A 109771-nucleotide genomic window follows, 5' to 3' on the forward strand; every position below is an offset into this window, starting at 1 on the left:
CTGGTCCTTGTCGGCTGGTGAGGAGGAGGTGGGTGACGTGGTGGTGGTGGACGAGGTGGCGGGCGAGGAGGGTGCCGAGGGTGCCGGTGCCGCCGGTGATGAGGGCGGTGCCGTTCGGATCGATCCCCCGCGGCACGGTGAGCACGGCCTTGCCGACCAGCTTCGCCTGGCTCAGGTCCCGCATCGCCTCACGGGCCCGGCGCAGGTCGTACGTCGTGATGGGCGGAGGCTGCAGCTTCCCGTCGCGGTACAGCGACATCACCGCCACCAGCATCTCCTGGATCCGGTCGGGACCCGCCTCCATCAGGTCGTACGCCTGGTAGGCCACACCGGGATGGGCCGCGGCCACCTGCCCCGGATCACGCTTGTCGGTCTTGCCCATCTCCAGGAACCGCCCGCCGCGCGGCAGCAGCCGCAGCCCGGCGTCCACGAACTCGCCGGCCAGGCAGTCCAGTACGACGTCCATCCCGCAGCCGCTGCTCGACTCCAGGAAGCGCTGCTCGAACTCCAGCGTCCGGGAGTTGGCGATGTGCGCCTCGTCCAGCCCGTACTCCCGCAGCGTCGGCCACTTGCCGGGGCTGGCGGTGCCGTAGACCTCGGCGCCCAGATGGCGCGCCAGCTGCACGGCCGCCACGCCGACGCCGCCGGCCGCGGCGTGCACCAGCACCGACTCGCCCGGCTGCACGTCCGCCAGGTCCACCAGACCGTAGTAGGCGGTGAGATGGGTGATGGCCACGGTTGCGCCCTGCTCGTAGGACCAGCCGTCCGGCATCGGCGTCAGGAACCGGTGGTCGCACACCGCGACCGGACCGAACGAGTCGGAGCACAGCCCCAGCACCCGGTCGCCCACAGCCACATTGGTCACCCCGGCGCCGGTCTCCAGCACCGTGCCGGCCACGTCGCCGCCGATGCCGTTCTGCCCCTCGACCATGCCGAGCGCGACGATGACGTCCCGGAAGTTGAGGCCGACGGCGTGCACGGCGATCCGGACCTGGCCGGGCCCGAGCGGGTCCAGCACCTCGGGGCAGGGCACCAGTGCCACGTTCTCGATCGTGCCGCGGCCCGTGCTCTCCAGGCGCCACGGCACCGGTCCGGGCGGCGGCAGCAGCGCCGGATGCGAACGGGCCCGGGCCAGCCGGGGCGCGGTGACCGTGCCCCGGCGGATTGCGATCCGGGGTTCGGCGCACGCCAGCGCGGGCCCGAACACCTTCAGGGACTCGTCCTGTCCGTCCAGGTCGACCAGCGCGAAACGGTCCGGGTTCTCGGTCTGCGCAGAGGTCACCAGCCCCCAACTCGTCGAGTTGCCCAGGTCGGTGACGTCCTCGGTGTCGTCCGCGGCGACCGCGCCCGAGGTGACGAACACCAGTCGCGAGGAGGCGAACCGGTCGTCGGCCAGCCAGGCGCGGGCCTGCCCGAGGGTCTCCTCCGCCGACGCGTGCGCGGCGGCCGCGGGATCGTCCGGCGCTCCGGGGACGAGGCACCGGACCACGACGTCCGGTACCGGACCGTCCGCGGCCAGCTCCTCCAGCCCGGCCGCCACCCGCACCCCGGCACCGGCACCGGCCAGTCCGAACGGGTCGTCGCCGATGAGCGCCCAGGACGGGGCCGACGCGCCCTCGATGTCCAGCGCCGTCCAGTCGAGATGCAGCAGCGCCTCCTCCAGCGCACCGCCCGTCGGCCGGTCGATGACGGCGGGCCTGGTCACCAGTGACCCCACCGAGACGACCGGCTGTCCGGTCTCGTCGGTGAGCAGCAGGGCGAGCTGGTCCCCCGAGCCGGTGAGCCGCACCCGGGCTGCCGTCGCCCCGGTCGCGTACAACTGCACCCCGGTCCACGAGAACGGCAGCCGTGCACCGCCCTCCTGGTCGCCGGCGAACGCCATCGCGTGCAGCGCGGCGTCCAGCAGGGCGGGATGGACGCCGTAGCGCGCCGCCTCCGCCCGCTCGGACTCGGGCAGCCGGATCTCGGCGAACAACTCCTCGCCCCGCCGCCAGACGGCCTGCAGGCCCTGGAAGGCCGGGCCGTAGTGGTAGCCGCCCGCGGCGAGTTCGTCGTAGACACCGTCCGCCTCGACGGGCTCCGCTCCGGCCGGCGGCCAGGCCGTCTCGGGGGCGGGTTCCGCGGGTGCGTCCTGGGTCAGGGTGCCGGTCGCGTGCAGCGTCCAGTCGCCCTCGCCGGTACGGGAGTGCACCGTGACCGTGCAGTGGCCCGTGTCGCCGTCCGGGGTCGCCCGGACCTGCACCGTGACGTCGCTCTTGGGACCGGTGTCCAGCAACAGCGGCGCCTGCAGGGTCAGTTCCTCCAGGTGGGGGCGGTCCAGCAGGTCGCCCGCCCGGATCGCCAGGTCGACGAAGGCCGTGCCGGGGAGCAGGACCTGGCCGGAGACGGCGTGGTCGAGCAGCCACGGCTGGGTACGCCCGGACAGCCGGCCGGTGAGCAGCACGCCCTCGCCGTCGGCCAGCGACACGGCCGCGCCCAGCAGCGGATGGTCCGCCGCCTGAAGACCGGTCGCGGTCAGATCGCCGGTGGCCCGGTGGGACTCCAGCCAGAACCGGCGGCGTCGGAAGGCGTAGGTCGGCAGGTCGACGTGGCGTGCGCCGGTCCCGGCGAACACCGCCGGCCAGTCGACCTCGACGCCCAGCACACCGAGTTCGGCCACCGACGTCAGGAAGCGACGGGTGCCCCCGTCGTCCCGACGCAGTGAACCCACCGCTGCCGCGGCACGGCCCGCCTCGTCGATGCTGTCCTGGACCGACGGCACCAGCACGGGATGAGGGCTGATCTCCGCGAAGACGGTGAAGCCCTGGTCCAGCGCGGCCCGGGTCGCCGCCTCGAACTCCACGGTGTGGCGCAGGTTCTGGTACCAGTACGAGCCGTCCAGCTTCGCGGTGTCCAGCGGGGACCCGGTCAGGGTGGAGAAGAACGGGACGGTCGACGAGCGCGGCACGATCCCGGCCAGCTCGTCCGCGAGCGTCTCTTCGATCTCCTCCACCTGGGCCGTGTGGGAGGCGTAGTCCACCGGAATGCGGCGGGCCCGGATGCCGTCGTCGGCGCACCTCGCGAGCAGCTCGTCCAGTGCCTCGGGCGCACCTGCCACCACCGTGCTGGCCGGCCCGTTGACGGAGGCCACCGAGAGGCGTCCCGGCCACCCGGCGACGAGTTCCCGGGCCGCCGCCGACGGCAGCGCCAACGACACCATCCCGCCGCGCCCGGCCAGCGCGGCACCGATCGCCCTGGCCCGCAGCGCCACCACACGGGCCCCGTCGCCGAGATCCAGTGCCCCGCAGACACAGGCGGCGGCGATCTCGCCCTGCGAGTGCCCGATCACGGCGTCCGGTTCGACGCCGTACGACCGCCACAGTGCGGCCAGCGACACCATCACCGCCCACAGCGCGGGCTGCACCACGTCCACCCGGTCCCACGGCGGGGTGCCAGGCTCCTGCCGCAGAACGGCCGACAGCGACCAGTCGACGTAGGGGCTCAGCGCCTCCTCGCACTGCAGCAGCCGGTCGCGGAACACGGGTGCGGAGTCGAGCAGCTCCGCCGCCATCCCCGCCCACTGTGCGCCCTGTCCGGGGAAGACGAACACCACGCGGCCGTCGCCCGAGGAGGCCCCTTCCACCACGCCCGGCGGCAGAGGCGCGTCCGGGTCGGCGGTGCGGGACGCCAACGCCGCCGCGGCGGCCAGCAGTTCGTCCCGGTCTCCGCCCAGCACCACCGCGCGGTGCCCCAGCCGGGCCCGGCCCGTCAGGGTGTGGCCGACGTCCACCGGGGACAGCTCGGGGTGGGCCGTCACATGCGTGACGAGCCGCTCGGCCTGGGCGTACAGCGCGGCCGGCTCGTGCGCGGAGAACACCCACGGCACCACTGCGCCGGGGACCGGCCGGGCCGGCTCGGGCTCCTCCTCGGCCGGCGGCTGTTCGAGGATGACATGGGCGTTGGTGCCGCTGATGCCGAACGAGGACACCCCGGCCCGGCGGGGGCGCCCGGCGTCGGGCCACTGCCGTTCCTCGGTGAGCAGTTCCACGGTGCCCGAGGACCAGTCGACCTCGGGGGACGGCCGGTCGACATGCAGGGTCCTGGGCAGGATCCCGTGCCGAATCGCCATGATCATCTTGATGATGCCGGCGGCCCCGGCCGCGGCCTGCGTGTGACCCATGTTGGACTTCACCGACCCCAGCCACAGGGGCTGTTCCGCGGTCCGCTGCCTGCCGTAGGTGGCCAGCAGGGCCTGGGCCTCGATCGGGTCGCCGAGCGTCGTTCCCGTACCGTGCGCCTCCACCGCGTCCACGTCGCCGCCGCCGAGGCCCGCGCCCGCCAGGGCCTGCTCGATCACCCGCTGCTGGGCGGGCCCGTTGGGGGCGGTCAGGCCGTTGGACGCACCGTCCTGGTTGACCGCCGATCCGCGGACGATCGCCAGCACGGGATGGCCGTTGCGGCGCGCGTCCGACAGCCGCTCGACCAGCAGCATGCCGACGCCCTCGCCCCAGCCGGTGCCGTCGGCGCTCTCGGCGAAGGACCGGCAGCGGCCGTCGGGGGACAGCCCGCCCTGCCGGGACAGCTCCACGAACACACCGGGTGTCGCCATCACGGTCACACCTCCGGCCAGCGCCAGATCGCACTCGCCGGTGCGCAGCGCCTGCGCCGCCAGGTGCAGGGCCACCAGCGAGGACGAGCACGCGGTGTCCAGGGTGACCGCGGGTCCCTCCAGGCCCAGCGTGAACGCGACCCGCCCCGAGGCGACACTGCCGGCCGACCCGGTGCCGATGAACCCCTCGACCTCGTCGGGCAGCTCGCCCGGACCGGAGCCGTAGTCGTGGTACATCACTCCGGCGAACACGCCGGTCCGGCTGCCGCGCGCCGCGCGCGGATCGATACCGGCCCGTTCCAGCGCCTCCCAGGACGTCTCAAGGAGCAGCCGCTGCTGCGGGTCCATGGCCAGTGCCTCGCGCGGCGAGATGCCGAAGAACTCCGGGTCGAACTCGGCCGCGTCGTACAGGAAACCGCCCTCTCGCACATACGACGTGCCCGGCCGCGCCAGCTCCGGGTCGTAGAGCTCCTCCACGTCCCAGCCGCGATCCTCGGGCATGCCGGCGATGGCGTCCCGTCCGGTGGCGACCAGCTCCCAGAGCTCCTCCGGGGTGGCCACCCCGCCGGGGTAGCGGCACGCCATGCCGACGATGGCGATCGGCTCGCCGGGATCGGCGGAGACGGCCGGCCGTGCCCCGGCCGGCGCCTGCTCACCGCCGGTCAGCTCGCCGAGCAGGAAGTCCACCACGGCCGACGGCGTCGGATGGTCGAACACCAGCGTCGCGGGCAGCCTGAGCCCGGTCACCGCCCCCACGCCGTTGCGCAGTTCGATGGCGGCCAGCGAGTCGAAGCCCAGCTCCCGGAAGGTCCGCCGCGCGTCCAGCCCGTCGGGGCTCGCATGCCCCAGCGCCCCGGCCGAGTGCGTGCGGACCAGGTCCAGCAGCAGCCGCCTGCGTTCCGCCTCCGGCAGCTCTCGCAGCCCGGCCGCGAACGCCGTACCCGCACCGGCGCCCTCGACGGCACCGGCCGCCCGGCGGACCGGGGCCCGCACCAGCCCACGGAACAGCGGCGGCAGGGTGCCTGCCGCGGCCTGGGAACGCAGCGCTCCCAGGTCCAGCGGCAGCGGCACGGAGACCGGCGCGTCCAGCGCGACCGCCGCGTCGAACAGCGCCAGACCCTGCTCCCCGGAGATCGGCAGCAACCCGGCACCGGCCATGCGACGCGTCGTCTGCTCGTCGTCGACGAGGTGGGCGGTCATGGTGCTGCGGGTGTTCCAGAAGCCCCAGGCGAGGCTGGTGGCGGGGTGGCCGTGGGCGCGGCGGTGGTGGGCGAGGGCGTCGAGGTAGGTGTTGGCGGCGGCGTAGTTGGCTTGTCCTGCGGTGCCGAGTTGTCCGGCGGCGGAGGAGTAGAGGACGAAGGTGGTGATGGGGTGGTTGAGGGTGAGGTGGTGGAGGTGGGTGGCGGTGTCGATTTTGGGTTGGAGGACGGTGTGGAGTTGGTGGTTGGTGAGGGTGGTGGTGGTGGCGTCGTCGAGGATGCCGGCGGTGTGGATGACGGTGGTGAGGGGGTGGGTGGTGGGGATGGTGGCGAGTGCGGTGTTGAGTTGGTGGGGGTCGGTGGTGTCGCAGGCGGTGATGGTGATGTGGGCGCCGGCGGCGGTGAGTTCGTTGGTGAGTTCGGTGGCGCCGGGGGCGTTGGGGCCTTGTCGGCTGGTGAGGAGGAGGTGGGTGACGTGGTGGTGGTGGACGAGGTGGCGGGCGAGGAGGGTGCCGAGGGTGCCCGTGCCGCCGGTGATGAGGGCGGTGCCGTTCGGATCGATCCCCCGCGGGAGTTGCGGCGTCGCAACCGCCCGGACCAGCCGTGGCGCGGCGGCCCTGCCCTGACGCAGCGCCAGCCGCGGCTCGTCCGACCCGACCGCCGAGCGCAGCGCCGTCAGCGACTCGGCCGTTGCGTCGAGGTCCACGAGGATGATCCGGCCGGGGTGTTCGGTCGCCGCCGAACTCAGCAGACCCCATGCCGCCGCCTGCGCCGGATCCGGCGCCGCGTCCTCCGTCACGGCCACCGCGTTCCAGGTCACCGCCACCAGTCGGGCGTCGCCGAGCCGTTCGTCGGCAAGCCATGCCCGCAGCAGGTCCAGGGTCCGCTCGGCGCTCTCGTGCGCCGCGGCGGCGTCGACGGTGCCGACTGTGCCCTCGGGCGTCCCGACCGTGGCGACGACGAAATCGGGGACGTCGGCCCCCGCCTCCACCGCGGCGCCGAGCTCGGCCGGACCGGCGTGGACCTCGGCACCGGGCAGGCCGGCCAGCGGCCCTGATCCCAGCACGGCCCAGCGCCCCGCCGTCTCGGCCCCGCCGACCGGCACCCAGGACGGCACCAGCAGCGCGCTCCCCGCACCGTCCGGTGCCGCGACCGCCCCGGCGGGCCGCACCATCAGCGACTCCACCGTGGCCACCGGCCGGCCGGTGGCGTCCGCGAAGAGCAGCGAGAGCGTGTCCGGGCCGGTCGGGGTCAGCCGTACGCGCAGGACGGAGGCCCCGGCCGCGTGCAGCGACACCCCGCGCCACGCGAACGGCAGCCTGGCCCGCTGTTCCCGGGCGAACTCGCCCGGCAGGAACGCCGACGCGTGCAGTGCGGCGTCCGCGAGCGCCGGATGCAGCCCGAACTCCCCGGTATCCCGGGCGACTTCGTCGGGCAGCCGGACCTCGGCATACACCTCCTCGCCGTGCCGCCACACCGCGCGCAGCCCCTGGAACGCCGGACCGTAGTGCACCCCGGCCGCCGCGAAGTCCGCGTAGCAGCCGTCGATGTCCAGCTCTTCGGCCGCCGGGGGCGGCCAGGCCGTCAGCTGCTCCTCGGGCGCGCTGCGGGCCGTGCCGAGGGTGCCGCCGGCGTGCCGCGTCCACACGTCCTCGGCAGCCTCTTCGGCCTGCGTGTACAGGCCGAACTCGCGGTCTCCCGACGCGTCCGGGGCGTCCAGGGTGAGCTGGACGCGCAGTCCGCCGCGCTGCGGCAGGGCGAGCGGCAGCTCCAGCGTGAGGTCCGCGACCTGGTCGAGCCCGACATGTCCGCCCGCCCACAGGGCCAGTTCGGCCACTGCGGTGCCCGGCAGCAGGACCGTGTCACCGATCGCGTGGTCCGCCAGCCACGGCAGGCTGTCCGTGGACAGCCTGCCGGTGAACAGCCGACCGCCTCCGGCCGCGGGCACCAACGTGGCCCCCAGCAGCGGGTGTTCCGCGGGCACCAGGCCCGCCGCGCCCAGGTCGCCGGCCCCCGGCACGGTCTGCAGCCAGTACCGGGTGCCCTGGAAGGCGTACGTCGGCAGCGGCACCCGCCGGGCCGGAGGGCCGCCGAAGAACACCGACCAGTCGACCGGCACGCCGGACGTGTGCGCCTGGGCCAGCATGGCCGTCAGCGTCCGCACCTCCGGGCGGTTGCGACGCAGCGCCGGGGCGACGACGGCGGTGGTGCCGGTGTCGGCCAGGGTCTCCTCGGTCATCGACGTGAGCGCGGCATCGGCCCCGAGTTCGAGGAAGACGGTGACGCCCTCGGCGTCGAGGGTGCGCACCACGTCATGGAAACGGACCGGCTCGCGTGCCTGCCGGGCCCAGTACGCCGGATCGGCCCAGTCGGCGGCTTCCAGCAGGGTGCCCGTCACGCTGGAGACGACGGGGATGCGCGCGGGCTGGAACGACAGCCGTCCGGCGACCTCGCCGAGCGCCTCGACGACGGGCTCCATCAGCGGGGAGTGGAACGCGTGGCTCACCGGCAGCCGCCGGGTCCGCCGCCCCAGCTCGGTGAAGTGCGCCGCGATCCGGGTGACGACGTCCTCGTCGCCCGACACCACCACGGAACCGGGCCCGTTGACGGCCGCGATACCGGCCACCGACTCGTGCCCGGCGAGCAGTGGCAGCACCTCGTCGGAGGTCGCCGCCACCGAGATCATCGCCCCGCCCTCGGGCAGCTCCTGCATCAACCGGCCGCGCGCGGCGACCAGTTCGCAGGCGTCGGCCAGCGACAGCATCCCCGAGACGTGTGCCGCGGTCAGCTCGCCGACCGAGTGTCCGGACAGCAGCCGGGGGCGTACTCCCCACTCCTCCAGGAGCCGGAAGAGCGCCACCCCGAGTGCGAACGTGGCCGACTGGGTGTAGAGCGTGCGGTCCAGCAGCCCCGCCTCGGCGCTGTCCGCGTCGGCCAGCAGCAGGGGCAGCAGGGGCCGGTCCAGCCGTGCGTCCAGCTCTGCGCAGACCTCGTCCAGGGCACGGGCGTACACCGGGAACGTCTCGTACAGTTCCCGGCCCATGCCGGGCCGCTGGGCCCCCTGGCCGGTGAACAGGAAGGCACTGCGCACCTCGTCCGCGACACCGCTGACCAGCCCGGCGGGACGTTCCCCGCGCGCCAGCCGGGCGAGGTCGTCCAGCAGTTCCTCCCGGTCTCCGGCGAGCAGCACCGCACGGTGCTCGAAGGCGGTACGGGTGGTCGCCAGCGCGGCCGCCAGCTCACGGAGCGGCAGCCCGGGGCGGTCCAGCAGATGTGTGTGCAGCCGGGCGGCCTGCGCCGGCAGGGCGGCGGAGGTGGCCGCCGACAGCAGCACGGGCGTCACCGCGCCCGTCCCGTCCTCGCCGTCCGCCACAGCCTCGTCCGCCGGGAGATCGACCGCGGCCGGCTCCTCCAGGATGACGTGCACATTCGTGCCGCTGATGCCGAACGAGGACACTCCGGCCCGGCGGGGGCGCCCGGTGCGCGGCCACGCCTGGTTCTCGGTCAGCAGCTCCACCGCGCCCGCCGACCAGTCCACCTCGGGCGTCGGCCGGTCGACGTGCAGGGTCCTGGGCAACTGCTGGTGCCGCATCGCCATGATCATCTTGATGATTCCGGCGGCGCCCGCGGCGGCCTGTGTGTGGCCGAGGTTGGACTTGACGGAGCCCAGCCGCAGCGGGCTGCCGTCCGGCCGCTCCTGGCCGTAGGTGGCGAGCAGGGCCTGGGCCTCGATGGGGTCGCCGAGCCGGGTGCCGGTGCCGTGCGCCTCCACCACGTCGACGTCCGCGAAGCCCAGCCGGGCCGAGGCCAGCGCCTGCTGGATGACCCGCTCCTGCGAGGGGCCGTTGGGGGAGGTGAGGCCGTTGGACGCACCGTCCTGGTTGACCGCGCTGCCCCGGACGATCGCGAGCACCTGATGGCCCGCGCGGCGGGCGTCGGAGAGCCGCTCGACCACGAGCAGCGCGGAGCCCTCGCCCCAGCCGACGCCGTCGGCCGCGGCCGCGAACGACTTGCACCGGCCGTCGCGGGCGAGCCCACGCTGACGGGAGTTCTCCACGAAGGTGGCCGGGGTCGACATGACCGTCGCTCCGCCCGCCAGCGCCAGATCGCACTCCCCGTCGCGCAGCGCCTGCACCGCGAGGTGCAGCGCCACCAGTGACGACGAGCACGCGGTGTCGAGGGTGACCGCCGGGCCCTCCAGCCCGAGGAAGTAGGAGATCCGGCCCGACGCCACACTGGCGGCCATGCCGGTGCTCAGATAGCCCTCCACCTCGTCGGGCAGGACGCCCGGGCCGGAGGCGTAGTCGTGGTACATCAGGCCCGTGAAGACCCCGGTCCGGGAACCGGCCAGGGACCGCGGGTCCACCCCGGTGTTCTCCAAGGCCTCCCAGGCGGTCTCCAGCAGCAGGCGCTGCTGCGGATCCATCGCCAGCGCCTCGCGGGGGGAGACCCCGAAGAACTCCGCGTCGAACTCGGCGGCCCCGTGCAGGAATCCGCCCTCGGTGGCATAACTGGTGCCGGGATGGTCGGGGTCGGGATCGTAGAGGTCGTCGAGCGGCCAGTCGCGGTCCCGCGGCATACCGGCGATGGCGTCCTCACCGCGCAGGACGAGGTCCCACAGCTCGTCGGGCGAACCGACGCCTCCGGGCAGCCGGCAGGCCATGCCGACGATCGCCACCGGCTCGGTGTCCCCGGCTTCGAGTTTCTTGATGCGTCGATGGGCCTGCCGCAGATCGGCTGCCAACTTCTTGAGGTAATCAACCAGCTGCGCTTCGTTCGTCACCTGAGAACCCCGCCTGAGAGATTGGCATACCGCGCCCTTCGAGGGCGAAGCTACGAACCTCACCCCCCTAACCGCGTCCCCACAGCCACCCCAGAAGTCGCGGGCGGACGTATATGGCCGGGTAGGGGTTGGCGATAGGGGTTTCTCCTGCCTAGCCTCTGCGTGAATTCCCGTGCCGCGACGAGGACTGGAGTGTATCCCGCAATGAGTGTTTCTGAGGAGAAAGCCGCAGAATCGACGGAGCAGCAATTCGTCAAGCCGTCGGCGCCGGAGAAAATGCGCGACATCGACTTTCTGCTCGGTAATTTCCGTGCGGAGTGGACCAACTTCACCGCCGATCCGGCTCAGAAGGGCACGGCCGCTTGGAACACCGTGTCGACTTTCGGCGGTCACGCGTACGAGATGACCCAACTCGTGCCGGAACACGACCTCACCGGCCGCTTCGTCGTGCAGTGGGTCGAGCGGGAGTCGTCGTTCTCCGGCTATTACTACGACGACTGGGGAAACCGCACCCTGCTGACCACGGAGGGATGGCAGGACGGATATCTCGCCTTCACCGGCGAATGCATGGGTTTCGGGCATTGGTTCATGCTCAAGGAGCGGTACGAAATCATCGACGAGAACCATTATCTGAAGTGCGGTTTCATCAAGTACGAAGCCGAGAGCGACTGGATTGCCGCAGACGAGGTCCACTGCTACCGGGTCTGACCTCTCCGGGAAATCGACGCTCGGGTTCATGACTCCCGGGAAAGGTGAACCAACCATGACCCTGCTGTCAGAGGCGGTACGCGCGGGTGCGTCGCCGCAGGAGTTGGAGCGGGCGGAACTGCCCCGGGAGTACACCGCCGCGTACATCCAGTCCGAGGACGCCCGGATGTTCGACGGGGTCGCGGACAAGGACGTCCGCAAGTCGCTGCGGGTCGGCCAGGTACCGATGCCCGAACTGGCACCGGACGAGGTCCTGGTCGCCGTCATGGCGAGTGCCGTGAACTACAACACCGTGTGGTCGGCGATGTTCGAGCCGATCCCCACGTTCCGCTTCCTGCAGCAGTTCGCGGCGCAGGGCGGTTGGGCCGAACGGCACGATCTGCCGTACCACGTGATCGGTTCCGACGGAGCGGGTGTGATCGTGCGCGCCGGCTCCGGCGTACGGCGCTGGCGCGTCGGCGACCACGTGGTGGTGAGCTGCGTCCAGCCCGACGACCAGGAACCCGCCACGCACCACGACGGCATGCTCGGCGCCGACCAGCGCATCTGGGGTTTCGAGACCAACTTCGGCGGCCTGGCCCACTATGCCGTCGTCAGGGCGAGCCAGCTGATCCCCAAGCCCGGGCACCTCAGCTGGGAGGAGGCCGCCTGCAACCCCCTGTGCGCGGGGACCGCGTACCGGATGCTGGTCGGTGACCGGGGTGCCCGGTTCAAGCAGGGCGACGTCGTGCTGATCTGGGGGGCGGCCGGCGGACTGGGTGCCTACGCGGTGCAGTTCGTCAAGAACGGCGGCGGCATCCCGGTCGGCGTCGTCAGCTCGCCCGCGAAGGCCGAGGCGGCCCGTCGGCTGGGCTGCGACGTGGTCATCAACCGGCAGGACATCGGGCTGGACGACCGCACCGCCGACGACCCGCGTCTGGTCATCGAGGTGGGCAAGAAGCTCGGCAGGGCCATCCGGCAGCAGGTGGGGGAGGACCCGCACGTCGTCTTCGAGCACGTCGGCCGCTCCACGTTCGGTGTCTCGGTCTTCGTCGTCCGCCGGGGCGGCACGGTGGTGACCTGTGGCTCCAGCACCGGCTATCAACACGGCTACGACAACCGGTACTTGTGGATGAAGCTCAAGCGGATCATCGGCAGCCACGCCGCGAATCTCCAGGAGCAGTGGGAGACCAACCGGCTCATCTCGCTGGGGCGGATCATGCCGACGCTGTCCGAGGTCTACTCGCTGGAGGAGACCGGCGAAGCCGCCCGCTCGGTCCAGACGAACCGGCACATCGGCAAGGTGGGAGTGCTCTGCCTGGCCTCCGGCCCCGGACAAGGCGTCACCGACCCCGAGCTGCGTGCGCGGATCGGCGAGGACCGCCTCAACCCGCTCCGCGGCCTCACCACGACATGACCGTCACCGCCCGGCCGGCCGCGTGGAGCCCCGCGGACCCGGCAGGGCGGCCGATGGAGCGGCCCAGGGGGTGTCCTGCGGATCACCTCGGCGTCGCGGGGGCCGGCACGCGCGTCCATCGCTGCTCCCGCCGGACCCCGCTCGGCCCGGCCCAGAGGTGCCGTGCTCCACAGCCGACCTGATCCGCAGGACACCCCTGGCTCGCTTGCGTTCGCCAAGGTCTGCAGGTCGGTGGCATCGCTCATACGTCCGTCGAAGTCCGCCCAGGAGAACCCGCCGGCCCGTGTCGGCGGAGCAGAGCCCGCCGGGCGGTGCCCGGCCCGAAGGAGATGCGATGACCACCGCGCCGACGGCTTCCCCCACCTCCGCGACCACCTCCGCGACCACCTCCGCGACCACCTCCGCGACCACCTCCGCGACCACCTCCCCGACCACCTCCCCGACCACCCCCGCGACCGCGGCCGGCACAGCGGCCCGGGCGATCCGGCGCGTCGGCGTGGTCGGCTGTGGGGTGATGGGCGCGGGCCTGGCCGAGGTGTGCGCCCGCGCGGGCCGCGACGTGCTGCTCGTCTCCTCGGGGGAGCCCGGCCTGGCCCGGGGCCGCGACCGGCTGGAGCGCTCCCTTGCCCGCGCGGTCGGCAAGGGCAAGATCACCGACTCGGAGCGGGAGGAGATGCTCGCGCGCGTCTCCTACACCACCGACTTCGGTGCCTTCCACGACCGGCAGCTGGTGCTGGAAGCGGCCCCCGAGCACGAGCCCACGAAGCTGCGGATCTTCCAGGCCCTGGACAAGGTCGTCGAGGATCCGGAGGCGATCCTCGCCTCCAACACCTCCGCCCTGTCCGTCATGCGGCTGGCCCGTGCCACCGACCGTCCGGGTCAGGTACTGGGCCTGCACTTCTTCAACCCCGCCCCGGTGCTGCCACTGGTCGAGGTGATCAGTTCGCTGTTGACCGAGGACCGCCACCGGCAGATCGCCACGGAGTTCGTCACCGGAGTCCTGGGCAAGCAGGCGATCCACGCCGCGGACCGCTCGGGCTTCGTGGTCAACGCCCTGCTGATCCCCTATCTCGTGTCCGCGATCCGGATGTTCGAAGCCGGATACGCGAGTGCGCGGGACATAGATCAGGCGATGACCCTGGGTTGCTCCCACCCCATGGGGCCGCTGGCGCTGGCCGACCTCATCGGACTCGACACCGTCGCGGCCATCGCCACCGCCTTGTACGAGGAGTTCAAGGAGCCCACCCACGCCGTACCGCCGTTGCTGTCCCGCATGGTGGATGGCGGGCTGCTCGGCAGGAAATCCGGCCAAGGCTTCTACGCCTACTGAGGGCCGAGTCCCTCACCTCACACCGGCAACTCCCGCGCTCCTGACGCTCTTCTGCCCCACAGTCCGGCGAGCGCCAAGGTAAGAGTCTGACTAGAGCATTGCCAAGTCATGGGGGACGAGTGAGGGGTCAAAGCCCCCCAATAGCAGACAACATGCCTGTGTTTCTGCACAGACGCGCACTCTCACTCTCATGTGTGACTGCGGGCACACGCTCAGGTAAAGACCTCATCAAATAGTTTGTGATACCGTTCACGAGAACCCCGGGCAGAGCCGACGGGCCGTAGTGAAACGGTCCATCGGAGCGAGGCGGCGTGCGGTCTCACGCCCGTCGGGCCGGGGCTACGCTCGTCCATGACGACACCCTGCCCCCCTTGAACGCGGAGTTGCCGCCATGCAGTCCAACGACGTACGAACGCTCCTGCACTGTGCCCTGCCCACCGCAGCCGCGGGTGTGGCGGGAGCCGCGGTGAGTGCCGCCGTCGCCGGCGGCAAGGGTGCGCTCGGTGCCGCCCTCGGTGGGCTTCTCGTTCTGCTCTTCATGAGCAGCGGGCTGGCGGTACTGCTGCGCACTGCGCGCCAATTCCCCCATCTCTTCCAGTCGATGGGACTGTTGCTCTACACGACGCAGATCCTGTTGCTCATGATTGTGCTGATCGTCTTCAGGGGGACCTCGGCGTTCAATCCGAAATGCTTCGCCTTCACGTTGCTCGCGGCCACCCTGGTGTGGATCGCCGCTCAGGTGCTCTCGCACATGAAGGCCAAGGTTCCCTACGTCGAGCCGGACTCCGCCCGGGCGTCGTCGTGACCTGTAGGGCCGGTGTAAAGGGGCTTCCGCTCATTTGCTATGGTCTCGCCACAACTGCGGCAGAGCTGGCGCGGGCGGCAGCCGTGCCTGTGACGCCTCACGGCTCGGAGCCCAGTCGCCGCCCCCATATCCGCAAGTCCAGTCCAGTGCCGTTCCGCGGTCGCAGGCCGCGCCGACACATCGAGGTTGCCGTACCCATGCGCCACTCTGAAGGAGCTCGCGGTGAGTAATGCCAAGACGCTCGCCTTCGAGACCGACTGTCATATTTTCGACGGGTGCGGTTTCCCGACCCCCGGCCTGCACTCGTTCCTCTTCGAGCCCGTGTTCACCGTCGCCGGCATCGACATCAACAAGCCGATGCTGCTGTCGCTGGTGAGTACCTTCGTCGTCATCGGGTTCTTCTGGGCGGCCTTCAACAAGCCGAAGCTGATTCCCGGCAAGCTCCAGATGATCGGTGAGGCGGGCTACGACTTCGTACGTCGTGGGGTCGTCTACGAGACGATCGGCAAGCGCGAGGGCGAGAAATACGTCCCGCTGATGGTCTCGCTCTTCTTCTTCATCTGGATCATGAACCTCTGGTCGATCATTCCGGTCGCCCAGTTCCCCGCCACCGCGGTCATCGCCTTCCCGGCCGGCCTCGCCGCCATCGTCTACATCCTGTGGATGAGCCTGACCTTCAAGCGGCACGGCTTCATCGGCGGCTGGAAGAACATCACCGGCTACGACCCGTCGCTCGGCCCGGTGTTCCCGATGGTCATGTTCTTCGAGTTCCTGTCGAACGTGCTCATCCGGCCCTTCACCCACGCCGTCCGGCTCTTTGCCAACATGTTCGCCGGGCACGTCCTGATCCTGATCTTCACCATCGGAACCTGGTACCTGCTCAACGGGATCGGCATCGCGTACTCCGCGGTCTCGTTCCTGATGGTCCTCGTGATGACGGTCTTCGAGCTGTTCATCCAGGCTCTCCAGGCCTACGTCTTCATCCTCCTGTCCTGCAGCTACATCCAGGGCGCGCTCGCCGAGCACCACTGAGCACCTGCACCACCATCCCCTGAACTTCCGGTGGCCAACCCCCACCGGTCTGCGTAAAGAGAAGGAAGTTACGGCATGTCCGCTCTCGACACCCTCGCCGCGGTCGAAATCAAGGGCAACCTCGCTGCCATCGGCTACGGCCTCGCTGCCATCGGCCCCGGCGTCGGCGTTGGCATCATCTTCGGTAACGGCACCCAGGCGCTGGCCCGCCAGCCCGAGGCCGCCGGCCTGATCCGCCAGAACCAGATCCTGGGCTTCGTGCTCTGTGAGGCGCTCGCCCTGATCGGTCTGGTCATGGGCTTCGTCTACCCGACGTCCTGACCGTCTCGTCCGACGAGAGAATTCCACGGAAGGAACTGATGTGACCTCGCCCTTGCTGCAAATCGCGGCTGAGGACGCCCAGAATCCTCTGATCCCGGAGATCCCCGAGCTCGTCATCGGTCTGATCGCCTTCGCGATCGTGTTCTTCGTCCTGGGCAAGAAGCTCCTTCCGAACATCAACAAGGTTCTGGAAGAGCGTCGTGAGGCCATCGAGGGCGGGATCGAGCAGGCCGAAGCGGCACGCACCGAGGCGCAGAGCGTCCTGGAGCAGTACAAGGCCCAGCTCGCCGAGGCCCGGCACGAGGCCGCGCGGCTGCGCCAGGAGGCACAGGAGCAGGGTGCCGCGCTCATCGCCGAGATGCGTGCGGAAGGCCAGCGGCAGCGCGAGGAGATCGTCGCCGCCGGTCACGCCCAGATCGAGGCCGACCGCAAGGTCGCGGCGTCCGCGCTGCGCCAGGACGTCGGCAAGCTCGCCACCGACCTGGCCGGCAAGCTCGTCGGCGAGTCCCTTGAGGACCACGCCCGGCAGAGCCGCGTGATCGACCGCTTCCTCGACGAGCTCGAAGAGAAGGCTGAGGCCGCGCGATGAACGGAGCGAGCCGCGAGGCCCTGGCAGCCGCACGTGAGCGTCTCGACGCGCTGACGGACAACACGTCCGTCGACGCGGCCAAGCTCGCCGACGAGCTGGCCGCCGTCACCGCGCTGCTCGACCGAGAGGTGTCGCTGCGTCGGGTCCTGACCGACCCGGCGCAGGCCGGTGAGGCCAAGGCCGAGCTGGCCCAGCGCCTCCTCGGTGGCCAGGTCGGCGGGGAGACCGCCGACCTGCTGTCCGGCATGGTGCGCTCCCGCTGGTCGCAGTCCCGTGACCTGGTGGACGCGCTGGAGGAGCTGGCCGGCACCGCCGACCTCACCGCCGCCCAGCGGGCGGGCGCGCTCGACGACGTCGAGGACGAGCTGTTCCGGTTCGGCCGGATCGTCTCCTCCAGCACCGAGCTGCGCGCCGCGCTGACCAACCGCGCCGCCACGGCGTCGGCCAAGAGCGAGCTGCTGCGCAGCCTGCTCGGCGGTCGGGCCAAGACGACCACCGAGCGTCTTGTGACGCGTCTTGTGACCGCGCCGCGTGGACGTAGCCTGGAGTCGGGACTGGAGTCCCTGTCCAAGCTCGCCGCCGAGCGCCGGGACCGCATGGTGGCGATCGTCACCTCGGCGGTACCGCTGAGCGACGTGCAGAAGCAGCGCCTGGGCGCCGCCCTCGCGAAGCTCTACGGCCGCTCGATGCACCTCAACCTCGACGTGGACCCCGAGGTCGTCGGCGGTATCCGGGTGCAGGTCGGCGACGAGGTCATCAACGGCTCCCTCGCGGACCGCATCGAGGACGCCGGCCGCCGACTGGCGAGCTAGCAGAAACTTAATAGCAGTACGTACTTACGACGGCCCATGTTGGGCCGTGCAGAGGATTCACCCTTTTCCAGGGGGGAGTCCCCATCCCCCCAAAGTGAAACTTCGGGCCCAACAAGGAGAGCAGGGAACCCAGATGGCGGAGCTCACGATCCGGCCGGAGGAGATCCGGGACGCGCTGGAGAACTTCGTCCAGTCGTACAAGCCGGACGCGGCCTCGCGCGAGGAGGTCGGTACGGTCACCCTTGCCGGCGACGGCATCGCGAAGGTCGAGGGACTTCCCTCGGCCATGGCCAACGAACTGCTGAAGTTCGAGGACGGCACCCTCGGCCTCGCCCTCAACCTTGAGGAGCGCGAGATCGGTGCCATCGTCCTCGGTGAGTTCAGCGGCATCGAGGAGGGTCAGCCGGTCTCCCGTACCGGTGAGGTCCTCTCCGTGGCCGTCGGCGAGGGCTACCTCGGCCGCGTCGTCGACCCGCTCGGCAACCCGATCGACGGCCTCGGCGAGATCGAGACGTCCGGCCGTCGTGCCCTTGAGCTGCAGGCCCCCACGGTCATGCAGCGCAAGTCGGTGCACGAGCCGATGGAGACCGGCTACAAGGCCGTCGACGCGATGACCCCGATCGGCCGTGGCCAGCGTCAGCTGATCATCGGTGACCGTCAGACCGGCAAGACCGCCCTGGCCGTCGACACGATCATCAACCAGCGTGACAACTGGCGCACCGGCGACCCGAACAAGCAGGTCCGCTGCATCTACGTCGCCATCGGTCAGAAGGGCTCGACGATCGCGTCGGTCCGCCGCGCGCTGGAGGAGAACGGCGCGCTGGAGTACACGACCATCGTCGCCGCCCCGGCGTCCGACCCGGCCGGCTTCAAGTACCTGGCGCCGTACACCGGTTCGGCCATCGGCCAGCAGTGGATGTACGAGGGCAAGCACGTCCTCATCATCTTCGACGACCTCTCGAAGCAGGCCGACGCCTACCGCGCCGTGTCCCTGCTGCTGCGCCGTCCGCCGGGCCGTGAGGCCTACCCGGGTGACGTCTTCTACCTGCACTCCCGTCTGCTGGAGCGCTGCGCGAAGCTCTCCGACGACATGGGCGCCGGCTCGATGACCGGTCTGCCGATCGTCGAGACCAAGGCCAACGACGTCTCGGCGTTCATCCCGACCAACGTCATCTCCATCACCGACGGCCAGTGCTTCCTGGAGTCGGACCTGTTCAACGCCGGTCAGCGCCCCGCGCTGAACGTCGGTATCTCCGTCTCCCGAGTCGGTGGTTCCGCGCAGCACAAGGCGATGAAGCAGGTCTCCGGCCGTCTGCGCGTCGACCTCGCCCAGTTCCGTGAGCTGGAGGCGTTCGCCGCCTTCGGTTCCGACCTGGACGCCGCGTCGAAGGCGCAGCTGGAGCGCGGTCAGCGCATGGTCGAGCTGCTGAAGCAGGCCCAGTACGAGCCGATGTCCACCGAGGACCAGGTCGTCTCCGTGTGGGCCGGCACCACCGGCAGGATGGACGACGTGCCGGTCGCCGACATCCGCCGCTTCGAGAAGGAGCTCCTGGAGTACCTGCACCGCAAGGAGCAGGGCCTCATGACCTCCATCAAGGAGGGCGGCAAGATGTCGGACGACACGCTCACCGCCGTCGCCGACGCCATCGTGGAGTTCAAGAAGCAGTTCGAGACCGCGGACGGCAAGCTGCTCGGCGAAGAGGCCGGCCCGAAGGCGACCAGCGCCTCCAAGTGACGTAAGGAAGGGACCTGACTCATGGGAGCCCAGCTCCGGGTCTACAAGCGTCGCATCCGATCCGTCACCGCGACCAAGAAGATCACGAAGGCGATGGAGATGATCGCCGCCTCGCGCGTCGTCAAGGCGCAGCGCAAGGTGGCGGCCTCCACGCCGTACGCGACCGAGCTCACCCGCGCGGTCACGGCGGTCGGCACCGGCTCGAACACCAAGCACCCGCTGACCACGCAGGCCGAGACGGTCACGCGGTCCGCGGTGCTGCTCCTCACGAGCGACCGTGGCCTCGCCGGCGCCTTCAACTCCAACGCCATCAAGGCGGCGGAGCAGCTGACCGAGCGCCTGGAGCGCGAGGGCAAGGAGGTCGACGTCTACATCGTCGGCCGCCGTGGTGTGGCGCACTACAACTTCCGTGAGCGCAAGATCACGGAGTCGTGGAGCGGCTTCACCGACGAGCCGACGTACGCGGACGCCAAGAAGGTCGCGGCTCCGCTGATCGAGGCGATCGAGACGGAGACGGCCGAGGGCGGCGTGGACGAGCTCCACATCGTCTACACCGAGTTCGTGTCGATGATGACCCAGCAGGCGCTCGACGCGCGTCTGCTGCCGCTCAGCCTCGAAGAGGTCGCGGAGGAGACCGCCACCAAGGGCGAGCTTCTGCCGCTGTTCGACTTCGAGCCCTCGGCGGAGGACGTCCTCGACGCCCTTCTGCCGCGCTACGTGGAGAGCCGTATCTACAACGCGCTGCTCCAGTCGGCCGCCTCCAAGCACGCCGCCACGCGGCGCGCGATGAAGTCGGCCACCGACAACGCGGGCGAGCTGATCAACACGCTCTCCCGTCTTGCCAACGCGGCCCGCCAGGCCGAAATCACCCAGGAAATCAGCGAGATCGTCGGTGGCGCGAGCGCCCTGGCCGACGCGACCGCGGGGAGTGACCGCTAATGACCACCACTGTTGAGACCGCGACGGCTACGGGCCGCGTCGCCCGGGTCATCGGCCCGGTCGTCGACGTGGAGTTCCCCGTCGACGCGATGCCGGAGATCTACAACGCCCTCCACGTCGAGGTCGCCGACCCGGCGAACGCGGGCGAGAAGAAGATCCTGACCCTGGAAGTCGCCCAGCACCTGGGTGACGGCCTGGTCCGCACCATCTCCATGCAGCCCACCGACGGTCTGGTCCGCCAGGCCGCGGTCACCGACACCGGCGACGGCATCACCGTCCCGGTCGGCGACTTCACCAAGGGCAAGGTGTTCAACACCCTCGGTGAGGTGCTGAACGTCGACGAGAAGTACGACGGCGAGCGCTGGTCCATCCACCGCAAGGCCCCGAACTTCGACGAGCTTGAGTCGAAGACCGAGATGTTCGAGACCGGCGTCAAGGTCATCGACCTTCTCACCCCGTACGTCAAGGGTGGAAAGATCGGTCTGTTCGGCGGTGCCGGCGTCGGCAAGACGGTGCTCATCCAGGAGATGATCTACCGCGTCGCCAACAACCACGACGGTGTGTCGGTGTTCGCCGGTGTCGGTGAGCGCACCCGTGAGGGCAACGACCTCATCGACGAGATGAGCGAGTCCGGCGTCATCGACAAGACCGCGCTGGTCTTCGGTCAGATGGACGAGCCCCCGGGCACCCGTCTGCGCGTGGCCCTCGCCGGTCTGACCATGGCGGAGTACTTCCGCGATGTGCAGAAGCAGGACGTGCTGTTCTTCATCGACAACATCTTCCGCTTCACGCAGGCCGGTTCCGAGGTGTCGACCCTGCTCGGCCGTATGCCCTCCGCGGTGGGCTACCAGCCGAACCTGGCCGACGAGATGGGTCTCCTCCAGGAGCGCATCACCTCGACCCGTGGTCACTCGATCACCTCGATGCAGGCGATCTACGTCCCCGCGGACGACCTGACCGACCCGGCCCCGGCCACCACCTTCGCCCACCTCGACGCGACGACGGTTCTGTCCCGTCCGATCTCCGAGAAGGGCATCTACCCGGCCGTGGACCCGCTGGACTCCACGTCCCGGATCCTGGACCCGCGCTACATCGCGCTGGACCACTACAACACCGCCATGCGCGTCAAGGGGATCCTGCAGAAGTACAAGGACCTCCAGGACATCATCGCGATCCTCGGTATCGACGAGCTCAGCGAGGAGGACAAGCTGGTCGTCCAGCGTGCCCGCCGCGTCGAGCGCTTCCTGTCCCAGAACACGCACGTTGCCAAGCAGTTCACCGGTGTGGACGGCTCGGACGTGCCGCTGGACGAGTCGATCACCGCGTTCAACGCGATCTGCGACGGTGAGTTCGACCACTTCCCGGAGCAGGCGTTCTTCATGTGCGGTGGTCTTGAGGACCTCAAGAAGAACGCGAAGGAGCTGGGCGTCTCCTGACGCACCGGTCTTCGTGAGCCATTGAGCTCTTGTGGTGAGGGGGCGGGGCACGTCCCGCCCCCTCTTCCATGCCTACTAGACTTGTAACCAACACCCGGCAGAACCGCCGGGTGGTGACCCAAGGAGCCACCTTGGCTGCTGAGCTGCACGTCGCGCTGGTCGCCGCCGACCGTGAGGTCTGGTCGGGCCAGGCCACCCTGGTCGTCGCGCGCACCACGTCCGGCGACATCGGCGTCATGCCCGGTCACCAGCCGCTGCTCGGTGTGCTGGAGTCGGGCCCGGTGACCATCCGTACGAGTGATGGTGGAACCGTCATCGCCGCGGTGCACGGCGGTTTCATCTCGTTCGCGGACAACAAGCTGTCGCTGCTGGCCGAGATCGCCGAGCTTTCGGACGAGATCGACGTCCAGCGCGCGGAGCGGGCACTTGAGCGCGCGAAGGGCGACGACGACGCGTTCGCCGAGCGCCGCGCGGAGGTCCGCCTGCGGGCGGCGACGGCGCGCTGACCCACGGGGTCACCTTCCGGGCCGTCTAGGCTCTGGGGGAGCGCACGCGATGACGTCACTCAGCCGCGGCTGGGACCGGAGCAATCCGGTGCCGGTCGCGGCTGAGGCAGATATGGAAGTTTTTTCCGTTCCGTTACCTAGGAGACGAGGAGGTCGGTGTCGATGGTCCTCGCTCTGACTGTGTGCGGAATCGTTGTCGCCCTCGTGGTGCTGGGGCTGTTCGTCTTCGGTCTGCGCCGCAGACTCATCCAGCGCTCCGGCGGCACCTTCGACTGTTCCCTGCGCTGGGACGTGCCGGAGAAACCCGACACCAGCGGCAAGGGCTGGTCCTACGGCGTCGCCCGCTACAACGGCGACCGCATCGAGTGGTACCGCGTCTTCTCCTACGCCTACCGCCCGCGCCGCATCCTGGAGCGCTCCGCCATCGAGGTGGCCGGCCGCCGGGTCCCCGACGGCGAGGAGGAGCTGGCGCTGCTCTCCGACGCGGTGATCCTCACCTGTCTGCACCGGGGCACGCGTCTTGAACTCGCCATGAGCGAAGACGCGCTGACCGGTTTCCTCGCGTGGCTCGAAGCAGCCCCGCCCGGTCAGCGCGTCAATGTCGCTTAGCTCTTGGAGAGAGCCGTAACCCCCTTACGACAGTCCGCTGTTGATGGCGCTCACCAGCTCGCCGTTGCTGCTGTCGCCGCTGAACTCCCAGAAGAACGCGCCGCCGAGGCCCTGGTTCTTGGCCCAGGTCATCTTCCCGGCGATCGTCGACGGTGTGTCGTACGACCACCAGTTGCTGCCGCAGTGCGCGTACGCGGTGCCCGCGACGGTGCCGGTGGCGGGGCAGGAGTTCTTGAGGACCTTGTAGTCCTCGATGCCCGCCTCATAGGTGCCGGTCGCCGGGCCCGTGGCCGTGCCGCCCGGGGCGGACTGGGTGACGCCGGTCCAGCCGCGGCCGTAGAAACCGATGCCGAGCAGCAGCTTGCCGGCCGGGACGCCCTTGCCCTTGAGCTTCGCTATGGCGGCGGCGGAGTTGAAGCCCTCCTTCGGGATGCCGGAGTACGACGTGAGCGGTGAGTGCGGGGCGGTCGGGCCGGTCTTGTCCCAGGCGCCGAAGTAGTCGTACGTCATCACGTTGTACCAGTCGAGGTACTGTGCGGCGCCGCCGTAGTCGGCCGCGTCGATCTTGCCGCCGGAGGAGGCGTCGGCGGTGATGGCGGCGGTGATCAGGTAGTTCGAGCCGAACTCGGCACGCAGTGCCTGCGTGAGGTTCTTGAAGGCCGCCGCGCCGGAGGTGTCGCAGGTCAGGCCGCAGGCGTTCGGGTACTCCCAGTCGATGTCGATGCCGTCGAAGACGTCGGCCCAGCGCGGGTCCTCCACGACGGCCTTGCAGGACTTGGCGAACGCGGCCGGGTTGGCGGCGGCCTGGCCGAAGCCGCCGGAGTAGGTCCAGCCGCCGAACGAGTACAGCACCTTGATGTTCGGGTACTTCGCCTTCAGCTGGCGCAGCTGGTTGAAGTTGCCGCGCAGCGGCTGGTCCCAGGTGTCGGCGGTGCCGCTGACGGACTGGTCGGCGGTGTAGGCCTTGTCGTAGGCGGCGTAGGTGTCGTCGACGGTGCACTGGCCGTTCTTGACGTTGCCGAACGCGTAGTTGATGTGCGTGATCTTCGACGCGGAGCCCGACGTCACCAGGTTCTTGACGTGGTAGTTGCGGCCGTAGACGCCCCACTCGGTGAAGTAGCCGAGCTTGACCTTGTCACCGGTGGTGGGCGGCGGTTCCGTGGTGCCGCCGGTGGTGCGCACCGCGCGGGCGCCGCTGACCGGGCCGGTCTGGTCGGCGGTGTCGCGGGCCTGGACGGTGTAGGAGTAGTCGGTGCCGGCGGTGAGGCCGGTGTCGGTGTACGACGTGGTCGTCACGGTGGCGACCTTGGCGCCGTCGCGCAGGACGTCGTAGTTCTTGACGCCGTTGTCGTCGGTGGCGGCGGACCAGCTCAGCTTCGCCGAGGTATTGGTGATGTCGGAGGCGGTGGGGGTGCCGGGTGCCGACGGCGGGTTGTCACCGGGGACGCTGCCGCCGTCGCAGCTGCCGCCGTTCAGCTTGCAGCCCGTGGGGGAGCCGGAGCCGGTGCCGTTGAAGCCGAAGGAGACGGTGGCGCCGGGGGCGAGGGTGCCGTTCCAGGACTTGTTCTTGGCGGTCCAGTGGGTGCCGGAGGAGGTGACGTCGGCGTCCCAGGCGGAGGTGACGGAGGTGCCGGAGGGGAAGTCCCACTCGACGGTCCAGGAGCTGAGGGCGGTGGTGCCGGTGTTCTTCACCGTCCACTTGCCCTCGAAGCCGGACCCCCAGTCCTGCGTCTTGCTGTAGGTGGCGGTGGCGGACGTCGCCGCCTCGGCGGGGCTCGCGAGGCCGACGAGACCGGCCAGCGGGAGCAACAGGGTCGCGAATCCTGCCGCGGCTCTGTGTCTGAAGCGCATATCGCGCCTCCTTGGTGGGGAGTTGGGGAGTTGTGGGGCATGACTGAGCCTCACGCCCATTCATGGTGCGGTGAGAATAGAAAGGTCTGGACCAGCGGTCAATAGGTCTGGACCAATATCCCTTCGGGCTCCCGGACTCCGCCTTCGCCCGGCCCGCTAGATCCCCAACTCCTGCGCCAGTACGGCCGCTTGGACCCGGCTCCGCAGTTCCAGCTTCCCCAGCAGGCGGCTGACGTGCGTCTTCACCGTCGCCTCGGCCATATCGAGCCGGGTCGCGATGTCTGCGTTCGACAGGCCCTCCCCGAGGCAGGACAGCACCTCGCGTTCGCGGCGGGTGAGGCAGTCCAGGACGGACGGGTCGGCCCTGGGCTCCCGGGCGGGCCTCGCGCCGAACTCTGCGATCAGGCGCCGGGTGACGGCCGGGGCGATCAGGCCCTCGCCGCGCCCCACCGTCCGCACCGCCTCGATCAGTTCCTTCGCCTCCGTGTTCTTCAGCAGGAACCCCGCGGCCCCCGCCCGCAGCGCCCCGAACACGTACTCGTCGAGGTCGAAGGTGGTCAGCACCAGCACGTCGGCCAGCTGCTCGGCGACCACCTGCCGGGTCGCCGACACCCCGTCCAGACGCGGCATCTGAACGTCCATCAGCACCAGGTCGGGCCGCAGCTCGCGGGCCATGGCCACGGCCTGCTCTCCGTCCGCCGCCTCACCCACCACCTCGATGTCGGGCGCGCTGCGCAGGATGAGGACCAGACCGGCCCGGACGGCGGACTGGTCCTCGGCGACCAGGACGCGGATCATGCCCCGTCTCCCTTCACTCTCTGTCTTCCTCGCTCACCGGAAGTGCGGCGCGTACGATCCACATCTTGCCGTGGGCGGAGTCCTCGGGGCCCGCTTCGAAGTCACCGCCGACCAGTGCGACCCGCTCCTGCATCCCGACGAGACCGGCGCCCGAGCCCGGTGCGCGGGGCCCGTTGCTGCCGCCGAAGGGGCTGGTCACGGTCACGGCGAGGGAGCCGTCCCGCCGGGCCAGCGCGACCGTGACCCGGCCGGGGGAGGCGTGCTTGAGGGCGTTGGTCAGCGACTCCTGGACGATGCGGTAGGCGGCGAGCTCGACCGGCGCGGGGACGGTGCCGTGGGCGGCGTCGAGGGTGACGTCGAGGCCGTTGGTGCGGGCGCCGTCGACCAGGGCGCCGAGCCCGTCGAGCGTGGGCGCGGCGACCGGCTCGGTGTCACCGCTGGAGTCGCGCAGGATGCCGATGAGCCGGCGCATCTCGGCGAGCCCCTCGACGCTGTTCTCGCGGATGACCGAGAGCGCCTCCCTGGAGGTCTTCGGGTCGTCGAGGGAGAGCGCGGCCGTGGAGTGGATGGCGATCGCGGAGAGGTGGTTGGCGACCATGTCGTGCAACTCGCGTGCCATGCGGGCGCGTTCCGAGGTGACGGCCTGGGTGCGGTCCTTCTCGGCCAGCAGCGCGGTCTGCTCGGCGCGCAGCCGGGCGGCCTCGGCGGCGTCGCGGTGGTTGCGGACGATCCATCCGGTGGCGGCGGGCGCGTACGCCACGATGCCGACGACCGCGCCGACCAGCAGCGCCTCCGGGACGCGCCACACCGCGAACGGCACCAGCGTCCCGGCCACCGTGAGCAGACCGGTGATCCACTGGATACGGCGGGCCGAGGCGAGCGGGCCGTACAGCACGGCCGCGTACATGATGTCGGTGAACATCAGGACCGTGGCCAGGTTGCCCTGGGTGAGGACGTCCAGGCAGACCGCGGGCGTGCTGACCATCAGGGCCGTGCGGGGTGCCGCCCGGCGCATCAGCTCGCAGCCTGCCGTCACGGTGAGGAGCACCAGGATCGGCCAGGGGCCGTCGAAGAGCGTGATCGGATCCTTGGCGGGCCGCGTGGCCAGGCCGATGCTCACCAGTAGCAGCCCACCGAACAGCCCGCAGAGGGCGATGTGCACGTCGAAGCGGTGCGGGCGGGAGAGGGCCATGACTCCATCCAACACGGTGGCCGCGGGCGACACCTGATTCCGGGGAAGGGTCCTGGACTGCATCTTTCGATGTACCGCCGCTGAATCCTTCGATGTACGGCGAGTTCGTCACCGCCGACGACGAAAGCGGCCGGTTCCGACGGGAGCCTTGGAGGGTGACCGAAGGGAGCAAGTCGTGATCGTCGCCCTCATCATCGCCTGCGAGGTGGGCTTCTGGGTGCTGCTGGCGCTGGGGCTGGCCGTCCGCTACCTGCTGAAGTGGCGCCGCACGAGCGTGGTGCTGCTGCTGTGCGAGCCGTTGCTGGAGCTGGTCCTGTTCGTCGCCACGGCGATCGACCTGAAGAACGGCGCGGAGCCCGGCTGGGAGCACGGTGTGGCGGCGCTGTACATCGGCTACACCGTGGCCTTCGGCCACTACACGATCCGCTGGCTGGACGGCCACGCGGCCCATCGCCTGGGCGGCGCACCGCCCCCGCCGAAGCCCCCGCGCTACGGCCGCGCCCGCGCCCGCCACGAGGCCCGGCTGTGGCTGAAGGCGGTGTACGGCGGAGCGGTGGCACTGGCCCTGCTCCAACTCGCCGTCTGGTACGTCGGCGACTCCGGCGACATCAGCTCCCTGCGCGCCTTCCAGTGGGTGGCGATCCGTACGGTCGGCATCTACGGCCTGATCGCCCTGGGCTACTGGATCTGGCCGAAGAAGGCTCCCGACGGCGCCGAGGGGGAGCAGCGGCCGGCCGGGGCGCAGGAGAAGGAAGGCGTCCGGCGATGACCAAGGCGAGGAAGCACCTGCTGGAGGGGACCGTCCACGTCCTGGTCGGTCTGCCGCTGTGGCTGTTCACCGAGGACGTGGAGGTCCCGATCGTCACCCTGACGAAGGTCGGCCTGGTGGTGACGTGCATCGGCGGCCTTCTCGTCGCGGAGGGCCTGTACCGGACGCTCCGCGAGCCGGCCGGCCCCCGCTGACCTCAGCGCTCGCCGCCCGGGACCCAGAGGACGTCGCCCTCGGACTTGTTCGCCGTCCTGGCGAGAATGAACAGCAGGTCCGACAGCCGGTTGAGGTACGTGGCGGTGAGGGGGTTCATGGACTCGCCGTGCACCTCCATCGCCGCCCACGTCGAGCGCTCGGCCCGGCGTACGACCGTGCAGGCCTGGTGGAGGAGGGCCGCGCCCGGGGTGCCGCCGGGGAGGATGAAGGAGCGGAGCTTCTCCAACTGCTCGTTGTAGTGGTCGCAGTCGGCCTCCAGCTTGTCGACGTAGAACTGCTCGACCCGCAGCGGCGGGAACTCCGGGTTCTCCATCACCGGCGTCGACAGGTCCGCACCCACGTCGAACAGGTCGTTCTGTACCCGGGTGAGGACCTTGACGATCTCCTCGTCCAGACCGCCCAGGGCGATCGCGGTGCCGATCACGGCGTTCGCCTCGTTGGTGTCCGCGTACGCCGAGATCCGCAGATCGGTCTTGGCGACCCGGCTCATGTCACCGAGGGCGGTGGTGCCCTTGTCGCCGGTCTTCGTGTAGATGCGCGTCAGATTGACCATGAGGCCAGCGTAATTACGCTCCGGCGGTTCGGAACACGCGTGTGCCCACGGTCACGGCCAGCACGGCGAAGCCGACGGCGACCAGCGCGCCGTAGAGCATGTGTCCCGTCGTGTACGAGCCGACGTACGCGTCCCGCACCGCGTCCACCAGATAGCGGAACGGCACGAAGTGCGACAGGACGTCCAGCCACGTCGGCCCCAGCGTCATCGGCAGCATCAGACCGGACAGCAGCATCATCGGCATCGTCATGGCGTTGATCGCCGGCCCGAACTCCTGCGGGGTGCGGACCTTCATGGCCAGCGCGTACGACAGCGAGGCCAGCGAGACCGTCAGCAGCGCGACGAACGCGAAGCCGATCAGCACGCCGGGCAGGGGAGCCCGCAGCCCCATCGCGAGCGCCGCCAGCACCAGCAGCACCGCCTGGAAGACGAACACGGTGGCGTCCCGCAGCACCCGGCCCAGCAGCAGGGCGAGCCGGCTGACCGGCGTCACCCGCATCCGCTCCACCACCCCCTGGCTGTTCTCGATGATGATCGAGAAACCGGCGAACGACGCCCCGAACAAGCCGAGTTGCAGCAGCAGCCCCGGCACCAGGACCTGCCAGGAACTGCCCTGCCCACCGAGCGGCAGGTCGGTCAGCAGCGGGCCGAAGAACAGCAGGTACAGCAGCGGCATCAGCACCCCGAAGAGCAGGGCGAAGCGGGAGCGGAGTGACTGGCGGAGGTAACGGCCGTAGATGAGGGCCGTGTCGTGCATCAGCATCCGAGGAGTCCTATACGGCTACGGGGGCGGCGTCGGCCGGGGCGGGGCCGCGGCCGGTGATGGCGAGGAAGGCGTCCTGCAGCGAGGCGTCGATCGAGCCGCCGTACCGCAGCTTCAGCGCGGTCGGGGTGCCCTCGGCGACGACCACGCCCTTGTCGACGACGACCAGGCGGTCGGAGAGAGCGTCCGCCTCGTCGAGGTGGTGGGTGGTCAGGAACACGGTGGTGCCGTGCTCGTCGCGCAGCCGCCGGATCAGGTCCCAGAGGTCGGCCCGGCTGCCGGGGTCCAGTCCCGTCGTCGGCTCGTCGAGGAACAGCACCTTCGGGCGGTGGGTGAGCGCCATCGCGATGTCGAGGCGGCGCCGCTGGCCGCCGGAGAGCGCGCCCGCCTTGCGGTCGAGGAGGTCGGTCAGGCCCAGGTCGCGGGCCAGCTCCTCGGCGCGCTCGGCGGCCTGGGCCTTCGTCAGGCGGTACAGGCGGCCCTGGGTGACCAGTTCCTCCCGCACGCTGATCTGCGGGTCGACCCCGCCCGACTGGGCCACGTAACCGCAGGCCCGCCGCACCCCGGCGGGGTCGGTCGCGAGATCGCGGCCCGCCACGGTGGCCGCGCCCCCGGTGGGCGGCAGCAGGGTTGTCAGCATCCGCAGGGTCGTCGTCTTGCCCGCCCCGTTGGGGCCCAGGAAGCCGAGGATCTCGCCCTCGCGCACGGTCAGGTCGATGCCGCGCACGGCCTCCACCGGGCCGAGCTTGGTCTGGAAGGTACGGGCCAGTCCGGCCGTACTGATGATTGGCATGGCCCCAGAAAAACAGAGTCTCTTAAATTTTGCAATGACCCCAAAGTTTCAGCGAACCCATCGAAGCTAGGATGAGGTCATGGCTGAGGGGCTCAGGGAACGGAAGAAGCGCGAGACGAGGCAGCGGATCTCGGACATCGCCACGGGCCTGTTCCTGGAGCACGGCTTCGTGACGGTGACCATCGCCGAAGTGGCGGAAGCCGCCGACGTGTCCGTGAACACCGTCTACAACTACTTCCCGGCGAAGGAGGACCTCTTCTTCGACCGCTCCGCCGGTGTCGTGGAGCAGCTCTCCCGCTGGGTGCGCGCCCGCGACGCGGGGGAGTCGGCCGCCCGGGCCGTGCTGCGCGAACTGCGCCGCGAGACCGAGGCGGTCTCGCCCCGGCTCGGCCTCATGGCGGGGTACGACCGGTTCATGCGCGTCATCCACGAGGCGCCGCCGCTGCGCTCCCGGCTGTGGAGCCTCCAGCAGGAGATCCACGACCACCTCGAAGCCACCCTGCGCGAGGAGACCGCCGCCGCCGCCGGCGACCCGCTGCCGGGGCTGATCGCCGGTCAGATCGCCTGGACCCACCAGACCGTCTTCGTCACCGTCGGCCGCGAGATGCTCAAGGGCCGCAATCCGGGCGAAGTGTCCCGTGAGGTGCTGGTACTCATCGACGACATCGAGGAGCTGTTGAGCGAGAAGGTGCTCAACTACGCCGTCCGAGCCGCGCAATGACCCCTGCCGGTGTGATGTCCGTCAGATGAGACGTGACTCGCGTTACTAACCGGTCACACAGTGCCTCACTCCCGCTAAGGTCCGCCGAAGAGCAACGTAAACAGGGTGTAAGGCGTTTCAAAGGGGAGTCGCAACAGTGGCACGGAAGCTTGCCGTCATCGGCGCCGGCTTGATGGGTTCCGGGATCGCCCAGGTCTCCGCTCAGGCGGGATGGGACGTCGTCCTGCGGGACGTCACCGACGAAGCGCTCAAGCGTGGCACCGACGGCATCAAGGCCTCGTACGACAAGTTCGTCAGCAAGGGCAGGCTGGAGGCGCACGACGCCGACGCCGCGCTCGCCCGCATCACCGCGACCACCGACCTGGACGCCGTCGCGGACGCGGACGTCGTCGTCGAGGCCGTCTTCGAGAAGCTGGAGGTCAAGCACGAGATCTTCCGCGCGCTCGACAAGATCGTGCGCGAGGACGCCGTGCTCGCGTCCAACACCTCCGCCATCCCGATCACCAAGATCGCGGCGGCCACCGAGCACCCGGAGCGGGTCGTCGGCGTGCACTTCTTCTCGCCGGTGCCGATGATGCAGCTCGTCGAGCTCGTCCGCGGTTACAAGACGAGCGACGAAGCCCTCGCCACCGCGCGGGAGTTCGCCGAGTCCGTCGGCAAGACCTGCATCGTCGTCAACCGTGACGTCGCCGGCTTCGTCACCACCCGGCTGATCTCGGCGCTCGTCGTCGAGGCCACCAAGCTCTACGAGTCGGGCGTCGCCACCGCCGAGGACATCGACCTCGCCTGCAAGCTGGGCTTCGGTCACGCCATGGGCCCCCTCGCCACGGCCGACCTCACCGGCGTCGACATCCTGCTGCACGCCACCAGCAACATCTACACCGAGTCCCAGGACGAGAAGTTCGCCCCGCCGGAGCTGATGCGCCGGATGGTGGACGCGGGTGACATCGGCCGCAAGAGCGGGCAAGGCTTTTACAGCTACTGAGCTTTCGTAAATCACCGCACAGCCCCTGAGCGCGTCACGCGATGGGGTGAATTCGGTATCGGTTCGCTTACAGACGGCAACCTCTGACCGCTCAACGCAGTCAGAGGTTGCATCACCAGCCACAGCGAAGACTCATAGCAGACACAGGCACGGACAACTCATCGCGAGCACGACGCACGCTTGGGGAGCGCATATGCACATCAGGGGCGACCATGCCGAACTGGTCGTCGGGGGGCGCCTCGACGTCCGCAGCGCGGCGGACGCCCGTACGGTCCTGCACTCGGCCGTCGACGACGGAGTCGGCGATCTGGTGCTCGACCTGTCCGAGCTGGAGTTCTGGGACGCCACCGGACTCGGGGTGATCATGGGAGCCCACCGGAGGGCCGGCCGTTGCGGCCGGCGCCTGGTGCTGCGCGGTGTACCGCCGCAGATGCAGCGCCTGCTGGTGGCCACCCGGCTGCACCGGATCCTGGCGATCGAGGGCGGCATCGGGGTGGAGTCACTGCCCCGGGTGTGACACCCGGCACGGGTGGGACGGGACGGTAGGGCGTTCCGGCTGCGAACCGCACGTCAAGCACAATCCTCACGAGACTGTGATGTCTCGGACGGCGCGGTACCCCGAGCTGTCGTAGATACTGTGCGAAGGTTTAGGGTTCGGCTGCCCGCCCACTAGACAAACCCCTTTGCGAGCGGGCCCGGACCAGAAGCGACAGCGCGGTGTGCAGCAAGGCCGGGAGGGGCTTGGCTTCGGCACACGACGCTTTTGGGGGGCTTGAACCTATGGACCCGAACACCCGGGGACCCGAGGAGTACGGCCATGACGCCGGCGCTCAGTCGTCGCGTCAGCGCCCGCCCAGGGATCCCCTCACGACTGATTTCGGACAGCACTCGCCCGCTCTCGCCCGCACCGTGCAACTGGTCTCGGGCGACTTCCTGCTCACGGTCAACCCCGTCGACGGCAGCGAGATCGAGATCTGCCCGCCGGCGGAGCGTCCCGCGCGCCCCGAGAAGCTGACCCCGGCCGCGCGCGCCGAGGCCGACCGCGCCGCCAAACCGCCCGTCCCGCCCGGCCCGACCCGTTCCGCACCGCACCTGCTCGCCCGCCAGGACGAGCGTGAGCAGCTGGTCCGGAAGCTCGCCCGCGGCCGCTCCGTACGTCTCGTCGGCTCCCCGGGCGCCGGTCGCACCAGCCTCCTCGACCTCGTCGCCGATGACTGCGCGGACCTCGCCCCCGACGGCGTGGTCCGCCTCACCGGTTTCCACCGCGGACCCGCCGACCTGCTGTACGACCTCTTCCACGCCGTCCACAGCGCACCCCTGCACCGCCCGGACCAGGACGAACTGCTCACCCTCGTCCGTGAGATCGGCGCGGTCGTCGTCCTGGACGACATCGAGTTCGGCGGCGCCGCGCTGGACGAGTTGCTGGAGGCGACACCCGAGTGCGCCTTCGTGATCGGCGCCACGCCCGATGTGCCCGCGCCGTCCACCGAGTCCGGCATCGAGGACGTCGTCCTCGGCGGCCTCGACCGAGCCGCGAGCGTGGAGCTCCTGGAGCGCGGCGTCGGCCGCGTCCTCACCGAGGACGAGCTGAACTGGGCGGGCGACCTCTGGTTCGAGTCGGAGGGCCTGCCGCTGCGGTTCGTCCAGGCCGGGGCGCTGCTGCGGCAGCGGGACCGGATGCGGGCCGGCACGGACGCCGTCGACGAGTACGGCGTCCTCCAGGACGCGGCGCCGGCCGACGCTCCCTTCGACACGCCCTTCGCGGGCGATACCGGCGCCGAGGAGGTGCCGCTGCCGTCGCTCGGTGAGGCGGCAGGACCGGCGCCGCTGCTCGCCTCGCGGCTCAGCGCCTCCGCCCGCACCACCCTGAGGTTCGCCGTCGCGCTCGGCGGCGAGGTGCCGCACCAGGCGCATCTGCCCGCGCTGGTCGGCGACACCCACGCGGACGCCGCCCTCGGCGAGCTGGCCGACTGCGGGCTGGTCTCACCGGTCGGCTCCCGCTACCGCCTCGCCGCCGGTGTGCAGGCCCAGCTGGAGGCCGCCGGATACGGCGAGGACATCCAGGACAACGCGCTCACCGCCGCCCAGCACTACACCTGGTGGGCCGGCCACCCCTCGGTCACGCCGGAGCGCGTGTGCGCCGAGGCGGACGCCGTGCTCGCCGCGCTGGGCGTACTGGTGCCCGGCACCACACCGCCGGGCGAGGACGAGGAGAGCCCCGCCGTGCGGCTGGGGCACACCGCCGCGCCCGCCTTCGCCGCGGGGCTGCACTGGAGCGCCTGGGAGCGGGCGCTGCGGGCGGGAGCGGAGGCGGCCCGCCTCGCCGGTGAGGTCTCCGAGCAGGCCTACTTCCACCACGAGTTGGGCATCCTCGCGCTCTGCGAGGGCCGGCTGGACCGGGCCCGCACCGAGCTGGAGACCTCCGTCGGGCTGCGCGGCGCCCTCTCCGACAAGCGCGGCACCGTCGCGGGCCGCCGCGCCCTCGCACTGGTCTCGGACCGTTCCGGTACGACGCCGGGGGTGGCCGCGTTCGCCGCCACGGCGGGGGAGGAGGTCCCGGACGCACGGTACGAGGAGTCGCAGTCGCCGCCCGGCGGAGTGCCGACCGCCTTCCCGCCCGTCGGGGACAGCACGACGCTGGTCACGCACCAGGCGTCCGCGCCGTCGTCACCGGCGGCCTCGCACAAGGGCCGGGGCGGTGTCCGGCAGTTCGCCCGGCGCAACCTCGTCGCGGCCGGCGCGGGCGCGCTGCTCGTGGCCGTTCTCGGCACGGTGGTGACACTCGGCGCGACCTCGGACAACGACCCGGACACCCCGTCCACCCAGGTCGGCGTCAACCCGTCTGCCAGCCAGGGCATCGGCGACGACAGCCTCGGCGCCGACAAGGCGGAGGGCGACGACGAGAAGCCCGGCGACACCGGTACGGCGACCAGCCGGCCGACGGATCCGGGCCCCGACGGCACCCTCGGCACGTCGGACGACCCGACGCCGACGGACGGTTCCACGGAGCCGTCGGACGACCCGAGCGGCACACAGGGGTCGGGCGGCAGCCCGACGCACTCCCCGACGAAGCCGCCGTCCTCGCCCACGAAGCCGCCGTCGTCCCCGACCAAGCCGCCGACCACGCCGCCGACGGACGACCCGACGGATCCGACCGATGACCCGACGGATCCGACCACGCCGCCGACGGACGACCCGACGACCCCGCCGACGAACACTCCGACCAGCTCGACCTCGGCCAGTGGCCCGGTCCCGTCCAGCCCGTCGGTGACCACCAGTTCCGCCGGCGCGCCGACGTCCACCGACGCGGGCACGCCGAGCACGGACTCGGACTCGGTGATCTGACGCACCAATCAGGACAAGAGGGCCGGGTCCGCTTTTCGGACCCGGCCCTCACCGTCGTGGAACTGCCAGGAATTGGCAGCAATGATCAAGAACTGCGCGTCAGAACAGCCGCAGTTTGTCGTCCTCGATCCCTCGCATCGCGTCATAGTCCAGAACCTGGCACCCGATACCCCGGTCCGTCGCGAGGACCCGGGCCTGGGGCTTGATCTCCTGGGCCGCGAAGATGCCCCGCACCGGCGCGAGATGGGGATCGCGGTTCAGTAGGTCCAGGTAGCGGGTGAGCTGCTCGACACCGTCGATCTCGCCGCGCCGCTTGATCTCGACCGCGACCGTCTGGCCCTCGGCGTCCCGGCACAGGATGTCCACCGGCCCGATGGCCGTCATGTACTCGCGCCGGATGAGCGTGTAGCCCTCGCCGAGCGTTTCGATGCGGTCGGCGAGGAGCTCCTGGAGGTGCGCTTCCACGCCGTCCTTGATCAGGCCAGGATCCACGCCGAGTTCGTGCGAGGAGTCATGGAGGACCTCCTCCATTGTGATGATCAGCTTCTCGCCCGCTTTGTTGGTGACCGTCCAGACGTCCTGCTGCTCGCCGTCACCCTCCTTCAGGGTGCACGGCGGCGACATCCAGTTCAGGGGCTTGTAGGCCCGGTCGTCGGCGTGGATCGAGACGCTGCCGTCCGCCTTGACCAGGATCAGACGGGGCGCCGAGGGCAGGTGGGCGGTGAGCCGGCCCGCGTAGTCGACGGAGCATCGGGCAATGACGAGACGCATGGTCGGCAACGCTACTCGACGGGTCCCGGTGGACGCGATTCGCCCCAGGGGAGTCCGTATGACCCCGGACTGCCCCTGTTCATTTCTGGCCGATTGTGTGCCTAACGAGAACCGTCCATGTACCCATTCTCCTGGTGCCGTCACCGTCTGTTGCCTACCGTATTAAACGGGAGGTCGCGAGGCGTGTACGCAGAGTGTCCGGTATCGCGAACTCCCTTATCTGTCCGGCAACCCCTGATGTTCCGGGGGTGCGAGAGGAGAACCCATGTCGCTCGACGTCTCACCGGCCCTACTCGAACAGGCCGAGCGAGGCGAGGTCGACGAAGCCGCCTTCGTCGACTGCGTCCGGACCTCCCTGCCCTATGCGTGGGAGATGGTCAGCTCCCTGGTGGCCCAGCTGAAGGTCGACGGCGGCTCGTTCGCCGACAACCAGACGCCCCCGCCGGACGAGCAGGCACGTGGCCAGTTGCTGCGTGCGCTTGCCAGTGACGCGATACGCGGCGCGCTGCAGCGGCACTTCGGGGTGCGACTGGCCTTCCAGAACTGCCACCGGGTAGCGGTGTTCCCGCTCGACGCCTCGGTCGACGAGACGCATGCCCGCTTCACCTCGGTCCGCAGTCAGGTGCTGAACCAGTCCCCGGAGTTCAGGGACTGCTGACGCCGTGAGTCGCTTGCTTGCCGCTCCTTACGCGGGAGGTGCATTCAGTAGTGGGGCGGCAAGCCCTTCCGGCGGCCCGGGTGTTCGGCCATGAAGCAGCGATCCATGCGCGGTGGGCCGGTTCAGCCGAGGTGCGGCAGCACTTCGGCGCCCAGGCGCCGTACGTTCTCCTCGGTGGCCGCCAGGTCGCCCGAGCCCTCGACGAGCAGGGCGAAGCGGGAGATGCCGGTCCGTTCGCTGGTCGCCGCCAGGCGGTCGGCGCACAGGCGAGGGGTGCCCACCGGGTGCAGCCCGCAGAGCAGTTCCGTGTAGGCGAGCGGGTCGCGCATCACACGGTGGCGGCCGTCCACGGTGACATGGGCCTCCAGGCCCTGTCGGAGCCAGCCCGGCATCGCCTTCGTCAGGGACTCGACCGCGTCCGTGCGCCGGTCCGCGATCTGGCAGACGCCGGCCGACACATGGGCCGCGCCCCGGATCTCGTCCGCCGGCCGCCCGGCCGCGCGGGCGTGCTCCCGCCACAGGGCGACCATCTCGGCCTTCTCCTCGTCGCCCACATGCATCCCGAGCAGCATCGGCAGCCCGCGCTCGGCCGCCAGCCGCACGCTGTGCGGCGATGTACAGGCGACGACGACCTCGGGCCCCTCGGCGTCCGTGAGGCACTCCGACGGCTTTGGTACGACGGGGACTTCACGGAAGTCGAACCGCTCGCCGGTGGCCGCGACCGAGGGTTGGCGCAGCCAGCTCAGCAACAGATCGAGTGATTCCGGGAACCCCTCCTCGTACGCCTTCAGGCCCTGCCCGAACACCTCCAGATCGACCCACGGCCCCCCGCGCCCCACACCCAGCGAGAACCGCCCGCCGGAGGTGATGTGCAGCAGCGCGGCCTGTTCGCCGACGGCCACCGGGTGGGCGGTAGGCAGCACGGTGACCGCCGTGCCGACCCGCAGCCGGCTGGTGCGGCCCAGCAGTAACGCGGCCAGGGTGATCGCGGACGGACAGGTGCCGTACGGCACGAAGTGGTGCTCGGCCAGCCAGACGGTGTCGAGCCCCGCCTCCTCGGCGACCTCGGCCGACCGGACCGCGCGGTGCAGCGCCTCCCCGTCGCCCTGCCCCGGGAACCGGGCCGCCAACACGAAACTTCCTACGCGCATCGCTCTTCCTGCTTCCTTGGCTCCGACGCGGAGCTCCCCCACACCCGGCATAACCGTCTGACACGTGCCCAGGACACGGCCTGGCGAAGAGATTTGCGGATTGTCTGCAGAATGGATCATTGGGGTGAGGGACTTGTGGGGGTTGGTCCCGTACGGCTACCCCTGTCCGCGCCGCGTAGGCTGGACATGACCCGTGCATCCTGTATAACCCCGTGAGGTGTTCCGTGTCCCCGCGTCGTAACCGACCCAACGGCCCCAAGGGCGCCGCCTCGTCCGGAGGTGGCGCCGAGGACGACCGTTCCGGCCGTTACGGCGGCTGGCAGTCCTCCGAGAGCTGGGGTGGCGAGGACTGGAACGTACGGCATGTGGCCGGGGCGAGCGCGCAGGGCAAGGCGTACCGCTGCCCGGGCTGCGACCAGATGATCCCGGACGGCGTCCCGCACGTCGTCGCCTGGCCGGACCACGGGGGCGTTGACGACCGCCGCCACTGGCACAAGGCGTGCTGGAACGCGAAGGACCGCCGCACCACGCGGGTGCAGCGGTCCCGTAACGCGCCGAGGTTCTGAACCAGGGCTACACGTCCCGCTTCTCCAGCAGGAAGTAGGCGCCGGCGAACGCGGCGGCCGTGATGGCGAGCATGATCCACAGCGGGTCCCAGCCGGACGGGCCGGACCGGGAGAGGGACTGCGCGTAGAAGACGCTGAGCTGGTTCGGGATGGAGTACTCGAACAGGGCCTGCTGGAGGTCCTTGAGCGACTCCGAGAACATGAACAGTGCGATGACCAGCGGGGCCAGCAGCAGACCGATCATGATCGTGATCGCGCCCGCCGAGTGCCGGATGATCGAGCCGACGACGAGCGAGAGCAGGCCGAGCAGCGCGATGTAGAGCGAGATGCCGACCGTGCCCTTCAGCCACTCCGAGCCGGTGGGCTCACGCGCGTCCACCAGGGCCACGTCCGCGAGGGCGACGAGGAGAGCGGACGCCAGCGTCACGACGAAGGCGACCGAGAAGAACACGATCGACTTCGCCAGCAGCACCCGGCTGCGGCTCGGGCACGCGGTCATCGTGGTCCGGATCATGCCGGTGCCGTACTCCGAGGCCGTGGTCAGCACGCCCAGCGTGATGATGCACATGCTGCCGAGCAGCAGCCCGAAGAAGCCGAGGCCCAGCGGGCTCTCGCCGCCCAGGCCCTCATCCCCGGCGTTGGCGGAGACCAGTGCGGCGGCCGCGAGGCCGATGCCGACGACGAGCAGCACGAACACGCCGAGCGTCCACATCGTGGAGCGCACCGACCGGATCTTCGTCCACTCCGAGGCGAGCGCGTGCCCGAGATGCGTGCGCACCACGGGGATCGGCGAGGTGTAGGTGGGGTACGAGGGGCCGGGCGCCGCCTGCCAGTTCGGTGCGGCGCTCTGCGGCATCGGGGGCTGGGGCGTGCTCATCGGGCGTCCTCGGGCTTGGTCGTGGAGACAGGGGCGGACGGGGCGGCGGCGGGCGGCGCCGGGGCCACGGGCGGCTGTGCGGGCGCCTGCTGAGGCGCGGGCGGCGCGACGGCCGACGGCCCGGCGGGCTGTCCCGGAGCCTGGCTCGGCGGCATCTGGGGCGCCTGCTGGGCGTACGGGTTGGCGGCACCCGCGCCCGGAGTGGCACCGGGCGCGCCGTACGGACCGGCGGGCGCCTGGCCCGGCGCGGCGAACGGCTGCCCGCCCTGCTCGGGCGGCGGCGGGGCGTACCAGCCGGGCTGGCCCTGACCCGGCACCGGCATCGGCGGCTGCGCGCCGGGCGGCAGCGGCTGCTGCAGCCCTTCCTTCTGGTCGATGGTCGAGCGGTAGTCGACGGCGCCCTGCGTCATCCGCATGTACGCCTCCTCCAGCGAGGCCTGGTGCGGGGACAGCTCCCACAGCCGTACGTCGGAGTCGTGCGCGATGTCGCTGATGCGGGGGAGCGGCAACCCCGTCACCCGCAGCGCGCCGTCCTGCTCGGGCAGCACATGGCCGCCCGCCTCGGTGAGCGCGCCGGCCAGCTTCTCGCGCAGCTGCGGCTCGGTGTCGGGCGTGCGGACCCGGGCGAAGCCGGCGGAGTTCGCGGCGATGAAGTCCTTGACGCTCATGTCGGCGAGCAGCTGACCGCGTCCGATGACGATGAGGTGGTCGGCGGTCAGCGCCATCTCGCTCATGAGGTGCGAGGAGACGAAGACCGTACGGCCCTCGGCCGCCAGTGACTTCATCAGGTTCCGCACCCAGAGGATGCCCTCGGGGTCGAGGCCGTTGACCGGCTCGTCGAACAGCAGCACCTGGGGGTCGCCGAGCAGCGCGGCGGCGATGCCGAGCCGCTGGCCCATGCCGAGCGAGAAGCCCTTGGAGCGCTTCCTGGCCACGTCCTGCAGACCGACCACGCCGAGCACCTCGTCCACCCGGCGGGACGGGATGCCGGACAGCTGGGCCAGGCTCAGCAGATGGTTGCGGGCCGCGCGGCCGCCGTGCACCGCCTTGGCGTCGAGCAGTGCGCCGACCTGGCGGGGGGCGTTGGGCAGCCTCCGGTAGGGGTAACCGCCGATGGTGACGTGCCCCGCGGTCGGGTTGTCCAGTCCGAGGATCATCCGCATCGTCGTCGACTTGCCCGAGCCGTTGGGGCCCAGGAAGCCGGTCACGGAACCGGGCCGCACCTGGAAGGAAAGGTTGTACACAGCGGTCTTGTCGCCATAGCGCTTGGTCAGGCCGACTGCTTCGATCATGCTCCGCACCCATCGAAAGGATCAGGACAGCAGGGCATACGCCCCCCGTAAGGGTTAGGAGGATACCGAGGCGCTGACGGTTCCACTCAAGGCCGAGTAAAAACTCGCACCGGCACCCCTCTCGGGCCCCTCACTACGCGTCCCGTTTCCTGAGCGTCAGGTAACCGCCGGCGATCGCCGCGAGCACCCAGAGGGCCATGATGCCGAGCCCGCCCCAGGGGCCGTACGGGGTGTCGTCGTCGACCGGCGTCACCACCTGCATGATCTTGCTGCCGGCCTGGTCCGGCAGATACCGGCCGATCTTCTCGGTGGCCGAGACGTTGCCGAGGATGTTGGAGACCAGGAAGAAGAACGGCATCAGGATGCCCAGCGACAGCATCGGTGAGCGCAGCATCGCGGCGACGCCCATCGAGAACATCGCGATCAGAGTCATGTAGAGCCCACCGCCGATCACCGCCCGCAGCACACCCGGGTCGCCGATCTGCGCCTTGTGCTCGCCGAGCATCGCCTGCCCGAGGAAGAAGGTGACGAAGCTGGTGGCCACGCCGACCACGAGCGCGAGACCGGTGGCCACCGCGATCTTGCTGAACAGGAAGGTGCCGCGCTGCGGAACAGCGGCCAGCGAGCTGCGGATCATGCCGGTGCTGTACTCGTTCGACACGACCAGCACCCCGAACACGATCATCGCCAGCTGACCGAGGCTCATCCCGGCGAAGCTGATGAACGTCGGATCGAAGGACAGCTGGTCCCGCCGGTCCATGTTGTCGAACTCGTTCTTCGACAGGGCCGAGATCAGGATCCCGAGCGCGATGGTGACCACCACGGCGAGCGACAGTGTCCACACGGTGGAGGCGACGGACCTGATCTTGGTCCATTCGGAGTGGATGACCTGGGTGGCTGCCATGTTCAGCTCCTCCTCCAGCCGTCGCCCCACGGCTGTTGCCCGGTGGGCGGCTGGGTGGGCGACTGTGCCTCGGCGTGCGCGTGATACTCCACCGACTCCGCGGTCAGCTGCATGAACGCCTCCTCCAGCGACGCCTGTTGCGGGCTCAGCTCATGCAGCACGACCCCGTGCCGCGCCGCCAGCTCCCCGATCTGCTCCGCCTTGCCGCCGTCGACCTCCAGCCTGCCGTTGCCCGTCTCCACGGCCGTGATCCCCGCCGCGTGCAGCACGTCGAGCAGCCGCTCCCGCTGCGGGGTACGGATCCGGACGTACGACTTCGAGTTCCGCTCGATGAAGTCGGCCATGGTCGTGTCGGCGAGCAACCGGCCCTGTCCGATGACGACGAGGTGGTCGGCGGTCAGGGCCATCTCGCTCATCAGATGCGAGGAGACGAAGACCGTACGGCCCTGCGCGGCAAGAGATTTCATCAGGTTGCGGATCCAGTGGATGCCCTCGGGGTCGAGCCCGTTGACCGGCTCGTCGAACATCAGGATCCGCGGGTCGCCGAGCAGCGCGGCGGCGATGCCGAGCCGCTGGCCCATGCCCATCGAGAAGCCCTTGGTCTTCTTCCGCGCGACCGCCGTGAGCCCCACCGTCTCCAGTACCTCGCGCACCCGCCGCCGCGGAATGCCGTTGCTCTGCGCGAGACACAGCAGGTGGTTGTAGGCGCTGCGCCCGCCGTGCCAGGCCTTGGCCTCAAGCAGGCCGCCGATGTACGTCAGCGGGTCCTTGAGCTGGTCGTAGTGCTTGCCGTCGATGCGGACGTCGCCGGCGGTGGGGCGGTCGAGGCCGAGGATCATCCGCATCGTGGTGGACTTTCCCGCCCCGTTGGGGCCGAGGAAGCCCGTGACCATGCCGGGTCTGACGCCGAAGGTGAGGTTGTTGACCGCCACCTTCTCGCCGTACCGCTTGGTCAGCCCCGCAAGCTCGATCATGCGGCCCACGCTAAAACGGGGCAAAGCCCTCTGCCACCCCAGTGGCAGAGGGCTTTGCCAAAATTCAGCAGACGTGCGCCGGATCGTTACCGGGTCTGCTGGGCGGGCACCCCACGGGAGATCGGCTCGTCCTCGGCCGGCGTGCCGGCGGCGGCCACCGCGGCACCCGTGAGGGTCGCCAGCATCTCGCGGACGTTCGTCAGCTGAGCGTTGATGCTGTCGCGGCGGTTGGTGAGAGCCGCGAGCTCGCGCTCGGATTCCGAACGGATCCGGTCGGCCTTGGCGTTGGCGTCGGCCACGATGTCCTCGGCCTGGCGCTGAGCCGTCTCCACCGTCTGACGGGCACGGCGCTCGGCGTCGGTGCGCAGCTTCTCGGCCTCCAGGCGCAGCTGCTCCGCGCGGTGCTCGATCTCGGCCAGACGCTTCTCGGCCTTGGCCTGACGGGACGCCAGGTCGCGCTCGGACTGCTCGCGGCGCTTGGCGAGGTTCGTCTCGAAGTCGGCGGCGGCCTGCGCGGCCTTGGCGCGGGTCTCCTCGAAGAGGGCGTCGGCCTCCTCGCGCTTGGACTGCGCGTCCTTCTGCGCCTCAGCACGCAGCTGGGAGGCGTCGCTCTTGGCCTTCTCGACGATGCGAACGCCCTCGTCCTCGGCCTTGGCCTTGCGCTCCGCAGCGAACGATTCTGCGTCGTTGCGGACCTGCTGGGCCGCCGACTCGGCGAGCTCGCGGTGCTGCTCGGCGGCGCGGCGGGCCTCCTCGCGCAGATCCTTGGCCTCTTCCTCGGCGAGGCGGAGGATCTTCTCGACACGCGCGCCGAGACCGGCATACGACGGCTCTGCGTCGGTTACCTGGGCCTGGGCGTTCTGCGTTTCGAGATGGAGCTCCTCGATGCGCTTTTCCAGAGCGGTGATGCGGGCGAGAGCGCTGTCACGGTCGGAGACGAGCTTGGAGATCCGTTCGTCCACCTGAGCGCGGTCGTACCCACGCCGCACTAGCTCGAAGCCGTAGGGGGAAGTGTCGCTCATGGGGTTCCTGTCGAATGAGACCGGTGAGGTGATAAGTGGAATCCTAGGGGCCGAAGCGGTGTGTCATCGAGCGGATACGTGTTTGATCTGGAGAATGAGACCCCTTTTGAGTGGCTAACCGTCGGACGGCTTGCCAAAAACTTGGTCAAAGGCCCCAGGAGACACCGGAACCCGTCCCCTTCGCTAGCCGTCTGACGACTTGCCACCCGATCGGGGTGCTCCGACTGTCGCACCCGCCTTGACTCCGCCGTCCTTGCCGGCCGACGGCGCCTCGAAGGACTCCAGCGCCTCCAGGACGTCCTGCACCCGGGAGATCTCGGCGTTGATGTCCTCGCGGCGGCGCACCAGGACCTCCAGCTCGCGCTTGCCCTCCTCGACCGTGCGCCTGGCCTCGCGGATCGCCTCGGCCTTGAGCTCCTCGGCCTCCTTGATGAGGCTGGACCGCTTCTGCTCGGCCTCCTTCAGGAGCCCCTCGGCCTTCTTCACGGCGGCGATACGGACCTTGCCCGCCTCGGAGTTGGCCTCCGAGACCAGCTCCTTGGCCTTCGCCTGTGCCTTGGCCAGCTGCTCCTCGGCGGCCTTGATGAGGGCGTCACAGCGGTCGCCGGCCGACTTCATCGTCTCGGAGGACTCGCGGCGGGCCCGCTCGTGCAGGTCCTCGATCTCGGTCGTGATGCGGTCGCGCAGCTCCTCCGCGCGCTCCCGGATCGAGGTGGCGTCCCGGCGGGCGCCGACGAGCAGCTCGTCCGCGTCCGTACGGGCCTTCTCCACCATGGAGTTGCCCTCGACCGTCGCCTCGGAGACCAGCCGGTCGGCCTCCTTGCGGGCGGCGCCCACCATGGCGTCGGCCTGTCCCTCGGCGTCCGCGGTCGTCTTGTGCGCCTGCGCTTGCGCCTCGGTGAGCAGCTTGTCGGCCTCGGCCGTGGTCTCGGTGATGAGCTTGTCGACCTGCTCGGCCACGTCCTGGCGTCGCTTGCCGGCGTCCTTGCGGGCCTCGTCGAGGGTGCGCTCGGCCTCCTGGCGCGCGGCGGCGACCAGCCGCTCGGCCTCCGCAGCCGCCTCGGCCTTGACGCGCTCGGACTCGCTGCGGACCCGCTCGGCGTGCTGCTGGGCCGACCCCACGGTCTCGGCGGCCTCGGCGCGCAGCCGCTCCGCGTCCGACGAGGCGTCCCCGACCAGCTTCTCGGCCTTGGCGCGGGCCTCGGTACGCACCCGGTCGGCCTCGGCGACGGTCTCCGACTGGAGCCGCTCCGCCTCGTTGCGGGCCTCGGTGATCAGGGTGTCGGCCTGGGTCGCCGCGTCCGAACGGATCCGGTTGGCGTCCTCGCGGGCGTCCGCCCGGGTGCGGGACGCGGCCTGGTCGGCCTCGGCGATCTTGTCGGAGGCCTCGGTGCGGATCCGCTGGGCGTGCTCGGCGGCGTCCGACCGCAGCCGCTCGGCCTCGGCGATCGCCTCCCCGACGGTGCGCTCGGCGAGGGACTTGGCGGCCGCGGACTCCTCATTGGCCTCGCGCCGGACACGGCCGGCGTCCTCGCTGGCCCGCTCCCGCTCGGAGTAGGCGTCGGCGCGGACCCGGTCCGCCTCCTCCTGCGCCTCCCGGCGGGTACGGTCCGCCGCGTGCTCGGCGGCACTGCGCAGCCCGGTGATCTCCTCCTGGGCCTGCTCGTGCAGCCCGGTCACGGAGTCGCGGACCTGCTGGGCGTGCTGCTCGGCCGCCGACACCATCTCGGCGGCGCGCCGGTCGGCCTCCTCGACCAGCCGCACCGCCTCGGCCTGTGCCTCCTCCACCCGGTTGCGGGCGGAGGCCAGCAGCTCCTCGCTCTGCTCGCGGGCCCGCTCACGCTCCTGGTCGGCCTCTTGGCGGGCGGAGCCGAGGAGTTCCTCGGCCTCGCGGCGGCGCCGGGCGGCCTCCTCCTGGGCGGCGGTCAGCGTCTCGGACGCCTCCGTGGCCAGCCGCTCGGCCGCGGCCTGCGCCTCGGCACGCACCCGGTCGGCGGTGTCCTGCGCCTCCGACTTCAGCCGCTCGGCCTCGGCCGCGGCCTCCGACCGCAGCCGTACGGCGACGGCCTCGCCCTCGGCACGGGACGCGGACGCGTCCGACGCGGCCTCGGTGCGCAGCCGGTCGGCCTCCTCCTCGGCCTGCTGCTGCAGCGTGCGGATCCGCTCGGCGGCCTCGGTGCGCAGCCGGTCGGTCTCCTCGGCCGCCTCGCGCCGGATGCGGGAGGCCTCCTCGCGGGCGTCGGCGAGCGCCTGCTCGGCCGACGCGAGCCGCTGCTCGGCCTCGGTGTGAAGGCGGGTCAGCTCCTCGGCGGCCTCGGTGCGGCGGGCCTCTATGGCCTGCTCGGTCTCCTCGTGCAGCTCGCGCGCGGCGCGCTCGGCATCGGCCTTGATGCCCTCGGCCTGCTCGACGACCTCCTCGCGGTGCCGCTCGGCCTCCTGCCGGGTGCGCTGGAGGGTCTCCTCGGCCTGGCGGCGCAGCGTGGTGGCCCGCTCGATGGCCTCGGTGCGGACCTTCTCGCTGTCCGCCGTGGCCTTCTGGCGCAGCTCGTCGGCGTCCTGCCGGGACTTGGCCAGCAGTTCCTCGGCGGTCTTGGCCGCCTCCTCGATCTGCTGGACGGCCTCCTTGCGGGCCTCCGCGCGGATCTTCTCGCCCTCGGCGACCGCATCGGAGCGCAGCTGCTCGGCCTCGCCGCGCAGCCGACGGGCCTCCTCCTGCAGCTCGACCGTCTTGGCGCGGTACTCCTTGGTGTCGTCCTTCGCCGCGCCCTTGAGCTGCTCGGCGATGTCGTGCGCCTCACCGCGCAGCCGGTCCGCCTCGGCCTCGGCCTCGGAGCGGATCCGCTCGGCCTCCTCGGCGGCGGCCTTGGTGGTGTTCTTCGCGTCCTCCTGCGCACGGTTGAGGACGTCCTCGGCCGTCTTGGCCGCCTTGGACAGCTGGGTCGCGCTCTCCTCGGCGGTGATCGTGCGGGCCTTCTCGGCGGCCTCGGCAACGATCTTCTCGGCCTCAGCACGCGCGTCGGCGACGACCTGCTCGGCGTCCGACTTGGTGGACTCGGCCTCCTTGGTGGCCTCGCTGACCAGCCGGGCGACCTGCTCCTTCGCCGTACGCATGCGCTGTTCGTTGGCCGACTCGGCGCTCGCGAGCGTCTTCTCGGCGGCCGTCTTGGCCTCGGTGACCAGCTTCTCGGCCTCGGACTGCGCCTTGCGCAGCGCCTCCTCGGCCTCCGCCATGCGCTGCTCGGCGGCCCGGCTGAGCTCGGCGGCCTGCCGACGGGCGCTGTCGGACTCCGAGACGGTGGAGGTGCGCAGCTGCTCGGCGTGGTCGGTGGCCTCCTGGGCCTGGGTGGAGGCGGCGTTCAGCAGCCGCTCGGCGTCCGTGCGGGCGCGGCGCAGGATCTGCTCGGCCTCCGCGCGGGCCTCCTCGGCCGCACCGGTCAGGCGCTGCCGGGCCTCGCTGGTGAGCCGCTCGGCCTCGGTGCGCGCGGTCGCCATGGCCTGCTCGGCCTCCGCGCGCGACTCGTCGAGGAGGCGGCGGGCCTGGGACTCGGAACGGGCACGCAGCTGCTCCGCCCACGCCACGTTCTCGTTGACGTGCGACTCGACGGTCTGGCGGCGCTCGGCCAGCTCCTGGTCCAGCTGCTGGCGGCGGGTGACCGCCTCCTGGTGCAGCTCGGCCTGCAGCCGGGCGGCGTTCTCCGCGTGCTCCTGGAGGATGCGCTGGGTCTGCGCGCGGGCCTGGCTGAGCTCGCGCTCGGCCTCCTGGCGCAGCTGGTCCGCCTGGACCTGCGCGTTCCGCAGCAGCTGCTCGGCCTGGTAGCCGACGTCGCCGCCGTCGAAGGCGGGCCGGGACATGATGGTCCGCCGCGCCTCGTGCAGCTTGGCGCGCAGCACCTCGACCTGGTAGCCGAGGTCCTCGGCGTGCTGGATCGCCTTCTCCCGCTCGGTCTTCAGCCGATCCATCTCGGCCTCGAACCGAGAGAGGTGGTCGACGTCAGCCGCCGGCTCTCGCTCCTGGCGTTCGTAGCCCCGCACGGCGCGGTCCCATCCGTCCCCTGGTCGCAAGTCTCTCCATACGAGCACCGTCCATCCGCCGAACGGGGCCCCCGGGGAATGGTGTCAGATCAACGGCGGAGCACGGGCTGTTGCCCCACCCTCGTCCCCCGAAACCCGGACCCCGGACATGGCGGTCGCCCTGGAGAAAGCGGCGACCGGACCCAACCCTACCGGCCCATATGTACGAGGGTCAGTGCTCAGGTGACTCAACAGGCGCCGAAGTGACCAGTTCTGTCAGTACGCCATGGCAATCCTTTGGATGCAGGAAGGTGATTCGTGACCCCATGGAGCCGCGCCGGGGCTCTTCGTACAGAACGCGTACGCCCTTGTCCTTGATGTCGGCGGCGTCCCCGTCGACATCTGCCGTACCGAAAGCGATGTGGTGGACACCCTCGCCGTTCTTGTCGAGCCACTTCGCGACGGTGGAGTCGGGGCGCGTGGGCTCCAGGAGCTGCAGGTAGGAGGCGCCTCCGTCGGAGGTGTCGTTGATCTTGAGCATGGCCTCGCGGACGCCCTGCTCCTCGTTGACCTCGGAGTGGAACACCTCGAAGCCATAGGTGGCCCGGTAGAACTCGACGGTCTTGTCGAGATCGAAGCAGGCGATTCCGATGTGGTCGATTCGCGTCAGCATGTTGTTCAGTGGAGCGCTCCCGAGGTGGTTACGCAACGTGCGCGCGATCACACTGACGGGCCGGTGACGGCACGGAGTGCCACTCAGTACATTCGAAGTAAACCCTCGTTCACTCCTCGGCTGTCCAGCTGGAAGGGGATCGCACCTCATGTCTTCTGGAACTACCTCTGTGATCGTCGCGGGCGCGCGTACGCCCATGGGACGGTTGCTCGGTTCACTGAAGTCCTTCTCCGGAGCCGACCTCGGTGGCTTCGCGATCAAGGCCGCCCTCGACCGTGCGGGGATCGGTGGCGACCAGGTGCAGTACGTGATCATGGGCCAGGTGCTGCAGGCCGGCGCGGGCCAGATCCCGGCGCGCCAGGCCGCGGTCAAGGCCGGCATCCCGATGAACGTCCCGGCGCTCACCATCAACAAGGTGTGTCTGTCCGGCCTCGACGCCATCGCGCTCGCCGACCAGCTGATCCGCGCCGGCGAGTTCGACGTGGTCGTCGCGGGTGGCCAGGAGTCCATGACCAACGCCCCGCACCTGCTGCCGAAGTCCCGCGAGGGCTTCAAGTACGGCGCGGTGCAGATGATCGACGCCATGGCGTACGACGGTCTGACCGACTCCTTCGAGAACGTCGCCATGGGCGAGTCGACGGAGAAGCACAACACTCGCCTCGGCATTCAGCGCCCCGAGCAGGACGAGATCGCCGCCCTGTCCCACCAGCGTGCCGCCGCCGCGCAGAAGAACGGCCTCTTCGAGGCCGAGATCACCCCGGTCGAGATCCCGCAGCGCAAGGGTGAGCCGGTCCTCTTCAGCAAGGACGAGGGCATCCGCGCGGAGACCACCGCCGAGTCGCTGGGCAAGCTGCGCCCGGCGTTCTCGAAGGAGGGCACGATCACGGCGGGCTCGGCGTCGCAGATCTCGGACGGCGCGGCCGCGGTCGTCGTCATGAGCAAGGCCAAGGCGCAGGAGCTCGGCCTGGACTGGATCGCCGAGATCGGTGCGCACGGCAATGTCGCGGGCCCGGACAACAGCCTGCAGTCCCAGCCCTCCAACGCCATCCTGCACGCCCTGAAGAAGGAGGGCCTGGAGGTCTCCGACCTGGACCTGATCGAGATCAACGAGGCCTTCGCCGCCGTCGCGGTGCAGTCAATGAAGGACCTCGGCGTGTCCACGGAAAAGGTGAACGTCAACGGCGGAGCCATCGCCCTGGGTCACCCGATCGGCATGTCGGGCGCGCGCCTCGTGCTGCACCTGGCCCTGGAGCTGAAGCGCCGGGGCGGCGGGGTCGGCGCGGCCGCGCTGTGCGGTGGCGGCGGGCAGGGTGACGCACTCATCGTGCGGGTACCCAAGGCCTGAACCTGCTGTACGTGATCCTCGGAACGGAGCTGTGATGCAGGACGTCTCCACGCTGGTGGCCCAGGCCAGACAGGGGCGGCCCAGGGCGGTGGCCCGGCTGATCTCCCTGGTGGAGGGGGCGTCCCCGCAGTTGCGGGAGGTCATGGCGGCGTTGGCCCCGCTGACGGGCAACGCGTACGTGGTGGGGCTGACGGGATCGCCGGGTGTCGGCAAGTCGACATCCACGTCCGCGCTGGTGACCGCGTACCGCAACCAGGGCAAGCGGGTCGGCGTCCTGGCCGTCGACCCGTCGTCGCCCTTCTCGGGCGGCGCCCTGCTCGGCGACCGGGTGCGGATGTCGGACCACGCGTCCGACCCCGGTGTCTACATCCGCTCGATGGCGACGCGCGGCCACCTCGGCGGCCTGGCCTGGGCGGCCCCGCAGGCGATCCGGGTCCTGGACGCGGCCGGCTGCGACGTGATCCTGGTCGAGACGGTGGGCGTCGGCCAGTCGGAGGTGGAGATCGCCTCCCAGGCCGACACCTCCGTCGTCCTCCTCGCCCCCGGCATGGGCGACGGCATCCAGGCGGCGAAGGCCGGGATCCTGGAGATCGGCGATGTGTACGTCGTCAACAAGGCCGACCGCGACGGCGCCGACGTCACCGCCCGCGAGCTCAACCACATGCTCGGCCTCGGCGAGTCCCGCGGCCCCGGCGACTGGCGCCCGCCCATCGTCAAGACGGTCGCCGCCCGCGCCGAGGGCGTCGACGAGGTCCTGGAGGCCCTGGAGAAGCACCGGGCCTGGATGGAGGAGCGCGGCGTCCTCACCGAACGCCGCCGCGCCCGCGCCGCCCGCGAGGTCGAGGCCATCGCCGTCACCGCCCTCCGTGAACGCATCGCCGACCTGCACGGCAACCGACGGCTCGGGGCACTGGCGGAGAAGATCGTCGCCGGGGAACTGGACCCCTATCGGGCGGCGGACGAGCTGGTGGCGGGGCTGACGAACGGCTGACGCGACCTGCACGACCCCAAGAGGGGTACGCACGAGGGGTACGGGACATCCCGTACCCCTCGTGCGACGGGCTGACGTCAGTCGTCGTCGCCGTCGCGGTCGTCCTGACCGTCACGGTCGTCGTGGTCCTGGGTGACCTTGCCCGTCTTGAGGTCGACCTTCCACTCGCCCTTGGTGGTCTCGACGCTCCAGGCCGCGGGGGCGTCGTCGTCGAGGTCGACGTCGGTGACGGTGCCGTTGGCCGCGGCGGCCCGGGCGGCCTCGTGGGCGTCGATGCTCGCGCCCTTCAGGGCGGCGAGGTCCTCGCGGCCGTCGTTGTCGTCGTCGGCGTCGCGCTGGGCGCCGAGGACCTTGCCGTTGTCGGCGGAGACCCGGACGTCGTAGTCGGTGCCGTCGCCCTTGACGACGTTCACCTCCCAGGCGCCTGAGCCGTCGTCCTCCAGGTCGGCGGAGACGGCCGTGCCCGGCGTGTGCTTGAGCGCGGCCGCGATCGCGTCGGCGGCGGTCACCTTGGCGGTGCCGGCCGCCTCACGGACCTCGACGGTGTCGTCGTCCCGGGCGTCGGCGGCGTCCTCCGCCGCGTCCTGCGCGGTGTCGTCCCGGTCGTCGGCGACCCGCACGTTCGACTGCGGCTGCGTGGGTGCGCTCTCGTCGCCGCCCACCGCGTAGGCCGCGACGGTGCCGCCTCCGATCAGGGCAGCGGCGGCGACGGTGGCGATGACGATGTTGCGCTTCATGAGGGTTCCCTCCCGGTTTGCTGCGAATGCTTCGACGTGGATCAATCTGCCGAACCGACGCTGAGGAGAACCTGAAGCCCCCTGAAGAGATCTTCAGCTTCGTTTTGCCAGGCTGTACGCATGCGCCTGTTGATCGTGGAGGACGAGAAGCGGCTGGCCCTGTCGCTCGCCAAGGGGCTGACGGCCGAGGGATACGCCGTGGACGTCGTCCACGACGGCAGGGAGGGGCTGTACCGGGCCTCCGAGGGGTCGTACGACCTCGTGATCCTCGACATCATGCTGCCCGGCATGAACGGCTACCGCGTCTGCGCCGCCCTGCGCGCCGCCGGGCACGCCGTGCCGATCCTGATGCTCACCGCCAAGGACGGCGAGTACGACGAGGCCGAGGGGCTGGACACCGGCGCGGACGACTACCTCACCAAGCCGTTCTCGTACGTCGTCCTCGTCGCCCGTGTCAAGGCGCTGCTGCGGCGCGGCGGCCAGGGCGCCGGGGCTTCTCCCGTGCACGTCCACGGTGATCTGAAGGTGGACACCGCCGCCCGCCGGGTCTTCCTCGGCGACGACGAAGTGACCCTCACCGCCAAGGAGTTCTCGGTCCTGGAGCAGCTCGTGCTGCGGGCCGGCGAGGTGGTGTCCAAGTCCGAGATCCTGGAGCACGTCTGGGACTTCGCGTACGAGGGCGATCCGAACATCGTCGAGGTGTACGTCAGCACCCTGCGGCGCAAGCTGCGGGCCGGGCTCATCCGGACGGTGCGGGGCGCCGGGTACCGGCTGGAGAGAGCGGAGGCCTCGCGATGAGCGGCCGTCTGTTCGGTTCCGTCCGGTCCCGGGCGACGCTGGCCGCCACCCTCGTCGTCGCGGTGGCGCTGGTCGCGGCCGGGACCGCCGTACTGCTGTCGCTGCGGTCCAACCTGATCGGGCAGGCCGGTACGGAGGCGGAACGCACCGCACGGTCCGTCGCGACGGACGTCGCGCTCAAGAGGCCGGACGAGTCGCTGTCGGTGGACAACGACGAACCCGTGCAGATCGTCGACGAGAACGACAGGCTGCTCGCGGCCAGTGAGGATCTGGAGCGGATCAGCGGAACGGGCACCGACGCGGTGCGTCCGCAGCAGAAGCCTTCGCAGGGTGCCGCCTCGGGCGACTCCGACTCCGACTCCGGCGCCGGCTCCGACGACGCCGACGATTCGGACGAGGCCTCCTCCCTCGAACCGGGCGAGATCAGCGAGCACACCACCTTCACCAACGGCACCGCCACGCTCGACGGTGAGACCGACGACTACCGCTTCGCCGCCGTCCACGTCGAGGTCGAGGACCGGGGACGCCTCACGGTGTACGCGGGTGCCCCCCTCTCGGCCGAACAGAGCGCCGTCAAGACCGCGCTCACCGTCATGCTGATCGGCTTCCCGCTGCTGCTCGCCGTAGTGGCCGGCGTCACCTGGCTGGTCACCCGGCGCGCCCTGCGCCCGGTCGAGGGCATCCGAAGCGAGATGGCCGCCATCACGGCGTCCGAGGACCTCGCTCGTCGTGTCCCGGTGCCGGACACGCACGACGAGGTCGCCCACCTCGCGCTGACCACCAACGAGACGCTGGCGGCCCTGGAGACCTCCGTGGAACGCCAGCGCCGCTTCGTCGCCGACGCCTCCCACGAGCTGCGCAGCCCGATCGCGTCCCTGCGCACCCAGCTGGAAGTGGCCGCCGCGCACCCCGAGTTGCTGGACCTCGACGGCGCCGTGGAGGACACCGTACGGCTCCAGGGCCTCGCCGCCGACCTGCTGCTGCTCGCGCGTCTGGATGCGGGGGAGCGGCCCGGCGACACACGGTTCGACCTCGGCTCGCTGGCCCGGGAGGAGGCCGAGGGGCGGGCGAACGTGACAGTGGCGGCGGACGCCGTGCCGGTGGCCGGGTCGCGCGGGCAGCTGGGGCGGGTGCTCACCAACCTGCTGGACAACGCCCAGCGGCATGCCCGCTCGGCGGTCACGGTGACCGTCCGGCGGGACGACGACGAGGAGGGCGTCTGGGCCGTCGCGGCCGTCGCCGACGACGGGGACGGGGTGGCCGAGGCGGACCGGGAGCGGATCTTCGAGCGGTTCGTCCGGCTCGACGAGGCCCGCAGCCGCGACGACGGCGGCGCCGGGCTGGGCCTGGCCATCGCCCGCGACGTCGCCGTACGGCATGGCGGCACGCTCACCGTGGACCGGGCACCGGCGGGCGGAGCCCTGTTCGAGCTCCGCCTGCCGCTAGCTCGCTAGGCGCCGGATCCGCGTGGGTTACGGGCGGCCGCGCTGGCCGCGGAGGTGTTCCGCGATCGGCTTGAGGCCCTTGTCGAGCTCCGTCAGGGCCTCGGGGGACAGCAGGTCGATGAAGTGCCTCCGCACGGACGACACATGGTGGGGCGCGACCTTCTGCATCGTCTCCATGCCGTGGTCGGTGAGGACCGCGTAGAGCCCGCGACGGTCGGACTCGCAGTTCTCACGGCGGACCAGGTTCGCGTTCTCCATCCGTGTGATCTGGTGCGAGAGGCGGCTCTTGGACTGGAGGGTGGCGGAGGCGAGGTCACTCATCCGCATCCGTACGTCCTCCGACTCGGAGAGATTCACCAGGATCTCGTAGTCGTTCATTGTCAGGCCGAACGGCTGCAGGTCCCTTTCGAGCTGGTACGTCAACAGCCTGTTGACCTCCAGGTGGGTGCGCCAGGCGCACTGCTCCGCATCGGTCAGCCAGCGCGTGGCCGTCTCGGTCTCCATGAATGAAGTCTACCTAAGAAGTTGAAAGGCGAACTAGTGAGGGTTTTCTATGACACGACCGTGTGAACTCTGTGTGCTCACACGTTCGATGTCACACTCCGCAGACTACCGCTCACAGCCCGAAGCGACGCTGGAGGTCTCCCAGCTGTCCGGGAAGGCGCGGTACACCAGCCATTTGTGAAGGGCCTGTGTGTGTGCCGCCGGAACCGGGTACTCCGGCGTCCGGCGGAAGCGCCCCCGTGGCCTGCTCGGCCATGAGGGTCTCGGTCGACTGGAGCAGCACCGTGCCGGCTCCGGCGAACTCGAACTGATGCTCCTCTCCGGAGGCCCCTCCGAGGCCCGTAAGTGCACGTAGACCGCCCATTACGCCGGTCATGTAGCCATGGTCGTAGTGGTGGCACGGCGACGGGCAGTCGGCCCAGCCGACGAGTGCCTGCGGGTCCACCCGGATCGGGGGTTCCATGAACACCACCGGACCGTTAGATGCAGCCACGAACTTTCCGGTTCCGATGAGGGTCAGAAAACCCGGCACAATCGATTGCTTGAGCGCGAGACTTGGCTGAAAAGCGAGCAGGTTGCCGGAGCGAATGGTCAGGTTGCCGTCGTCGAGGTCGTACGAATTGACGTCGAACGCCCGGTCGGCCAGCAGCATCTTCCCGGAGCCGTCCGCCACGACCCAGTCGCTCGCGTGCAGTGGCGAATGAAAGGACGTACGGACAAGACGGTCGAGTCGCCCGTGCCCGATGCCGTTGAACTCCATCGAGCCGTAGTAGGCGATCATCTTCCCCTTCTGCAGGAACCACTGGCTTCCCTTGAGTTCCACGCAGAAGGTGTAGGCGTTGACGTTGTCGTCGGAGGGCAGGGTCATGGGGTCGTGCACGGTGGGACCCCCGGCCGGGTAGTGACTCACAGCTTCTCCTCCGACGCCTGGACGTACACCGCACCGTTGCCGCTGAGCTCCAGCTGGAAGGCCTCGCCGGAGCCGCGGCCCACCATGTCGCGCCAGCCGAGGGCGGTGGACAGCTTGTTGCGTACGTCACCGTGGTGGGCGACGTAGGCCTGGGGGTCGACATGGACGGGGCGCTGCGGGGTGATCGGGATCTCGAAGACGCCACCGTGCGCCATGACCGCGACCGCCCCGTGCCCCTTGAGGGTCGTCGTGAACAGCCCCTGCCCGCTGACCTGGCCGCGGACCATGCCCATGACCCCGCCCTGTGAGCCGAGGAACATCGTGCCCTGCTGGAGCGTGCCCTCGAAGGCGAGGAGGCGGTCCGCCTCGACGCACAGGGTGTCGCCGGCGAGGTTGATCACCTGGACGTGGTGGCCGCCGTGCCCGAACAGCACGGTGCCGCTGCCCTCGACGGTCATCAGCGGGGTGTCCTCGTTCGCCACCCGGCGCCCGATCATCGACATGATGCCGCCCTGGCCGCCGCCCATGTTGGGGGTGAAGGACACCTCGCCCTTGTAGGCGAGCATCGCGCCGCGCTGACTGAACAGCCTCTGGCCGGGCATGACGGTCGCCTCGACCATCTTGGAGTTGATCTCGCGAAAGCCCATGTCACACGTCCCCCGCGATCGTGTTCCGCTCGCTCGGCTGTACGTACACCAGCCCGTCCCCCTCGAAGCGGATCTGGAAGGCCTCGCCGCCACCCTCGCCCATGAGCGTGCGGAACGTCACACCGGACTGGAAGGACTGCCGCAGGTTTCCCTGGTGGGCCACATACGCCCCCGGGTCCACTGTCAGCGGGAACTGCTGGCTGACCCGCAGCACCACGGCCGGTCCGTCCGACATGATCGCCGCCTGCCCGTGCCCCTCGATGGTGGTCGTGAACAGCCCGTTGCCCTGCGATGCGCCGCGCATCCCCGTGAAGGAGGTGCCGGTGCGCAGCCCGCCGTCGGTCGCGAGCAGGTTGCTCGACTCGACGTAGAGCTTGTCGCCCTGGAGGCTCACGAGGTTGATCTCGGAGGCGCGGTCCGCGAACCAGCACGTCCCGTGCCCCTTCACCTCCATCAACGTCATCTGCTCGCCGGTGAGGCGCCGGGTCACCATGCCCCGCAGGCCCTCACCGCCGCCGCTCATCTTCTTGAAGGTCATCTGCCCGTCGTACGCGACCATTGAGCCGTTCTTCGCCTTCACGGCATCCCCGGTCATGTCGACGGCGAGCACCTTGCTGCCCTGAAGTCGGAACATCGCCACGCAGCGAAGGTAGCCGCAGGTGCCTGCGGCCAACAGATCCTGTAGGTGGACTTCACCCCTGACGCGACCCCGAGCCACATCCTCCCTCCGGTGTTTGCCACAATGGGCGAGTCTTTGTGCTTGTGTTCACAAGCTGATCCGAGCCGACCGACGTCACTCCCGCCGAACCCCACCGAAGGTGACCTGTGGACATCAAGACCGCCACCGCCCTCCGCCGCCTCCGTCTCGTCTCGGCCCCCGAGGCGGTGTCGTTCCTGCTGCTGCTCGTCTGTTCGGTGCTGAAGCGGACCACGGACTTCAACGCGGTGCCCGCGATGGGCATGATCCACGGTGTTCTCTTCATCCTGTACGTGATCTTCTGGGCGGACGCCTGGAACCGCACCAGGTGGCCCCTGAAGACCGCGGCGCTCTACTTCGTTCTCTCCGTCCTGCCGACCGGCGGCTTCTTCGCCGACCGCAAGCTGCGGCGTGAGGCCGAGGACGCCGTCATCGCCGCCCGCGCCCGCCGGGAAGGAAAGGTCAACGCATGATCGTCGCCTTTTCCGTGACGCCGCTCGGCGTCGGCGAGGACGTGGGGGAGTACGTCGCCGACGCCGTCCGGGTCGTCCGTGAGTCGGGCCTGCCCAACCGCACCGACGCGATGTTCACCTCCGTCGAGGGCGACAGCTGGGACGAGGTCATGGACGTCGTCAAGCGCGCCGTCGCCGCCGTGGAGGAGCGTGCCCCGCGGGTGTCGCTGGTGCTCAAGGCCGACATCCGGCCGGGCGTGACGGACGGTCTCACCTCCAAGGTGGAGACCGTGGAGCGGCATCTGGCCGAGTAGGCAGCGACGCGCAGGGGCGGACGTACGACTTCCGTACGTCCGCCCCTGCGCGTTTTTCGTGCCCAACTCCCGTCGGCGGACGGGCACTTCGGCGTGCCCGTCGGCCGCGCCCGGGCGCTCGGCCCGGTCGCGAGGAGGAGTCAAGTCGCCGCTCACGCAGGCGCATTCCGGTGCGTCCGGTCGGCGGTTCCCTCAATTGGCCCGCATGGCTCGCGGACCCCAGGGCCCTGACCCACGATGAAGGCTCAGGGCCGAAACCCGCGTTCGTGCTGGTGGACGGGGACGGCCGCCGCCTTGCTCCCGCGAAGGAAGGGTCTGTCGGATGACCACTTCGCCCTACACATCCCAGTCGGCGTTCGACGGCTCCAGGATGCGCGTCACCCTTCTGGTCGACCTCCAGGAAGGCGCCCAGCAACAGTTCCTCGACGCGTACGAGTACATGCGCGACCGAGTCGCGTCGGTCCCCGGCCATCTCGGTGACCAGCTGTGCCAGTCCGTGGAAAACCCGTCCCAGTGGCTCATCACGAGCGAGTGGGAGACCGCTGTGCCGTACCTCGCCTGGGTGAGCAGTGAAGAGCACATCGAGACGGTCAAGCCCCTGCAGAGCTGCGTCCGCGACCTCCGGTCGATGCGTTACGGCATCGTCCGCGAGACCGGCGGCGCCCGCCCGGGCACCGGCGGACTCCAGACGGCCGCACGGGTCGGCGACGGCGTCACGCGGCACGCCCTGACCTTCACCGTCAAACCCGGCTCCGAGTCCAAGGTCGCGGAGATCCTCGCCGGATACGCCCCGCCCCAGGCCCGCGTCGACGACTCCACACGGCTGCGCCGGACCACCCTGTTCATGCACGGCAACCGGGTCGTGCGCACCGTCGAGGTGGAGGGCGACCTGATGGCGGCCCTGCGCCACGTCTCGCGCCAGCCCGAGGTGCGGGCCGTCGAGGAGGCCCTCAACCCGCATCTGGAACTGCGCAGGGATCTGTCCGACCCCGAGTCCGCGCGGGCCTTCTTCACCCGTGCCGCGATGCCGCCCGTCCACCATGCGGCACGCGGCGGACCCGAGCCGGACGACATCACCCGGCACGCCCTGTACTACCCGGCACGCAAGGGCTGCGGCATGGCCCTGGCCCGGCTGCTCTCCCTGCAGGACGAGGCCGCGCTGGCCGACCCGGCCGGCCCCGTGCACCGCAGCACCGTCTTCCAGCGCGAGGACATCGTCGTCCGCCTCATCGACGTACGGGGTGATCCCGAGACCGACCCGGTCATGGCGCTCGGCATCCATGGCCCGAGGAAGCCCGCCGTGCTGGCCCGTCTGCTCGACGGCGCCGCACTCGGACTGGCGGGACCGCTCACCGGCGAGCGGGACGCGAACCGCCTCCTGGCACACGCCGACATGATCCCGATCACCGACCGCAGGGCCGCGCAGTCCTGACCCCGCGACACCGGCCTGATCCGCCGGACAGGACCGAGCCGAGGGACCACCCCCCATCGAACGACCTGGAGACAGACCATGGACAAGATGCGCCCGCGCGTCGTGGACATCCGAGAGATCGAGCCCAACCGCAAGCGCGGTGGTGACCTGCGCACTCTGCTCACCCCCGTCACGGTGGGGGCCACGAGCGGGTTCATGGGCCTGGCCATCATGCGGCCCGGCGAACGCATCAGCGAGCACTACCACCCGTACTCCGAGGAGTTCGTGTACGTCGTCGAGGGCCGGCTGGAGGTCGACCTGGATGGAGAAACGTTTTCTCTGCGCTCCGACCAGGGCCTGATGATCCCCATCGACATGCGGCACCGCTTCCGCAACGTCGGTGACGAGGAGGCCCGCATGGTCTTCCACCTGGGTCCCCTCGCGCCGAACCCGAAGCTCGGCCACGTGGACACCGAGGCCCCGGAGATCGGCGACGACGTCACGGCGTACCCGCTCGTCCAGGAGGAGGGCGGGCAGCACGAACGACCGGGGGTCCTGTCATGACCCGGCGGGTGGCGGTCACCGGCATAGGCGTGGTCGCTCCGGGAGGAATCGGGGTACCCGCGTTCTGGGACCTCCTCGCGAGCGGCCGTACCGCGACACGAGGCATCACGCTGTTCGACCCCGAGGGCCTGCGGTCCCGGATAGCCGCCGAGTGCGACTTCGACCCGCTCGCCCACGGACTCGACCCCGAGCAGGTCGAACGCTCCGACCGGTACATCCAGTTCGCCCAGGTCGCCGCGCAGGAGGCGGTGGCCGACAGCGGGGTCGACTTCGCCGCCGAGAACCCCTGGCGGGTGGCCGTTTCCCTGGGCAGCGCGGTGGGCGGCACGACCCGGCTCGAACACGACTACGTCCTGGTCAGCGGGCGTGGGCAGCGCTGGGACGTCGACCATCGCGCCGCCGAGCCCGACCTGCACCGGGCGTTCTCGCCGAGCACCCTCGCGGCGGACGTCGCCGAACGGTTCGGGGCGAGGGGCCCGGTGCAGACCGTCTCCACCGGCTGCACCTCCGGGCTCGACGCGGTGGGCTACGCCTTCCAGACCATCGAGGACGGCCGCGCCGACGTCTGCCTGGCCGGGGCCTCGGACTCGCCGATCTCCCCGATCACCATGGCCTGCTTCGACGCCATCAAGGCCACCTCGCCCAACAACGACGACCCGGAGCACGCCTCCCGGCCCTTCGACGCCCATCGCGACGGATTCGTCATGGGCGAGGGCGCCGCCGTCCTCGTACTGGAGGAACTGGAGCACGCACGCGCGCGTGGCGCGCACGTCTACTGCGAGATCGGCGGCTACGCCACCTTCGGCAACGCCTACCACATGACCGGGCTCACCAGTGAGGGACTGGAGATGGCCCGGGCCATCGACCTCGCGCTCGACCACGCGCGCGTGAACCCCACCGACATCGACTACGTCAACGCGCACGGCTCGGGCACCCGGCAGAACGACCGGCACGAGACCGCCGCGGTCAAGAAGTCCCTGGGCGCCCACGCCTACGACACGCCCATGAGCTCGATCAAGTCCATGGTGGGTCACTCGCTCGGCGCGATCGGCGCCATCGAGGTCGTCGCCTGCGTCCTCGCCCTGGCCCGCCAAGTGGTCCCGCCGACGGCGAACTACGAGACCCCGGACCCCGAGTGCGACCTGGACTACGTCCCGCGCACCGCACGCCCGCGCAGGCTCGACAACGTGCTCTCCGTGGGCAGCGGCTTCGGCGGTTTCCAGTCCGCGGTCCTTCTGACGGGGCCGGCAGGGAGGAATCGATGAGTGGTAGTGGCATACGCACCCGACACACGGCCGTCACCGGCATCGGCGTGGTCGCGCCCAACGGCCTGCACCAGGACACGTACTGGAAGTCCGTCAAGGAGGGCACCTGCGTCCTGGACCGAATAACCAGGGAGGGCTGCGAGCACCTCCCGCTCCGAGTCGCCGGCGAGGTCCGCGGCTTCGACCCGTCGGCGCTCATCGAGGAGACCTTCCTCGTCCAGACCGACAAGTTCACCCACTTCGCCCTGGCCGCCGCCGACGCCGCCCTGCAGGACGCGGGGCTGAGCAGCACCGCCGCCGACTCGCCGTACTCCGTGGGCGTGGTCACCGCGGCCGGATCCGGCGGCGGCGAGTTCGGCCAGCGTGAACTGCAGAAACTGTGGGGGAAGGGATCCCGGTTCGTCGGGCCCTACCAGTCCATCGCCTGGTTCTACGCCGCCAGCACCGGCCAGATCTCCATCCGCAAGGGCTTCAAGGGACCCTGCGGAGTGGTGGCCAGCGACGAGGCCGGCGGCCTGGACGCCGTCGCACACGCGGCCGGGGCCGTGCGCCGGGGCACCGACGTGGTCGTCGTGGGGGCCGCCGAGGCGCCGCTCGCCCCGTACTCGGGGGTCTGCCAGCTCGGCTACCCCGAACTCAGCACCGTCGCCGATCCGGCCCGCGCCTACCGCCCCTTCACCTCCGCGGCCTGCGGTTTCGTGCCCGCCGAGGGCGGTGCCGTGCTGGTGGTCGAGGACCAGGAGCGGGCACAGCGCCGTGCCGCGGTCGTCCGGGCCATCGTGGCGGGACACGCCGCCACCTTCACCGGCGCCTCGCGCTGGGACCTGTCCCGGGAAGGGCTCGCCCACGCCATAAAGGGCGCCCTCGACGAGGCCGGCTGCGCGCCGGAGGAGATAGACGTCGTCTTCGCCGACGCGATGGGGACACCGGAGGCGGACCGCGCCGAGGCCCTCGCCCTCGCCGACGCCCTCGGCCGGCACGGCACCCGAGTGCCCGTCACCGCCCCCAAGACCGGCATCGGACGGGCCTACTGCGGGGCGCCCCTGCTGGACATCGTGGCCGCCGTGCTGGCCATGGAACACGGGCAGATCCCCCCGACGCCCGGCGTCTTCGACATCTGCCACGACATCGACCTGGTGACCTCCACGGCACGCCCGGCAGAGCTCCGTACGGCCCTCGTCCTCAGCCGGGGACTCATGGGCTCCAACTCGGCTCTCGTGCTCCGCCGGGGCCCCGCGACCAGCGTCTAGAACGGCTGCCGCCCGGTCGACGCCGTGCACGGGCGCCGGCCCGGCGGCACCACCTCCGTACCAGGTAATCCGTACCAAGTAAGGCAAGGAGAACCCGTATGACCACCGAAATCACCCAAGTGACCGTCGAGGAGCTGGCCACGCTGATGAAGACGGCCGCCGGCGTGACCGTCGACCCGCACGACCTCGTCGGCCGGGCCAACACCCCCTTCGCCGAGTTCGGGCTGGACTCGCTCGGCCTCCTCGGCATCGTGGGCGAGCTGGAGAACCGGCACGGCCGGGCGCTGCCCACCGACGCGGAGCGCTGCAAGAGCCCCCGCGCCTTCCTCGAACTCGTCAACGGCGCACTCACGACAGGAGCATGAGGTGGCAGGACACACCGAGAACGAGATCACCATCGCCGCACCCGTCGATCTCGTCTGGGACATGACGAACGACCTGGACCGATGGCCGAAGCTGTTCAGCGAGTACGCCTCCTGCGAGGTGCTGTCCCGCGAGGGCGACGCGGTCACCTTCCGGCTGACCATGCACCCCGACGAGAACGGCAAGGTGTGGAGCTGGGTCTCGGAGCGGATCGCCGACCGCGAGAAGCTCGTCGTCCGCGCCCGCAGGATCGAGACCGGTCCGTTCGAGTACATGAACATCGTGTGGGAGTACGAGGAGACTCCCGAGGGCACCCGGATGCACTGGACGCAGGACTTCGCCATGAAGCCCGACGCCCCGGTCGACGACGCCTGGATGACGGACAACATCAACCGCAACTCGCCCATCCAGATGGCCCTCATCCGTGACCGCATCGAGGAGGTCTCGTGCACCACGCCCTGATCGTCGCCAGGATGGCCCCGCACTCGGCACAGGACATCGCCGGCGTCTTCGCCGACTCCGACCGCGGCGAACTCCCGCACCTCGTCGGGGTCACCCAGCGCTCCCTGTTCCAGTACGGCGATGTGTACATGCACTTCATCGAGGCCGAGCAGGACCCGGGCCCCGCCATCGCGAAGGTGGCCGGGCACCCCGACTTCGTCGACATCAGCAAGAGGCTCGAAGCGTTCGTCAGCCCCTACGACCCTCAGACCTGGCGCAGTCCCAAGGACGCGATGGCGCGGTGCTTCTACCGCTGGGAGAGGAACTGAACGAAGAAGGCCGCCGCCCGTGCTGACGAAGCGCGGGCGGCGGCCTCTCGTACGGCTGCTTCGCTCAGCCGGTCACAGCCGGGCCAGCGCCGGCATCAGGCGCAGCGCGTTCTCCCGGTTGATGTCCTGGAGCTGCTGCTCCGAGAGGCAGGCGTCGCCGTCCAGCGCCGGCATCACGCTGTCGGCGATCACATGGGCCGGGGTGGGCGGCCAGTCCGTGCCGAACAGGATGCGGCCGGGGTCCACCGTCGCCAGCAGGGTGGGGGTGGCCGAGGGGGACATCGGGCCCGCCGTGTCGAAGTAGAACCGGTGCAGGTAGTCACGGACCCGGCCGGGCTCGATCCCCGGGGTGAGCCGTCCGCCGAAGAGTTCGAGCCGGGTGGCCATGTAGGGGAGGAAGCCCCCGCCGTGCGGGAGGATGAAGCTGAGGTTCGGATAGCGGTCCAGCGTGCCGTTCCTGATGAGGTTGATGGCCGCTCGGGTGGTGTCCATCAGGAAGTCGCACACGAAGGGCGGCATGCCCGGCAGCCCCGTCCCGTCCTTACCGGCCGGCACCTCCATGGGGTGCGTACTGATCACGGCGGACCGGTCGTTCAGCTCCTGGAGCAGCCGGTCGTGCGACTCGTCCCCGAGGACCGCGCCCTCCACGCTCGTTCGCGTGCTCACCCCGATGGCACCGAGTTCGTCGAGGCCGTGCCGGACGCTCCACGCGGAGAGCTCCAGGTCGTCGAGGAACACGGGCGTGAAGAAGGCGAACCGCTCGGGGTTGCTCTCCACGACGTCGGCGGCGGCCCGCAGCGCGACCCGGGCGCTCTCCTGGCGCTGGGCCCGCTCCCGGAACCGGCCGAGCATGGCGACGGTCATGACGGAGGTGCCGATGCCCGCCTTGTCCATGACCTCAAGCGCCGAGTTCAGGTCCCAGCGCGTCCACCAGGGCAGTTTCTCGCGGTCGACCACGCCTTGTTGCTCCGCCCAGTCCAGCCAGTCGGGGGCGGTGAAGTGGTGGTGGACGTCGATGCGTCCGGCAAGGGTCATAACAGCGTCCTCGGTGTGGGGGGTTCAGCAGGGGAGGGCAGGCGTTCAGTCGCGGCAGAGCAGGGTCTGCAGCACGTTCGTCAGGACGCGGTCGGCGTCCGGCATCGCGGCGTCCGCCCGCCAGGCGACGAAACCGTCGGGGCGTACCAGGACGGCACCGTCCTCGGCCGTGCCGTGCAGCTCCGCCCAGTCGGCGTCCCGTTCGGGGGCGAGGTCGTGATCGGGGCCCGTGCCCACGAGATAGGCCTTGACGGGGACGCCCAGGTTCAGCGAGGCCTTCTCCACGGCGGACCGCCACTTCTGCCCCCCGGACCCGGCGAGCAGCACGAAGGAACGCTCGTACAGGTCGAGCGTGGAGATCCGGGTGCCTTCCCTGGTGACCCACATGTGCGGTGCCCGGCTCCCCGGCTCGCCGCCCAGCTGGAAGGCGTCGGGGACGATCGGACGCTCCGGCGGGGCGCCCACCACGGCGTTCGACGCGTACCGGTAGCAGAGGGAGACGGTCATCAGGTCGGCCGGGTCGTTGTTGCGTCCCGCGGCGGGACTGAATCCCGGGTGCTGCTCGTCGGCCGCCTGGACGCACGCGCGTGTGCCGGTCGCGAGGGCGACGGGCCTGCGCTCGCGCTCGTAGGTGTCGAGCAGCGGCAGCCCGGCCCAGCCGCGCAGCACCGAGGCCAGCTTCCAGGCGAGGTTGTGGGCGTCCTGGATGCCGGTGTTGGAGCCGAACGCCCCGGTGGGCGGCATCTCGTGGGCCGAGTCGCCGGCCAGGAACACCCGGCCCTCGCCGTAGCTGTCCGCGACCCGCTTCGAGGCGTGCCAGGGCGCCCGGCCCGTGATCTCGACGTCGAGGTCCGTGACACCGACGGCGGCGCGGATATGGGCCGCCAGCCGCTCGTCGGTGAAGTCCTCCAGGGTCTCGCCCCGGTCGGGATACCAGGGCACGTGGATCACCCAGCGCTCGGCGTTGTCCACCGGCAGCAGCGCGCCCTCACCCCGCGGGTCGGTGACGTAGCAGACGACGAACGGCCTCTCTCCCACGTGGTTCTTCAGCGTCCTGCTCCGGAACGTGACGCTGACGTTGTGGAACAGCTCGCCCGGCCCCGACTGCCCGATCCCCAGTTGACGGCGGACGGGGCTGCGGGGGCCGTCGGCGGCCACCAGGAAGCCGGCGTTCACGGTGTACGTCTCACCGGTGTCCCGGCGCATGATCCGGGCCTGGACGCCCTCGCCGTCCTGTGTGAAGGAGATCAGCTCCGAGTTGAAGCGGATGTCGGCACCCTGCTGCCGGGCGTAGTCCACCAGCACGGGTTCGAGATCGCACTGACTGCACAGGCACCAGTCCGAGGAGCTGACCCGGGAGGTGTCCATGCCGCCGGCGATGTCCCCGACGATCCAGCGGCGCTCCTTCCCGGTGAGTCGGTCCACCTGGAGAATGCCGTCGTTGCCGGCGAGCACACCGGCCGCGCCGCGAATGCGTGACTCCAGACCGGCGGTCCGGAAAATCTCCATGGTGCGCACATTGTTGCCCCGGCCACGCGGGTGCGTCGATGTGTCGGCGTGCCGCTCCACGAGCATGTGCTCAATTCCGAGGCGCCCCAGGAAAACCGAAGTGGAAAGACCCACCAGGGATCCGCCGACGATGAGAACTGGTACAGATTCCGCTTCGTGTCCACTCACGTCGACGATGCTTACCAGGTAGGCCTCCCGCCCACACGTCATACGCCGACCCGACCCGTATGGCGCAGTGCCGTTTGCGGCGTGCCGGTGCCCGGGAAACGGTGGCTCTGACCGACGGAATCCGACCGCCGGAATCCACGCCTACCCGGGGACAGCCATGACCCAAGCGTTCGCATCCGAGGAATCCGAGGCACTGTCGTCCGAAGAGGCCGCGGCCGCGGCCTCTTCGTGCAGCCGGGAGTTCCGCGCCAACCCGCATCCGGTGTACGCCGCGCTCCGGGAATCGGCGCCCGTGTGCCCCCTGACGCCGCCCCACGGCGTCGAGACGTACCTGATCACCCGGTACGACGACGCGCGCGCCGCGCTGGCCGACCCGCGACTGAGCAAGGACATGTACGGCGCCATCGACGCCTACCACCGAATCTTCGGTGACTCGTCGATCGCGCTCGACGACAACATGCTCTTCTCGGACCCGCCGAAGCACACCAGGCTCCGCAGGATCGTCGGCAACACATTCACCCCGAAAAGAGTGGAATCACTGCGGGCGCGCGTGCAGCAGATCACCGAAGACCTGCTGGACGAATGTCCGACGTCGGAGCCGTTCAATCTTCTCCCGGAGTTCTGCTTCCCGCTTCCGATGCAAGTGATCTGTGAACTCCTGGGCGTCCCGGAAAACGAACGCAAACAGGCGCAGGAATGGTCGGCGACCGTCGCACAGACCGGTTTCGGACCGGAGGCGCGAAAAGCGCTGGAAATCGCCGAGGGAAATCTGCGCGAGTATCTCGTGGACCTGTGCGCGCGGAAACGCACGGAGCCGGACTCGGGCCTGCTCAGTGCCCTCGTCACGGCCCAGGACCAGGAAGGCGCGCTCACCGACCACGAACTGGTGTCGACGGCCTGGGTACTCCTCTTCGCGGGCCACAAGTCGACCGCGTACCAGATCGGCAACGGCGTCTTCCACCTGCTCAGCCGTCCGGACCAGAAGGCGCTGGCACTGCGTGACACGGCCGGCATGACCGCGGCCATCGAGGAGATTCTCCGGTTCGAGACCTCCGTGGAGAACTCCACGTTCCGCTGGGCGAAGGAGGACATCGTCCTCCGCGACCAGCTCATCCCCAAGGGTGCGCTCGTCCAGATCTCGATCACCGGCGCGAACCGCGACCCGGAGGTGTTCGACGACCCCAACGAGATGGACATCCAGCGCCCCAACGTCCAGGCCATGCATCTCGCCTTCGGCTACGGCCCGCACTACTGCGTCGGCGCCCCGCTGGCCCGGCTGGAGATGCAGCTCGCCCTCGGCACGCTGTTCGCCCGGCACCCCCGGATGACCCTGGCCGTCGCGCCGGAGGAAGCGCGCTGGATGACCGTGCCGTTCCCCGCCTTCCGCGGTCTGGCGGAACTGCCCGTCGTCCTCGACCCGTCCTGACGGGAGCGTCATGGAACGCGTACGCGTCATCCGGCTGCTCCACGTCCGGGACGGCTGGGAGGCGGACTTCGTGGAGTCCTACCAGGGCGTGCGCGACCGCGCCCTGAACTTCCCCGGCCACCTCGGCGAACAACTGTGCCGCTCCCTCGACAACCCCGCCCAGTGGCTGCTCACCAGCGAGTGGGACAGCCTGGAGTCCGTCCAGCAGTGGCGGACCGACCCGGACCACCGGACCCTGGTCGAGCCGATGAACGCCTGTCTGCACGACGAGCGGTGGACGGCGGTCTTCCAGGTCAGGGAGACGGCGGGCACATAGCGCCGGAAAAGCAGATCGTCGTAGGGCGATGGACCGAAAGGCGAGACGGGGCTGACCAGCATGTGACCGGCCGGTAGTGTCGGTTCCGTGCCGAAGCCGCTCAGTCTTCCCTTCGATCCCATCGCCCGCGCCGACGAACTCTGGAAGCAGCGCTGGGGCAGCGTGCCGTCCATGGCCGCCATCACCTCGATCATGCGCGCACACCAGATCCTGCTCGCCGAGGTCGACGCGGTGGTCAAGCCGTACGGGCTGACGTTCGCGCGCTACGAGGCCCTGGTGCTGCTCAACTTCTCCAAGGCCGGCGAACTGCCGATGTCCAAGATCGGCGAACGCCTGATGGTGCACCCGACGTCGGTGACGAACACCGTGGACCGGCTGGTCAGGTCGGGCCTGGTCGACAAGCGGCCCAACCCCAACGACGGGCGCGGCACGCTCGCCTCCATCACCGACAAGGGCCGCGAGGTCGTCGAGGCGGCCACCAGCGACCTGATGGCGATGGACTTCGGACTCGGGGCCTACGACGCCGAGGAGTGCGCGGAGATCTTCGCGATGCTGCGCCCGCTGCGGGTGGCGGCACACGACTTCGAGGAGAGCTGACCTCGGGCAACGGCGAGCCGGGGCCCGGGGCAAGATCTCCCGGAACGGGTGGTTACGCTCGTACGCATGAAGAAGAGCGTCCTGACTCGCTACCGGGTGATGGCCTACGTCACCGCCGTCATGCTGCTCGTGCTGTGCACCTGCATGGTGTTCAAGTACGGCTTCGACACGGGCGAGGACCTCACCTTCGCCGTCTCGCAGGTCCACGGCTTCCTCTACATCATCTACCTGGTCTTCGCCTTCGACCTCGGCTCCAAGGCCAAGTGGCCGTTCGGCAAGCTGCTGTGGGTGCTGCTCTCCGGGACGATCCCGTTCGCCGCGTTCTTCGTCGAGCGCAGGGTCACCCGCACGGTCGAGCCCCTGATCGGCGAGCCCGCCCCGGCCGTCGCCAAGGCCTGACCCTCACCGCCGTACGGCTGCGTGCGGCGGTTTCCCATCGACGCTTACTAGGACGTCCTAGTAAAATTCGGGGCATGGACGCTGACGCCATCGAGGAGGGCCGCCGTCGCTGGCAGGCCCGGTACGATGCCGCGCGCAAGCGCGACAGTGCCACCGGGGCGGAGCCCCGGAATTGGACACGCACCACGCTTTCCGGGGATCCGGTGGAGCCGGTGTACGGGCCCCGGCCCGGGGACAGGTACGAGGGCTTCGAGCGGATCGGCTGGCCCGGGGAGTACCCCTACACACGCGGGCTGTATCCGACGGGCTACCGCGGGCGGACGTGGACCATCCGGCAGTTCGCCGGGTTCGGGAACGCCGAGCAGACCAACGAGCGGTACAAGATGATCCTCCGCCACGGCGGAGGCGGTCTCTCGGTCGCCTTCGACATGCCGACGCTGATGGGCCGCGACTCCGACGACCCGCGCTCACTGGGCGAGGTCGGGCACTGCGGGGTCGCCGTCGACTCGGCCGCCGACATGGAGGCCCTGTTCAGCGGTATCCCGCTGGGTGACGTGACGACGTCCATGACCATCAGCGGACCGGCCGTGCCCGTCTTCTGCATGTACCTGGTGGCCGCCGAGCGGCAGGGCGTCGACCCGTCCGTGCTCAACGGCACGCTGCAGACCGACATCTTCAAGGAGTACATCGCCCAGAAGGAGTGGCTCTTCCGGCCCGAGCCGCACCTTCGCCTCATCGGCGACCTCATGGAGTACTGCGCGGCCGGCATCCCCGCCTACAAGCCGCTGTCCGTCTCCGGCTACCACATCCGCGAGGCCGGCGCGACGGCCGCACAGGAGCTGGCGTACACGCTGGCGGACGGCTTCGGCTACGTCGAGCTGGGCCTGTCGCGCGGACTGGACGTCGACGTGTTCGCCCCCGGCCTGTCCTTCTTCTTCGACGCGCACATCGATTTCTTCGAGGAGATCGCCAAGTTCCGCGCCGCCCGCCGGATCTGGGCGCGCTGGATGCGGGACGTGTACGGCGCGCGGACCGACAAGGCCCAGTGGCTGCGCTTCCACACCCAGACCGCGGGCGTCTCGCTGACCGCCCAGCAGCCGTACAACAACGTCGTCCGTACGGCCGTGGAGGCGCTGGCCGCCGTGCTCGGCGGGACCAACTCGCTGCACACCAACGCCCTCGACGAGACCCTCGCGCTCCCGTCCGAACAGGCCGCCGAGATCGCCCTGCGCACCCAGCAGGTCCTCATGGAGGAGACCGGGGTGGCCAACGTGGCCGACCCGCTGGGCGGTTCCTGGTACGTCGAGCAACTGACCGACCGGATCGAGGCCGACGCCGAGAAGATCTTCGAGCAGATAAAGGAGCGGGGCCTGCGGGCACACCCCGACGGGCAGCACCCGATCGGGCCGGTCACCTCCGGGATCCTGCGCGGCATCGAGGACGGCTGGTTCACCGGGGAGATCGCCGAGTCGGCGTTCCGCTACCAGCAGTCGCTGGAGAAGGGCGCGAACCGGGTCGTCGGCGTCAACGTCCACACCGGCTCCGTCACCGGCGACCTGGAGATCCTCCGCGTCAGCCACGAGGTGGAGCGCGAGCAGGTCCGACTGCTGGCCGCGCGCAGGGCGTCCCGCGACGACACCGCGGTACGCACCGCCCTGGACGCCATGCTGACCGCCGCCCGTACCGGCCGCGGCGAAGCCGCCGATGGAGGCCGCAACATGATCGAGCCGATGCTCGACGCCGTACGGGCCGAGGCGACCCTCGGTGAGATCTGCGACGTACTGCGGGGCGAGTGGGGGGTGTACACCGAGCCGGCGGGCTTCTGAGGCGCCCGGGGGCGGACCGTCAGTCCTCGGCGGACTCCGCGGCCGCTCCCCCCAGTCCGAGGAGCAGTACCCGGGTGAAGCCGTGCACCCACTCCTCGTCCGCCGGGTGGCCGCTCACCAGGGTGCGGTGGACCACCGCACCGGCCACCATGTCGAAGATGAGGTCGACCGTGCGGGCGGACTCGGCGGGGTCGGTCTCCGGGGGGAGTTCGCCGCGGTCCTGGGCGCGGGCGCGGCCCTCCAGGACGAGGCGTTTCTGGCGTTCGACGATCGACGTGCGGATGCGTTCGCGCAGGGCGTCGTCCCGGGTCGACTCCGCCACCACCGCCATCAGGCCACTTTTCGCCTCGGGCCGGGCCAGGATCGCCGCGAACTGGAGTACGGCGCCCTCGATGTCGGCGGCGAGACTGCCCAGGTCGGGCAGCCGGAGTTCGTCGAAGAGCTCGGCCACCGCGTCGACCACCAGCTCGTGCTTGCCGGCCCAGCGACGATAGAGCGTCGTCTTTGCAACCCCGGCGCGCGTGGCCACGTCTCCCAGGGTGAGCTTGGACCAGCCCAGCTCGACCAGCGCCTCCCGCGTCGCGGCCAGGATCGCGGCGTCCGCGGCGGCACTGCGCGGGCGTCCCGGACGGGCGGCGGCGGTGCGGCTCTGCATCCCCTGACCATATCCGGGGGGTTCCTGTGTGGTCGTGAGGGAGATCACGGGTTGGTGGTGTTCCGGCGGACCCCGATGCCATTACGCTACGACTCGTAGCGAAAGCGACGACCACTGACGTGGGGTGGGGACCCGGCGTCGAACAGTGCCGGGCAGGCCCGGCTTTCTCACCGCTTTTCACAGTGCGCGCCGAACGGGGGAGGATAGACGCATGCAGCCACGGAACATGTCCATGAGCGGAGTCGTCGACCTCGCCGCGGTGAAGGCGGCCCAGGAGGCCAAGGCGAAGGCGGAGCAGGCGCGCGCCGAGGCCGCCCGGCAGGGCGGGGCCCCCGGCGCGGTCTCGCCCGCGGATCTCGTCATCGACGTCGATGAGGCCGGGTTCGAGCACGAGGTCCTTCAGCGGTCCACCGAGGTGCCCGTCGTCATCGACTTCTGGGCCGAGTGGTGCGAGCCCTGCAAGCAGCTGAGCCCGCTGCTGGAGCGGCTCGCCGTCGAGTACAGCGGCCGGTTCCTGCTCGCCAAGATCGACGTCGACGCCAACCAGATGCTGATGCAGCAGTTCGGCGTGCAGGGCATCCCCGCCGTGTTCGCCGTCGTCGCCGGGCAGGCGCTGCCGCTCTTCCAGGGGGCGGCCGGCGAGGCGCAGATCCGCGAGACGCTCGACCAGCTCGTCGCCGTAGCCGAGCAGCGCTTCGGTCTCACCGGCCTCACCGTCGACCCCGACGCCGAGGCGGGCAGCCGGCCCGCTCCGGCAGTGCCGGCCGGTCCCTACGACGCGCTGCTCGAAGCCGCCGTACAGGCCCTGGACGCGGGCGACTTGGGCGGTGCGGTCCAGGCGTACAAGAACGTACTGAACGAGGACCCGGCGAACTCGGAGGCCAAACTCGGGCTCGCCCAGGCCGAGTTGCTCCAGCGGGTGCAGGGTGCCGACCCGCAGCAGGTGCGCAAGGAGGCCGCCGAGAAGCCCGCCGACGCGCGGGCGCAGATCGCCGCCGCCGACCTGGATCTGGTGGGCGGCCATGTCGAGGACGCTTTCGGGCGACTCATCGAGACCGTGCAGCGCACGGTGGGTGACGAGCGGGACACCGTACGGCTTCGGCTGCTTGAGCTGTTCGAGGTCGTCGGCGCCGAGGATCCGCGGGTGGCGGCGGCGCGCAGGGCGTTGGCTCGTGCGCTGTTCTGACCGGGTCCGGGAGCGGGGCGGGAGCCCCGTTCTGACCAGTCACTAAACGCGAGGGCACGTGTTGCCCGAGTGAAGGATTTGCCGACGGAGCGTCACTGCGGCCGCGCTTTACCAAATCTTGGTAATCGCGGCCGCAGTTACTTGGGGTAAGTCACGGACTTCGGTCTGTCAGAGACTGTCCGTTGATTCCTGGATTTGTCCGGTCGCTGGACAGCACCCTGTGTCGCTGTCCGAGACCTGCGGGTCGTTGTTCGGTTATCCGGCCGTTACTACTGAGTAACGAAGCCCCTTGTGCGGGCGGCGAGAATGCACCACGATCGGCCACGCTCGGTCCATTTCCGCACCCCGACAGCCGGTCGGGTCACGGGAGTTCCTGGGTCCCCACCGAGCAGAGTCGGCGGCAGTGGCGCCGGCTCTTGGGCAGGGGGGTCTTCACCCAAACCGGTGAAGCCTGTCCAGCAAGGTTGTGCGTGATGCGTGTCAGGCGCGACCAGTGGTTGTCGCTCGGGGGTGATCGCCGGTGATTCGGGCGCGGTTGTGCCTCCGAGTTCGGGCGCTCTCCTTCCCGAGGACGTAGCACTTCTCCCATCCCTGCCCGGCTGAGCCGTCGAGCCGACAGTGGCAGCCAGGGCCAGGAGATGTACGTCCGAGAAGGAGGAAATATGGAGTCCCAGGTGCGTGGCGGGACCAGATGGAAGCGGTTCGCTGTGGTGATGGTGCCCAGCGTCGCCGCTACGGCTGCGATAGGTGTCGCCCTCGCGCAGGGCGCTCTCGCCGCGTCGTTCAGTGTCTCCGGCCAGTCGTTCAAGGTCACGACCGACAAGCTCGTCGGTAACGGTTTCTCGCAGTACGGCGCTCTTGACGAGGGCTACACGCTCTCCGGCAAGAAGACGGTTCACCCCGTCGCCGTCTCGGGGTTCAAGACCGCGACGATCAACAGCCTGTGCCAGTCCGTGGTCACCCCCGACATCCCGATCCTCGGGAGTGTCAGCCTGATCCTGCGGGCGGGTGAAGACCCGAACAAGCCGGTCGAGGCCAAGAACCTGTACATCGACGTGGCCGACCTTGAGGCCGACGCCACGTTCGAGAACATCGACATCGGTGTGGCTGCCAAGGACGCCAGCAAGGGTCCGGGCATGAAGGGCGGCGGCGAGCAGTCCAACCCCTTCGGGTTCGCCCAGCAGGCCGACAAGGCCACGCTGGTCGGCGTGAAGCAGACGGCGTGGGCCACCACTGCCGGAACCTTCAAGCTCAGCGGTCTGAAGATGTCGCTGTCGACGGGTGTCAAGGAGTGCTACTAAGCACTCTCTGACGGGCGGGGGAGCCGATGGCGCCCCCGCCCGTCCACACTCCGCCGCTTTCTTCACAAGCGGTCACACGCTCACCAACTCACCACCGCACCATCACCACAGCAACGCCGTACCAGGGAGCTGTTTTCCATGAGCGCCGAGACTCCTGCCGTACCCGGCCAGTTCACCCGCCGGAGGCTGCAGTTCCGCGCCTGGCGGGGTACGAGGCCGTTCTGGGCCGGTCTGTTCGTCATGCTCGGCGGACTCCCCATCGCCTACTTCCCGTACGCGAACCTCCAGATCGGGCACCTGACGCTGGCGATGCAGACCGCGGGGGGCTCCAGCTCCCTGATCATCGGTGTGCTGCTCGTCGTCCTGGGCTTCACCCTCTGGTTCCAGAGGCACGTCCGCACCTTCGCGGGGATCGCGGCGATCCTGCTGGGGCTGGTGTCCATCCCGCTGTCCAACATCGGTGGCTTCCTCATCGGCTTCCTCTTCGCCCTCATCGGCGGGGCGATGGCCGTGGCGTGGGCCCCGGGCGCGTCGTCGGAGCACGAGCCGGCGCAGCACCAGTCGACGGGCACGGGCGGCGATTCCGAGGGCCTGGACCCCGACACCACGGTCCTCCAGCCGGTTCGCGACGAGTTGGGCAATGGGGGCACCTCCCAGGCCTTTAAGGCACTGGGGGAGAACGATCTGTCAGGAACGAGCCCGGCGAACGGGGCGAACGGGAGGCACAGTGCCGGCTGACGAGGTGACCCACGGGACTGAAGTGGACAAGTCCCGTGTGAGAACCGGGCCGCGCCATGCGGCACCCAAGAAGCCGCTGTTCACCAGGTTCCACATGCCCGCCGGCAAGGCGATAGCCCTGGCGGCGATGCCCACCGCGGTCCTCATGGGAATGGGTTTCACGCCGACGCTCGCGCAGGCCGACAGCAACGACTCCGCGAAGCTGACGTCCAACAGCCTGACCGCGGACGAGTACGACGAGTACGCCGACCAGTACAAGGACTGTGTGGCGGCGCTCAAGGACGCCGAGGACGGTTCGGCCTCGCCGTCGCCCTCGTCGAGCGCCGGTGACTCCACGGACCAGGACGACAAGCCTGAGCCGACGCCGTCGGCCTCGGCCGGCCAGGACTCCTCGGACTCCGGTTCCTCGGACTCCTCGGACGACGCGGGCTCGTCGGGTTCCGCCGGTGACTCCGCCTCGTCGGATTCAGGTTCCGACGAGGCGGCCGAGCCCACGCCGGAGCCGTCCCCGAGCAAGTCGAGCGAGGCCCAGTCCGGCGACACGGCCACGCCGTCCCCCTCGCCGTCCGAGAGCGGCGGCAACCTGCTGGAGGACATCGGCGACGCCATCACCGGCATCTTCACGGGCGGCGCCGGCTCCGAGGAGAGCGCGAGCCCGACGCCGTCGCCCTCCGCGAGCGCGAGTGAGGAGGCGTCCTCCGGATCCTCCGACTCCGGCGAGGAGGCCTCCGGCGCGGGCGACACCGTCAAGGAGACCACCGACAAGGTCACCGACACGGTGAAGGACACCGTCGAGGACACCACCGACAAGGCGACCGAGGCGGCCAAGGACACCACCGAGGCGGTCAAGGAGGCGGCAGGCGAGGCCACCGCCACGCCCAGCCCCTCCGCGAGCACCGGCACGGACGCCGAGGACTGCCCGGCCGCCACCGACGACGAGAGCGGCGTCGACAACAAGGTGCCGGTGGCGGACGACCCCTGGTACCTGGATGCCAGCTCGCTGCTGCTGAAGGGCGCGGACTACCAGGGCATAGTCGAGGTGAAGACGGCCAACGGCACCAAGAAGAAGGTGCTGAAGTACGTCATCTCCGACGGCACCGACATCGGCGACCTGCACCAGACGGTGAAGGACAAGCAGTCCGGCAAGACCTACCACGTGCAGGCGGCCGGGGGCTCGACCTCCACCATCCGCGACGGCAAGACGGTGATGTACACCGAGAGCATCTCGGGGAACCTGCTCGGCCTGATCCCGATCACGTTCGACCCGGAGCACCCGCCGCCGCTGAACATCCCGCTGATCTACTTCACGAAGGTGAAGGTCGTGCAGGCCGGTCAGTTCGGTGGCACTCTGCACGTGCCCGGCATGCACGTGTTCACGACCGACTGAACAACCCCACAAGCCCGTTCGGGAGCCGCACACGCCGAGGGCGCCCCCTTTTTCCAAGGGGGCGCCCTCAGCGCCGTACAGGAGCCTTCTCGGCGGCTCTCGGCGGTCAGTCCCGTGCGCCGCCGCCGAGGTGGTGGACGCGGACCATGTTGGTGGTGCCGGGGACTCCGGGCGGGGAACCGGCTGTGATGACCACGATGTCGCCCTCGTTGAACAGACCGAGCTTGACGATCTCCTGGTCCACCAGGTCGACCATCTCGTCGGTGCTGTTCACGAACGGCACCACGTGCGGCTCGACGCCCCAGCTGAGCGTCATCTGGTTGCGCGTGGACTCGTCCGTGGTGAACGCGACGATCGGCTGGGCGGCGCGATAGCGGCACAGCCGGCGGGCGGTGTCGCCGGACTGGGTGAAGGCGACCAGGCCCTTGCCGCCGAGGAAGTCGGCGATCTCGCAGGCCGCGCGGGCCACCGAACCACCCTGCGTGCGGGGCTTCTTGCCCGGCACGAGCGGCTGCAGGCCCTTGGACAGCAGCTCCTGCTCGGCCGCGGCGACGATCTTCGACATCGTCCTGACGGTCTCGATCGGGTACGCGCCCACGCTCGACTCGGCGGACAGCATGACCGCGTCGGCGCCGTCCAGGATCGCGTTGGCCACGTCGGAGGCCTCGGCGCGGGTCGGACGGGAGTTGGTGATCATCGACTCCATCATCTGGGTCGCCACGATCACCGGCTTGGCGTTGCGACGGCACAGCTCGATGAGCCGCTTCTGCACCATCGGGACCTTTTCGAGCGGGTATTCGACGGCGAGGTCACCACGGGCGACCATCACGGCGTCGAACGCCATCACGACGTCCTCCATGTTCGCCACGGCCTGCGGCTTCTCCACCTTGGCGATGACGGGGACGCGGCGGCCCTCCTCGTCCATCACCTTGTGGACGTCCTGCACGTCGTGGGCGTCCCGGACGAAGGACAGCGCGACCATGTCGCAGCCCATGCGCAGCGCGAACCGCAGGTCCTCGACGTCCTTCTCGGACAGCGCCGGCACGTTCACGGCCGCGCCGGGCAGGTTGATGCCCTTGTGGTCGGAGACGACACCGCCCTCGATGACGATCGTCTTCACCCGCGGGCCCTCGACGTCCAGGACCTTCAGCTCGACGTTGCCGTCGTTGATGAGGATCTGGTCGCCCTTGGCGACGTCACCGGGCAGGCCCTTGTAGGTCGTCCCGCAGATCTGCTTGTCGCCCGGGACGTCCTCGGTCGTGATGACGAACTCGTCACCGCGCTCCAGCTCGACCGGCCCCTCGGCGAAGGTCTCCAGACGGATCTTCGGGCCCTGGAGGTCGGCGAGCACACCGATGGCCCGGCCGGTCTCCGCGGCGGCGGACCGGAGGCGCTCGTACCGCCCCTGGTGGTCTTCGTGCGTGCCGTGGCTGAAGTTGAAGCGGGCCACATTCATGCCCGCCTCGATCAGCGAGACGAGCTGTTCATGGGAGTCGACCGCGGGGCCGAGAGTACAAACGATTTTCGAACGGCGCATGGGACGATCCTATCGGTTTGTTTCGCCGCGGAATATTCCGTCTGGCGGAAGATACAAATGAGCCGTGTATTGCTCAGCCGTGTTACTCGGGCGTCCGCTCGGCGGAGCCGCATATCAATGCGGCCCGACCAGTGCGTAGGTTTGTGTCGCGATTTCCAGTTCTTCATCCGTGGGCACCACGGCCACGGCCACACGTGCGTGCGCGGGCGAGATCAGCCGCGGCTCGTCGCTCCGTACGGCGTTCAGCTCGGCGTCCACCACCGGCCCCAGCTCCGCCAGGCCCGCCACGGCGGCCTCCCGGACCGGCGCCGCGTTCTCACCGACCCCGGCGGTGAACGCGATCGCGTCCACCTTGCCCAGCACCGCGTAATAGGCGCCGATGTACTTCTTCAGCCGGTGAATGTAGATGTCGAAGGCGAGAGCGGCCTGCTGATCACCCTCGTCGATCCGGCGGCGGATCTCCCGCATGTCGTTGTCACCGCACAGCCCGATCAGCCCGCTCCTCTTGTTGAGAAGAGTGTCGATCTCGTCCGTGGACATTCCGCCAACTCGCATCAAATGGAAGATGACGGCCGGGTCCATGTCACCGGAGCGCGTACCCATCACGAGCCCCTCCAAGGGCGTCAGCCCCATGGAGGTGTCCACGCAACGGCCGCCCCGTACGGCGGACGCGGACGCGCCGTTGCCGAGGTGCAGCACGATGACGTTCACGTCCTCGGGTGCCTTGCCGAGCAGCTGCGCGGTGGCCCGGGAGACGTACGCGTGCGAGGTGCCGTGGAAGCCGTACCGGCGTATTCGGTGCCGGTCGGCGGTCTCGACGTCGATCGCGTAGCGGGCGGCCGACTCCGGCATCGTCGTGTGGAACGCGGTGTCGAAGACGGCGACCTGGGGCAGGTCCGGGCGCAGCCGCTGGGCGGTGCGGATGCCGGTGAGGTTGGCCGGGTTGTGCAGCGGGGCGACCGGGATGAGCCGCTCGATCTCGGCGAGCACGGCGCCGTCGATGACGGTCGGCTCGGTGAAGTGCTTGCCGCCGTGCACCACCCGGTGGCCGATCGCGGCCAGCTCGGGCGAGTCCAGGCCGAGGCCGTCCTTGGCGAGCTCCGCCGACACGGCCTTCAGGGCGGCCTCGTGGTCCGCTATCGGCCCCGTCCACTCGCGCACCTCGCCGCCGCTCGCCAGCGGGGTGTGCTTGAGCCGGGAGGTCTCCTCGCCGATGCGCTCGACGAGGCCCACGGCCAGCCGGCTGCTGTCACGCATGTCGAGCAGCTGGTACTTCACCGACGAGGAACCGGAGTTGAGGACGAGGACGCGGGACGAGCTCACTGGGCGGTGGCCTTCTCGTGGAGGGACAGGGCGGGGGACTGGGCCTGGATCGCCGTGATGGCGACGGTCGTGACGATGTCCTGGACGAGGGCGCCCCGGGACAGGTCGTTGACCGGCTTGCGCAGACCCTGCAGCACCGGACCGACGGCGATCGCGCCGGCCGAACGCTGCACGGCCTTGTAGGTGTTGTTACCTGTATTGAGGTCAGGGAAGATCAAAACCGTTGCCTGCCCGGCCACTTCGGATCCCGGCAGCTTGGTCGCGGCCACGGACGGCTCGACGGCGGCGTCGTACTGGATGGGCCCCTCGATCTTCAGGTCGGGCCGCCGCTGCCGCACCAGCTCGGTCGCCTCGCGCACCTTGTCGACGTCGGCGCCCGAACCGGACGTACCCGTCGAGTACGACAGCATCGCGATCCGCGGCTCCACGCCGAACCCCTCGGCGGTCGCGGCCGACTGGATGGCGATGTCGGCCAACTGCTCGGCGTTCGGGTCGGGGTTCACCGCGCAGTCGCCGTAGACGAGGACCTTGTCGGCGAGGCACATGAAGAAGACGGACGACACGATGCCGGCGTCCGGCCGGGTCTTGATGATCTCGAAGGCGGGCCGGATGGTCGCGGCCGTCGAGTGGACGGACCCCGACACCATGCCGTCGGCCAGCCCCTCCTGCACCATCAGCGTGCCGAAGTAGTTCACATCGCTGACGACGTCGTACGCCAGCTCGACGGTGACCCCCTTGTGGGCGCGGAACCGGGCGTACTTCTCGGCGAAGGAGTCGCGCAGCTCGCTGGTGGCCGGGTCGATCAGGTCGCAGCCGGCCAGGTCGATACCGAGGTCGGCGGCCTTCTTGCGGATCTGGTCCTCGGGCCCGAGCAGGGTCAGGTCGCACACCCGGCGCCGCAGCAGCACCTCCGCGGCGTGCAGGACACGCGGCTCGGTGCCCTCGGGCAGCACGATGCGGCGCATGGTGGAGCGGGCCTGCTCCAGCAGCTTGTGCTCGAACATCATCGGCGTGACCCGGTCGTTGCTCGGCGCCGAGACCCGCCCCAGCAGGTCCCCGGTGTCGACGTACCGCTCGAACAGGCCGAGCGCCGTCTCCGCCTTGCGCGGGGTGACCGCGCTCAACTTACCCTCCAGGGAGAAGAGTTGCTCGGCGGTGGGGAAGCTGTAGCCGGGCACCGACAGCACCGGGGTGCCCGGGGCGAGGCGGGCGGCGAGGGTGAGGATCTCGTCGCCGGGGCGCTCGTCCAGGGTGAGCAGGACACCGGCGATCGGCGGGGTGCCGGCGCTGTGCGCGGCCAGCGAGCCGACGACCAGGTCGGCGCGGTCGCCCGGGGTGACGACCAGGCAGCCCGGGGTCAGGGCGGTCAGGAAGTTCGGCAGCATGGCGCCGCCGAAGACGAAGCCGAGGGCGTCGCGCGCGAGCCCCGAGTCGTCGCCGAGGAGGACCTTCGCGTCGAGCGACTGGGCGATCTGCGACACGGTCGGCGCGGCGAGAGCGGGATCGTCCGGGACGACGTAACAGGGCACCGGCAGCCGCGACCCGAGCCGCTCGGCGATCTCGTCCCGGTCCTCCCGGGCGACCCGGTTGGTGACCATGGCGAGCACGTCGCAGCCCAGACCGTCGTAGGCGCGATAGGCGTTGCGGGTCTCGGCGAGCACGGACTCGGCGGTCTGCCCCCGGCCGCCCACGACGGGTATCACGGACGCGCCGAACTCGTTGGCGAGCCGGGCGTTGAGGGACAGCTCGTCCGGGAGCTGGGTGTCGGCGTAGTCGGTGCCGAGGACGAGGACGACGTCGTAGTCGCGGGCCACGACATGGAACCGGTCGACGAGCGTGGCCACCAGCTCGTCGGTGCCGCGCTCGGCCTGCAGGGCGGACGCCTCGTGGTAGTCCATGCCGTAGACCGTCGCCGGGTCCTGGGACAGGCGGTAGCGGGCACGCAGCAGCTCGAACAGCCGGTCGGGACTGTGGTGCACCAGCGGCCGGAACACCCCCACCCGGTCGACCTGCCGGGTCAGGAGCTCCATGACCCCCAGTTCGACGACCTGCCGGCCGTCACCTCGGTCGATTCCGGTCACGTACACGCTGCGCGTCACGCGTGCTCTCCCTTTCCTCTTCGTCCGTCGTCTGTCGTCCGTCACCGGGGTCGCAAAATCGCCCAGTGAGGTGAGCGAAACCCTCTTGACAATACCCTTGGCTGTGGATAAGGCGCCCGTCAGTAGGGGAGCGACACCGCCCTCGCGGACATGAAACAATCGGATTGGCTCACCGGTATCAACAGCGAGCAGGAGACACAGCACGATGCGCATCGGAGTTCTCACCGCAGGCGGCGACTGCCCCGGCCTGAACGCCGTGATCCGGTCGGTCGTGCACCGGGCGGTCGCGGACTACGGCGACGAGGTCATCGGCTTCGAGGACGGGTACTCGGGCCTGCTGGACGGCCGCTTCCGGGCCCTCGACCTGAACGACGTGAGCGGCATTCTGGCCCGCGGCGGCACCATCCTCGGCTCCTCCCGACTGGAGCGCGACCGCCTGCGCGAGGCCTGCGAGAACGCCTCCGACATGATCCACCGGTTCGGCATCGACGCGCTGATCCCGATCGGCGGCGAGGGCACGCTGACCGCGGCCCGGATGCTCGGCGACGCGGGCCTGCCCGTGGTCGGCGTTCCGAAGACGATCGACAACGACATCTCCTCCACCGACCGGACCTTCGGCTTCGACACGGCCGTCGGCGTCGCCACCGAGGCCATGGACCGCCTGAAGACGACGGCGGAGTCCCACCAACGGGTGATGGTCGTCGAGGTCATGGGCCGCCACGCGGGCTGGATCGCGCTGGAGTCCGGCATGGCGGCCGGCGCGCACGGCATCTGCCTCCCGGAGCGCCCGTTCGACCCCGCCGACCTCGTCAAGATGGTCGAGGAGCGCTTCGCGCGCGGCAAGAAGTTCGCGGTGATCTGCGTCGCCGAGGGCGCCCACCCCGCCGAGGGCACCATGGACTACGGCAAGGGCGACATCGACCAGTACGGCCATGAGCGCTTCCAGGGCATCGGCACCGCCCTCGCGTTCGAGCTGGAGCGCCGCCTCGGCAAGGAGGCCAAGCCGGTCATCCTCGGCCACGTCCAGCGCGGCGGCGTACCCACCGCGTACGACCGTGTCCTCGCCACCCGCTTCGGCTGGCACGCGGTGGAGGCCGCGCACCGGGGCGAGTTCGGCAGGATGACCGCGCTGCGCGGCACCGACGTCGTGATGGTGCCGCTGGCGGAGGCGGTCACCGAGCTGAAGACGGTGCCGAAGGACCGGATGGACGAGGCCGAGTCGGTCTTCTAGCCACGAGCCTTCGGTCACGAGCCTTGGCCACGAGCCCTCGGCTGCGTGCCTTTGGCCGCGAGCCCCGGTCGCGAGTGCGCCCGCCCGGGGGCACGGGTTCCGCTCAGGGGCTGATCGCCTGGAGCGTCGTCCAGAAGCGGTCCACGATCCGGCTCAGGAACTCGCGGCCGGCCGCGCTGGAGTCACTGTTGTCGCCGCCCCAGCTCAGGGTCGCGGTCATCTGCCCCTGGTAGTCCTGGTGCAGCTCCTGGAGGGCGGTCTCCAGCGCGCGCCGGTCCAGGGGCACCATCTTGCCGACCGGTCGCACATACGCCTGCCAGCGCGTCGTCACGGCACTGCGCAGCAGGTCTGCGAGTTTCGCGTCGCGGCCCGTGACGGTGATGAAGTCCGGCAGCGACAGTCCGAGCAACTCGGCGAGGGCGGCGGACTGACGGTCCGTGCCGCGCCAGTCGTCGAGCTCCTCCATGCGGAGATAGGCGGGCAGGTCGTGCCCGACGGTACGGGCCACGTCCTCGGGCGCGAGACCCCGGGCGAGCCGGTGCTCACGCAAGGTCCGCGGCTTGCCGAGCAGCTCGCTGGGCGAGCACCACAACACCCCCGCGAGTGCGGTGAGTTCACCGCTGGTGGGGACAGCGAGCTCGCGCTCCCAGGCGATCACCAGGTCCTCGGTGACATAGGGGAGTCCGTACGAGGCGCGCATGCCGTACGCGACATGTTCGGGCCCCATGTTGAGGGCGGCCCGGAGCCTGCGGGCGGCGGGGGCGTCGAAAGGGGGAGTGGGTGGGGTCCGGCGGCTGGAGCGGTTGGGGTTGTTCGGCTGGTTCGGTTGGGCTGGGGGTCGGCGCACGGCCCACAACGTAGGGCGGCCGGAGTGGGGTGACTACGGTCTGTTCGGCCAGGATTACGGATTGTAGGAAGCTACGGCTACTGGTGGGTTCGTTGACGGGGGAGATCGTCCGCGGCGGTGGGACGGGCGGTGAGGGTGGTGGCGCCGGGATGGAGAGGGGGGCGGTCGCCGGGTGGTGGGGGTTGGCGAACGGCAAGGTCAAGAGGCATATTCGCGAGCGCTTCCTGATGACGATCTCTTGGTGGTTCATGACGGGAGTCCTGCGGTTTTCGGTCGTCTGAACGAACCCCGAAGAGGGGTGCGTCAGGTTCGATACCTCGGTCGGTCGCCGGGAGGCGGCTGAGGGGCGGCTCAATCCCGACGTTGGGGGAGCCGTCTATTGGAAGGGCGGCATCGGGTGCGGCGGAGGCGTGGGAGGTTGGCCGAATTCGCGGGCCCGGTCACGGGTCATGGCGCCCTCGGTGTCGGCATCGGCCCGGTCGAAGGCGTCGGATGCGAGGAGGTAGTAGGACCCGGCCTCGGAGAATCGCTGCGCCCTCTCATGGCTCGCGGCAAGGTTTCGTAGGGTTTGGCCCACCTTGTACCAATCCTCGAACTCCCGGTGGATCTCAAGCGCCTTCCCGTAGGCCTCCGTCGCCTCCTCCGCCCGGCCGGTGTCCTGGAGCGTGAGACCGAGGTTGTTCCAGGCGATCGCCTCCCGGTGACGATCGCCCACCGTCCGGAACAGATCGCGGGCGTGGGTGTGGGCGTCGACCGCCTCCCCCGAGCGGCCGGCCTTGCGCAGCGCGTTGCCGAGGTTGTTCCATGCGGTGGCCTCGCGGAGCCGGTCACCGGCGGCCCGGAACAGGTCGCGGGCGCGGCCATGCGCCTCGACCGCCTCCTCGGCCCGGCCCGCCTCGCGCAGGACGCTGCCGAGCTTGGTCCAGGCAGCAGCCTCACCGAGCCGGTCGCCCGCACGCCGCGCGGCGTGCCCGGCCGTACGGGCGATGGCGATCCCGTCGCTGAAGTACCGTCGGCAGCGCAGATACTCCGCCAGGCACAGGGCCAGCCCCACCGCCCGCCGCGCGTACCGCTCCTCTGCGGCCCACTCCACGGCCCCCACCAGCCCGGCCCGCTCCCCGTCCAGCCAGGCCAGCGCCTGCGCCCGGTCCCCGAAGCGCACCGGCTCCGGCCTTCCCGGCAGCCAGTGCAACCGGTCGTCCGCGATGTCCGCCCACCGCCAGTAGAACCCCAGCAGCCGCTCCCGAGCAGCCTCCCCCTCCTCCCGCAGACCCGGATCCCCGGCTGTCACGCCCACCCCGAACGCCCGCACCAGGTCGTGCAGCCGCCACCGCACATCCCCGCTCGCCGTATCCCCCTTCCCCGCATCCCTCTTGGCCCGCACGGCCGTGACGAGACATGCGGCGGCCAGGTCCTCCAGGACCCCCACCGCGGCATCCTCGTCGAGGCCCGCGAGGGCGGCCGCGGCCTCCGTACCGGTGTCGCTGCCGGGAGCGAGGGCGAGCAGACGCAACAGCCGGGCCTGGTCTTCCGGCAGCCGGCGGTACGACGTCTCCAGGACCGGGCGCAGGGCGAGAGAACGGCCGTACTGGTCCGTGCCCCGGCTGCCGTTGTCGAGGACGGACAGCGCGTCGCCGACCTTCTTGATGTCGGCGACCAGGGTGGCGATCCCGCGGCTGCGGCGGCGGCGCAGCATCGCGGCGGCGATCTGGAGGGCGAGGGGCAGGTGGCCGCAGAGAACGGTCAGTTCACGCAGGGCCTGAGGCTCGCGGGAGGGGCGGTCGTCGTGCGGGTCGTTGCTGAGTGCCGTGGTCACGAGGGCGGTCGCCTCGTCCTCGGGGAGGGTCTCCAGGTCCACGATGTGCAGCGGGAGCGAGTCGGGGCGGTCGCGGGAGGTGATCAGGACGCGGTGGTGGCCGGAGCCGGGCAGGAGCCGCAGGAACTGGGGCGGGTCCGAGGCGTTGTCCAGCACCAGCAGCGTCCGGGCGCGGCGCTCGGCGAGATGCACCTGGTACGTGTCGTACTGGCGGGCCGTCGTCCTCGGCAGATCCGGGCCGCGTATGCCGAGGGCGTCGAGGAGGGCGAGGACCGCCTGGTCCGAGGTGACGGGGTTGTCGTCGTACCCGCGCAGATCGACGAAGAGCGTCCCGCCGGGGAACCAGCCCTTCGCCCGCGCCTGGTGAGCCGCCTCGATCGCCAGCGCCGTCTTGCCGATGCCGCCCATGCCGGTGAGCGCGGAGATGAGAAGCGGGCGGGCGGTGGCCGGGCCGTCGGCGGTGGGGTCGAGATGGGCGAGCAGCCGGTGCAGGTCCGCGGCCCGGCCGGTGAAACCGAGGGGGCGGGGCGGGAGGACGGTGGAGGCGGTGGGGACGGGGACGTGCGCCGGGCCCGCGGCCCCGGCCCGGTGGGGAGCGCGTGACGGAGGTGCCGTCTCCCTGGGCTCCAGTTCGCGGAGTACGGCGATCGCCGCGTCGGCGGCCCGCTCGGCGGCGTACCGCTGGGAACCCCGCGCTTCCGCCTGCGCCTTGCCGGCGTCCGCCCGGTCGCTGATGCCCCGGATGATCAATGCGCCCGCCCTGCCGGCGAGATGGGCCGCGTGGGCCACCCCCGACCCCTCCATCTCGATGGCTACGGCGTCGTTGAAGTGCTCCCGGATGCGGTGGGCGAGGGGCGAGTCCGCGTCGGACAGGACGACGTCGCCCGCGGCGATCGGCTTGAAGTGGACGTGCGGTACGCCGCGCAGGGCCTGGCGGGCCGCCGAGTCGAGGTGGTGCGGGGCCGGCCAGGTCAGCGGGCGGTCGAGGAAGCCGTCGGGGGTCTCCTTGCCGCCGTGAATCGCGTACACCTTCGTGGCGACGACCACGTCACCGAGCGCGATGTCCTCCTTGAGGGCGCCCGCCACGCCGACGAAGAGGACCGCTTGTGGGGCGAACCAGGTCAGCACCCGCTCGGTGAGGGTGGCTGCGGTGAGCGTGCCCTCGCCCAGTTCCAGAAGGGCGACCCACCAGGGTGTTCCGGGAAGCCGGCCGACTTCGGCACGGGTGCCGTAGTAGGGGTGCACGCGGGTCTCGGTGGCCGGGAGGTGGTCGCGGACCGCCCGGTATTCGAGGGGGAGGGCGGTGAGTACGGCGATGGTGGGGGCGGTGGTGGGCACCATTTCACGGTACTGCCAAGTGGGCTGGTCGCAGCGGGAGTTGGGTGGTTGATGAGGGCGTACCTTGTTGGCAGGCCGGGTTCGGCGGCGGTGCGGGGGCGGCGATGGACGACGAGGACGACGGGCGGTACGGCGGGGATCATCTCGACTTTCGGGGAGCGGAGTTCAAGGGGCTCGTAGTCGCGCACGGGACCATTCACCAGCACGCCGCCGCGCCCACCGCCCTGGACGCCCTGCCCGCTCGGGTGACCGGGTTCGCCGGACGGGGGACTGAGCTGGGACGACTCCTTGACGCGTTCGACCCTTCAGGTGCCGGTGCCGGTGCCGGTGCCGGTGCCGGTGCCGGTGCCGGTGCCGGTGGCGGTGGCGGTGGCGGGTCGGGGCCGGTCGCCGCGCTGTCCGGGACCGGCGGCATCGGCAAGACCGCGCTCGCGGTGGAGGCGGCTCACGAGGCGTGTGCGAGGGGATGGTTTCCGGGCGGGGTGCTCTTCCTGGACCTGCACGGGTACGACGACGATCCCGTCACTGGCGAGCAGGCGCTGGAGGCGTTGCTCCGGGCGCTCGGTGTGGAGCCGGAGCACATTCCGGTACGGGCGGACGAGCGCGGCGCGTTGTACAGGTCGCTCCTGGCGCAACGGGGGCGGGAGCACGGAGCGGTGCTGGTGATGGCCGACAATGCCTCCGCTCCGGATCAGGTGCGACCGCTGCTGCCCGGGGACGCACGGCATCGCCTCCTGGTGACCTCGCGCGGCCGGCTTCCCCAACTGGGCGCGCGAATGGTGGCGTTGGCCGAGCTGACGCCGGGCGAGGCGCACGAGCTCCTCGACCGCGCCCTGCGCATCGCGGACCCGGACGACAGCCGGGTCGCCGACGAGCGCGATGCGGCCATGGACGTCGCCGCTCGCTGCGGGCACCTGCCGCTCGCCCTCCAGCTCGCGGCGGCGCTGCTGGTGCTGGACCCGGAGAAGGCCGTCGCCGAGCTCGCGGCCCAGCTCGCCGAGTTCCGTGACCCCCTGCACGGCCTCGACGACGGTGACCCCAGGGTTCGGGCCGCCTTCGGCCTGTCGTACCGGCGACTGCCGCCCGAGCAGGCCCGGTTGCTGCGCTTGCTGGCCCTCGTTCCGGGCGCCGAGGTCACCACTGCGGCCGTGACTGCCCTGACCGGGGACGAGGTCCCGCCGACCGGCACCTTGGACGCGCTGGCCCGCGCTCACCTTGTCGAGCGGGGGAGCGAGGACGGGCGGTGGCGGCTGCACGACCTGGTGCGGGTGTGCGGTGTGGGGGTGGTGGCGGGAGAGACGGATCTGCGGGAGGAGGGAGAGGCGGCGCGGGAGCGATTGCTGGAGTTCTATCTGCGGTGGGCGGGTGCGGCGGACGCACGGTTGCGCTGGATCCCGGGGAATCCGGAGCCGGAGCGGTTCGCGGACCGGGGGCAGGCGCTGGCGTGGCTGGACGCGGAGCGTGCGGGGCTGGTGGCGGCGGTGCAGTGGGCGAGCGACGAGCGGCACGTGCGAAAGGCGGTGGTGCTGGCCGCAAGTCTGGCGGTGTACCTGCTGTGGCGGCGGTACTTCGATGACGGGATCACCGTCGGCCATGCTGCCCGAGCAGTCGCCCACGGCGCCGGAGAGCGACGCAGTGAGGCCATCGCGTGGAACAACCTCGGACTGGTGCTGAGGGAGGCGGGCCGGCTGGAGGAGACGATCGACGCCCACACCCACGCCCGCGACCTGTTCCAGAGCACCGGGGACCGGCACGGTGACGCCGTCGCGCGGGACCATCTCGGCCTGGCATTGCGGGAGGCGGGCCGGGTGGAGGAGGCGATCGACGCCCACACCCGGGCGTGCGAGCTGTTCCGGAGTGTCGGGGACCGTCACCGGGAGGCCATCGCGTGGAACCACCTCGGCGTTGCCCTGTGGGCGGCGGGCCGGGCGGACGAGGCGATCGACGCCCACACCCGTTCACGCGACCTGTGCCGGGCCGTCGGAGACCGCCACCGCGAGGCGGACGCGTGGAACAACCTCGGCGTCATCCTGCGGGAGGCCGGGCGGACGGGGGAGGCCATCGAGGCGGGTGGCAAAGCGCTGGAGGTGTACCGCGAGTTCGAGGACTGGTACCGGGCGGGCCAGACCCTGCAGAACCTGGGCTCGGCCCACAAACAAGCCCGTCACCCTGCCGAAGCCCGCGCCCACTACCTCCAGGCGGCCGACGCCTTCACCCGCGCCGACGCCGCTCACAAAGCCGCCGAGGCCCGCACCGCCGCAGCCGGCCTCCTCACCCCTTGACCGCCCCACCCAACGCAAACCCCCCACCCAACCGCCTCGCCACCAGCACATAAAGCAAAATCACCGGCGTCGAGTAAATGATCGAGAACGCGGCCAGCTGCCCGTAAACCACAGTCCCCCGATTCCCGAAGAACTCATTGATGCTCACAGCCGCAGGCATCTGATCCGGCGTGAGCAGCAACATGAACGGCACAAAGAAGTTCCCCCACATCATCACGAACGAGAACACCGTCACCACCGCCACCCCGGGCCCCATCAGCGGCAACACGATCCGCACCAGTGACTGGAGCGACGACGCCCCGTCCGTCCAGGCCGCCTCCTCCAGCTCCTTCGGCACGCCGTCCATGAAGTTCTTCATCAGCCAGATGGCGAACGGCAATTGAGAAGCCGCGAAGAAGAAGATCGTGCCCTGCATGGTGTCGATCAGATTCACCTGCACGAACAACGCGTACACCGGCACCATGATCGCCGTGATCGGCAGACTCGTCGCGAAGAGAATCGTGAGCAGGAACGGCCGGTTGAAGCGCGACCGGAACCGCGACAGCGGATACGCGGCCAGCGCCGCGCACGCCACCGTCAGCGCCGTCCCGCCGCCGCACAGGAGCAGGCTGTTCAGCAGCGGCGTGAACGTGATGTCCGGGGTCAGGACGGCGTCGAAGTTGTCCAGGGTCACGCCGTCGGGGAGCTTCACCTGAAGCCCCGCGTCCGTGTCCAGCGCGGAGAGGACCACCCACGCCAACGGCAGCGCGAAGGCCACGGCCACCGCCAGCAGACCCGCGTCGGCGGCCAGGCGATGAGTGGTGCGTCGGGAGGAAGGAGTACGGGGCGTCCGGGACATGGGTGTCAGACCTCCGTTCGCAGCAGACGCAGATAGACCACAGAGAACAGCGACCCCACCACCAGAAGCAGCAGGGCCACCGCGGTGCCGTAGCCGATCATGCTCTTCTGGAACGCCTCCTCGTACATGAACAGCGGCAGCGTCTGGCTCTTGCCGCCCGGGCCGCCCCTGGTCATCACCCAGATGAGCCCGAACACCGACAGCGTCTGAAGGGTGATCAGCATCAGGTTGGTGCCGATCGAACGGCGGATCATCGGGAGCGTGATGTGCCACATCCGGCGCCAGCCGCCGGCGCCGTCGACCTCGGCCGCCTCCGTGATCTCCTTCGGGATCTCGTTCAGCGCCGCCGAGTAGACGAGCATCGAGAAGGCCGTACCCCGCCAGACGTTCGCGAAGGACACCGCCAGGATCGGGAGGGTGAACAGCCAGTTCTGGGTGGGGAGTTGGAGCCAGTCCAGGATGGCGTTCAGGGTGCCCTCGCGGCGGAAGAAGGCGTAGAGGAGGAAGCCCGCGACGACCTCCGGCAGGACCCACGCGGTGATGACGATGCCGCCGACCAGCGTGCGGATCGGCTTCGACGCACGCTGCATCAGGGCGGCCAGCGCCAGGCCCAGGGTGTTCTGGCCGAGCAGCGCCGAGATGACGGTGAAGACGAGCGTCAGCCAGACCGCGTTGACGAACGCCTCGTCGCCGAACGCCGTACGGAAGTTGTCGAGGCCGACGAACGAGTCTTCGGCCTGGCCGGTCAGCTGGAGGTCGGTGAAGGCGATGTAGGCGCAGTACGCGATCGGGCCGGCCAGGAAGAGGACGAGGAGGACCAGGGCGGGGGAGACGGGGAGGGCGCGGGCGAGGGTGCGGTGAAGCGGGGCGTGAGGGTGGGGGCGAGCACGAGTGTGGGAGGTAGGGAGTGAAGTTAGCGGGCCCGAGGGGGACTTGCCGGTCGTCGGGCCCGTTGCGTCGTGCGGTGCTTCGGCGGTCATGGGCGGTCGTCCTCGCCGTCTTTCACTTCTCGATCACCTCTCCGTCCGCCGCCGACTTCAGCTCCTCGTCGTAGCCCTTCGCCGCCTCCGCCACCGACATGTCGCCCGTCGTCACGCCCTCCATCGCTTCCTGGACGGCGGTGGAGACCTTCGGATACGCCGGGTAGGCGGGGCGGTAGTGGGTGCTCGCGACGAGGTCCGTGAAGAACTTGATGCCGGGTTGGGCGTCGGTGTACGCCGGGTCGTCCGCGACGTCCTTGCGTACGGCGATGCCGGAGTTGGCGACGTACCACTTCTGGGCGTTCGCCTTCGTCTGCATCGTCTTGATGAACTCGAAGGCCAGGTCGGGGTTGCCCGCCTTGGCCGGGATGGACCAGGTCCAGCCGCCGGACATGCTCACCTTGCCGGGAGCCTGGCCGTTCTGCGTGGGCATGGCGGCGAGGCCCAGCTCGTCCGACCACTCGGGCCATTCGTGACCACTCCCGGGCAGCCAGTCCTGCGGGAGCCAGGAGCCGTCGAGGGCGATGGCCAGCTTGCCCTTCGGCAGCCACTCGCCGCGCACCCGGGTCATGACGTTGGGATCGAGGGCGTCGGAGACGTCCGGGCCGAGCTTCTCCTTGTAGACGGTCTCGACGAAGGACAGGGAGTCCTTGAAGCCCTGGCCGCCGGCGATCCACTTCTTGGCGGACTTGTCGTACAGCGGGTCCGAGGTGCCGCCGCTCGCGCCCGTGCCGTACAGCAGCATCTCGAACGTCTGCATGGTGGCGGCCTCGCCGACCGGCTTGCCCGTGTAGACGTTGAGGGGGATGACGCCGGGGACCTTCTCCTTGACGGTCCGGGCGGCGTCGAGGACGTCGTCCCAGGTCTTCGGCTGCCAGTCGGCGGGCAGGCCGGCCTTCTTGAAGATGTCCTTGCTGAACCACAGCCCCCGGGTGTCCGTCCCGTCCGGGACGCCGTACGTCTTTCCGTCCTCGCCCTGCGCCGCTGCCTTCGCCGTGTCGATGAACTTGTCCCAGTCCTGCCACTTGGCGAGGTACGGGTCGAGGGGCTTCAAATACCCGCTGGTGATGTCCGAGTTGATGAGGAAGGTGTCCTCGTAGACCAGGTCGGGGGCGGTCTTGGGGGAGCGGAGCATCTGCTGGAGCTTGGTGTAGTACTCCGAGTCCGGGGCCTTGATGGGGACGAGCTCGACCTTCTTGCCGGGGTTCGCCTTCTCGAACTGCTTCTTGATGTCCGCGAGGTAGGTGTCCATCACCTTGATGGAGTTGTCCGTGGACTGCTTGAAGGAGACCTTGACGGTGTCCGGGTCACTGCCGGAGCCGCTGCCACAGGCGGTGAGAGTGCCTGCGGCGGCGAGGGTGAGGGCGAGCAGTGCGGGGAGCGTGGGGCGGGTGGCGGTGGGGCGCACGGGCATGACCTCCTGCGGGCGCACGTCGTTGTGGCGCGGGGATGGCTGCCTGGTGAACGTAGGTTGAGTGGTCTAGTCAGGTCAATGCGTGTGCGGCGGATTGGGCGTCGGCGGCTTCGGCGGGGGCGTTGGCCATGGTGTAGGCATCGGCGGCTTGGAGGTAGTAGGCGCGGGCTTCGGTGGGGCGGTGGGCGCCCTCGTGGGTGACGAGAGCCAGACTGGAAAGGGTCATGCCTGCGCCATACCAGTCCTCGAACTCGCGGCAGGCGGCCAGAGCCTTGCCGTATGCCTCAATGGCCTCTTGCGCCCGGTTTGCCTCCCGCAGGGCCTCGCCCAGGTTGTGCCATGCCGTGCCCTCGCGCCATCGGTCCCCGAGGACCTGGTAAAGGCTGCATGCGTAGCTGTGGGCGTCGATCGCCTTCTCTACCTGGCCCACGGCCTGCAGAGCAATGCCGAGGTTGGTCCACGCGCCGGCCTCGCTGTGGCGATCGCCGGCGCGCTGCAACAGGACGCGGGCGCGGGTATGGGCATTGACCGCCTCCCTCACCCGGCCTGCCTCGCCCATGGCAAGGCCGAGGTTGCCCCACGCCATCGCCTCGCCGAGGCTGTCCCCAACTGCCTGGCACAGGTCGCGAGAGCGGGTGAGCGCGTCGATCGCCTCCCTCGTCCGGCTCGCCTCCCGTAGAGCGACGCCGAGGCGGTTACAAGCATCGGCTTCGCTGCCCGGGTCCCCTGCACGGTGGACTGCCTCCCAGGCGGCACGCGCAGTGGTGATCCAGTCGTCGAAGTACCGCCGCCAGGACAGATACTCCGCCATGCGCTCGGCCAGCCGCACCGCGTTCTCCGCGTGGCGCTCCTCATCCGCCCACTGCACGGCCGCCACCAGCCCCGCCCGCTCTGCGTCCAGCCACGCCAGCGCCTGAGCCCGGTTTGTGTACCGCTCCGGCTCCGGATTTCCCGGGATCCACCGCAGTCGGTCATCCGCCGCATCTGCCCATTGACAGTAGAACCCCAGCAGCCGCTCCCGCGCCGTATCCCCTTCCTCCCTAAAGTCCGCATCCCTGCTCACGACACCCGCCCCGAACGCCCGCACCAGGTCATGCAATCGCCACCGCACACCCCCACCCTGCGGAACCGCAGTGACAAGACCAGCGGTCGCCAAGTCCTCCAGCAGCCCCATGGCGGCATTCACGGCCAAGTCGATCAAGGCGGCCACGGCCTCCGTACTCGTGTCGGCGCCTGGTGCCAGGGCCAGCAGACGCAGCAGCCGGGCATGCTCGGCCGGCAGTCGGCGGTACGACGTCTCCAGGACCGGCCGCAGGGCGAGTGAGCGGCCGTACAGGTCCGTGCCGGTGCTGCCGTTGTCCAGGACAGCCGTGGGATCCTCGGCTTCCCTGATCTCGGCCGCCAGCGAGGCAATGCCACGGTGCCGCCGCCGACGGAGCATCGCGGCGGCGATGTGCAGGGCAAGCGGCAAGTGCCCGCACAACTCGGCCAGTTCACGCAGCGCCTGCGGTTCCCGCTCCGGGCGGTCGTCACGTTCGTCGGCGGCATGGAGGGCGTGGGTCACGAGGGCGACGGAGTCGTCCCGGGCGAGTGCTTCGACGTCGATGAGGCGTACGGGGAGGGAGTCGGGGCGGTCCCGCGAAGTGATCAGCACCCGGTGATGGTCCGTGCCGGGCAGCAGATCCCGGAACTGGGACGGGTCCGAGACGTTGTCCAGGATCAGCAGCGTGCGGTTCCGCCGTTCGGAGAGCAGCCTGCGGTAGACGTCGTACTGCCGCGCGGCCTCCTGCGGCAGCTCCGCCCCCTGCACACCCATCGCATCGAGCAGCGCCAGCACCGCCTGATCCGCCGTCACCGGATCGTCGTCGTACCCCCGCAGATCCACGAACAGCGTCCCACCGGGGAACCACCCCTCCGCACAGGCCCGATGCGCAGCCTCGACCGCCAACGCCGTCTTCCCGATACCGCCCATCCCCGTGACGGCGAAGATGAGCACAGGAAGCGCACCCGAGTCCCCCGCATCAGACGCGAGCTGTGCGAGCAACCGCCCAAGCTCCGCCGACCGCCCCGTGAACGCCAACGGCCGCGGCGGCAGCGTCGCGCTCGCGCGCGGTACCGGCCCGTGGACGGTACCCCTACCCCCGGCCTCCACCGGTCTGCTTACCGATGACCGTGCCGTAAAAGGTCCCGCCCCGAAAGTCGATGTGGTCGCCCCCACCCCGATGGGGCCCCTCCTCGGAGTCGTCGGACCCGGACGCCCCACCCCGCGGCCGATGTTTCCGCAGCACCGCCACCGCCACGGCAGCCGCCTGCGCGGCAGCCCGCTCCTGTGACCCGGACGCGTCGTCGTCCCCCTTGTCGGCGTTGGCCCGGTCGCTGATCCCCCGGATCACCAGCGCGTCCAACTGCCCACTCAGATGCGCCGCGTGAGCCGCCCCGGAACCCTCCATCTCGATCGCGTACGCGTCGCCGTAGTTCCGTCGGACGAAGTCCGCGAAGGCGGATTCGTGATCGGCGAGGACGACATCCCCGCAGGCGATCGGCTTACGGTGCCCCCGCACCCCCTCCCCGGCCAGCTCCCGCAACGCCGACCGCGCCGCCTGCACCAGCCGGTGCGAGCCGTGCCAGACCTCGGGGCGCGCCTCGAAGCCGTCCGGTGTCAGCTTGCCGCCCTGGACGGCGTACACCTTGGTGCCGACCACGACGTCGCCGAGCTCGATGTCGTCCTTCAGCCCGCCCGCGACCCCGACGAACAGCAGCGCCTCGGGGCGGAGCCAGGAGACCAGCTGCATGGTGAGCGCGGCGGCGTTCATCGCCCCCTCGCCCAGCTCGGCGATCGAGAGCGTCCAGGGCGTGCCCGCGAGCCGGCCGCGTTCGACACGGGTTCCGTCGGCGTGGACGAGTTCCTCGGTGTCGTCCAGGTGCGCGCGTACGGCGTCGTACTCGACGGGGAGCGCGGTGAGGACGACAACGCTGGGAGAAGTCTCTGACACCCCCTTAAGGTACTGCCAAGTGGCAGGCCCGGGCGGGTCGTTGGCCACCGAAGGACCAGAGGCCAGAGGACCAGGGGCCGGGGAAAGGGGATCGCCGTCATGGCCGGTACGGAGTCGGACGTCACCGTCGGGCAGTTGCTGCTCGCCGAGTACCAGAGCCTGAAGGACGAGCAGAAGGCCCGCATCGGCTTCCGGGACAACCTGCTGTACGTCACCCTCGCGGTCGTCGCCGCTGTCATCGCCGCCGCGGCCCAGGCGAAGCAGACGTCGATGCTGCTGGCGTTGCCGCCGGTGTGTGTGGTGCTCGGGTGGACGTACCTGGTCAACGACGAGAAGATCTCGGCGATCGGGAGGTACGTCAGGGGCGAGTTGGGGCCCGGACTCGCTCGACTCGCCGGTACGGAGGCCGTGTTCGGGTGGGAGACCTTCCACCGGGGGGACGCGCGACGCGTGTCGCGCAAGGTCGTGCAGCTCGTCGTCGACCTGCTGGCCTTCTGCGTCGTACCCCTGAGCGCGCTCATCGTGTACTGGGCCGGCGACGAGACCTCGACGGGACTCGTGCTGCTGTCCCTGCTGGAGGCGCTCGCCGTGGCTGGGCTGGCGGCGTACGTCGTGCTGTACGCGCTGCCGTTCGGGTCGGCGGCGGGAGACGCGGCGGGGAACAGCGCCGGCTGAGCCCTGTAGGAGCGGGAGAACTCGGCCGAGAACCAGTCGGCCTACCCGGCCCCCGATCCTGCTCCCGTCCCCGGTGCCGTCCCCGGTCCCGAAACCCACCGATAGACCAGTTCCGGCCTCCCCACCTGCCCATAGACCGGCTTCCGCTCAGCCCTTCCGGCCTCCACCAGGTGCTCCAGATACCGCCGAGCCGTGATCCGGGAAATCCCCACGGCCTCGGCGACCCCCGCCGCCGTGAGCCCCTCCCCGGCGTCCCGCACGGCCCCGGTCACCCGCTCCAGCGTCGGTGCGCTCAACCCCTTCGGCAGGGCCGCCGGCCCGGGCGCCCGCAGGGCCGCCAGTGCCCGGTCCACCTCGTCCTGCCCGCTCGCCTCTCCCACCGCCGCGTGGAACTCGGCGTACCGGACCAGCCGGTCCCGCAGTGTCGCGAAGGTGAACGGCTTCAGGACGTACTGCACGACCCCGAGCGAGACCCCCTCCCGCACCACGGCCAGATCCCGCGCCGACGTCACCGCGATGACATCCGCGTGATGGCCGGCCGTCCGCAGTGACCGCGCCAGCTGCAGCCCGTGCACATCGGGCAGATGCAGGTCGAGCAGCAGCAGGTCCACCGGCGTCCGCTCCAGCGCGCGCCGCGCCTCCGCGCCCGTGTGCGCCTTTCCGACCGCGACGAAGCCCGGCACCCGGCCGACGTACATCATGTGCGCGTCCGCCGCCACCGGATCGTCCTCCACGACCAGGACACGAATCGCCTGCTCGTCCGACGCCGTCATACGTCACCTCTCGAAACCGCCGTGCCCCCGGAACCGGCCCCCTCCGTCGAACGGGAACCTCGCGCCCCGGAGGAACCCTGCGCCCCAGGGGAACCTTCCGTCCCGGAGGAACCCTCCATCGAACCCGCGCCTCCCCCCGGCACGGTCTCCACCAACGGCAACCGCACCTCGAACACCGCCCCGCCCCCGTCGGCCTCCGTCACCGACAACACCCCTTGGTGCCGGACCGCGGCCTGCCGTACGAGCGCCAGCCCCAGCCCCCGGCCACCCGGCCCGGCCGGCTTCGTGGAGAAGCCGCGCTGGAACACCGCCTCGGCGAGCGCGGGGCCCACCCCGGCCCCGGTGTCCGACACCCGCAGCACCAGCTCGCCGCCCTCGCGGCCCTCGGCGTAAGCCGTCACCGTCACCCGTGCACCCACGCTTCCCTGCGCCGCGTCGACCGCGTTGTCGATCAGGTTGCCCAGTATCGTCACGAGGTCCCGGGCGGGCAGGGTGTCGGGCAGCAGGCCGTCGTCCAGGCGGCTGTCCTCCGACACGACGAGCTCCACGCCCCGCTCGTTGGCCTGCGCCGTCTTGCCCAGCAGGAGGGCCGCGAGCACCGGCTCGCTGACCGCCGCGACCACCTGGTCCGTCAGGGCCTGGGCCAGCTCCAGCTCGGCCGTCGCGAATTCGACGGCCTCCTCGGCCCGCCCGAGCTCGATCAGGGAGACCACCGTGTGCAGCCGGTTCGCCGCCTCGTGCGCCTGCGAGCGCAGTGCCTGGGTGAAGCCCCGCTCGGAGTCCAACTCGCCCATCAGGGACTGGAGTTCGGTCACATCGCGCAGTGTCACCACCGTGCCGCGGCGTTCTCCGCCCGACACCGGTGAGGTGTTCACGGCCAGGACGCGTGCCGCCGTCAGATGGACCTCGTCGACCCTCGGCTCCGAGGCCAGCAGCGCCCCGGTGAGCGGTGCGGGCAGGCCGAGCTCCGCGACCGACCGGCCCACCACGTCGCCGGCCACGCCCAGCAGCTCCCGCCCCCCGTCGTTGATCAGCGCCACCCGGTACTGCCCGTCCAGCATCAGCAGCCCCTCACGCACCGCATGCAACGCGGCCTGGTGGTAGTCGTGCATCCGGCTCAGCTCGGCCGCGTTCATGCCATGGGTGTGCCGGCGCAGCCGGGCGTTGATCACGTACGTGCCGATCGCGCCGAGCGCGAGCGCGCCCGCCGCCACCCCGATCAGCGCCGTCAGCTGGTCCTGCACCCGCTTGCTGATCGCCTCGACCCTGATCCCCGCGCTGACCATGCCGACGATGTGCGCCGGGTCCCGCCCCCCGTCGTAGATCGGCACGACCGCCCGCACGGAGGGGCCGAGCGTGCCGGTGTACGTCTCGGTGAAGGGCTCCCCGCGCAGGGCGCGCGCCGTGTGGCCGCGGAAGTGCTGGCCGATCTGCTCCTCGTCGGGGTGCGTCCAGCGGATGCCCTCGGGGTTCATGATCGTGACGAAGTCGACCTCGGCGTCGTGCTGGACACGGAGCGCGTACGGCTGGAGCTCGGCCGTCGGGTCGGCGGTACGGATCGCCTCCGGCACGGTCGGGGCGTCGGCGATCGACTGGGCCACCGCCTTGGCCTGGCGGCCCGCCGCGTCCTCGGCCTGGCCACGGTCGCTGATGTAGGTGAACACCGCGTACCCGGCGACGAGCACCGCTATCAGCACGGCCTGCATCGCGAAGAGCTGGGCGGCCAGGCTGCGGGGCCGGGGGACGGGGATGCGCATGTCGTCAGTCTGCCTCCATGGCTGATTGTGAACTAAATGAACGGAAGGGTGACCGCCCTCACACGGCAGGAGATAGTCACCGCATCGCTGAGTAGTACGCCCCCGTCCCCAGGGCCCGCGAGCCGGTCAGCGAACCCCCACCCCGGACGTGAGCCGCACGCCGGTGACAACCGACGAAGACGTCAAGGAGGGCAGCCGTGGCCGCCGCCAGTTCACCCGACAAGGCACCTGCCGCACCCGTCGCCAAGCGGGACCGCACGCACTACCTCTACATCGCGGTGATCATCGCGGTGGCCCTCGGTATCACCGTGGGTCTGGTCGCGCCCGACTTCGCGGTCGAGCTGAAGCCCATCGGCGCGGGCTTCGTGAACCTGATCAAGATGATGATCTCGCCGATCATCTTCTGCACGATCGTGCTCGGCATCGGTTCGGTCCGCAAGGCCGCCAAGGTCGGCAAGGTCGGCGGTATCGCGCTGGTCTACTTCCTCGCGATGTCGCTGGTCGCGCTCGGCATCGGTCTCGTCGTCGGCAACATCCTGGAGCCGGGCACGGGCCTGCAGATCACCGACGCCATCAAGGACGCCGGTCACGAGCAGGTCGACTCGGAGGCCAAGGACACCACCGAGTTCCTGCTCAGCCTCATCCCGACCACGATGGTCTCCGCGTTCACGTCGGAATCGGTCCTGCAGACCCTGATCATCGCGCTGCTCGCCGGCTTCGCGCTGCAGGCCATGGGCTCGACCGGGGAGCCGATCCTGCGCGGTGTGCAGCACATCCAGCGGCTCGTCTTCCGCATCCTCGCCATGGTGATGTGGGCCGCGCCGATCGGTGCCTTCGGTGCCATCGCGGCCGTCACCGGGTCGGCCGGCATCGACGCGCTGAAGGAACTCGCCATCCTGATGCTCGGCTTCTACGTCACCTGCTTCCTCTTCGTCTTCATCGTGCTCGGCGCGCTGCTGCGGATCGTCTCCGGCCTCAACATCTTCACGCTCTTCAGGTACCTGGGCCGTGAGTTCCTGCTGATCCTGTCCACCTCCTCCTCCGAGTCCGCGCTGCCGCGCCTCATCGCGAAGATGGAGCACCTCGGCGTCAGCAAGCCGGTGGTCGGCATCACCGTCCCGACCGGCTACTCCTTCAACCTCGACGGCACCATGATCTACATGACCATGGCGTCCCTGTTCATCGCCGACGCCATGGGTACGCCGATGTCGATCGGCGAGCAGATCCCGCTGCTGCTCTTCCTGCTGGTCGCCTCCAAGGGCGCCGCCGGTGTCACCGGCGCCGGTCTGGCCACGCTGGCCGGTGGCCTCCAGTCGCACAAGCCCGCCCTGGTGGACGGCGTCGGCCTCATCGTCGGCATCGACCGCTTCATGAGCGAGGCCCGGGCCCTCACGAACTTCGCGGGCAACGCCGTCGCCACGGTCCTGATCGGCACCTGGACCAAGGAGATCGACCGGGACCAGGTCGACCAGGTGCTCACCGGCCGGCTCCCGTTCGACGAGACGACCCTCCTCGACGACGCCCACGGCGCCTCGGCCGGCGTTCCGGACCAGGGCGGCGACAAGGAGGACAAGGAACTCGCCAAGGCCTGACCCGCCGACCGGCCCGGCCTTCGAGCCCGGCCCGGTCCCCTCACTCCGGACGCCCGGACCCGCCTGAACCGGGACCGGGCGTCCGGCCATGTCGTCGAAATCCCTTTGACCAGCCGCCCGACCGGGCCACACGCTGGAGGCCCCGACGCAGGCCGTCCGGCAGGAGGCGCGCATGGCGGCAGAGGTATCGACCGGCTCACTCGGCGGCGACGAGGCGTCCCCCGTCTCACTGGACCAAATAAGCGACCTGTTCTTCGAGTTCCTGACCGCGGTCACCCGCGCTTCGCGCAAGGACCAGCAGGACGGCCGCAACCTCAGCACCCGGCTGATGGCCCACCTCGGATCCACCCCCAGCGACCGCCCCGTGGTCAAGGTGGCGTACGCGCCGTACGACCTGCCGAACGTCCATCTCGCCCTGGAGCGCTGGTTCGGCGCCGACCCCGCCCGCTCCTACGAGCTGATCGGCCTGCGCGGCGCCCAGCACCACGGCGACCTGACGCTCGGCGACATCCTCGACGCGGCCGACCGCTACGACCGTTTCGTGATCGGCGCCGTCGACTACGCCCATCTGCCCGTCGCACCGGACACCGAACTGGCCTGCGTCTCCTGCGGGTTCTACCTCGGCAGCGAGGGCGACGAACGGTTCGCGGTGCTGCTGCGCGGGCCGCAGGACGAGTACGGGCGCAACAAGGTCGAGGTTGAAGTCCTCGCCCGGGACAAGGAGTTCGCGGACCGGCTGCTCGCCGAGCTCGACACCCTCGTACGCGCGCACAACGTCTTCCGCGGCCAGGTCCTCTCCTTCGAGGGCTCGGAGTTCGGGCACGGCCTGGGACCGTTCCGCTTCCACCGCCGCCCCGACCTCACCCGCGACGACATCGTGCTGCCCGCCGGCCTCCTCGAACGTCTGGAACGCCAGGTCATGGGCGTCGCCCGGCGCCGGGAACAGCTGCGCGCGGCGGGCCAGCACCTGCGCCGCGGACTCCTCCTGTACGGCCCGCCCGGCACCGGCAAGACCCACACGATCCGCTATCTGCTCTCCCACCTCCCGCAGTTCACGGTGGTGATCCTCGCCGGCACCAGCATCTCGGCCATCGGCCCCGCCTGCGCCCTGGCCCGGATGCTCCAGCCCGCGCTCGTCGTCCTGGAGGACTGCGACCTGATCGCCGAGGCCCGCGACTACGGCGGTGGCGACCAGCCGCTGCTCTTCCAGGTCCTGAACGAGATGGACGGCCTCGGCGACGACGCCGATGTCGCCTTCCTGCTCACCACCAACCGTGCCGACCTGCTGGAACCGGCCCTCGTCCAGCGCCCCGGCCGCGTCGACCTCGCGGTGGAGATCCCGCTGCCCGACGCTGACGGCCGCGCCCGCCTCCTCGGCCTCTACGGCACCGGACTCGGCCTCGGCAAGGACATCACGGACGAGGTCGTGACCCGCACGGAGGGTACGACTGCCTCCTTCACCAAGGAACTGGTCCGGCGCGCCGTACTGATCGCGGCGGAACGCGAGTCGGCCGGTACGGAGGCGGAGGACGTCCGCGCCGCACTCGACGAACTCCTCTCCGACCACGACCGCCTCACCCGCCGCCTGCTCGGAGTCCGCGAGGACGGAGACGGAGACGGGGAGGGGGACGAGGAAGGCGAAGGGGACTGGACGGCTCTGCGGGCCTGACCGTGGCCCGGCCGCCGCCCGCGACGTCAACCGGCGGCCGGTACGGCCTCGGCCTTGACGCCCGCACCGTCCAGCCGCCCCAGCTCCTCCCCGCTCAACACCAGCTCCGCCGCACCCGCCGAGTCCCGTATCGTCTCCGGACGGCTCGCCCCCGGAATCGGGATCACGGCCGGGGACCGGGCCAGCAGCCAGGCCAGGCACACCTGCTGAGGGCTGACGCCGCGTGCCTCCGCCACGGCGTGGAACGCCCCGAAGCGCGAGTCCCGCATCCGCGACGGCCCGTCCAGGGAGCTGCGGGAGATGCCGCCCAGCGGGCTCCACGGCAGGAACGCCAGCCCCAGTTCCGCGCACAGCCGGAGCTCGGCCTCGCTGTCCCGGACGGCCGGCGAGTACTGGTTCTGCACCGACACCAGCCGGTCGCCGAGGATCCGGTGGGCGGCGCGGATCTGGTCCACGTCGGTGTTGGAGACACCGGCCAGCCGGATCTTGCCTTCGTCGAGCAGTTCGCGCAGTGCGCCGACGGACTCCTCGAACGGGACGGCCGGGTCGGGTTTGTGCAGCTGGTAGAGGCCGATCGCCTCGACGCCGAGCCGCCGCAGCGAGGCCTCGGCGGCGGCCTTGAGATGGCGGGGGTCGCCGTTGACCGTCCAGCTGCCGATGGGGGTCCCCCCAGGCCTTGGGGCACTGGGGGACGGTCGGCCCCGGCCGCCCTTGGTGGCCACCAGCACACCGTCCGCGTCGCCGCCGTACGCGGCGAGCGCGCGGGCGACGAGGAGTTCGTTGTGGCCGGGTTCGGCGCCCGGCAGATGGTAGGAGTCCGCCGTGTCCAGCAGCGTGATCCCCGCGTCCAGGGCGGCGTGCACGGTGGCCAGGGCGCGCCGCTCGTCGGGGTGGCCCTCGATGGACAGCGGCATCGCGCCGAGGCCGATCGCGCTCACGCGGTGGGGGCCCAGAGCACGGTGCCGCATATCGGTCGTCATATCAGGCGCCGTCCTTTCCAAGGGTCTCGGCGACGGCCTTCGGGAGCCAGTGCCGGGCGTGTGTGAAGCGGAAACCGAGCCGTGTGGCACGGGAGTTGTCCATGCCGTAGGCACGGGCGAAGGAGAAGGGGGAGACGTCGCCGACCTCGACGGGTCGGAAGACGGTCCGGCCGTCCAGGAGGTGCGCGGCGATCTCGGCGCACAGGTCCTCGGTGGTCAGCAGACCGTGCGAGGCGGCGTTGACCGGGCCCGTGAAGTCCTGGCCCACCGCCCAGTACAGAAAGTCGGCGATCTCCTCGACATGGATGTACGTCGCCGGATGGTTCACCACGGGTACGGCGATCGGCTCACCGGCGCGGATACGGCTCGCGTAGTGCGTCATACGGCCGGTGAAGTCGTCGTCCCCGCCCAGCACATGGGCGACGCGCACCGCCGTGTACGGGAAGGCCGGGGCGGCGGCGAACACGGCCTCCGCCTGTCGCTTGCCCTCGCCGTAGTGGGTGTCGAGGAACTCCGGGTCGTCCCAGGGGAGTTCGAGGTCGACGGATACGGCTGCCGGGTCCACGTCCGTCTCGCGCACGGGGGCGATCGAGTCCTCGTACTCGTACACCTCCACCGTCGACGTCAGCACATAACGACGGGTGCGGCCCGCGAAGACCCGGCGGGCGATCTCCGCCTGTCGCGGGGTGTAGCAGACCTGGTCGACCACGGCGTCGAACGTCCGCGAACCCAGCGCCGCCGTCAGGGACTTCTCGTCGCCGCGGTCGGCGACCAGGTGGACCGCCCCCGGCGGTGGCGGCGACGACCCTCGGTTGAGCACCGTCACCCTGTCCCCGGCGGCCAGCAGCCGTGCGATCAGCCGCTTGCCGAAATAGCGGCTGCCGCCGATGACCAGTACCTCTCGTGCCTTTCCCATGACCATAATTCTCCGGGCCATACACCGCGTCCTGAAGGGGAAGACATGGGAGATCCGGTCACCGCGCCGAAAGAACCACGGCATCTGCGCCCGACCACCACCGAAACATCGGTGGCCTTCGACGCCCTGGACCGGCAGATCCTGGAGCTGCTCCAGACCGACGGCCGGATCAAGTTCAGCGAACTGGGCCGCCGGGTGCGGCTCAGCCCGGCCGCCGTCACCGAACGGGTACGGCGACTGGAGGCGACCGGCGCGATCTCGGGGTACGGCGCCCAGGTCGCCCCCGCCCGGCTCGGCTACGGCATCCAGGCGTTCATCCGGGTCAACCCGCACGGCGGCTACACCCTGCGTCACCCGCGCACCCTGGAGCTGATCGACCGTCCGGAGATCATCGAGGTCCACCACGTCGTCGGCGAGGACTGCTGGATCCTCAAGGTCGCCGTCGAGGACACCGTCCACCTGGAGGAGATCCTCGAACAGACCTCGGCGCTGGGCCGCACCACGACGTCGATCGTGCTGTCCTCCCCGCTGCCGGGGAAGCCCCTGCTGCCACGGTTGCCCTGACGTCGGCGTCAAGGCTTACGTTCGTACGCATGCGAATCGGCGAGCTGGCCGCGCGGGCCGGGACCACGACGCGCACGTTGCGCTACTACGAGTCGCGGGGGCTGCTGCCCGCGCGGCGCAGCGGCAACGGGTATCGGACGTACGACGAGAGCGACCTGAAGCTGCTGCGGCAGATCAGGACGTTGCAGGACTTCGGGTTCGACCTGGAGGAGACCCGGCCGTTCGTGGAGTGTCTGCGGGCCGGGCACCCGGAGGGCGACTCGTGTCCCGCCTCGCTCGCGGTCTACCGGCGCAAGCTGGACGAGCTCGACGCGTTGATCGGCGAGTTGCAGGCAGTGCGGGCCAAGATCGGCCTGCGGCTGTCGATGGCCGAAGGGGAACCACCGTTGTGCGAACTGGGAGGGCAGGAGCTGTGATCAAGGCAGCCGGCGTGGCCGAGGTGACGGACGCGGACTTCGAGACGGAGGTGATCGGGGCGGAGCTGCCGGTGCTGGTGGAGTTCACCGCCGACTGGTGTCCGCCGTGCCGGCAGATGGGGCCGGTGCTCACGGCCCTGGCCGCCGAGGAGGGGGAGCGGCTGAAGGTGGTGCAGCTGGACGTGGACACCAACCCGCTGACCACGAACGCCTACAAGGTGCTCTCCATGCCGACGTTCATGGTGTTCCGCGGCGGTGAGCCCGTGAAGTCGATGGTGGGGGCGCGGCCCAAGCGGCGACTGCTGGAGGAACTCGCCGACGTGCTGTGATCCCGTCCGGGATGTTGTCCGGAACGCAAGAAATCCCCCGAGCAATTGCGCTCGGGGGATTTCTTTGCGTATATTCAATGGTTCGCGACTTCGCGGAATTCCGGTCGCGGTGAAGTTCAGTGAGCACAGTATATCCGGGCGGGAGCAGAATTGTCAAACACCGAATTTCAAGACGGTGAATTGCGTCGCGAGCAGGAATTCATCGACGGCCTGTACGCACGCGTGGACGCGCTGCGCGGTGACACCGAAGGCTCCGTCACGGACGCGCTCGCCCAGGGCAACACGCCCATGCAGGCCCGGCTGGAGCGGGACATCCTGGTCGCCGAGCGCTCGGGGCTGCTCGCCGCGCTGAACGCGGTGGACGGCTCGCTGTGCTTCGGCCGGATCGACCTGGCCTCGGGCGCCACCCACCACATCGGCCGTATCGGCCTGCGCACCGACGACGCGGACCACACGCCGATCCTCATCGACTGGCGGGCCGACGTCGCCCGCCCCTTCTACCTGGCCACCGGCCACACCCCGATGGGACTCAGGCGCCGGCGGCACATCACCACCAGCGGCCGTACCGTCACCGCCCTGCACGACGAGATCCTCGACCTCGGGGACCAGGAGCGGACCGGCCACGAGGACCCGTCCGGTGACGCCGTCCTGCTCGCCGCCCTCGACGCCGCGCGCACCGGCCGGATGCACGACATCGTGCAGACCATCCAGGCCGAACAGGACGAGATCATCCGGGCGCCCCATCGCGGGGTGCTGGTGGTCGAGGGCGGCCCCGGCACCGGCAAGACGGCCGTCGCGCTGCACCGCGCCGCGTATCTCCTCTACGAACACCGCGAACTGCTCGCCAAGCGCGCGGTCCTGATCGTCGGCCCCAACCCCGCCTTCCTCGGCTACATCGGCGAGGTCCTGCCCTCGCTCGGCGAGACCGGCGTGCTGCTGGCCACGGTCGGCGAGCTGTTCCCCGGTGTGCGGGCGACGGCGACCGACACGCGGGCGGCGGCCGCGGTGAAGGGACGGGCCGACATGGCGGACGTCCTCGCCGAAGTCGTACGGGACTGGCAGGCGCTGCCCGATCCGGTGATCGCGATCGAGCACGACCGCGAGATCCTGATGCTCGACGACGACCTGGTGCGGGTCGCCCGCGAGCGCACCCGGGACGCGAAGCTCCAGCACAACGTGGCGCGGGAGACCTTCGAGGGGCACATCCTCAACACACTCACCGAGCTGTACGCCGAGCGCGTCGGCACCGACCCGTACGACGGCGGCAGCCTCCTCGACGCGAGCGACATCACCCAGATCCGCGACGAGATCGCGGAGAACCCCGAGGTGTGGGCGGCCATCGACCAGTTGTGGCCGCGGCTGACCCCACAGCGGCTGGTCGCCGACTTCCTCGCCGACCCCGTCGGCTACCTCCCCGACGAGGACGCGGCCGCCATCCGCCGTCCCGTGACGCGGGAGTGGACCGTGGCGGACGTACCGCTGCTCGACGAGGCGGCGGAACTGCTCGGCGAGGACGACCGGGTGAAGCGGGCGCTGGCCGAGCGGGAGCGGGAGACGCAGGTCGCCTATGCACAGGGCGTGCTGGACGTCTCGTACGCCTCGCGCACCTATGAGTTCGAGGACAAGGACGAGGAGGACTCCGAGGTCCTCTCCGCGCACGACATCATCGACGCCGAGCGGTTCGCCGAGCGGCACGAGGAGGACGACCACCGCAGCGCCGCCGAGCGCGCGGCGGCCGACCGCACCTGGGCGTTCGGGCACATCATCGTCGACGAGGCGCAGGAACTGTCGCCGATGGCCTGGCGGCTGCTGATGCGGCGCAGCCCGACCCGCTCCATGACCCTGGTCGGCGACCCGGCCCAGACGGCCGAGGCGGCGGGTGTCGGCTCATGGCGGAAGATCCTCCAGCCGTACGTCGAGGACCGCTGGGAGCACACCCGCCTCGGCGTCAACTACCGCACGCCCGCCGAGATCATGGACCTCGCCGCGGCGGTCGTCAGGGCGGAGAACCCGGACTTCGAACCGCCGAGTTCCGTACGGTCCACCGGTGTACGTCCCTGGGTGCGGGCCACCGACGACCTGCCCGGGGCGGTGGCGAAGGCCGTCGAGGAGCTCACGCCGGCCGAGGGCCGGCTCGCGGTCATCGCCCCGCGCCATCTGCACCGCAAGCTGGCGGCCCGGCTGGACGGCGTCACCGCGGGCGCCGAGCCCGACCTGACGCGCGGCGTCGTACTCCTCGACCCCCGTCAGTCGAAGGGCCTGGAGTTCGACTCGGTGCTCGTGGTGGAGCCGGGGCTGTACGGCACGAGCGACCTGTACGTGGCGCTGACCCGGGCGACACAGCGGTTGGGGGTGCTGCACACGGGTCGGCTGCCGCAGGCGTTGGCCGAGGGCATGTCGGGGTGACGCCAGGGATTCGCCGCGCCGCGGCAGTGCGGGCTGACTGCGCGACCAACCGCCGTCGGGGGCTGGTCGCGCAGTTCCCCGCGCCCCTGAGGGGCGCTGCGGTCTAGGCGGGCCGCAGCCAGACCGTCGCCAAGGGCGGCAGGGTCAGCCGGATGCTCGCCGGGCGGCCGTGCCAGGGCTGGGGTTCCGGCTTGACCGGGTCGGGGTTGGTGACGTCGCTGCCGCCGTACTTCGCGGCGTCGGTGTTCACCGTCTCGTGCCAGGCGGGGACGTCGTCCGGGACACCGAGGCGGTACTCGTCACGGACGACCGGCGACATGTTCGACACCGCAAGCAGCGGGACGCCCTCCGCGTCGTAGCGCAGGAACGCGAACACGTTGTCGTCGGCCGCGTCCCCGACCACCCACTGGAAGCCCGCCGGGTCGGTGTCGCGCTGCCAGAGGGCCGGCGTGTGGCGGTAGACCGTGTTCAGGTCGCGGACCAGGTCACGCACGCCCCGGTGGTCCGGCTCCGCCCCGTACGCCGGGTCCAGCAGCCACCAGTCGGGGCCGTGCGCCTCGGACCACTCGGCGCCCTGGGCGAACTCCTGGCCCATGAAGAGGAGTTGCTTGCCGGGGTGGGCCCACATGAAGCCCAGGTAGGCACGGTGGTTGGCGCGCTGCTGCCACCAGTCGCCCGGCATCTTCGACACCAGGGAACGCTTGCCGTGGACGACCTCGTCGTGGGAGATGGGCAGGACGTAGTTCTCGCTGTAGGCGTACACCATCGAGAACGTCATCTCGTTGTGGTGGTACTTGCGGTGCACCGGCTCCTTGGCCACGTACTCCAGCGAGTCGTGCATCCAGCCCATGTTCCACTTCAGACCGAAGCCCAGGCCCCCGAAACCGCCGGGCCCCGACACATGCGTCGGACGCGTCACGCCGTCCCAGGCCGTCGACTCCTCCGCGATGGTCACGACCCCCGGCACCCGCCGGTACACCGTCGCGTTCATCTCCTGCAGGAACGCCACCGCGTCCAGGTTCTCCCGCCCGCCGTGCTCGTTCGGGAGCCACTGGCCCGGCTCACGTGAGTAGTCCAGGTAGAGCATGGAGGCGACGGCGTCCACCCGCAGGCCGTCGATGTGGAACTCCTCGCACCAGTACAGGGCGTTGGAGACCAGGAAGTTGCGCACCTCGCGCCGCCCGAAGTCGAACTCCAGCGTGCCCCAGTCGGGGTGCGCGGAGCGCAGCGGGTCCTCGTGCTCGTACAGCGGACGGCCGTCGAACTCCGCCAGCGCCCAGTCGTCGCGCGGGAAGTGCGCCGGCACCCAGTCCATCAGCACCCCGATGCCGGCCTGGTGCAGGGCGTCGACCAGGTACTTGAAGTCGTCCGGCGTGCCGAGGCGGGCCGTGGGCGCGTAGAAGCCGGTGACCTGGTAGCCCCACGAGCCGCCGAACGGGTGCTCGGCCACCGGCATCAGCTCCACGTGCGTGAAGCCCAGGTCCTTGACGTACGCGGGGAGCTGGTCGGCCAGTTGACGGTACGTCAGGCCTGGGCGCCAGGACGCCAGGTGGACCTCGTAGACCGAGAAGGGCGCCTCGTGCGTCGGGATCGCGCCGCGCTTCTCCAGCCACGCCTCGTCGCCCCACTCGTGATGCGAGGCGTGCACGATGGACGACGTGTTGGGCGGGGCCTCCGTCCGGCGGGCCAGCGGATCCGCGCGCAGCGTCTTCGAACCGTCGGGCCGGGTGATCTCGAACTTGTACAGCTCGCCCTCGCCGATGCCCGGCACGAACAGCTCCCAGACCCCGGTGCCGCCGAGCGAACGCATCGGATAGCCCGTGCCGTCCCAGAAGTTGAAGGTGCCGGCCAGCGAGACACCGCGTGCGTTCGGCGCCCACACCGTGAAGCGGGTGCCGGTCACGGCCTGGTGGGTCATGGGCTCGGCGCCCAGCGCCCGCCACAGCTCCTCGTGCCGTCCCTCGCCGATCAGATGCAGATCGAGCTCGCCCAGCGCGGGCAGGAAACGGTACGCGTCCTCGGTCTCCTGCACCGACCCCTCGTACGCCACGAGCAGCTGGTAGCCCTCCGGTACCTCCCGCAGCGGCAGCAGCCCCGAGAAGAACCCCTCCGTGTCGTCGTGCAGTTCCGCCCGCAGATTCCCGGCCACGACGGTCACCGACAGGGCGAATGGCTTGAAGGCCCGGAACGCGACACCGCCGGGCACCGGATGCGCGCCGAGCACGGAGTGCGGGTCGTGGTGCGTGCCGGTGAGCAGGCGGTCGCGGTCGGCGGCGTCCAGGGCCGGCGAGACGGCGCCCCCCACGGGCTCGGCCGGCTTCGGGACCGCCTGCTGCGCCGGGATCCTCTTCTGCGCCGCCTGCTGCGCGGGGATCTTCTTGGCGGCGGGCTTCTTGGTGGCGGTGCCCTTCGACGCCGTGGCCTTCGCGGCGGTGCTCTTCGCCGCGGCCTTCTTCGCCACGACCTTCTTGGCGACGGACTTCTCCGCCACCGCCTTCTCCGCCAGGGCGTTCTCCACAGCGGCCTTCTTGGCGGGCGGTTTCTTCGCCGTGGCCTTCTTGGCCGCCGGTTTCTTCGCGGCCGCCTTCTTCTGCCCGGCGGCCTTCGCCGTCGCCTTCTTCGCCGTCCCCTTCCGTACGGCCTCCGCGGCCTCCACGGCCTTGGTCGCCGCCTTTTTGGCCACGCTCTTCTTCTCGGCCGACTGCTCGGCCGTGTTCTCGGGTTCCGAACCGCTGGAGGGAGTGGTGCGGGGGGTCACGGGCGGGGCCTCCTTGGCGAAGGTGGAGATGCGGGGATGGAGGGGGACGGGGTACCGGAGTCCATGGCGAGGCGATGTATCGCGGACAGCGGCACCGGGAGCCAGTCGGGGCGGTGGCGGGCCTCGTAGACGACCTCGTAGATCGCCTTGTCGGTCTCGTACGCGCGCAGCAGCACCGGATCGGTGCGCGGATCGACACCGCCGGCCTGCGCGTACCCGGAGCAGTACGCGGCCCGGCAGGCCTCGGCCCAGCCGGGTGCCGGACGCTCGGCCGAGTGGGCGGCGTAGTCGAAGGAGCGCAGCATCCCGGCGACGTCCCGCACCGGCGGCTGCGGCATCCGCCGCTCGGCCAGCGACTTCGACGGCTCGCCCTCGAAGTCGATGAGCCACCACTGACCGGCCGGTGAACGCAGGCACTGTCCGAGATGCAGATCGCCGTGGATGCGCTGGGCGGTCCAGGTGTGGCCCTCGGCGGCCAGAGTGGCAAGCGCCTCGAAGGCCGAGCGCAGACCCGGCGCGTACGGCCGCAGCGCGGGCACCGCCTGCGCCGCCGCGTCGAGCCGCTCGACCATGCCGTCGACCAGCTGCTGCACCTGTGTGTGCCCCAACGTCACGGTCGGCAGCGTACGGGCCAGTGCCGTGTGAACCTCGGCTGTGGCGCGCCCGAGTGCGCGCGCCGTGGCGGAGAAGTCCTCACCTTTGGCCAACTGGCGCAACGCCAGCTCCCAGCCGTCGGCCGCGCCCTGCACGAACGGCTGCAGCACACCGAGGACGTACGAGGCACCGGCCAGCTCGGCACGGATCCACGCCGTCGGCGCGGGCACCCGGTCGCAGTCCTCGCGGGCCAGCGCCAGCGGCAGCTCCAGGTCGGGGTTGACGCCGGGCACGACCCGGCGCAGCAGCTTCAGGATGAACGTATCGCCGTAGACGACGGACGAGTTCGACTGCTCGGAGGTGACCAGGCGGGGCACCAGACCGGACCGGATGTCCTGGCTTGCGTCCCGTTCGAAGCGCAGGGCGCCGACCCGGGCCCCGGTGCGCAGCGCTTCGAGAAGCAGCTCGGTGGGGCGGGTGTCGTACAGGGCGTCGTACACCGTGCGTCCGGCGAGCGGGCCCTCGGCCACGTGTCCGATCAGCGCGGGCGCCAACCGCGGCGGCAGCGCCTCGCGCTCCCCTATGAGCAGTTGGTAGCAGTCGGCCGGCTGCTCGGGTGCGCCCGGCACGGGGGCGAGGGGCTGGTGGGCGCGTACCAGCAAGTGGTACAGGCCCAGTTTGCGGCCGGGCGGCAGCAGCTCGGTGGCCGCCACCAGGGAGAAACCCGTGACCGGCCGTCCCTTGCCCGCGAACCAGCGTTGCTGCGGCAGCCATTCCCGCAGCAGTGGATCCAGTGACGCAAGGAGGCCGGGCGAGGTGGTGATGGTACGGGTGACGGCTTCCGACATGGCGTCGCGTCCTTTCCCCGGGAGGTCGGGGTGTTACTCATGCGTGCCCCGGGCGGGGCGGTGGAAACCCCCCCCCCCGGCTCTCAGGCCGCGTCCTTGCGCAGCCGGAACCAGTAG

The 109771-nt window shown here is 70.4% G+C and carries 92 protein-coding genes and 1 pseudogene; 52 read left to right on the forward strand and 41 right to left on the reverse strand.

The window, feature by feature from the left end; all coding sequences use genetic code 11:
- Positions 1 to 10570: type I polyketide synthase (locus POF73_RS29600; RefSeq protein ID WP_272121554.1), on the reverse strand; the 10570-nt coding region annotated here is incomplete at its 3' end.
- A gap of 204 nt (positions 10571 to 10774) precedes the next feature.
- On the opposite strand from POF73_RS29600, the gene POF73_RS29605 reads away from it, so the two are divergent.
- The 13 genes from POF73_RS29605 (at position 10775) to POF73_RS29665 (ending at position 22788) form a co-directional block, all read left to right on the forward strand.
- Positions 10775 to 11278: a hypothetical protein gene (locus POF73_RS29605; protein WP_272121556.1), complete on the forward strand. Its 504-nt coding sequence runs from the start codon at positions 10775 to 10777 to the stop codon at positions 11276 to 11278.
- 55 nt (positions 11279 to 11333) lie between these two features.
- Positions 11334 to 12674, forward strand: coding sequence for a crotonyl-CoA carboxylase/reductase (gene ccrA, locus POF73_RS29610; RefSeq protein WP_272121558.1), 1341 nt, complete (start codon positions 11334 to 11336; stop codon positions 12672 to 12674).
- A 334-nt stretch (positions 12675 to 13008) separates the two neighbouring features.
- A complete protein-coding gene (locus tag POF73_RS29615) occupies positions 13009 to 14004 on the forward strand; it encodes a 3-hydroxybutyryl-CoA dehydrogenase (RefSeq protein WP_272121561.1) in 996 nt (331 codons plus the stop codon).
- Positions 14005 to 14395: 391 nt separating this feature from the next.
- On the forward strand, positions 14396 to 14809 hold the full coding sequence (locus POF73_RS29620) for a hypothetical protein (protein WP_272121563.1): 414 nt from the start codon (positions 14396 to 14398) through the stop codon (positions 14807 to 14809).
- A 222-nt stretch (positions 14810 to 15031) separates the two neighbouring features.
- Positions 15032 to 15841 carry a F0F1 ATP synthase subunit A gene (gene atpB, locus POF73_RS29625; protein ID WP_272121565.1) on the forward strand — a complete coding sequence of 270 codons (810 nt, stop codon included), beginning with the start codon at positions 15032 to 15034 and terminating at the stop codon, positions 15839 to 15841.
- A 75-nt stretch (positions 15842 to 15916) separates the two neighbouring features.
- Positions 15917 to 16162 (forward strand): ATP synthase subunit C, encoded by a 246-nt coding sequence (locus POF73_RS29630; protein ID WP_020131181.1) that lies wholly within the window; start codon positions 15917 to 15919, stop codon positions 16160 to 16162.
- Between the two features lie 40 nt (positions 16163 to 16202).
- The gene (locus POF73_RS29635; RefSeq protein WP_272121571.1) at positions 16203 to 16751 is read left to right on the forward strand and encodes a F0F1 ATP synthase subunit B; all 549 of its coding nucleotides are present in this window, start codon (positions 16203 to 16205) and stop codon (positions 16749 to 16751) included.
- Positions 16748 to 17563 (forward strand): F0F1 ATP synthase subunit delta, encoded by an 816-nt coding sequence (locus POF73_RS29640; RefSeq protein ID WP_272121573.1) that lies wholly within the window; start codon positions 16748 to 16750, stop codon positions 17561 to 17563. Before POF73_RS29635 ends, POF73_RS29640 begins: the two co-directional genes overlap by 4 nt.
- A 133-nt stretch (positions 17564 to 17696) precedes the next feature.
- The gene (gene atpA, locus POF73_RS29645; RefSeq protein WP_272121575.1) at positions 17697 to 19298 is read left to right on the forward strand and encodes a F0F1 ATP synthase subunit alpha; all 1602 of its coding nucleotides are present in this window, start codon (positions 17697 to 17699) and stop codon (positions 19296 to 19298) included.
- A 21-nt stretch (positions 19299 to 19319) separates the two neighbouring features.
- Positions 19320 to 20237 (forward strand): F0F1 ATP synthase subunit gamma, encoded by a 918-nt coding sequence (locus POF73_RS29650; protein WP_272121578.1) that lies wholly within the window; start codon positions 19320 to 19322, stop codon positions 20235 to 20237.
- Positions 20237 to 21673 carry a F0F1 ATP synthase subunit beta gene (gene atpD / locus POF73_RS29655; protein ID WP_272121581.1) on the forward strand — a complete coding sequence of 479 codons (1437 nt, stop codon included), beginning with the start codon at positions 20237 to 20239 and terminating at the stop codon, positions 21671 to 21673. The genes POF73_RS29650 and atpD overlap by 1 nt, the downstream gene beginning before the upstream one ends.
- Before the next feature lie 131 nt (positions 21674 to 21804).
- Positions 21805 to 22179 carry a F0F1 ATP synthase subunit epsilon gene (locus tag POF73_RS29660; RefSeq protein WP_272121583.1) on the forward strand — a complete coding sequence of 125 codons (375 nt, stop codon included), beginning with the start codon at positions 21805 to 21807 and terminating at the stop codon, positions 22177 to 22179.
- A 162-nt stretch (positions 22180 to 22341) separates the two neighbouring features.
- Entirely contained in the window at positions 22342 to 22788 is a 447-nt protein-coding gene (locus tag POF73_RS29665) for a DUF2550 domain-containing protein (protein WP_062709764.1), read from the forward strand.
- 24 nt (positions 22789 to 22812) lie between these two features.
- On the opposite strand, the gene POF73_RS29670 is transcribed toward POF73_RS29665, so the two are convergent.
- The 3 genes from POF73_RS29670 to POF73_RS29680 all read right to left on the reverse strand — a co-directional run bounded on the left by POF73_RS29670 (position 22813) and on the right by POF73_RS29680 (position 26629).
- Complete coding sequence (locus POF73_RS29670) at positions 22813 to 24639, reverse strand: glycoside hydrolase family 18 chitinase (RefSeq protein ID WP_272121588.1); 1827 nt, start codon at positions 24637 to 24639, stop codon at positions 22813 to 22815.
- A 156-nt stretch (positions 24640 to 24795) separates the two neighbouring features.
- Positions 24796 to 25437 (reverse strand): response regulator, encoded by a 642-nt coding sequence (locus POF73_RS29675; protein WP_272121591.1) that lies wholly within the window; start codon positions 25435 to 25437, stop codon positions 24796 to 24798.
- Positions 25438 to 25450: 13 nt separating this feature from the next.
- On the reverse strand, positions 25451 to 26629 hold the full coding sequence (locus POF73_RS29680; RefSeq protein WP_272121593.1) for a sensor histidine kinase: 1179 nt from the start codon (positions 26627 to 26629) through the stop codon (positions 25451 to 25453).
- Positions 26630 to 26804: 175 nt separating this feature from the next.
- On the opposite strand from POF73_RS29680, the gene POF73_RS29685 reads away from it, so the two are divergent.
- Entirely contained in the window at positions 26805 to 27398 is a 594-nt protein-coding gene (locus tag POF73_RS29685; RefSeq protein ID WP_272121595.1) for a hypothetical protein, read from the forward strand.
- Entirely contained in the window at positions 27395 to 27592 is a 198-nt protein-coding gene (locus POF73_RS29690; protein ID WP_272121597.1) for a DUF5708 family protein, read from the forward strand. Before POF73_RS29685 ends, POF73_RS29690 begins: the two co-directional genes overlap by 4 nt.
- A 2-nt stretch (positions 27593 to 27594) precedes the next feature.
- Here POF73_RS29690 and POF73_RS29695 read toward each other — a convergent pair whose 3' ends face one another.
- From POF73_RS29695 to POF73_RS29705, 3 genes are read right to left on the reverse strand one after another with little or no spacing between them, the layout of a single operon-like run.
- Positions 27595 to 28167, reverse strand: coding sequence for a cob(I)yrinic acid a,c-diamide adenosyltransferase (locus POF73_RS29695; protein ID WP_272121599.1), 573 nt, complete (start codon positions 28165 to 28167; stop codon positions 27595 to 27597).
- 13 nt (positions 28168 to 28180) lie between these two features.
- A complete protein-coding gene (locus tag POF73_RS29700) occupies positions 28181 to 28930 on the reverse strand; it encodes an ABC transporter permease (RefSeq protein ID WP_272121601.1) in 750 nt (249 codons plus the stop codon).
- 10 nt (positions 28931 to 28940) lie between these two features.
- On the reverse strand, positions 28941 to 29723 hold the full coding sequence (locus tag POF73_RS29705) for an ABC transporter ATP-binding protein (protein WP_272121603.1): 783 nt from the start codon (positions 29721 to 29723) through the stop codon (positions 28941 to 28943).
- Between the two features lie 79 nt (positions 29724 to 29802).
- Between POF73_RS29705 and POF73_RS29710 the strand changes: the two genes are divergently transcribed.
- The 4 genes from POF73_RS29710 (at position 29803) to POF73_RS29725 (ending at position 34774) form a co-directional block, all read left to right on the forward strand.
- Positions 29803 to 30444: a TetR/AcrR family transcriptional regulator gene (locus tag POF73_RS29710; protein WP_272121605.1), complete on the forward strand. Its 642-nt coding sequence runs from the start codon at positions 29803 to 29805 to the stop codon at positions 30442 to 30444.
- Positions 30445 to 30580: 136 nt separating this feature from the next.
- A complete protein-coding gene (locus POF73_RS29715) occupies positions 30581 to 31429 on the forward strand; it encodes a 3-hydroxyacyl-CoA dehydrogenase family protein (protein ID WP_272121607.1) in 849 nt (282 codons plus the stop codon).
- Positions 31430 to 31622: 193 nt separating this feature from the next.
- A complete protein-coding gene (locus tag POF73_RS29720) occupies positions 31623 to 31946 on the forward strand; it encodes an STAS domain-containing protein (protein WP_019760944.1) in 324 nt (107 codons plus the stop codon).
- A gap of 263 nt (positions 31947 to 32209) precedes the next feature.
- Entirely contained in the window at positions 32210 to 34774 is a 2565-nt protein-coding gene (locus tag POF73_RS29725; RefSeq protein WP_272121611.1) for an ATP-binding protein, read from the forward strand.
- A 99-nt stretch (positions 34775 to 34873) separates the two neighbouring features.
- Here the strand turns inward: POF73_RS29725 and nucS are convergent, their stop codons facing one another.
- Positions 34874 to 35545, reverse strand: a complete 672-nt coding sequence (gene nucS, locus POF73_RS29730; RefSeq protein WP_272121613.1) for an endonuclease NucS — start codon at positions 35543 to 35545, stop codon at positions 34874 to 34876.
- 265 nt (positions 35546 to 35810) lie between these two features.
- Between nucS and POF73_RS29735 the strand changes: the two genes are divergently transcribed.
- A complete protein-coding gene (locus tag POF73_RS29735) occupies positions 35811 to 36203 on the forward strand; it encodes an SCO5389 family protein (protein WP_272121615.1) in 393 nt (130 codons plus the stop codon).
- Between the two features lie 122 nt (positions 36204 to 36325).
- Here the strand turns inward: POF73_RS29735 and POF73_RS29740 are convergent, their stop codons facing one another.
- Positions 36326 to 37354, reverse strand: coding sequence for an LLM class flavin-dependent oxidoreductase (locus tag POF73_RS29740; protein ID WP_272121617.1), 1029 nt, complete (start codon positions 37352 to 37354; stop codon positions 36326 to 36328).
- A gap of 224 nt (positions 37355 to 37578) precedes the next feature.
- Between POF73_RS29740 and POF73_RS29745 the strand changes: the two genes are divergently transcribed.
- Positions 37579 to 37920, forward strand: a complete 342-nt coding sequence (locus POF73_RS29745) for an ATP/GTP-binding protein (RefSeq protein WP_272121618.1) — start codon at positions 37579 to 37581, stop codon at positions 37918 to 37920.
- 7 nt (positions 37921 to 37927) lie between these two features.
- Here the strand turns inward: POF73_RS29745 and POF73_RS29750 are convergent, their stop codons facing one another.
- The 7 genes from POF73_RS29750 to mce form a co-directional block, all read right to left on the reverse strand.
- Positions 37928 to 38797, reverse strand: a complete 870-nt coding sequence (locus tag POF73_RS29750) for an ABC transporter permease subunit (protein ID WP_272121620.1) — start codon at positions 38795 to 38797, stop codon at positions 37928 to 37930.
- Positions 38794 to 40089 (reverse strand): ABC transporter ATP-binding protein, encoded by a 1296-nt coding sequence (locus tag POF73_RS29755; protein ID WP_272121622.1) that lies wholly within the window; start codon positions 40087 to 40089, stop codon positions 38794 to 38796. The genes POF73_RS29750 and POF73_RS29755 overlap by 4 nt, the downstream gene beginning before the upstream one ends.
- Positions 40090 to 40222: 133 nt before the next feature.
- The gene (locus tag POF73_RS29760; protein WP_272121624.1) at positions 40223 to 40993 is read right to left on the reverse strand and encodes an ABC transporter permease; all 771 of its coding nucleotides are present in this window, start codon (positions 40991 to 40993) and stop codon (positions 40223 to 40225) included.
- Between the two features lie 2 nt (positions 40994 to 40995).
- The gene (locus tag POF73_RS29765; protein WP_272121625.1) at positions 40996 to 41967 is read right to left on the reverse strand and encodes an ABC transporter ATP-binding protein; all 972 of its coding nucleotides are present in this window, start codon (positions 41965 to 41967) and stop codon (positions 40996 to 40998) included.
- An 86-nt stretch (positions 41968 to 42053) separates the two neighbouring features.
- The gene (locus POF73_RS29770; RefSeq protein ID WP_126395108.1) at positions 42054 to 42989 is read right to left on the reverse strand and encodes a cellulose-binding protein; all 936 of its coding nucleotides are present in this window, start codon (positions 42987 to 42989) and stop codon (positions 42054 to 42056) included.
- A gap of 183 nt (positions 42990 to 43172) precedes the next feature.
- Complete coding sequence (gene scy / locus POF73_RS29775) at positions 43173 to 47021, reverse strand: polarized growth protein Scy (protein ID WP_272121730.1); 3849 nt, start codon at positions 47019 to 47021, stop codon at positions 43173 to 43175.
- A 211-nt stretch (positions 47022 to 47232) separates the two neighbouring features.
- Entirely contained in the window at positions 47233 to 47673 is a 441-nt protein-coding gene (gene mce / locus POF73_RS29780; protein WP_048582912.1) for a methylmalonyl-CoA epimerase, read from the reverse strand.
- 148 nt (positions 47674 to 47821) lie between these two features.
- Between mce and POF73_RS29785 the strand changes: the two genes are divergently transcribed.
- Positions 47822 to 49018 carry an acetyl-CoA C-acetyltransferase gene (locus tag POF73_RS29785; protein ID WP_272121629.1) on the forward strand — a complete coding sequence of 399 codons (1197 nt, stop codon included), beginning with the start codon at positions 47822 to 47824 and terminating at the stop codon, positions 49016 to 49018.
- Between the two features lie 34 nt (positions 49019 to 49052).
- Positions 49053 to 50009: a methylmalonyl Co-A mutase-associated GTPase MeaB gene (gene meaB / locus POF73_RS29790; protein WP_272121631.1), complete on the forward strand. Its 957-nt coding sequence runs from the start codon at positions 49053 to 49055 to the stop codon at positions 50007 to 50009.
- A 77-nt stretch (positions 50010 to 50086) separates the two neighbouring features.
- On the opposite strand, the gene POF73_RS29795 is transcribed toward meaB, so the two are convergent.
- Positions 50087 to 50746 carry a PepSY domain-containing protein gene (locus tag POF73_RS29795; RefSeq protein WP_272121635.1) on the reverse strand — a complete coding sequence of 220 codons (660 nt, stop codon included), beginning with the start codon at positions 50744 to 50746 and terminating at the stop codon, positions 50087 to 50089.
- Between the two features lie 120 nt (positions 50747 to 50866).
- Between POF73_RS29795 and POF73_RS29800 the strand changes: the two genes are divergently transcribed.
- Positions 50867 to 51544 (forward strand): response regulator transcription factor, encoded by a 678-nt coding sequence (locus POF73_RS29800; protein WP_272121637.1) that lies wholly within the window; start codon positions 50867 to 50869, stop codon positions 51542 to 51544.
- A complete protein-coding gene (locus tag POF73_RS29805; protein WP_272121639.1) occupies positions 51541 to 52998 on the forward strand; it encodes a sensor histidine kinase in 1458 nt (485 codons plus the stop codon). Before POF73_RS29800 ends, POF73_RS29805 begins: the two co-directional genes overlap by 4 nt.
- An 18-nt stretch (positions 52999 to 53016) precedes the next feature.
- Here the strand turns inward: POF73_RS29805 and POF73_RS29810 are convergent, their stop codons facing one another.
- The 4 genes from POF73_RS29810 to POF73_RS29825 form a co-directional block, all read right to left on the reverse strand.
- On the reverse strand, positions 53017 to 53493 hold the full coding sequence (locus tag POF73_RS29810; RefSeq protein WP_272121641.1) for a MarR family winged helix-turn-helix transcriptional regulator: 477 nt from the start codon (positions 53491 to 53493) through the stop codon (positions 53017 to 53019).
- Between the two features lie 112 nt (positions 53494 to 53605).
- Positions 53606 to 54403 (reverse strand): AIM24 family protein, encoded by a 798-nt coding sequence (locus tag POF73_RS29815; RefSeq protein WP_272121643.1) that lies wholly within the window; start codon positions 54401 to 54403, stop codon positions 53606 to 53608.
- Positions 54400 to 55050: an AIM24 family protein gene (locus POF73_RS29820; protein ID WP_272121646.1), complete on the reverse strand. Its 651-nt coding sequence runs from the start codon at positions 55048 to 55050 to the stop codon at positions 54400 to 54402. Before POF73_RS29820 ends, POF73_RS29815 begins: the two co-directional genes overlap by 4 nt.
- Position 55051: 1 nt before the next feature.
- Positions 55052 to 55684, reverse strand: a complete 633-nt coding sequence (locus tag POF73_RS29825; protein WP_272121732.1) for an AIM24 family protein — start codon at positions 55682 to 55684, stop codon at positions 55052 to 55054.
- A 191-nt stretch (positions 55685 to 55875) separates the two neighbouring features.
- Between POF73_RS29825 and POF73_RS29830 the strand changes: the two genes are divergently transcribed.
- The 9 genes from POF73_RS29830 (at position 55876) to POF73_RS29870 (ending at position 62136) form a co-directional block, all read left to right on the forward strand.
- A complete protein-coding gene (locus POF73_RS29830) occupies positions 55876 to 56220 on the forward strand; it encodes a DUF3817 domain-containing protein (RefSeq protein ID WP_272121648.1) in 345 nt (114 codons plus the stop codon).
- Positions 56217 to 56513, forward strand: coding sequence for an MTH1187 family thiamine-binding protein (locus POF73_RS29835; RefSeq protein WP_272121650.1), 297 nt, complete (start codon positions 56217 to 56219; stop codon positions 56511 to 56513). Before POF73_RS29830 ends, POF73_RS29835 begins: the two co-directional genes overlap by 4 nt.
- Before the next feature lie 322 nt (positions 56514 to 56835).
- Positions 56836 to 57945 carry a SchA/CurD-like domain-containing protein gene (locus POF73_RS29840; RefSeq protein WP_272121652.1) on the forward strand — a complete coding sequence of 370 codons (1110 nt, stop codon included), beginning with the start codon at positions 56836 to 56838 and terminating at the stop codon, positions 57943 to 57945.
- A 78-nt stretch (positions 57946 to 58023) separates the two neighbouring features.
- Complete coding sequence (locus POF73_RS29845) at positions 58024 to 58488, forward strand: cupin domain-containing protein (RefSeq protein ID WP_272121654.1); 465 nt, start codon at positions 58024 to 58026, stop codon at positions 58486 to 58488.
- Positions 58485 to 59753, forward strand: a complete 1269-nt coding sequence (locus tag POF73_RS29850; RefSeq protein WP_272121656.1) for a beta-ketoacyl-[acyl-carrier-protein] synthase family protein — start codon at positions 58485 to 58487, stop codon at positions 59751 to 59753. The genes POF73_RS29845 and POF73_RS29850 overlap by 4 nt, the downstream gene beginning before the upstream one ends.
- Positions 59750 to 61003 carry a ketosynthase chain-length factor gene (locus tag POF73_RS29855; protein WP_272121658.1) on the forward strand — a complete coding sequence of 418 codons (1254 nt, stop codon included), beginning with the start codon at positions 59750 to 59752 and terminating at the stop codon, positions 61001 to 61003. Before POF73_RS29850 ends, POF73_RS29855 begins: the two co-directional genes overlap by 4 nt.
- 98 nt (positions 61004 to 61101) lie before the next feature.
- Complete coding sequence (locus tag POF73_RS29860; protein ID WP_272121660.1) at positions 61102 to 61368, forward strand: acyl carrier protein; 267 nt, start codon at positions 61102 to 61104, stop codon at positions 61366 to 61368.
- Between the two features lies 1 nt (position 61369).
- Positions 61370 to 61828 carry an SRPBCC family protein gene (locus POF73_RS29865; protein ID WP_272121662.1) on the forward strand — a complete coding sequence of 153 codons (459 nt, stop codon included), beginning with the start codon at positions 61370 to 61372 and terminating at the stop codon, positions 61826 to 61828.
- Entirely contained in the window at positions 61813 to 62136 is a 324-nt protein-coding gene (locus POF73_RS29870; protein WP_272121663.1) for a TcmI family type II polyketide cyclase, read from the forward strand. The genes POF73_RS29865 and POF73_RS29870 overlap by 16 nt, the downstream gene beginning before the upstream one ends.
- Positions 62137 to 62208: 72 nt before the next feature.
- Here POF73_RS29870 and POF73_RS29875 read toward each other — a convergent pair whose 3' ends face one another.
- Positions 62209 to 63171 carry an amidohydrolase family protein gene (locus POF73_RS29875; RefSeq protein ID WP_272121666.1) on the reverse strand — a complete coding sequence of 321 codons (963 nt, stop codon included), beginning with the start codon at positions 63169 to 63171 and terminating at the stop codon, positions 62209 to 62211.
- A 45-nt stretch (positions 63172 to 63216) separates the two neighbouring features.
- On the reverse strand, positions 63217 to 64890 hold the full coding sequence (locus POF73_RS29880; protein ID WP_272121668.1) for an FAD-dependent oxidoreductase: 1674 nt from the start codon (positions 64888 to 64890) through the stop codon (positions 63217 to 63219).
- 115 nt (positions 64891 to 65005) lie between these two features.
- Between POF73_RS29880 and POF73_RS29885 the strand changes: the two genes are divergently transcribed.
- The 5 genes from POF73_RS29885 to POF73_RS29905 all read left to right on the forward strand — a co-directional run bounded on the left by POF73_RS29885 (position 65006) and on the right by POF73_RS29905 (position 69412).
- Positions 65006 to 66274, forward strand: coding sequence for a cytochrome P450 family protein (locus POF73_RS29885; protein ID WP_272121670.1), 1269 nt, complete (start codon positions 65006 to 65008; stop codon positions 66272 to 66274).
- A 10-nt stretch (positions 66275 to 66284) separates the two neighbouring features.
- Complete coding sequence (locus tag POF73_RS29890; RefSeq protein ID WP_272121672.1) at positions 66285 to 66590, forward strand: antibiotic biosynthesis monooxygenase family protein; 306 nt, start codon at positions 66285 to 66287, stop codon at positions 66588 to 66590.
- An 87-nt stretch (positions 66591 to 66677) separates the two neighbouring features.
- A complete protein-coding gene (locus POF73_RS29895) occupies positions 66678 to 67187 on the forward strand; it encodes a MarR family winged helix-turn-helix transcriptional regulator (protein WP_272121674.1) in 510 nt (169 codons plus the stop codon).
- Between the two features lie 66 nt (positions 67188 to 67253).
- Positions 67254 to 67586, forward strand: a complete 333-nt coding sequence (locus POF73_RS29900) for a DUF3817 domain-containing protein (protein WP_272121676.1) — start codon at positions 67254 to 67256, stop codon at positions 67584 to 67586.
- Between the two features lie 74 nt (positions 67587 to 67660).
- A complete protein-coding gene (locus POF73_RS29905; protein WP_272121678.1) occupies positions 67661 to 69412 on the forward strand; it encodes an acyl-CoA mutase large subunit family protein in 1752 nt (583 codons plus the stop codon).
- A 19-nt stretch (positions 69413 to 69431) separates the two neighbouring features.
- Here POF73_RS29905 and POF73_RS29910 read toward each other — a convergent pair whose 3' ends face one another.
- Positions 69432 to 70067 (reverse strand): TetR/AcrR family transcriptional regulator, encoded by a 636-nt coding sequence (locus tag POF73_RS29910; RefSeq protein WP_272121680.1) that lies wholly within the window; start codon positions 70065 to 70067, stop codon positions 69432 to 69434.
- A 211-nt stretch (positions 70068 to 70278) separates the two neighbouring features.
- Here POF73_RS29910 and POF73_RS29915 point away from each other — a divergent pair, with 211 nt between their 5' ends.
- From POF73_RS29915 to POF73_RS29930, 4 genes are all read left to right on the forward strand, one after another.
- Positions 70279 to 71253, forward strand: coding sequence for a tetratricopeptide repeat protein (locus tag POF73_RS29915; protein WP_272121682.1), 975 nt, complete (start codon positions 70279 to 70281; stop codon positions 71251 to 71253).
- A gap of 662 nt (positions 71254 to 71915) precedes the next feature.
- Positions 71916 to 72554, forward strand: coding sequence for a DUF6230 family protein (locus tag POF73_RS29920; protein ID WP_272121684.1), 639 nt, complete (start codon positions 71916 to 71918; stop codon positions 72552 to 72554).
- Positions 72555 to 72692: 138 nt separating this feature from the next.
- On the forward strand, positions 72693 to 73292 hold the full coding sequence (locus POF73_RS29925) for a DUF6114 domain-containing protein (RefSeq protein WP_272121686.1): 600 nt from the start codon (positions 72693 to 72695) through the stop codon (positions 73290 to 73292).
- A complete protein-coding gene (locus tag POF73_RS29930; protein ID WP_272121688.1) occupies positions 73282 to 74679 on the forward strand; it encodes a hypothetical protein in 1398 nt (465 codons plus the stop codon). The genes POF73_RS29925 and POF73_RS29930 overlap by 11 nt, the downstream gene beginning before the upstream one ends.
- Before the next feature lie 106 nt (positions 74680 to 74785).
- On the opposite strand, the gene pyk is transcribed toward POF73_RS29930, so the two are convergent.
- From pyk to pta, 3 genes are all read right to left on the reverse strand, one after another.
- Positions 74786 to 76216 (reverse strand): pyruvate kinase, encoded by a 1431-nt coding sequence (gene pyk, locus POF73_RS29935; RefSeq protein ID WP_272121690.1) that lies wholly within the window; start codon positions 76214 to 76216, stop codon positions 74786 to 74788.
- A 114-nt stretch (positions 76217 to 76330) separates the two neighbouring features.
- Positions 76331 to 77539: an acetate kinase gene (locus POF73_RS29940; RefSeq protein ID WP_272121692.1), complete on the reverse strand. Its 1209-nt coding sequence runs from the start codon at positions 77537 to 77539 to the stop codon at positions 76331 to 76333.
- Positions 77536 to 79638 carry a phosphate acetyltransferase gene (pta, locus tag POF73_RS29945; protein WP_272121694.1) on the reverse strand — a complete coding sequence of 701 codons (2103 nt, stop codon included), beginning with the start codon at positions 79636 to 79638 and terminating at the stop codon, positions 77536 to 77538. The genes POF73_RS29940 and pta overlap by 4 nt, the downstream gene beginning before the upstream one ends.
- 205 nt (positions 79639 to 79843) lie before the next feature.
- Between pta and POF73_RS29950 the strand changes: the two genes are divergently transcribed.
- Entirely contained in the window at positions 79844 to 80869 is a 1026-nt protein-coding gene (locus POF73_RS29950) for an ATP-dependent 6-phosphofructokinase (protein WP_272121696.1), read from the forward strand.
- A 103-nt stretch (positions 80870 to 80972) separates the two neighbouring features.
- Here the strand turns inward: POF73_RS29950 and POF73_RS29955 are convergent, their stop codons facing one another.
- The 3 genes and pseudogenes from POF73_RS29955 to POF73_RS29965 all read right to left on the reverse strand — a co-directional run.
- Positions 80973 to 81725, reverse strand: a complete 753-nt coding sequence (locus tag POF73_RS29955) for a helix-turn-helix domain-containing protein (RefSeq protein ID WP_443049663.1) — start codon at positions 81723 to 81725, stop codon at positions 80973 to 80975.
- 367 nt (positions 81726 to 82092) lie between these two features.
- On the reverse strand, positions 82093 to 83958 hold the full coding sequence (locus POF73_RS29960) for a tetratricopeptide repeat protein (protein WP_272121736.1): 1866 nt from the start codon (positions 83956 to 83958) through the stop codon (positions 82093 to 82095).
- Between the two features lie 222 nt (positions 83959 to 84180).
- Positions 84181 to 84873, reverse strand: a pseudogene (locus POF73_RS29965) (5'-methylthioadenosine/S-adenosylhomocysteine nucleosidase); the annotation flags it as partial.
- A gap of 101 nt (positions 84874 to 84974) precedes the next feature.
- Between POF73_RS29965 and POF73_RS29970 the strand changes: the two are divergent.
- Entirely contained in the window at positions 84975 to 87152 is a 2178-nt protein-coding gene (locus POF73_RS29970) for a tetratricopeptide repeat protein (protein WP_272121698.1), read from the forward strand.
- On the opposite strand, the gene POF73_RS29975 is transcribed toward POF73_RS29970, so the two are convergent.
- The 5 genes from POF73_RS29975 to POF73_RS29995 form a co-directional block, all read right to left on the reverse strand.
- Complete coding sequence (locus tag POF73_RS29975; RefSeq protein ID WP_272121700.1) at positions 87142 to 87990, reverse strand: carbohydrate ABC transporter permease; 849 nt, start codon at positions 87988 to 87990, stop codon at positions 87142 to 87144. The two genes, POF73_RS29970 and POF73_RS29975, sit on opposite strands and share 11 nt — an antisense overlap.
- A gap of 5 nt (positions 87991 to 87995) precedes the next feature.
- Positions 87996 to 88970: a carbohydrate ABC transporter permease gene (locus POF73_RS29980; protein ID WP_272121702.1), complete on the reverse strand. Its 975-nt coding sequence runs from the start codon at positions 88968 to 88970 to the stop codon at positions 87996 to 87998.
- Positions 88971 to 88992: 22 nt separating this feature from the next.
- Positions 88993 to 90384: an extracellular solute-binding protein gene (locus POF73_RS29985; protein ID WP_272121704.1), complete on the reverse strand. Its 1392-nt coding sequence runs from the start codon at positions 90382 to 90384 to the stop codon at positions 88993 to 88995.
- Between the two features lie 70 nt (positions 90385 to 90454).
- Positions 90455 to 92356: a tetratricopeptide repeat protein gene (locus tag POF73_RS29990; RefSeq protein ID WP_272121738.1), complete on the reverse strand. Its 1902-nt coding sequence runs from the start codon at positions 92354 to 92356 to the stop codon at positions 90455 to 90457.
- Between the two features lie 163 nt (positions 92357 to 92519).
- Positions 92520 to 93377, reverse strand: a complete 858-nt coding sequence (locus POF73_RS29995) for a 5'-methylthioadenosine/S-adenosylhomocysteine nucleosidase family protein (RefSeq protein ID WP_272121706.1) — start codon at positions 93375 to 93377, stop codon at positions 92520 to 92522.
- A 99-nt stretch (positions 93378 to 93476) separates the two neighbouring features.
- Between POF73_RS29995 and POF73_RS30000 the strand changes: the two genes are divergently transcribed.
- On the forward strand, positions 93477 to 94052 hold the full coding sequence (locus POF73_RS30000; protein ID WP_272121708.1) for a hypothetical protein: 576 nt from the start codon (positions 93477 to 93479) through the stop codon (positions 94050 to 94052).
- A 41-nt stretch (positions 94053 to 94093) separates the two neighbouring features.
- Here POF73_RS30000 and POF73_RS30005 read toward each other — a convergent pair whose 3' ends face one another.
- Positions 94094 to 94825 (reverse strand): response regulator, encoded by a 732-nt coding sequence (locus POF73_RS30005; RefSeq protein WP_272121710.1) that lies wholly within the window; start codon positions 94823 to 94825, stop codon positions 94094 to 94096.
- Entirely contained in the window at positions 94822 to 96582 is a 1761-nt protein-coding gene (locus POF73_RS30010) for a sensor histidine kinase (RefSeq protein WP_272121712.1), read from the reverse strand. Before POF73_RS30010 ends, POF73_RS30005 begins: the two co-directional genes overlap by 4 nt.
- A gap of 197 nt (positions 96583 to 96779) precedes the next feature.
- Here POF73_RS30010 and POF73_RS30015 point away from each other — a divergent pair, with 197 nt between their 5' ends.
- Both POF73_RS30015 and POF73_RS30020 read left to right on the forward strand, forming a co-directional pair.
- Positions 96780 to 98174, forward strand: a complete 1395-nt coding sequence (locus POF73_RS30015; RefSeq protein ID WP_272121714.1) for a cation:dicarboxylate symporter family transporter — start codon at positions 96780 to 96782, stop codon at positions 98172 to 98174.
- 172 nt (positions 98175 to 98346) lie between these two features.
- On the forward strand, positions 98347 to 99843 hold the full coding sequence (locus tag POF73_RS30020; protein WP_272121716.1) for an AAA family ATPase: 1497 nt from the start codon (positions 98347 to 98349) through the stop codon (positions 99841 to 99843).
- A gap of 26 nt (positions 99844 to 99869) precedes the next feature.
- Here POF73_RS30020 and POF73_RS30025 read toward each other — a convergent pair whose 3' ends face one another.
- Positions 99870 to 100811, reverse strand: coding sequence for an aldo/keto reductase (locus POF73_RS30025; protein WP_272121740.1), 942 nt, complete (start codon positions 100809 to 100811; stop codon positions 99870 to 99872).
- 13 nt (positions 100812 to 100824) lie between these two features.
- Positions 100825 to 101739: an NAD-dependent epimerase/dehydratase family protein gene (locus POF73_RS30030; RefSeq protein WP_272121718.1), complete on the reverse strand. Its 915-nt coding sequence runs from the start codon at positions 101737 to 101739 to the stop codon at positions 100825 to 100827.
- A gap of 45 nt (positions 101740 to 101784) precedes the next feature.
- Between POF73_RS30030 and POF73_RS30035 the strand changes: the two genes are divergently transcribed.
- The 4 genes from POF73_RS30035 (at position 101785) to POF73_RS30050 (ending at position 105454) form a co-directional block, all read left to right on the forward strand.
- Positions 101785 to 102303, forward strand: a complete 519-nt coding sequence (locus tag POF73_RS30035; protein ID WP_272121720.1) for an Lrp/AsnC family transcriptional regulator — start codon at positions 101785 to 101787, stop codon at positions 102301 to 102303.
- 29 nt (positions 102304 to 102332) lie between these two features.
- Positions 102333 to 102719, forward strand: a complete 387-nt coding sequence (locus tag POF73_RS30040; RefSeq protein ID WP_272121722.1) for a MerR family transcriptional regulator — start codon at positions 102333 to 102335, stop codon at positions 102717 to 102719.
- A 14-nt stretch (positions 102720 to 102733) separates the two neighbouring features.
- Positions 102734 to 103048 carry a thioredoxin family protein gene (locus tag POF73_RS30045; RefSeq protein ID WP_272121742.1) on the forward strand — a complete coding sequence of 105 codons (315 nt, stop codon included), beginning with the start codon at positions 102734 to 102736 and terminating at the stop codon, positions 103046 to 103048.
- 180 nt (positions 103049 to 103228) lie between these two features.
- Complete coding sequence (locus POF73_RS30050) at positions 103229 to 105454, forward strand: HelD family protein (RefSeq protein WP_272121724.1); 2226 nt, start codon at positions 103229 to 103231, stop codon at positions 105452 to 105454.
- Positions 105455 to 105557: 103 nt separating this feature from the next.
- Here POF73_RS30050 and glgB read toward each other — a convergent pair whose 3' ends face one another.
- Positions 105558 to 108212 carry a 1,4-alpha-glucan branching enzyme gene (glgB, locus tag POF73_RS30055; protein ID WP_272121726.1) on the reverse strand — a complete coding sequence of 885 codons (2655 nt, stop codon included), beginning with the start codon at positions 108210 to 108212 and terminating at the stop codon, positions 105558 to 105560.
- Positions 108209 to 109654, reverse strand: coding sequence for a maltokinase N-terminal cap-like domain-containing protein (locus tag POF73_RS30060; protein WP_272121728.1), 1446 nt, complete (start codon positions 109652 to 109654; stop codon positions 108209 to 108211). The genes glgB and POF73_RS30060 overlap by 4 nt, the downstream gene beginning before the upstream one ends.
- Positions 109655 to 109771: the final 117 nt, after the last annotated feature.

It is taken from the genome of Streptomyces sp. HD (genome assembly GCF_028369295.1).
Lineage (GTDB): Bacteria > Actinomycetota > Actinomycetes > Streptomycetales > Streptomycetaceae > Streptomyces.

Coding starts and splice junctions, on each gene's coding strand:
- POF73_RS29605 (WP_272121556.1), top strand. CDS start 10,775: ATGAGTGTTTCTGAGGAGAAAGCCGCAGAATCGACGGAGCAGCAATTC.
- ccrA (WP_272121558.1), top strand. CDS start 11,334: ATGACCCTGCTGTCAGAGGCGGTACGCGCGGGTGCGTCGCCGCAGGAG.
- POF73_RS29615 (WP_272121561.1), top strand. CDS start 13,009: ATGACCACCGCGCCGACGGCTTCCCCCACCTCCGCGACCACCTCCGCG.
- POF73_RS29620 (WP_272121563.1), top strand. CDS start 14,396: ATGCAGTCCAACGACGTACGAACGCTCCTGCACTGTGCCCTGCCCACC.
- POF73_RS29630 (WP_020131181.1), top strand. CDS start 15,917: ATGTCCGCTCTCGACACCCTCGCCGCGGTCGAAATCAAGGGCAACCTC.
- POF73_RS29640 (WP_272121573.1), top strand. CDS start 16,748: ATGAACGGAGCGAGCCGCGAGGCCCTGGCAGCCGCACGTGAGCGTCTC.
- atpA (WP_272121575.1), top strand. CDS start 17,697: ATGGCGGAGCTCACGATCCGGCCGGAGGAGATCCGGGACGCGCTGGAG.
- POF73_RS29650 (WP_272121578.1), top strand. CDS start 19,320: ATGGGAGCCCAGCTCCGGGTCTACAAGCGTCGCATCCGATCCGTCACC.
- atpD (WP_272121581.1), top strand. CDS start 20,237: ATGACCACCACTGTTGAGACCGCGACGGCTACGGGCCGCGTCGCCCGG.
- POF73_RS29665 (WP_062709764.1), top strand. CDS start 22,342: ATGGTCCTCGCTCTGACTGTGTGCGGAATCGTTGTCGCCCTCGTGGTG.
- POF73_RS29670 (WP_272121588.1), bottom strand. CDS start 24,639: ATGCGCTTCAGACACAGAGCCGCGGCAGGATTCGCGACCCTGTTGCTC.
- POF73_RS29675 (WP_272121591.1), bottom strand. CDS start 25,437: ATGATCCGCGTCCTGGTCGCCGAGGACCAGTCCGCCGTCCGGGCCGGT.
- POF73_RS29680 (WP_272121593.1), bottom strand. CDS start 26,629: ATGGCCCTCTCCCGCCCGCACCGCTTCGACGTGCACATCGCCCTCTGC.
- POF73_RS29690 (WP_272121597.1), top strand. CDS start 27,395: ATGACCAAGGCGAGGAAGCACCTGCTGGAGGGGACCGTCCACGTCCTG.
- POF73_RS29695 (WP_272121599.1), bottom strand. CDS start 28,167: ATGGTCAATCTGACGCGCATCTACACGAAGACCGGCGACAAGGGCACC.
- POF73_RS29700 (WP_272121601.1), bottom strand. CDS start 28,930: ATGCTGATGCACGACACGGCCCTCATCTACGGCCGTTACCTCCGCCAG.
- POF73_RS29705 (WP_272121603.1), bottom strand. CDS start 29,723: ATGCCAATCATCAGTACGGCCGGACTGGCCCGTACCTTCCAGACCAAG.
- POF73_RS29710 (WP_272121605.1), top strand. CDS start 29,803: ATGGCTGAGGGGCTCAGGGAACGGAAGAAGCGCGAGACGAGGCAGCGG.
- POF73_RS29720 (WP_019760944.1), top strand. CDS start 31,623: ATGCACATCAGGGGCGACCATGCCGAACTGGTCGTCGGGGGGCGCCTC.
- POF73_RS29725 (WP_272121611.1), top strand. CDS start 32,210: ATGGACCCGAACACCCGGGGACCCGAGGAGTACGGCCATGACGCCGGC.
- nucS (WP_272121613.1), bottom strand. CDS start 35,545: ATGCGTCTCGTCATTGCCCGATGCTCCGTCGACTACGCGGGCCGGCTC.
- POF73_RS29735 (WP_272121615.1), top strand. CDS start 35,811: ATGTCGCTCGACGTCTCACCGGCCCTACTCGAACAGGCCGAGCGAGGC.
- POF73_RS29740 (WP_272121617.1), bottom strand. CDS start 37,354: ATGCGCGTAGGAAGTTTCGTGTTGGCGGCCCGGTTCCCGGGGCAGGGC.
- POF73_RS29750 (WP_272121620.1), bottom strand. CDS start 38,797: ATGAGCACGCCCCAGCCCCCGATGCCGCAGAGCGCCGCACCGAACTGG.
- POF73_RS29755 (WP_272121622.1), bottom strand. CDS start 40,089: ATGATCGAAGCAGTCGGCCTGACCAAGCGCTATGGCGACAAGACCGCT.
- POF73_RS29760 (WP_272121624.1), bottom strand. CDS start 40,993: ATGGCAGCCACCCAGGTCATCCACTCCGAATGGACCAAGATCAGGTCC.
- POF73_RS29765 (WP_272121625.1), bottom strand. CDS start 41,967: ATGATCGAGCTTGCGGGGCTGACCAAGCGGTACGGCGAGAAGGTGGCG.
- POF73_RS29770 (WP_126395108.1), bottom strand. CDS start 42,989: ATGAGCGACACTTCCCCCTACGGCTTCGAGCTAGTGCGGCGTGGGTAC.
- mce (WP_048582912.1), bottom strand. CDS start 47,673: ATGCTGACGCGAATCGACCACATCGGAATCGCCTGCTTCGATCTCGAC.
- POF73_RS29785 (WP_272121629.1), top strand. CDS start 47,822: ATGTCTTCTGGAACTACCTCTGTGATCGTCGCGGGCGCGCGTACGCCC.
- meaB (WP_272121631.1), top strand. CDS start 49,053: ATGCAGGACGTCTCCACGCTGGTGGCCCAGGCCAGACAGGGGCGGCCC.
- POF73_RS29795 (WP_272121635.1), bottom strand. CDS start 50,746: ATGAAGCGCAACATCGTCATCGCCACCGTCGCCGCCGCTGCCCTGATC.
- POF73_RS29800 (WP_272121637.1), top strand. CDS start 50,867: ATGCGCCTGTTGATCGTGGAGGACGAGAAGCGGCTGGCCCTGTCGCTC.
- POF73_RS29805 (WP_272121639.1), top strand. CDS start 51,541: ATGAGCGGCCGTCTGTTCGGTTCCGTCCGGTCCCGGGCGACGCTGGCC.
- POF73_RS29810 (WP_272121641.1), bottom strand. CDS start 53,493: ATGGAGACCGAGACGGCCACGCGCTGGCTGACCGATGCGGAGCAGTGC.
- POF73_RS29820 (WP_272121646.1), bottom strand. CDS start 55,050: ATGGGCTTTCGCGAGATCAACTCCAAGATGGTCGAGGCGACCGTCATG.
- POF73_RS29825 (WP_272121732.1), bottom strand. CDS start 55,684: ATGTTCCGACTTCAGGGCAGCAAGGTGCTCGCCGTCGACATGACCGGG.
- POF73_RS29835 (WP_272121650.1), top strand. CDS start 56,217: ATGATCGTCGCCTTTTCCGTGACGCCGCTCGGCGTCGGCGAGGACGTG.
- POF73_RS29840 (WP_272121652.1), top strand. CDS start 56,836: ATGACCACTTCGCCCTACACATCCCAGTCGGCGTTCGACGGCTCCAGG.
- POF73_RS29845 (WP_272121654.1), top strand. CDS start 58,024: ATGGACAAGATGCGCCCGCGCGTCGTGGACATCCGAGAGATCGAGCCC.
- POF73_RS29850 (WP_272121656.1), top strand. CDS start 58,485: ATGACCCGGCGGGTGGCGGTCACCGGCATAGGCGTGGTCGCTCCGGGA.
- POF73_RS29855 (WP_272121658.1), top strand. CDS start 59,750: ATGAGTGGTAGTGGCATACGCACCCGACACACGGCCGTCACCGGCATC.
- POF73_RS29860 (WP_272121660.1), top strand. CDS start 61,102: ATGACCACCGAAATCACCCAAGTGACCGTCGAGGAGCTGGCCACGCTG.
- POF73_RS29875 (WP_272121666.1), bottom strand. CDS start 63,171: ATGACCCTTGCCGGACGCATCGACGTCCACCACCACTTCACCGCCCCC.
- POF73_RS29880 (WP_272121668.1), bottom strand. CDS start 64,890: ATGACGTGTGGGCGGGAGGCCTACCTGGTAAGCATCGTCGACGTGAGT.
- POF73_RS29885 (WP_272121670.1), top strand. CDS start 65,006: ATGACCCAAGCGTTCGCATCCGAGGAATCCGAGGCACTGTCGTCCGAA.
- POF73_RS29890 (WP_272121672.1), top strand. CDS start 66,285: ATGGAACGCGTACGCGTCATCCGGCTGCTCCACGTCCGGGACGGCTGG.
- POF73_RS29900 (WP_272121676.1), top strand. CDS start 67,254: ATGAAGAAGAGCGTCCTGACTCGCTACCGGGTGATGGCCTACGTCACC.
- POF73_RS29905 (WP_272121678.1), top strand. CDS start 67,661: ATGGACGCTGACGCCATCGAGGAGGGCCGCCGTCGCTGGCAGGCCCGG.
- POF73_RS29910 (WP_272121680.1), bottom strand. CDS start 70,067: ATGCAGAGCCGCACCGCCGCCGCCCGTCCGGGACGCCCGCGCAGTGCC.
- POF73_RS29915 (WP_272121682.1), top strand. CDS start 70,279: ATGCAGCCACGGAACATGTCCATGAGCGGAGTCGTCGACCTCGCCGCG.
- POF73_RS29920 (WP_272121684.1), top strand. CDS start 71,916: ATGGAGTCCCAGGTGCGTGGCGGGACCAGATGGAAGCGGTTCGCTGTG.
- POF73_RS29925 (WP_272121686.1), top strand. CDS start 72,693: ATGAGCGCCGAGACTCCTGCCGTACCCGGCCAGTTCACCCGCCGGAGG.
- pyk (WP_272121690.1), bottom strand. CDS start 76,216: ATGCGCCGTTCGAAAATCGTTTGTACTCTCGGCCCCGCGGTCGACTCC.
- POF73_RS29950 (WP_272121696.1), top strand. CDS start 79,844: ATGCGCATCGGAGTTCTCACCGCAGGCGGCGACTGCCCCGGCCTGAAC.
- POF73_RS29970 (WP_272121698.1), top strand. CDS start 84,975: ATGGACGACGAGGACGACGGGCGGTACGGCGGGGATCATCTCGACTTT.
- POF73_RS29975 (WP_272121700.1), bottom strand. CDS start 87,990: ATGTCCCGGACGCCCCGTACTCCTTCCTCCCGACGCACCACTCATCGC.
- POF73_RS29980 (WP_272121702.1), bottom strand. CDS start 88,970: ATGACCGCCGAAGCACCGCACGACGCAACGGGCCCGACGACCGGCAAG.
- POF73_RS29985 (WP_272121704.1), bottom strand. CDS start 90,384: ATGCCCGTGCGCCCCACCGCCACCCGCCCCACGCTCCCCGCACTGCTC.
- POF73_RS29990 (WP_272121738.1), bottom strand. CDS start 92,356: ATGGGCGGTATCGGGAAGACGGCGTTGGCGGTCGAGGCTGCGCATCGG.
- POF73_RS30000 (WP_272121708.1), top strand. CDS start 93,477: ATGGCCGGTACGGAGTCGGACGTCACCGTCGGGCAGTTGCTGCTCGCC.
- POF73_RS30005 (WP_272121710.1), bottom strand. CDS start 94,825: ATGACGGCGTCGGACGAGCAGGCGATTCGTGTCCTGGTCGTGGAGGAC.
- POF73_RS30010 (WP_272121712.1), bottom strand. CDS start 96,582: ATGCGCATCCCCGTCCCCCGGCCCCGCAGCCTGGCCGCCCAGCTCTTC.
- POF73_RS30020 (WP_272121716.1), top strand. CDS start 98,347: ATGGCGGCAGAGGTATCGACCGGCTCACTCGGCGGCGACGAGGCGTCC.
- POF73_RS30025 (WP_272121740.1), bottom strand. CDS start 100,811: ATGCGGCACCGTGCTCTGGGCCCCCACCGCGTGAGCGCGATCGGCCTC.
- POF73_RS30030 (WP_272121718.1), bottom strand. CDS start 101,739: ATGGGAAAGGCACGAGAGGTACTGGTCATCGGCGGCAGCCGCTATTTC.
- POF73_RS30035 (WP_272121720.1), top strand. CDS start 101,785: ATGGGAGATCCGGTCACCGCGCCGAAAGAACCACGGCATCTGCGCCCG.
- POF73_RS30040 (WP_272121722.1), top strand. CDS start 102,333: ATGCGAATCGGCGAGCTGGCCGCGCGGGCCGGGACCACGACGCGCACG.
- POF73_RS30060 (WP_272121728.1), bottom strand. CDS start 109,654: ATGTCGGAAGCCGTCACCCGTACCATCACCACCTCGCCCGGCCTCCTT.